Below are 114,608 nucleotides of genomic sequence, written 5' to 3'. Positions count from 1 at the left end.
CTGCCCGTGTTTCCGGCATCAATGTCGAGGCGCATCTGATCAAGGTCTATGCAATTGCCGGCATGCTTGCGGGCCTTGCCGGCGTCGTCACTGCGGCGCGTGCCCAGACCGCACAGGCCGGCATGGGCGTCATGTACGAATTGGACGCGATCGCAGCCACCGTGATCGGCGGCACGTCGCTTGCCGGCGGCGTCGGCCGCATCACCGGGACGGTTATCGGCACGGTCATCCTTGGCGTGATGACCTCCGGATTTACCTTCCTGCGGGTGGATGCCTATTACCAGGAAATCGTCAAAGGCATGATTATCGTCGCTGCTGTCGTCGTCGATGTCTACAGACAGAAAAAGCGCAAGACGGTCTGACGGGCTGCAGGATAATCGGTAAGGATAATCGACATGAAACCATTGGGCGTCGGCTTGATCGGTACGGGATATATGGGCAAGTGCCACGCGCTGGCCTGGAATGCGGTCAAAACCGTCTTCGGCGACGTGGCCCGCCCGCGCCTGGTTCATCTGGCGGAAGCCAATGCGGAACTTGCAAGCGTGCGCGCCGATGAGTTCGGCTTTGAAAAGGCAACGGCAGACTGGCGCCGCCTAATCGACGATCCGGAGGTCGATGTCGTCTCCGTCACCACGCCCAACCAGTTTCACGCTGAAATGGCCATTGCAGCCCTTGAAGCCGGCAAACATGTCTGGTGCGAAAAGCCGATGTCGCCGGGCTTTGCCGATGCTGAGCGCATGCTCAGAGCAGTTGAAGCTTCCGGCAGAATTGCCATCATGGGCTACAACTATATTCAGAACCCGATCCTGCGCCAGATGAAGACGCTGATCGATAACGGCGCGATCGGCACCGTCAACCATGTCCGCGCCGAGATGGACGAGGATTTCATGGCCGATCCCGAGGCGGCCTTTTACTGGAAGAGCGAGCGTTCGGCAGGCTATGGCGCACTGGATGATTTCGCGGTGCATCCGCTGTCATTGATCTGGTATCTCTTCGGCCATGTCCGCTCCGTCGTGACCGACATGGCAAAACCCTATGCCGACCGCCCCTTGCCGGATGGTGGCCGCCGCGCGGTGGAAAACCATGATGGTGCCAGCATCCTGATGCGGCTCGACCACGGCATTTCGGCCGTGCTCATGGCAAACCGCGCCGCCTGGGGCCGGAAAGGCCGCATCGCGCTACAGATCTTCGGGTCCAAGGGCTCGATCCTTTACGACCAGGAACGCATGAACGAGTTCGAACTCTACCAGTCCGGCGGCAATGCCACGCAACAGGGTTTTCAGCGCATCCTGACGGCACCTGTCCATGCACCCTACGGCCAGTTCATTCCTGCACCGGGGCATGGCCTCGGCTTCAACGACTTGAAAATCATCGAATGCCACGAACTGATTCGCGCCATCGCGGGCGAACCCTTTTCGGCGATCGACTTCAAGCAGGGCCTGCGCATCGAGCAGACCGTGCATGCCATGGCACGGTCGTTTGATGAAAAGAGCTGGATCACCGTCGGCGAAGGTTAAATCGGCACGTCACAGCGGGAAGTTGGCCAGGGCGGCGACAAAGCCGCCTCAGACAGTCACCGCAAAGACCGCGACGCAGTCGCCGGGCTTGACGAGGCCGGGAAAATGGCGTGCGCAAAGGAGGCCGTCCATCTTGGCACGGATTTCCACCGGCCGCTGGCCGGTGCGCCCGACAGCATGGATGAGCGCGACGGCCTCGCCTTTTTTGACGGCATCGCCCAGATCAAAACATGGCTCGACAAGACCGGCGTCTTCGGCAAAACAGAAGCAGTCGCCATCCGGCATGTCGAGCCACTGGGTCGGCGCCACCTCGGCTGAAACTTTCAGGATGCCTGCCTTTGCCAAAACGTTGCGGACGCCGCGCTTGGCAATCCCTGCACTTTTGGCCGTTGCGGTGCCGCCGCCACCCAATTCGGTGGTGATGAAGATCTTGCCCATCTCTTCCGCTGCGGTGTCGTACATCCCGACGGCATCGATCTCCAGCATCCGCATGGAATAGGGTGCGGAAAACGCCTCGACGAGTTCGAAGGAGCGCGCCTCCTGCTTCTTGTCGGACAGGACATGCGCGGCACAGAACGGCAGAAAGTCCAGCGTCCTGCCGCCGGAGTGGAAATCCAGCACGATATCGGCAAGGGGCAGAAGTTCGCGCTGGAAATAATCGGCGATCTTCTGGGTCACGGTACCATCGGGCCTGCCGGGAAAGCTCCGGTTGAGATTGCCCTTGTCGATCGGCGATGTCCGCGTGCCTGCCAGGAACGCGGGATAGTTCATCGCCGGAACAATGATGACGCGTCCCTGCACATCCTGCGCCTGCAATGTCTGCGCAAGATCAAACAGGGCAATCGGGCCCTCATATTCGTCGCCATGATTGCCGCCGGTGAGAAGGGCCGTCGGCCCCTCCCCGTTCTTGATGACCGTGACCGGGATCATCACCGAACCCCAGGCCGAATCGTCGCGGCTATAGGGGAGACGCAGGAAACCATGCTGGACGCCAACGGCCGAAAAATCGACCGTCGGCGTGATGGGGGATGGGCGCAGTCCGGTATCGTTCATGACCACTCAATCCTTGACGAACAGCTTGCGCGGAACGTTGGCAAGGCATTCGACGCCGGTGTCCGTGATCAGGATGCTCTCGGTGATCTCGAGCCCCATCGTTTCCAGCCACAGCCCTGTCATGAAATGAAAGGTCATGCCCGGTTTCAGCTCGGTGCGGTCGCCGGGACGCAGGCTCATGGTGCGCTCGCCCCAATCCGGCGGATAGGAAATACCGATGCCGTAGCCGGTGCGGTTGTCCTTGACGATGCCGTATTTCTTCAGGACTGCGAAGAAGCCATTGGCGATGTCCTCGCAGGTATTGCCAGGCTTTGCGGCTGCAAGTCCGGCCTCCATGCCTTCGAGCGTTGCCTTTTCCGCATCGAGAAAGTCCTGCGTCGGTTTGCCGAGAAAGACGGTCCGCGACAACGGCACATGGTAACGGTTGTAGCAGCCGGCGATCTCGAAGAAGGTGCCCTCGCCGCGCTTCATCGGTTTGTCATCCCAGGTGAGATGGGGCGCAGACGCATCGACGCCGGATGGCAGAAGCGGCACGATTGCGGGATAGTCGCCGCCGATACCATCGACGCCGCGCGTTCCGGCATCGTAGATTTCAGCGACCAGATCGCATTTGCGCATGCCGATCTCGATCTTGTCGAAGATGCGCTGGTGCATGCCTTCCACGATGCGGGCGGCATTGCGCATATATTTGATCTCGGTCTCGCTCTTCACGGCGCGCTGCCAATTCACAAGTGCCGTTGCATCGACGAAGCGGGCGTTTGGCAGATGCTTGACCAGGGCGGCGAAGGCGGCCGCCGAAAACCAGTAATTGTCCATCTCGACGCCGATGGTCAGCCGCTCATAGCCGCGCTCGGTCAGCTTGGCCGACAGATAATCCATCGGATGGCGTTCGGTCGATTGCACATAGTGGTCGGGATAACCGATGATATTCTCATGCTTCAGATAGGCCGTCAGCTTGGCGCCATTGGCGTCCTGCCCGCGGCCGTACCAGACCGGCTCTCCGTCCGGAGGAACGATGACCGCCTGATGCACATAGAACGACCAGCCGTCATAACCGGTCAGCCATGCCATATTGGAGGGGTCGCTGCAGATCAAAAGGTCGATGCCCTTGGCCTCCATGGCCTTGCGCGTCTTGGCGAGCCGCGTTTCATATTCCCCAAGGGAAAATTTGAGGTTCGGTTGGGTCATGTTTCTCCCACATTCTCCGGTCTTTGCCGGTCTCAACTTTCAAATGGCGTGCCCGCGCCGGCAAGGCCGGCACGAGCGAAGGCGAGTGTTGCGATGGCCGTGTCCTGAATGCCGGTCCCGGTGAGATCGGCGATGGTGACTTGGCTGGTTGCGGTGCGTCCCGGCTTGAGGCCGGCGATGATCTGCCCAAGCTCGGGAAAATCCGCAGCCGCCGGGACAACACCGGTTTTGATGGCATGGTGCAATTCACCGAGCAGCCGGGTCTGCGTGAGACGATCGGCAACATAGAGACCGGATGCGGCAATGGCCGCCGGGTCGATCTCGTTCTTGTGTTCGGCATCCGATCCCATTGCCGTGATGTGCTGGCCGGCTTCCAGCCATCCGGCTTTCAGGATCGGCGTTTCAGACGGTGTCGTGGTGACGGCAATATCGGCTCCGGACATGGCCTGATGCGGATCGGCCATTGCGACAACCCTGATGCCCAGCGCGCCGGTCAGGTCGGCAGCCGTTGTTTCGGCCTTCGCCCGGTCGCGCGCCCAGATCCGGGCTTCCCGGATCGGCCGCACCAAGGTCAGCGCCTGCAATTGCAGCCGGGCCTGCACGCCGGCACCGAAGATCGCGGCAACCTGCGCGTCCGGCCTCGACAAGTATTTGGCCGCGACGGCGCCGGCTGCGGCAGTGCGCACATCGGTCAGATATCCATTGTCGAGCAGCAGCGCCTGCACGAGGCCTGTTTTTGCCGAAAGAAGGACCATCATGCCATTGGTGCTGGGAAGGCCGATCGACGGATTGTTGAAGAAGCCGGGGCTGATCTTGATGGCAAAGCCATCAAGGCCGGGCACATAGGCGGTCTTCACATCCACTTCGCCGCGATGCTCGGGAATGTCGAGCCTAAGGATCGGCGGCATCGCCACATCCTTGGTCGCAAGCGCCCGGAAGGCATCTTCCACGCAGGTTATGGCATCCATATCCAGTGTCACGACGGATCGCAGATCCGCTTCCGTCAGAATGATCATCCGGCTCATGCGGCAACCTCCGCAGGCAAGAAAGATGCGCCGCTGATGATGCGGCGATGCAGTCCCATATCGATATTCCGGCCGGACAGGATGGCGACGATCGCGCCGGCCGATGTCACCCGTCCAGACAGAAGTGCGGCGATGCCGACCGCGCCGGCGCCTTCCAGGATCTCGCGTTCGGCGGCATAGGCGTGGCGTAAACCGGCGGCGATCTCGTCCTCGGTGAGGAGGATAACGTCGTCCAGCAGGTCGCGGCACATGGCAAAGGTCAGCGCATTGTGAAGTCCGATACCGCCACCCAGCGAATCCGCCAGGCTCGGCAGTTCCTCGACCTGAACCGGATGCCCGGCATCAAGGCTTGCCTTCATCGCAGCCCCGCGCTCCATGGTGAGCCCGATGACTCTTGTCTTTGGGCGCAGGCCCTTCACCGCCGCAGCTACGCCGGCGGCGAGACCGCCTCCCGATAACGGCACGAGAACCGTGTCCGCCTCGGGCACCTGTTCCATGATCTCAAGCCCCAGCGTTCCCTGCCCGGCGATGACCGAAGAATGATCGAAGGGCGGCACCATGATCATGCCCTTGTCCGCAACCAGCCGATCGACCTCATCCTGCGCTTCGTCCTGCGAATTGCCGACGATGCGGACATCCGCTCCGAGCCTGCGGATTTCCGAAATCTTGTTCTCCGGCACCAGGCGCGACATGCAGATCGTTGCGACCGCACCCTGCATCTTTGCCGCATGCGCCAGTGCCCGGCCGTGATTGCCGGTGGAGGCTGCGACGACGCCCGATGCTCGCTCAGCCGGTGTCAGCGACAGGATCGCATTGCTGGCACCGCGCAGTTTGAAGCTGCCGGTAATCTGCTGATGCTCGAGCTTGAGATGGACGGGAACGCCTGCCAGCTCGCCAAGGGAAGCGGATTGCGCCATCGGCGTGTGCAGGATTTGGCCGCAAATGCGGGCGGCGGCGGCACGGATATCATCCAGTGAAATGAAGGGTTGCTGCATGCCGTCAGCCTTCCGCATAGGGCTTGTTCATGAGAAGCCCAAGCTCGGGGCCCGCGTCCGTGTCGCCGCAGAGCCGCAGGCATGCCCAGGCTGTTGCCAGATTGCTGCTGACCACCGGCTTTCCAAGGGCTTTTTCGATCCGGGGCACGGCCTCTGCCGCACGAACGGCGGTACAGGAGATAAAGAGCGCATCGGATTCCGGTGCCATGGCTTCTGCGGCAAAGGCGGCGATCTCGTCATGCGGGATGCGCGCCATGTCCCGGTCATCGGAAAGCCCAAGGCAAGTGAAGCGGTCGATCTCAAAACCAAGATCGGCGAAGTAAGCCGCCATCGGCGCGCTGGTTTCGGCGGTATAGGGTGTCAGTACCGAAATCCGTTTTGCGCCGAGAGCCTTCAGTCCACTGACAGCCGCAGCCGTCGGCGTGACGACGGGAACACCGGGCTTTGCAGACTGCACAGCAGCCTCGATCTGCGCATCGCCGATAACGACGGAAGCAGACGTGCAGGAATACATGACCACGTCGAGCGTCTCGCCGGGCAGGATCAGGGCCGCGCCGGCGCTCAGCAACGGCTGCATCTTCATCAGGTTTTCCGGCGTCACCGGATTGGCATAGGGAATGCGGGTGACATAGACGCCAATCCGGTTGCTGGCGACCATACGCTGGAAATCGACCTCGGTCGTATGGTCCGTCGCCAGGATGATCAGGCCGATGCGTTTCGGCAGCTGGCGATCGTCCAGGCGGGGCGCCCGGCTTGCCGTTTGGATTTTGATCTCCGTCTTGCTCATCGTTCATCCACCCGGGCAAACCGCTCTTCCAGGAAACGCAGCGCGACCACCGAGATCAGGCTGATGACGAGGAAGAACACGCCGACCATGGTGATCGGCTCGATATAGCGATAGCTGCTATTGGCGACGCTCTTTGCCTGGTTCATCAGTTCCAGCACGGTGATGGCCGAGAGCAGCGGCGTCTCCTTGAACATGGCGATGAAATAATTGGCGAGCGCCGGGATCATCGGCGGGATCGCCTGCGGCAGCACGACATGAACCCATGTCTGCCGGATGCTGAGATTGGTGGCGCGCGCTGCCTCCCACTGGCCGCGCGGCACATTGTCGATGCCCGCCCGGTAAACCTCGGCCGCATAGGTGCCGTAGTGGATGCCAAGACCAATGACACCGGCAGTCAGCGGCGACAGGCGGATGCCGATATCCGGCAGCACGTAGAAAATGAAATAGAGCTGCACCAGAAGCGGCGTCCCGCGAATGAAATCCGCCAGAAGGCCAACCGGCCGCGAGATAAGACGATTGGGCGAGCGTCTGGCAATCGCCAGCACCAGGCCAACGACAGCGGCGACGATCGCGCCCAGCACGGTCGCAAGGATGGTGATCTTCAGCCCTTCGAGAAGGGTCGGCATGATCTGCCAAACGAATGCCCAATCCCATTCCATGATCAGACCCTCACCCCGTCAAGACCACGCGACGCGCGGCGCTCCAACCAGCGGATGCCGGCGGAAATGGCCATGGCCATGGCGAAATAGAGGATCAGAATGGTCGCGAACGGGATCAGCGTGCTGCCGGTCTGCGCCCTGACCACCTGCGCCTGAAACGTCATGTCCGTCAGCGAGATCAACGAGACGACGGCGGTGCCCTTCAATAGCTCGATGGCATTGTTGCCGAAGGTTGGCAGCATCAGCGGCAATGCCTGGGGTAAAATGATATGCCGCATCCGGTGATAGCGGCCAAGGTTGAGAGCAACGCAGGCCTCGTGCTGTTCGCGGCCGATGGCCCGCACGGCCCCGCGCACAACCTCTGCACCATAGGCGCCGACATTCAGCCCCAGAGCCAGAACACCCGCCTGCAAGGGCGTCAGCGTGATGCCGGCAAATGGCAGCACGAAATAGGCCCAGAACAGCTGCACGAAGATCGAGGTTCCGCGAAAGAACTCGATATAGACAGTGGCGAGCGCGCGCACGCCGGCAAAACGTGACAGCCGGCCAAGCCCTGCGGCAAACGCCATGACCAGCGCCAGCGCGGAGCCCATGACCGTCAATTCGATGGTCACCAGCGCGCCTTGCAATATCAGTCCAATGTAGCCGGACCAGTCGATCATCTTGCCTTCTCTGCAGTTGCCACGGCTTCTGGGAATGCCGCATGACCTGTCTTTGTGACGGAGCGGGATGCGCACCCGTCGTCACATATCGTCACCAATTGTCTCGTTTGGGGGGAGAACGGCGCATGCCATCCTCCCCTCAGCGATTACTGCGCAGCCGCGCAGAGCTTTTCACGCGTCGTCGACATCGCCGCCGCAGCCGAGAAACCATAGGGCTCGATGAGCTTGGCGAACTCGCCGGATTCCTTCAGCTTTGCCAGCTCGACGTCGAAGGCGTCGCGCAGTGCCTCGTCGCCCTTCTTGAAGGCGGCGCCATCGCAATAGACCGGCGCACCCTGGACCGGCGCGATGACCTCGAGGTTCGGATCGTTGGCCTTCTTGACAAGATCGTTGATCGACAGGACCGGCAGCGAATAGGCGTCGATGCGGCCGTCCTGCAGCATTTTCAGGCCGCTCTGGCCGTCGGGCACGACGATGACGCGGTCGCGCGGCACGCCGGCTTCCAGCGCCAGCTTTTCTTCCGTGCCGCCGCCTGGCGCGCCGATCGTGGCGGATTGGTCCTTGGCAACATCCGCATAGCTCTTGAAGGCTTTGGGATTGCCCTTTTTCACCAGCATCGCTTCCGCATCGCACAGAACCGGCTCGGAATAGGCAACGGCTGCGCAGCGCTCCGGCTTCATGAACAGACCGGCGGTGACGGCATCGTGGCGGCCGGCCTGAAGACCGGGGATCATCGCGCCATATTCCGAAATCGAGGCGACGACATCCGGCACGCCGAGGCGCTTGAAGACTTCGCGGGCCACATCGGGGGCAGCCCCTGACACCTTGCCGTCGGCGCCGACAGCCGTGAAAGGCGGCTCGTTGGCAATGGCGATGCGGGCAAAGCCCTGTGCCTTCAGCGCCTCCAGCTTGGCATCGTCGGCATGTGCCGGGACTGTAGCAAGACCAGCCATCAACGCCGTGGCGCCGGCTGCCATCGTCATGAAATACGTCGCTCTCATTGTTCCAACTCCTCTGGATTTTTCCATTTTTATCGGAGGCATTGTCTGATCGCCGCAGCGGTCAGACGCGGTGCCCCGCCGCGATGATCTTGCGCAGGAAGCTTTGCGTGCGCTCCTGCCTGGGATTACGGAATATGTCGTCCGGCTTGCCTTCCTCGACGATCTTTCCCTTGTCGAAAAACAGGACGCGATCGGCGAAATCATGGGCAAAGCCCATTTCGTGGGTGACGAGCAGCATGGTCATATCGGTCTCGACCGCGAGCCTCCTCATGACATTCAACACTTCCTCGACCAATTCCGGATCAAGCGCCGAGGTCACCTCGTCAAACAGCATGATCTTCGGCGAAAGCGCCAAGGCACGGGCGATGGCAACACGCTGCTTCTGTCCGCCGGACAATTGCGCGGGCATGCTCTTTGCCTTGTCGGCCATGCCCACCATGTCGAGAAGCTCCATCGCCCGCGCCTCGGCAGCAGCCCTTGGCACGCCCTTGGTCAGCATCGGCGCCAGGGTGATATTGTCGAGCACGCATTTATGCGGAAACAGGTTGAAGTGCTGGAAGACCATGCCGATCTTTTCGCGCATCTTCTGCAGGTGCTTTTCATCGGCATCCGTAAGACTGCCGGCTTTGCGCATATGATAAAGCTGATCGCCATCGACCTCGATATGGCCGCCGTTGATTTTTTCCAGCGTCATGAGGATGCGCAGGATGGTGGTCTTTCCCGAACCGGACGGGCCGATCAATGCCAGCTTCTCGCCGGGCATGACATCCATCGACAGACCGTCAAGCACGGTCAGCGGCCCGTAGGTCTTGGTGATGTTGTCGATGCGGATCATGGGCGAAGGCATGCAGATCTCTTCCTGTTGAGACGAGCGATGCCTAACGATGACGAGCCTATCAAATCATGTCAATTGTCAAAATAATCTCATGACAATTATTCTTTGCCTGCCCATTTGACAGGCGCAACTATCAGATCGCAAGCAGCAGAGCTTCCGGATTTCCATGCGCCAGCGACGCAACGATGCCAAGCCCCGTGCGCAACTCGGCCTCGGTTGTCGAGCCGAGCGAAATGCGCACGGCGGGTGCACGGCCATGGTCGGCCGTCTGGAAGGATGCGCCCGGAGCGATCGCCACCCCGCGCAGACGCGCCTGCGCCACGAACCCCTCTTCGGTGTGCTGGCAGGTCAGCGGCAGCCAGATATGCAGGCTTTGCGGGTGGGAATGGTAGAAGAGTGCCCCCAAGGCCTCGGTCGCAATCTCGTGACGCCGCGCCAGCGCCCGGCGCTGCCAGTTCACCAATTCCATCGCCGTGCCGTTGCTGACCCAGCGCGTGGCGATCTCGGCAATCGCCGGCGTTGCCATCCAGTTGGAGACGAGGTGCCGGTTGGCGACTGCGGCGACATAGCGGTCTGGCGCAACGAGATACCCGATGCGCAGGCCCGGCACGGTGATCTTGGTGAAACTCGTGACGTAAAGCGTGCGCTCGGGCGCAAAGGTTTGCAGCGGCGGCGGCCGATTTTCGACCAGGGGGCCGAGGATATCGTTCTCGATGATGGCAATGTCATGCCGGGCCGCAACGGCCGCCAGCGCTTGGCGCCTCTCAATGCTCATCAGCGTCGCCGTCGGATTGACCACCGAAGGCTGCAGGAAAACGGCGCGGATGGGGCCTTTCCGGCACGCCTCGTCCAGAGCTTCCGGGATCATGCCATCGTCATCGATCGCCAGACCTTCCAGGTGAATGCCCAGATAGGTCGAGAGCGGCACCAGCGTGTGGTGGCTGATTGCCTCGGTCGCAACCGTCGATCCTGGCGGTGCAACGCTCATCAGGGCGACGGTCATGCCGGACGTGGCACCATTGGTCAGATTGACGTTGAGCGGCGAAACCTCCAGCCCGCATTGCGCCAGCCATTCAGCCGCCACCGCCCGATGGCGTGGAAACACCATATTCGGCCGGAACGACAGCGCCGAACTCGACGGCAAGTTTTCCGCCAGCCAGCCAAAGGCTTCGCGCATCCGCTCAAGATGGATTTGCTCGCAGACCGGTTTCAGGATCGACAGGTCGATGAGTTCGCCCAGCCGTTCCGGCAGATAGGGCGGCTCTGGCTCTTTCGGCTGGGTCTGGACGAAGCTGCCGCGTCCGATCTCCCCGGCGATCATGCCGCGGCGGATGAGTTCGTCATAGGCGCGGCTGACCGTCTGGATCGACAGCGTCAGATCTTCCGCCAGCTTTCTGTGCGTCGGCAATCGCTCGCCATTCACCAGCTTGCCGTCATGAATGGCATTGGCAATCTGCTCGGCAAGCGAGAGATAGGCCGGCCGGCGGAGCTGCTGCGGATCGGGACGCCAATTTGTCATGATTTGACATTGATAAAATTCAGGTCAATTGACAATCCAAAAATTGCATTCTGCATCCGGATTTCATAGGCTTTGCCATGATAACCACGCCGGGATACCCGTTCGAATGAAACTTGACGCCATCGACCTGCGGATTTTAGAGGCCGTCCAACGGGATGGGCGCATCACCAAGCTGGCGCTGGCTGAAGAGGTCGGCCTGTCGCCGACGCCCTGCTGGATGCGGCTGCGCAAGCTCGAAAAAGCCGGGATCGTCTCGGGCTACCACGCGCGTGTCGCTGTGCGCCGCGTTGCGCCTGTTGCGAGCGTGATGATGGAGGTCACGCTCGGCAATCACCGCCAGGTGGATTTCGACCGTTTCGAGCGGGCAGTGACGGCCATTCCTGAAATTGTCGCCTGCTGGTCGGTCGGCGGTGGGGTCGATTACATCGTGAAAATCATGGCGTCGAATATCGACGCCTATCAGCGGCTGGTCGATGACCTGCTTGACCGCGAAATCGGCATCGCCCGATATTTTACATATATCGTGACGAAGACGGTGAAAGAGGAAACCGTGTTGCCTGTTTCTGTTCTCCTGTCGCAGGAGAGCATAGCGGACAGCTAGACAATTCCTCTGCAAGCCCCCCGTCATTTGGACAGATCCTCTTCTGTCCTTGCTGCCAACAGACCATCTCTCCCCCCAAAGCTGTCAGACTGCGTGGCAATCGACGCATGAGGAGCCGCAGATGAACGCTGTTTTCGCCCGACCCGCCTGTCACGACGCTCTTGCGCGGCTGAATGACAAACATCTGTTGAAATCGCTCGCTTATATCGGCGGCCGCTGGGTCGCCAACGCGGCGAACAACACGTTCGAAGTGCGCGATCCCGCCACATCGGTACCTCTCGCCTGGGTTTCGCAGCTGGATGCGACTGAAACGTCGCAGGCCATCGATGCCGCCGCACGCGCCTTTCCAAAATGGCGATCGCTTTTACCGCAGGAGCGCGCCAAAATCCTGCGCCGCTGGTATGAACTGATGCTCGCCGCCAAGGATGATCTGGCTCTGATCATGACGCTGGAGCAGGGAAAGCCGCTGGCGGAATCGAAGGGCGAAATCGATTATGCCGCGTCCTTCATCGAATGGTACGCGGAGGAAGGCAAAAGGCTGAATGCAGAGAGCGTCACCAGCCACCTGCCGGACGCCGAAATGATCGTGCGCCGTGAGGCGCTGGGTGTCGTCGGCATCGTCACGCCCTGGAATTTTCCGTCCGCCATGATCACCCGCAAGGCGGCTGCAGCATTGGCTGCAGGCTGCACGGTCGTTGCCCACCCGTCTTCTGAAACTCCTCTTTCCGCACTGGCACTGGCAGAGCTTGGGGAGAGGGCCGGCATTCCGGCGGGCGTTTTCAACGTCGTGACCGGCGACGCTGCCACCATTGTCGGCCGCCTGTGCGAAGACAGCCGGGTCCGGGCGCTGAGCTTTACCGGCTCCACCGAAATCGGAAAGCTCATCGCTGGGCAATGCGCGCCGACCCTAAAACGGCTGGTGATGGAACTGGGCGGCCACGCGCCGCTGATCGTCTTTGACGATGCGGATGTGGACAAGGCGGTCGATATCGCCATCAATGCAAAGTTCGCGACATCGGGCCAGGATTGCCTCGCCGCCAATCGCATCTTTGTGCAGCGCCCCATCCTCGACGCCTTCAACGCGGCTTTCAAGGCACGCATAGAAATGCTGAAGGTGGGGGACGGCCTGGAACCCGGCGTCGATATCGGCCCTTTGATGCATGAGCGGGCGGTGACAAAGGTGCATGAGCATGTGACCGATGCCATCAAGCGCGGCGCGCAGTGCCTGACCGGCGGCACACGTCACCCGGCTGGACCCTTGTTCTACACCCCGACGCTGCTCACCGGCGTGCCCAGCGATGCTCTGATCATGTCGGAAGAAACCTTCGGGCCAGTCGCTGCCATTGCCGTTTTCGACACCGAGGACGAGGTGATCGCCCGCGCCAACGACACCGAATACGGCCTCGTTGCCTATGCCGTCACCGAAAACGGCGCTCGGCAGATGCGGCTCGGCCGGGCCCTGGACTACGGCATGGTGGCGATCAACCGGGTCAAGATCACCGGCGGCCCCATTCCCTTTGGCGGCTGGAAACAATCCGGTCTCGGCCGCGAAGGATCGCGGCACGGCATCGAGGCTTTCACCGAACTCAAATATCTCTGCATCGACACCGCCGCCTGATGGCGCCACCGACCCATTGAACATAGACACGAGGAATAGGCATATGTCCGACCACAGCAACGAAATGACCGCCTGGGACCGCGACCACTTCTTCCATCCGTCCACCCATATGGGCATGCATGCACGCGGCGAGACGCCCACCCGCATCATTGCCGGCGGCGAAGGCGTCTACATCACCGATACCAACGGCCGCAAAAGCCTGGATGCGTTTGCCGGCCTCTACTGCGTCAATGTCGGCTATGGCCGCCGGAAGATTTCCGATGCCATTGCCGAACAGGCCAAGAACCTTGCCTATTATCACGCCTATGTCGGGCATGGGACCGAGGCTTCGATCACGCTTTCGAAGATGATCATCGACCGGGCACCGGCCGGCATGAGCCGCGTCTATTTCGGCCTGTCGGGCTCCGACGCCAACGAGACCAATATCAAGCTGATCTGGTATTATAACAACATCCTCGGCCGCCCGGAAAAGAAGAAGATCATTTCCCGCTGGCGCGGTTATCACGGCTCCGGCGTCATGACGGGCAGCCTGACCGGTCTTGACCTGTTCCACAATCTGTTCGACCTGCCGCGCGCGCCGATCCTCCACACGGAGGCGCCCTATTATTTCCGCCGGGCCGACCGGTCGATGAGCGAGGAACAGTTCTCGCAACATTGCGCCGACAAGCTGGAAGAGATGATCCTTGCGGAAGGCCCGGAGACGATTGCGGCCTTCATCGGCGAGCCGATCCTCGGCACCGGCGGCATCGTGCCGCCGCCGGCCGGCTACTGGCAGAAGATCCAGGCCGTGCTCGAAAAATACGATATCCTGCTGGTCGCCGACGAAGTTGTCACCGGTTTCGGCCGTCTCGGCTCGATGTTCGGCTCCGGTCATTACGGCATGACGCCAGATCTCATCACCATCGCCAAAGGCCTTACCTCTGCCTATGCGCCACTTTCCGGCTCGATCGTCTCGGACAGGATGTGGCAGGTGCTCGTCGAAGGCTCCGACAAAATGGGCGCGATCGGCCACGGCTGGACGTATTCAGCCCACCCGATCTGCGCTGCCGCCGGCGTCGCCAATCTGGAACTGGTCGATGAACTCGGCCTCGTTGACAATGCCGGTTCGACCGGTGCCTATTTCCGGGCTGAACTGGCAAAAGCTGTCGCCGGCCACAGGAATGTCGGCGAGGTGCGCGGCGATGGCTTGATGGCGGCGGTGGAATTTGTCGAGGACAAGGATGACCGCACATTCTTCGATGCATCCCGCAAGATCGGCCCGCAGATCTCGGCCGCCCTTTTGGAACGCGGCGTCATCGGCCGCGCCATGCCCCAAGGCGATATCCTCGGCTTTGCACCGCCGCTGTGCCTGACACGGGATGAGGCAGATATCGTGGTCAAGGCTGCGGCCGGTGCCATCGAGGCGGTTTTGGGCCGCTGAAGGTTAAGTACAGGGAATATGGTTTTAAACATTGAATGCCGGGCCTGTGAGTGCCCGGCATTCATCAAACAGCATTGCTAAGTCTACCGAAGCGCAGGTCGCTTCGCGAAACGCCGATGTGGTAGCGGTTACAGGCTCAGTTTACGGCTGTAATCGTCTTCGACACGCAGAACATCGTCATCCTTGATATAGGCGCCTGTTCTGACTTCAATCAGCTCCAGAGCGACACGTCCTTTATTGGCGATACGATGCACCTTTCCAAGCGGGACATAGATCGATTCGTTTTCAGTCAGGATCGAGGTGGTGTCGTCAATCGTGACGGTCGCGGTGCCGCCGACGACGACCCAATGTTCTGCACGGTTCATATGGCTCTGCAGGGAGGTGCGGGCACCGGGATCGATGACAAGGCGCTTCACGGCGAAGCGGTCACCCGTCAGCATCTCCTCGACATAGCCCCATGGACGGTATCCGCGTTTGTGAGTTTCGGTTATCCCACTGTGGCCGCCACTTTTCAGTGATTCGACAAGTCCCTTGACCTCCTGCGCCCGCGCTTTCGGCACGACAAGAACGGCATCCTGCGTCACCACCACGACCAGGTCCTTAGCACCTACAACCGTCGTCATCATACCGGTAGAGTGGATCAGGCAACCTTCCGATCCAAGTGCCAGCCCTTCTCCGACGATCGCATTGTCTTTCTCACTCTTCGGCGCAACCTCCCAGATTGCATCCCAGCTGCCGATATCCGACCAGCGGAAATGCCCGCGCACGACGGCGATTTTTTTGGTCTTCTCGATAACTGCGTAGTCGATCGAGTCCTTCGGCGAACCTTCGAAACTTTCCTTATGAAGCCGAAGGAAGCCGAGGTCGGTTTCTGCCTGTTCGACTGAATACTGAACAGCGGCCAGAATGTCTGGCGCATAAGCCTGCAGTTCGGCGATCATCATGTCCGAGCGGAACAGAAAATTGCCCGAATTCCACAGATACCCCTTCTGCAGATAGCCGATCGCCGTTTCGGCATTGGGTTTCTCGACGAAGCCTTCGACCAAATGCAAATCCGCTTCGCCGTTGAACGGCGCGCCAGGATTGATATAGCCATAGGATGTGCGAGGCTCGGTTGGAGTAAGCCCGAAGACCACAATATGCCCCTCGAGGGCCGCCTTGCATCCGAGTTTTACGGCGTCAGAAAACAAACCCTCGTCGAGGACAACATGGTCCGCGGCCAGGGCAAGCACAAGGCCACCAGGAGAACGCCGTTCAGCAAGGACAGCCGCCGCCGCCATCGCAGCGGCACTGTCGCGCCGGGCCGGCTCAAGCACAACCGTAGACGGTACGCCAACTTCCTTCGCTTGATGCTGTGCGAAGAAACGAAAATCCTCGTTGGTTATCACCACCGGCGCCCCGTAGAGTGCAGGGTCGGAGACGCGCTTCAATGTCTGCTGATAGGTTGATAAATCACCCACCAGAGGCTGAAATTGCTTCGGGAGCTGATCGCGCGACACCGGCCACAGTCGCGAACCCGAACCGCCAGCCAAAAGAACCGGGGTAATTTTTGTCGTTTTAAACGGCACGCAATATGTTCCTATTCTTCCTAAACAGCCTTGGATTGTTGCGCGCAACATCTCCGCACAACATGTAATCGTCAAGCCTTTGTTGTGTTTTCGCTATTTTTGCAACAACCTTGGCGATCAATATACTGAATAGCCTCAAGAAATATGACATATGTGCGTCCACATCGACTTGCACCCTGGCTCCCGTAGACATGTGACACGCAACGCAAAATCTTCTGGTCTGCCGCAGCGGGCAGTCGGCAGTGGATGACTCTTTCGCGTCGAAGTGATGTCAGACCGATCCGCCAAGCCTGTCCTACCAGCCGCACCCGGACATTTACTTGCCCTTCGACGGCGTTTCCGTCTTGGCGTCCGGTTCGCCGCTCAAATCCAGCGCGCGGGTGACGCTCAAGGCGACGATCGTGCAGATTGCGCCGGAGATCAGGTAGCCGCCGATGAAGATGATGCCGAAGTTGCTGGCAAGGCCGAGCGCGACCAGCGGTGCAAAACCGGCGCCGATCAGCCAGGCAAGGTCCGAGGTCAGGGCTGCGCCGGTATAGCGGTAATATTGACCAAAGCGCGAGGAGACGGCGCCCGATGCCTGGCCGAAGGACAGGCCGAGAATGCCAAAGCCGATGATGATGAAAGCATCCTGGCCCGACCGTCCGGCATCGAGCAGAAACGGAGCGGAGAAGGAGAAGATGGCGATGATGACAGCGCCGATCATCAGCTGGTTGCGACGGCCGATACGATCCGCAATGAGGCCGGACAGGATGATGGCGATGAAGCCGACGGCAGCGCCGGCCACCTGCACCCACAGGAACTGCGCCGCCGACTGGCCGCCGAACAGCGTTACCCAGCTTAAGGGAAAGATCGTGACGAGGTGGAACATGGCAAAGCTTGCCAGCGGCGCGAAGGCCCCGAGCAGCACATCGGAGGAATGCTTGCTCAGCATTTCGAAGACCGGGCGGGCCTGCAACTCGTTATTTTCCAGTGCGGAGCCGAATTCCTGGCTGGCAACGATGCGCAACCGGGCAAACAGCGCCACGACGTTGATGGCGAAGGCCACGAAGAATGGATAGCGCCATCCCCAGGAGAGAAAATCTGCATCGGAAAGATTGGCGACGAAATAGCCGAACAGGGTGCTGGCCAGCGCAAAGCCGATGGGCGCCCCGAGCTGCGGGATCATCGCGTACCAGCCACGGCGGTGCGGCGGTGCGTTGAGATTGAGTAGGGAGGCCAGGCCATCCCAGGCGCCGCCGAGCGCAAAGCCCTGGCCCAGCCGGAACAGCGCCAGGAGCGCCACCGACCAGTAGCCGACGGTCTCATAACTTGGCAGGAACGCGATGGAGGCAGTGGAGCCACCGAGGATGAAGAGCGCGATCGTCAGCTTCGTGCCGCGTCCATAGTTGCGGTCGATCCACATGAACACGAAGGATCCGACGGGGCGAGCCAGGAAAGCCAGTGAGAAAACCGCAAAGGACATCATCGTTGCCGCCACCGGATTGGGCGCGAACGAGAAGATCAACCGCGGAAAGACGAGCACTGAGGCGAGGCCATAGACGAAGAAATCGAAAAACTCCGACATGCGGCCGATGATCACGCCAAGCGCAATGCTGCCAGCCGAAAGCGGCTTGTCGCCGTGCATACGCCGGGCGTCCTGCTCAAGTCCCGATGACGAAGGATTTGCCACTACGCCCATAATCTTGCTCTCCCCGAAGGATTCCGATTTCATCACAATGTGAACCCAGGCCGGGCTTTGACTGAGAATATGGTGCAAAACCGCTGTGGTCCATCCTATAAACGAACGTGCCGTTCACGAATGCCACAGAAGCTTTGACCTCAACCAAAGACCGTCTATACCTTAGCCCAGACAGACGTTCGACTTCGATCCAGGCCAAACTTTTTGCAACGCGACAAATTGCTGCACTGCGACGAACCACCTCATTCCTGTAGCAGGGATGCTTCGCTAGTGCGGAAGACACGGAACGCAAACTTCGAGCCCGCTATGTCCAAATGGAAAACCGCCAGCCGCTTTCTCACCCTGTTGCCACTCCTGGCGCTGGCCGGGTGCAACATGGTTGTCATGGCCCCATCCGGCGATATCGCCATGCAGCAGCGGGATCTCATCATCATTTCCACGGTGCTGATGCTGTTGATCATCGTGCCCGTGTTGTTTCTGACGGTGTTTTTCGCCTGGCGCTATCGTGTCTCCAACACCAACGCCAAGTACGACCCGGAATGGCATCATTCGACCGCGCTGGAAGTGGTCATCTGGTCTGCGCCGCTGATCATCATCATTGCGCTGGGTGCGGTGACCTGGATCAGTACACACAAGCTCGACCCCTATCGCCCGCTTGACCGGATCGACGCGCAACGCGCAGTGACCGCCGAAGTGAAGCCGATCAACGTCGAAGTGGTCGCGCTGGACTGGAAATGGCTGTTTTTCTATCCGGATTACGGCATCGCCACCGTCAACGAGATGGCGGCTCCCGTCGATGTGCCGATCAATTTCAAGATCACCTCCTCGTCTGTCATGAACTCCTTCTACGTGCCGGCTCTTGCGGGCATGATCTACGCCATGCCGGGCATGCAGACCCGCCTTCATGCCGTGATCAACAAGGAAGGCGAATATGATGGTCTGTCGGCCAACTATTCCGGCGACGGTTTTTCCCATATGCGCTTCAAGTTTCATGGCGTGCCGCAGGAAGGCTTCGATCAGTGGGTCGCCCGGGTCAAGGCACAGGGCACCGCCCTCAACCGCGACGCCTACCTGAAGCTCGAGAAGCCAAGCACCAAGGAGCCGGTTCGCTACTACGCTACCGTCGATGACGGCCTTTACACCTCCATCCTCAACATGTGCGCCCATCCCGGCAAGATGTGCATGAGCGAAATGATGCATATCGACATGATGGGTGGTTCGGGCAAGGACAGTGCTGAAAATCGCGGGCGCCTCGAATATGACAGCCGGCACGGCACAGAAGAAGCTCCCGCCGCAACATTTCCGGCGACCGGCAATCCGGCACGCAGTGAAAAACCCGCCGAAGGCGTGGATGAGAAGCAGCCGATGGACCATTCTATGCACGGGGGCGACCCCATGCCCGAAAATGATCAGAACGGGCCCGCTCCGGCGCAACTGAACACCAACAGCACGACGCAGCCATAAGGCCGCGCCCGCGACATTTTGGACAAAACCATGTTCGGCTATAATACTTTGACGGAATTCATCTTCGGACGGCTCACGCTTGAAGCCATCCCTTATCACGAGCCTATCCTCGTCGTGACGTTCATCGGCGTGGCGCTGGGCGGCCTCGCCGTCCTCGCATTGATAACGCGCTTCAAGCTCTGGGGCTATCTCTGGACCGAATGGTTCACCAGCGTCGATCACAAGAAGATCGGCGTCATGTACATCATCCTGGCGATCATCATGCTGCTGCGCGGCTTTGCCGATGCGATCATGATGCGTGTCCAGCAGGCGATCGCCTTCAACGGCAATGAGGGCTATCTCAACGCCCATCACTATGACCAGATTTTCACCGCCCATGGCGTGATCATGATCTTCTTCGTGGCGATGCCGTTCGTCACGGGCTTCATGAACTATGTCGTCCCGCTGCAGATCGGCGCACGCGACGTATCCTTTCCGTTCCTCAACAATTTCTCGTTCTGGATGACGACAGCCGGCGCGATCATCATCATGATGTCGCTGTTCGTCGGCGAGTTCGCCCGCACCGGCTGGCTTGCCTATCCGCCACTGTCGGGTTCGGACTACAGTCCGGGCGTTGGCGTCGATTATTATATCTGGGGGCTGCAGGTGGCAGGTGTCGGAACGACATTGTCGGGCATCAACCTGATCGCCACCATCGTCAAGATGCGCGCGCCAGGCATGACATTCATGAAGATGCCGATCTTCACCTGGACATCGCTTTGCACCAATATCCTGATCGTTGCCACCTTCCCGGTTCTGACCGCAACGCTCGCACTTTTGACCCTTGACCGCTACGCCGGCACCAACTTCTTCACCAACGATCTCGGCGGCAACCCAATGATGTATGTCAACCTGATCTGGATCTGGGGCCATCCGGAAGTCTACATCCTCATCCTGCCGGCCTTTGGCATCTTTTCCGAAGTGGTTGCGACCTTCAGCGGCAAGCGGCTGTTCGGCTATGCCTCGATGGTTTACGCGACCTGCGTGATCATGATCCTTTCCTATCTCGTCTGGCTGCACCATTTCTTCACGATGGGTGCGGGAGCGTCCGTCAACGCCTTCTTCGGGATCACCACGATGATCATCTCGATCCCGACCGGGGCAAAGATGTTCAACTGGCTCTTCACCATGTATCGCGGCCGTATCCGCTACGAACTGCCGATGTACTGGACGATCGGTTTCATGATCACCTTCGTCATCGGTGGCATGACCGGCGTTCTGCTCGCCGTTCCGCCGGCAGACTTCGTGCTGCACAATTCGCTGTTCCTCATTGCTCATTTCCACAACGTCATCATCGGCGGTGTGCTGTTCGGGCTGATGGCCGGCATCGTCTACTGGTGGCCGAAGGCATTCGGCTACAAGCTCGATGAATTCTGGGGCAAGATGAGCTTCTGGTTCTGGCAGATCGGCTTCTTCTTCGCCTTCATGCCGCTCTATGTGCTCGGCCTGATGGGCGTGACGCGGCGCGTGTCCCAGTTCGAGGACCCGTCCCTGCAGATCTGGTTCATCATTGCAGCCTTCGGCGCCTTCCTGATTGCGCTCGGAATTGCCTCCTTCATCGTCCAGCTCGTCGTCAGCTACCTCAGGCGCGACCAGCTGGCTTGCGGCAGCGATCCCTGGGATGGGCGCACGCTGGAATGGTCGACGTCCTCGCCACCGCCGGAATACAACTTCGCCTTCACGCCGGTGGTGCATGATCATGACGGCTGGTATGACATGAAGAACCGTGGGCATGAGCGCCCGGTAACCGGCTTCCGTCAAATCCATATGCCGAAGAACACCGGCACCGGCGTCATCCTGTCTGTCCTGAGCATAGCGTTTGCCTTTGCGATGATCTGGTACATCTGGTGGCTGGCGATCCTCGCCTTCATCGGCCTTATCACGGTCGCAATCGCCCATACGTTCAATTACAACCGCGACTTCTATATCCCGGCGGAAACCGTTTCCGCGACGGAAGATGCGCGCACCAAGCTGCTCGCGGAGCGGATCTGACATGGCAAAAGACATTCAACTGCATGAGGGCGACAAGCCGGTCTTCTACCTGAAGGAAGACCACCATCCGGAAGGCAGCACCAATCTGGGCTTCTGGCTCTACCTGATGAGCGACTGCCTGATCTTTGCCGTGCTGTTTGCCACCCATGGCGTGCTCGGGCGCAACTATGCGGCCGGCCCCTCGCCTGCCGACCTGTTCGACCTGCCGCTGGTGGCGATCAACACGGCGATGCTTTTGTTCTCGTCCATCACCTATGGCTTTGCCATGCTGCAGATGGAGCGCAATGCCAAGGCCGAAACGCTGTTCTGGCTTGGTGTCACCGGCCTGTTCGGTGCAGCCTTTCTGGGCCTTGAACTCTACGAGTTCACGCATCTGATTCTGGAGGGTGCGGGGCCAACGCGCAGTGCGTTCCTGTCATCGTTCTTCACGCTGGTCGGCACCCACGGCCTGCATGTCACCTTCGGCATCATCTGGCTGATCACGCTGATGGTCCAGGTCCACAAGCGCGGCCTGATCCCCGAAAACCGCCGCCGGCTGATGTGTCTTTCGATGTTCTGGCACTTCCTCGACGTTATCTGGATCGGCGTCTTCTCGTTTGTCTATCTGATCGGAGTCCTCGGATGAGCTCACACCCGCACGCCCCTGCTCATAACGATGGTGACAACGCCCATCACGGGCATGGTCATGAGGCCGGCCATGGTTCGCTAAAGGGCTACATGATCGGGTTCGGGCTGTCCGTCATCCTGACGGCCATTCCGTTCATTCTCGTCATGGCCGGCGTTTTCGACAGCAAGCTCCTGACGGCGGTTCTCGTCATGGCATTCGCTGTCGTCCAGATCGTCGTCCACATGGTCTACTTTCTGCATATGAGCCCGCGCTCGGAAGGCGGCTGGACGGTCATGGCGCTGCTCTTCACCCTCGTCATTGTCGGCATCACACTCGCCGGCTCGCTCTGGGTCATGCACCACCTCAATGTGAACATGATGCCGATGTCGCCGGATATGATGCGGAACATGCCCTGACGGTCGATCCAGGTGAGTGCTGAACATCCCGTGACAGCGGACGCAGCCGGACATTCACGCCGCGCCCGGCGTGTTTTCATCAGCGCCATGCTGGTCCTGACACTCGTCTTTGCCGCACTGGGAACCTGGCAGGTCCAGCGGCTGCTCTGGAAGCTGGACCTGATCGCCCGCGTGGACGCGCGTGTTCATGCAGGTCCAGTACCCTCGCCCGCACAGGGAGAGTGGGGCGGGATCAGCGCCGAAAAGGACGAGTATCGCCATGTCACGGCGACAGGCACCTTCGAGCATGGCAAGTCGGTTCTCGTTCAAGCGGTCACTGAACGCGGCGCCGGTTACTGGCTGCTGACGCCACTGCTTCTGTCGGATTCATCGGTGGTCCTGGTCAATCGCGGGTTTCTGCCAGCGGCGGAACGTAACTCGGCTGCGCGCACGGCAAGCGAAATCGTTGCCGGGCCTGTCACCGTCACCGGTCTGCTGCGCATCAGCGAACCCGGCGGCGCCTTCCTGCGCTCGAACGATCCGGCCAATGACCGCTGGTACTCCCGTGATGTCGATGCCATCGCCCGCTCCAAGGGCCTTACGCCGGCCGCACCCTATTTCATCGATGCCGATGCCACGCCCAATCCCGGCGGCCTTCCCATCGGCGGCCTGACCGTGGTTCAATTCCGCAACAGCCACCTTGTCTATGCGGCGACCTGGTATGCCCTTGCAATCATGACGGCGGCAGCGCTGATCATTCTGCGCCGCCGCCGTCTGATCTGACGAAAACACGGGTTACGCGCCGGGCTCCGCCTTCAATCCGCGTTTCGCAAACATGGGCGTGAGCGTGTTCAAAACAAAGCTCCGGCCGGGCTCATGGTTGCCGGATAGCCGGCGTCTTCGAGACCCTTCGTAAGAGCCGACGGCGTCGCCGCCGTTTCCACCTTGACCGTGCGGGCACTGAGATCGATCGTTATCACGGCATTCGGATCGACGGATTGGATCGCCTTGGTCACAGATCTGGCGCAGCCGCCGCAGGTCATGTTTTCGATTGTCAGTTCCATTGGGATTTTCCTCATTTGGCTATGCTGCAGAAGATGGGGCTTCCAACCATGGGAAGGTCAAGTGGCAATGAAACACTAAATCTGCTATTGACCTTCCCATGGTTGGAAGCCCCATCTTCTATCCGGACCTGAATTCGGAATGAAAAGGAGGCGGCTATGAATGCCCCTGTTCGCGCAAAAGACCTGACCGGAACGCTGTCGCTCCCCATCGAGGGGATGAGCTGTGCGTCTTGCGTCGGCCGTATCGAAAGAGCGCTCCATAACGTTGCGGGCGTTGACACCGTTTCGGTGAACCTGGCGACGGAACGTGCGACCATCACGACCAAATCAGCGGTTGCGCACGAAATGCTTGTCGAGGCCGTGGAAAATGCCGGCTATTCGGTTCCTGAACAATCTCCCGGTTCCACGGCTCTGACGGAACTGTCGATCGAGGGCATGACCTGCGCATCCTGCGTCGGCCGTGTCGAGCGGGCGTTGAAGACGGTGCCCGGCGTGACGCAGGCTGCCGTCAACCTGGCGACGGAGCGCGCCACGATCCACGGAACCGCCGATCAGGCAGCCATGATTGCGGCGATCGCCGAGGCCGGTTACGCGGCAAGAGTGATCGCTGCGGCAGCAGGCGGCGAAAGCGAGGGTAACGGGCACGCGGAAAGAAAAGAGGCCGAGCGCCGTCAACTCACCCGGGATTTCACCATCGCGGCGGTGCTGACCGCGCCCATCTTTCTACTGGAGATGGGATCGCATCTCATTCCGGGCGTGCACGGCCTTATTGACGCGACGATCGGCATGCAGGCGAGCTGGTACGTCCAGTTCGCGCTGACGACGCTCGTGCTTTTTGTTCCGGGCATCCGTTTTTACGCCAAGGGGCTGCCGGCGCTCTGGCGTCTGGCGCCCGATATGAACTCGCTTGTGGCTGTCGGCTCGCTGGCTGCCTATGGATATTCACTGGTTGCAACATTCGCCCCCGGCTTCCTGCCGCCGGGAACGATCAATGTCTATTATGAAGCAGCCGCTGTCATCGTGACGCTCATTCTGCTCGGACGTCCGCTTGAGGCGCGTGCCAAGGGCCGGACATCGGAAGCGATCAAGCGGCTGGCCGGTCTCCAGGCGAAGACCGCGCGCGTGCGTAAAGACGGCAAGACGATCGACCTGGCAATCGGCTCGGTCGTTGCCGGTGATTTGGTCGAGGTTCGTCCGGGCGAGCGGCTGGCCGTAGATGGCGAGGTCGTTGAAGGCGCCAGCTATGTCGATGAATCGATGATCACGGGCGAGCCGGTCCCGGTTTCAAAAATCACAGGCAGCGCAGTTGTCGGTGGCACGGTCAACCAGAAGGGCGCGTTCGTGTTCCGCGCGACGGCGGTCGGCGGCAAGACGGTCCTGTCGCAGATCATCCGCATGGTCGAGGAAGCGCAAGGCTCCAAGCTGCCCATCCAGGCGCTGGTCGACAAGGTCACCATGTGGTTCGTACCGGCAGTCTTTGCGGTCGCGGCGCTGACCTTTGCGGCCTGGCTGATCTTCGGCCCGTCGCCCGCGCTCACCTTTGCGCTCGTCAATGCCGTGGCCGTCCTGATCATCGCTTGCCCCTGCGCCATGGGTCTCGCGACGCCGACATCCATCATGGTGGGCACCGGGCGTGGCGCCGAACTTGGCGTGCTCTTCCGCAAGGGAGAAGCGCTGCAGCTGCTGAAGGATGCCAAGGTCGTGGCGCTCGACAAGACGGGGACTTTGACCGAGGGCAAGCCGGCCCTGACGGACATGGAACTGGCTGATGGCTTCGACAAACAAACCGTGCTCGGTCTTGTGGCCGCCGTCGAGGCAAGGTCAGAGCATCCTATTGCCGGTGCGATCGTCGATGCTGCCACCAGTCAAGGCATGCCGCTGCCGCCGGTGTCGGATTTTCAATCGGTGACGGGCTTTGGTGTCAAGGCCAGTGTCGGCGGCAAACGCGTCGAGATCGGTGCGGATCGCTACATGGCCGAGCTTGGCTATGATGTGGACGTGTTCTCCGAAGTGGCCGGGCGCCTGGGCAATGAGGGCAAATCGCCGCTATACGCCGCAATCGACGGCACGCTTGCAGCCATCATCGCCGTGGCCGATCCGGTCAAGGCGACAACGCCGGCGGCTATCAAGGCGCTGCACGATCTCGGCCTCAAGGTGGCGATGATTACTGGCGACAATGCCCGTACCGCCAAAGCTATCGCTTCCCGGCTTGGGATCGATGAGGTGGTGGCGGAGGTATTGCCGGACGGAAAGGTCGATGCGGTTCGCCGTCTTAGGGCAAGTTATGGCAAGATTGCCTTCGTTGGTGACGGCATCAATGATGCCCCGGCGCTGGCCGAGGCGGATGTGGGACTTGCCATTGGCTCGGGAACGGACATCGCCATCGAGGCGGCTGACGTGGTGCTGATGTCGGGCAGCCTCCAGGGCGTTCCGAACGCCATCGCTTTGTCGAAGGCGACGATCGGCAATATCCGGCAGAACCTGTTCTGGGCGTTTGCCTATAATACGGCGCTGATACCGGTCGCCGCCGGCCTGCTCTATCCGGCCTATGGCATCTTGCTGTCGCCGGTCTTTGCCGCGGGCGCCATGGCGCTGTCGAGCGTGTTCGTGCTCGGCAACGCGCTGCGCCTGCGCCGTTTCAAGCTGACAAACTGAGAGACCACCGAAGCATTCTAGTACGGAGAAGACTGATGAATATTGGACAGGCCTCAAAGGCATCGGGCGTTTCGGCCAAGATGATCCGTTACTACGAGCAAACCGGCCTCATTCCGGCGGCAGACCGGACGTCATCCGGCTACCGCGATTATTCCGGCACCGATGTCCATATGCTGCGCTTCATCCGCCGCGCGCGCGATCTCGGTTTTTCGGTGGCCGAGATCAGCGATCTCCTCGGCCTCTGGCGCGACGAGGCCCGCCAGAGCAGCGAGGTCAAACGCCTGGCGCAGGGCCATATCGACGAGCTCCATAAGAAGATCAAGGGCCTTCAGGACATGGCCAATACGCTGACAACGCTCGTCAATACCTGCAACGGCGACCACCGCCCGCATTGCCCGATCCTGCAAAGTCTCGAAAGTGGCCTGGACGACGAGGACCGACCTGTCCACCCTCGCGCCGGTGCTGTCGCACGCGCAGCGCCATGAGCGAGAACGCGGTAGTTTTACCATGCCGTCTTAATAGCAATCACAGCTCTCTCGCGCTTTATTGGGAATCATCGCCATCGATGCGATGAGTGCCGAAAAACCCGCCCGCCCCATTTGCTTGGAAAACTACCGGGCGAAATGTGTCTCGGCGATATCAGCGATATGCTTGCCGATCGGCAGGGCCGACGTGGCTGCGGGCGAAGGGGCGTTGAGCACATGCACCGTGCGCGCCGTGCGTTCGATCAGGAAATCATGCAGGAGACGGCCGTCGCGGCTGACTGCCTGAGCGCGGATACCGGCGGGATGCGGCTGCAGATCGGCCAGTTCCAATTCCGGGCAATAGCGCTGGCAGAGCGCCAGATAGCGGCGGCGGCTGAGGGAGTTGGCCATTTCGCCCAGGCCATAGCGCATGTTGTTTGTCATGACGTGGCGGAACCCCGGAAAGCGGATCATCTCCCAGATATCCTTGGGGTCGATCCTGCCAAAACTGTATCCGTTGCGCGCAAAGGCCAGCACGGCGTTGGGGCCAACCGTCACGAAGCCGCCGATCATCGGCGTCAGATGCACGCCGAGGAATGGCAAAGACGGTTCCGGGATGGGATAGATGAGATGTTCGACGATGCGGTTCTTATCCGCCCCGAGACGGAAATACTCGCCGCGGAAGGGAATGATCGCGATATCCTTGGCAAGCCCGCACATGCGCGCGAGACGGTCGGCATTGACGCCAGCGCAGACGATGACATGGCGGGCACTAAGCAGCATACCCGTATCGAGGGTGATCTCGACGCCGTCAGCCTGCTCATCAATGCGGGTAACTTCGACATCGGTCATGATGGTGCCGCCGGCTTCGATCAGCAGCGCGCCCATGCACCGCGTCACTTCACCGTAATCGACAATGCCGGACGCCGGAATGAACAGCGCGGCAAGACCGGCAATATGCGGCTCGCGCTCGGACAGTTCCGCCTTGCTGACCCGGTGTACTTCTAATCCATTGGAAACGGCACGCTCATGCAGCTTTTCCATGCGCGGCAATTCTTCCGGGCGCGTCGCGACCAGCAGTTTGCCACGCTGCTCAAAGCGGATGCCGTAGTCCTTGCAAAACTGCATCGTCGCCGCACTGCCCTCACGGCAGAAGGTTGCCTTCAGGCTGCCGGGTTCATAATAAACCCCGGCATGGATGACACCGCTGTTGCGTCCGGTCTGATGACTGGCAAGCATCTGCTCCTTTTCCAGGACGGCGACGGTAAGGCCGGGAAACCGCTGTGACAGTTGCATGGCTGTCGATAGCCCGACAATGCCACCCCCGATCACAACGATATCGAAATCCGCCACGCGCTCGAAGTTCATTCTGCCCGGCCCCGTCGTCTTCGCAGAAAGCCTTTTATCGGCTCGGCACCGGCTGTATCAGTGCCAGGCACCACGCGTATCATAGATTACCTTGCCTGTCAGGCGTGTATGCCGCATGGCCTTGAAAGGTTCATGCTCAACGAGAAGCACCACGATATCGGCGCGCTCCACCGCCTGATACGCGCCCTCCAGGCGAAGATTGTCATACTTCGCCAGAAGCGGCGGCATGACGCTCACATAGGGATCCGCCACAAGGATATCGACATCTGGCAATGATGCGGCGATCAGGCCGACGACCTCGATTGCCGGACTTTCGCGCACATCATCGACATTGGCTTTGAAGGTCAGACCAAGGCACGCAACGGTCGGCGCACGGAACCGTTTCGCCTTTTCCACGACCTGTCCGGCGACGTGATGCGGCCGGTGATCGTTGACCTCACGGGCTATGCGGATCAACCGCGACAGTGTCGGTGCCGCAGAGACGATGAACCAGGGATCGACCGGGATGCAATGCCCGCCGACGCCCGGTCCGGGGCTTAGAATATTGACGCGCGGATGCCTGTTGGCGAGACGGATGACTTCCCAGACATCGATATGCAGACTTTCGCTGATCAGCGAGATTTCATTGGCAAAAGCGATATTGACGTCGCGATAGGCGTTTTCGACGAGCTTTGCCATTTCCGCGCTGGCAGCGTCGGTCAGCAGAATCTCGCCCTGGGCGAACAGGCGATAAATCGACGCCGCCTTTTCCGCGCATCTCGGCGTCAGACCACCGACGACGCGGTCGTTGGTGATCATCTCGATCATGATGCGGCCGGGAAGAACGCGCTCCGGGCAATGGGCAATAAAGATGTCGGCACCGGTTTCGCCATCGCGCGGCATTCGCAGATCCGGACGCAGCGCTCCGATCCAATCGCCGATCTTTTGCGTGGTTCCCGGTGGCGACGTCGATTCAAGCACCACGATGTTGCCCGACTTCAGCATCGGAGCAATCTGCTCGGCAGCCGTCTTCACATAGGACAGATCAGCGGTCCGGTCCTCGTTGAAGGGTGTCGGCACGGCGATGATGAATGCGTCCGCTTCCGGGGTTTCGGTTGTCGCGGTCAGCCGCCCCATAGCAACAGCACCGCTGACGGCCACGGCCAGATCCGGCTCGACGAAGGGCACCTCCCCGCGCGACAAGGCAGCAACGGTCGCCGGATTGATATCGACACCGATCACATCGACGCCGCGCGTCGCAATCACCACGGCGGTGGGCAAGCCGATATAGCCCATGCCCAGAATGGCAAGTCTGCCCTTAAACACTTCACTCATCAGCAATGCTCCGAAGTTGCGCATCTGGAATTCTGGATCTCACCGGCGCCACATTGCGGTTCGCAACGAACCGGAATGCGCGCGCCGGATGAAGCATTTCGCGGGCGGTGAGTTGAACGAAGCTGGTGTTGGTTTTCAGGTAACGCCACCAAAGGCGGCGCGGCTCCTGCAGCAATCGGTAGGCCCACTCCATACCAGCCTTCTGCCAGGCGGGCGGCGCGCGTTTTGTAAGCCCGGCAATGATATCGAAAGAGCCGCCGACACCGTGCAGGACGGGCACGTTCAGCGACGAACCATAGGATCCGAGAAATATCTCTTTCTTCGGCGAGGTCATTCCCAAAAAAAGCATGTCGGCGCCGGAAGCTTTGATATCGGCCGCAATCTGGCCTGCTTCCGCAGCCTCGTAATATCCGTGATGGCTATAGGCGATCTTCAAACCGGGAAAACGCTCGGCAATGACACGGCGCATTTCTTTCAGCACTTCAGGTTTGGCACCCAGAAGCGCTATCGACCGGTCGTCGCGATGCGCAAGGAAGAGGAGGCGCGTGAAGATATCGATACCGGCCACGCGCTCCGGCAATGGCTTGCCGAGCAATTTGCTCGCCCACACGACGGATTGTCCATCGGCCAGCAAGAGATCGCATTCCAACAGGGATTCGCGCAGAACCTTGTGCCTGTGTAGCTCGACGATTTTTGCGGCATTGAGCACGCCCAGAAGGATCGGCCGGCGCGTCGAAAGGGCTGCCCGGCATCGTTCGATGACGTCATCCATGCGCATGGCGTCCATATACATGCCAAACAGGAGCTGGCGTTGCCTTTGCATATCAAATCTCCTTGAGAATTGCGGGCCGGTCTGCGGTCAGCCCCGGCGAAAGCCTTGCGACCACGCCGCCGGCAAGCCATGCATATAAAAGCCACCCAAGCTCATAGGGCCGGCATTCATAGTCGATGCGCACAGGCGGGAAGAGCATATCGAGGCCTGGAACATGCCATCCCCGCAGAAGCGACGTCGTCACGGCGGACAGGGCCCTGACCACCTTGCGCGGTTCGCGGCGCGCCACCTTGCGCCAGATCACACCTTTTTCCGATGCCACAAGCGGCATGGACACCTCGGGATGTTCGTCGAGCCAGCGCATGCCCTTGATGATCGCCTGCGAATGGTCGGTGCCGCCGGCTTCGCGAAGGTCGAGCAATGCCATGGGCGCCATTGCGTGCTGGTGCACACTATAGACCGGATATCCCTCGACCACGCCGCCGTTGCGGGTATCGTAATGCCACCACCATTGGCCGGCCGGACCCTGCAAAGCGCAAATCCGTTCGGCACAGGCTTCCGCCGCGGATAATGCTTCGACATCCGATCGTGCCGTATAGAGGCGGGCGAGTGCCTGTATCGGATAGACCTGATCGGCAAAGCAGCCGATATGGGCGCGGAAACGCCCGCTGGCGGAGGCAGGCAGCATATGTGGGAACAGGCCTGACGCGGAGCGTCCCGACATCAGCCGCTTGGTCGCCAGGGAGACAACATCCTGCGTATCACCGAATTGCCGCGCGGCTAATGCGGCGCTCAAGGCCCAGGCACAGTCGACCGTCGCGATCGGCGTATCGGAAGAGAGTACCTGAACAAGCTGGCGAAACAGCGCCACGGAATGGAACCGCCCGGCCTCTGCAGCGGCCCAGGCGGCAAGCGCGATGGCGCCCATATCTGCCGATGTCGTGGCACGAACCGCACAGGCATGGGCAAGATCGAACGCGGTGTCGCCGTTTAAGATCAGTTGTTGTGTGCCTCGATCAATGTAGGAGAGCCCAAGCGCCGCGATGGCGGTGTAACGAAGGCTGTCTCCCTCAAGGCGCTCCGTCCAATCCGAGTTTATCTTGACCGCGCGCAATGTGTGGCCGAAAGCCCCTTTGCGGTGCATGCGCGGCAGGCCTCGCTTTGCAATATTCAAGAAGCGGCCAGCCTGCGTTCTTGTTTTATGCGACACGGATTCAAGGGCCTCCAGGCGGTCCAGTGTGTCTGGACCCGCTTGATCATGCGCCGGCGGACGCTGTGCGCCGCTGTCCAAAGATGGGCTTTTCGCTCTTGATGGCAGGGAATGCGGAAAATTAATCGGCATGAAAGCTCCTGATAACTTGCCGTCTCAACGAAAAGGGCGGTTGATCAAATCGGCGCAAAAGCGTCGCGGAAGATTTTGAATGAAAGTCGTCGACTGCTGCCCCATGCTAGAAAATCCCCACAGATATGCCAGCGCACTCAAAGACTTAAACAGTGGCCATCGGCATGCCGGCAAAGGTATAAATATGCATCGATAGTATTACCCCTGCGGGTCTTCATTCGGCTTTGGGATAAGCGGAGGAGCGCAGCCGGACTTACCCTCTACCTCTCTCTGCAGTGTTTGCGCGCCCGTGCTTTTCCCATAGAAATTGCAGAGCTCCCGCTTGAGGGGCTCGCCGGAGATGGGGCCGCGACATGGATGCTTCGACACAACAAAGAGAGCTACTGGAGGGCGACCGTGTTGCACCAGGCGGCACAAATGTCCGCAAACTTTCGGTCGTAACCGTTGCCTATAACAGCGCTGACGTTCTGCCAGGCTTGCTCGATTCCCTGCGTGCGGGCCTTGAAGGCATCGAAGAATATGAGGTGATCGTCGTCGACAACGACAGCCATGACCAATCCGTCGATCTGGCGCGTGCTCATCCCATTGGCGCAAGAGTGATCGCGACCGGCCGCAATGGGGGCTATTCCGCCGGGATCAATGCTGCGACAGCGACGATCGGCCGTTCATCGGATCTGCTGGTCCTCAATCCCGATATTCGCCTGGAACCGGGATCCATACGCCGCCTGTATGCGGGCTTGAACAGTGCTTGCGTCGGCGTGGCCGTGCCGCAGGTGCGCGGCGAAGACGGCGCCATTGCCAAATCCATTCGCCGTGAACCCTCGATAGCAACGGCCTGGTCCGAAGCGCTGCTGGGCGGCAGGCTTTCCTCGCGGCTGGGGCTCGGCGAAATGGTCGGCAATTCTTCACTCTACCGCGCGGGCGGGCGCATCGAATGGGCGACCGGGGCAATCCTGCTGGTCACGGCCAGCGCGCGGGAGGCGATCGGCGACTGGGATGACAGTTTCTTCCTCTATAGCGAAGAGGTCGATTATCTTCAGCGCGTTCGGGCAGCCGGCCTGGACGTGCTTTATGTTCCGGAATCTCAGGCCGTGCATATCGGCGGCGATTACCATAGCAGCGATTTCCTGACCGCGCTGATGACCACCAACCGCATCAAATATTACCGCCGGCATCACGGGGCATTCGCCTCTGCGGTATTCCAATCCGGCATCGTGGCAGGCGAAGCGATACGCCTGGCGGTGGGCTCAGGACGTCGCGCCGCACTGAGCGCAGCACTCGGCTTATAAGCCCCGGGCAATTGCGATCCCTCCAGCGCTTTCCCCGGCCGCCTCATCGAATCACCGGTCCGGAAAATCGCAAAATTTCCGCCTTCCTTGAGAATTTCCAACCCGCCTGAGCGGCTGTTTTTGGCCGGAAACCCGGTTGATGCACCGGTTTTCAATCCCTTAGGGTTGCGCAGAATTAATTTTTGTAAAAAAGTTAAGCCCTCATTCTTCCACCTGCGCTCAATCGGCTTTACGTGATCTCTCGCTAATATTTTGTCAGTCTTTTCAGCGCCCTCGAGGCACTGCAGGTTGTATTTTCGCGTGGAAATTTAGAAAACAATCGGAAATTTATTCAATTTTGATTGGCCGGAAATTCACCAAATATTTCAAACGGAAGCGGAATTTTAAGTGTTTTGCGGCAATATTAAGACTGAAATCGGGCGTCATGCCTCATTACAGTGAGCCGCTTTTGACCGATTGCACCTCCTTGTAAGTTGCATTACTCCTTGCTGTTATAAGTTTGCCTTACCTAAAAAGGGGTAGGCAGCTTACCCGTAATACCATCTTGAAACGGGGTTTAAGGGCTGAGGAGAAAGGCGATAGCACAGTGGCACGAACACTATTGAATGCAACCACGAGTGGGTTTTTGACGGAGAACGACATCCAGGGGGATTCTCTCGGCGTCATCGATCTGAACGACGCGAGTGACACTCAACAGGCAACCGTTGCCTCCAAAGCCACGCTGAATGAATCAGGCGGCTTTGCACATCACGCTCACAAAGCGATGGACGATTTTGGTGGGCGCGATGTTCGCCACGAAGGCAGGACGTCTGACCACGATTCATTCCATTTCCTCAACAACACACAGGCAGCAGAAAGCGATTCCGGGACTGCTGAAGTCGATTTGGGCGGAACCTCCAATTCCGGCACGGCAAGCGATACCGAAGCAACAGAGGCCTCACAGCCCGCTTTGAAATCAGTTGCCAGCATCAGTGCAGCAACCAGCGATACGGCCGCTGCCACGTCTACGGCCAGCAACAGTGCCGCAGCAGCGACAGCAGCGACAGCAGCGACAGGTTTTCCTGACGCGACCAATACCGGCGTCAAGGGCGGCGTCGCGATGACGAAGTATAACGGCTCGCTTCATATCACTGAGGACAACGCCGTCATCAGCAATATGGAAGTCACCGGCGATATCATCATCGATGCCAAAAACGTCACGCTGAGCAACATCAAGCTCATCTCCAACACGGAATGGCATGTCCTCAGAATCATGGAGGATGCGTCCGGCTTCACACTCAAGGACAGTGAAATCGACGGACGCGGCTTGAGCGACAATGGCATCTACGGCCATGGCACGTTCCTGCGCAACAACATTCACGACGTTGAAAATGGCATGACGCTCTGGGGGCCGTCTTCGGTCCAGGACAATTACATTCACAACCTGCGGAACGGAAAAGCCGACCCGCATTATGACGGCATCCAGGTCAATGGTGGCCAGGATATCGACTTTATCCACAACACCATTATCAACGATCACGACCAGACGGCAGCCTTGATGCTGGAGAACACCTTCGGTGGTCTGCGCAACATCACCGTTGATCACAACCGTCTCGTGGGTGGCGGCTACACCGTCTATATCGACGGGCGCAAGGGCGGCGGCTCCGTCGATAACAACACGATCAAGATCACCAACAACGAGATCGGTGGCGGTCATTGGGGCGATTTCTCGCTGTATGACAACAAGCCGATCCTTTCAGGAAACACCGGTCTGGGCGCTTCGCCGGAAACGCCGCCGGTAACGCCTGAGACACCGACTACTCCGGAAACACCGACCACTCCGGAGACGCCAACGACACCTGAGACACCAACGACGCCGGAAACGCCAACCACCCCGGAAACACCTGTGGCCGGCAAGGCAACCAACGGCAATGACGTGCTGACAGGCACGGCGGGTGCCGACAAGATCGACGGCCTCGGTGGCAACGACACCATCAAGGGTCTTGGTGGCAATGATGTGCTCAAGGGCGGTGCAGGCAATGATGTCCTGGACGGTGGTGCGGGCGCTGACAAACTGGATGGTGGAGCAGGAACCGACACGGCTTCCTATGCAAGCGCAAAGACCGGCGTAACAGCCAGCCTTGCCGACGCTTCCATCAACACAGGCGATGCCAAGGGCGACACCTATGTGTCGGTTGAGCGGCTGAGTGGATCAAGTTTTGCCGACAAGCTCTATGGCAATAGCGGTGCCAATCTGCTTTCCGGTGGCGCAGGCAACGACCTCCTGAATGGCGGTGCCGGCGGTGACAGACTGGATGGCGGAGCAGGAACCGATATGGCTTCCTATGCGGGTGCAAAGACCGGCGTAACTGCCAGCCTTGCCAATGCCGCCATCAACACAGGCGATGCCAAGGGTGACACCTATGTTTCGATCGAGAACCTGAAGGGCTCCGGTTATGCCGACAAACTCTATGGCAATGCCGAAGGCAACCTGCTCGAAGGGGGTGCCGGCAACGACGTCCTGAACGGCGGCGGCGGCAAGGACGTGCTGTATGGCGGGGCTGGTGCCGATGACCTGATCGGTGGGGCCGGTGCGGATACGTTCAGCTTCAAGGCGCTTGGTGATTCGACCGTATCGATCAGCGGGCGTGACACGATCTTTGACTTCTCGGGCACCGGCGGTGACCGGATCGACCTGTCGGCGATCGATGCCAATACTGCAGCATCTGGCAATCAGGCCTTCAACTACATTGGCAACGCAGCCTTTACCGGCAAGGCCGGGGAGCTGCGCACCGTCAAGAGTGCGTCCGACACGTACGTCTACGGCGATGTCAATGGCGACGGGAAGGCCGATTTCGCCGTCCACCTGGATGACGCCATCTCCCTCCACAAGGGTTACTTCGTCTTGTAACGACGCAGTGTAATGCAATGAGGCCGCGAAAGCGGCCTCATTGTCTCTACAGGGACAGTTCCGGCGACGACCGAAAACCGTCTCTGATCCAGACAATATTGGATGCAATCCTGCTGCGGACTGCTGTGCCAGTTCTGTCCATCAAGCGCCGCTTCCAACGGGAAGCACAATCACACCGGCGAGAAACGAATACTTGCGGCCGGTCCGCTTGCGCAGGTTTGCCTCCCCAACTCCAGCACTGAAACGGGAGCCTCTGATATGGCTATTACCTCAACCAAAACCCTCACGGGATTTCCCGACGCAAAGAGTACCGGTCTTCCGGACGGTGTCGTGCTGACGGCATCGGGCGATGTGAATGTCACCAAGGCGGGCACAGTTCTCAACGCTCTCGACGTCAAGGGAACGATCTGGGTCATGGCCCCGGACGTTACGATCCAGAATAGCCGCATAACGTCCACCGACTGGACGGGCATCTGGATCAAGCCGGGTATTACCGGCACCATCGTCAAGGACAATGAGATCCTGAATGTCGGAAGCAGCAAGGACGGCGCAAACGGCATTTTCGGCTCGGGAACGTTCCTGCGCAATGATATCCACAACGTGGAAAACGGCATCAACGTGACGGGCGCAAGCCTGATCCAGGACAATTACATCCACGATATGAAGGCTCCAAACGTCCGGGCCGGCACTGTGTGGGGTGGTCCGCATTATGATGGCATCGAGATCAACGGCGGCGTCTCCGGCGTCGATATACGGCACAACACGATCATCAACGACAATGGCCAGACCTCGGCCGTGATGATCAACAACGACTTTGGCCCGGTTTCCAACATCAAGGTCGATGGCAACTATCTCGCGGGCGGCGGCTACACGCTTTATTCGGATGGCAGCTTCAGCAGCACCGATAAGATCTCCGGCGTCGAGTTCACCAATAACGAACTCGGTCAGGGCCACTGGGGTTATTATTATTTCAAAGGCAATACGCCCACCCTGTCAAACAATGACGAAATGGGCACGGACTGGCCAACACCCGTCAGCCCGGAAACGCCGCCGGTGACACCTGAGACGCCGACTACTCCGGAAACACCGACCACTCCGGAGACTCCAACGACACCTGAGACACCAACGACGCCAGAAACACCTGTCACGAACAAGGCGACCAATGGCAATGACGTGCTGACAGGCACGGCGGGCGCCGACAAGATCGACGGCCTCGGTGGCAATGACACCATCAAGGGTCTTGGTGGCAATGATGTGCTCAAGGGCGGTGCAGGCAATGATGTCCTGGACGGCGGTGCGGGCGCTGACAAACTGGATGGTGGAACGGGGGTAGATACCGCTTCCTACGCAAGCGCAAAGACCGGCGTAACAGCCAGCCTTGCCGACGCTTCCATCAACACAGGCGATGCCAAGGGCGACACCTATGTGTCGGTTGAGCGGCTGAGTGGATCAAGTTTTGCCGACAAGCTCTATGGCAATAGCGGTGCCAATCTGCTTTCCGGTGGCGCGGGCAACGACCTCCTGAATGGCGGGGCCGGTGGTGACAAACTGGATGGCGGAGCAGGAACCGATATGGCTTCCTATGCGGGTGCAAAGACCGGCGTAACAGCCAGCCTTGCCAATGCCGCCATCAACACAGGCGATGCCAAGGGTGACACCTATGTTTCGATCGAGAACCTGAAGGGCTCCGGTTATGCCGACAAGCTCTATGGCAATGCCGAAGCCAACCTGCTCGAAGGAGGCGCTGGCAACGACGTCCTGAACAGCGGCGGCGGCAAGGACGTGCTGTATGGCGGGGCTGGTGCTGATGATCTGATCGGTGGGGCCGGTGCCGACACGTTCAGCTTCAAGGCGCTTGGTGATTCGACCGTGTCGGTCAGCGGGCGTGACACGATCTTCGACTTTTCGGGGACCGGCGGTGACCGGATCGACCTGTCGGCGATCGATGCCAATACTGCAGCATCCGGCAATCAGGCCTTCAACTACATTGGCAACGCAGCCTTTGCCGGCAAGGCCGGGGAACTGCGCACCGTCAAGAGTGCCTCCGACACCTACGTCTACGGCGATGTCAATGGCGACGGGAAGGCCGATTTTGCGGTTCACCTTGATGACGCTATCTCCCTGCACAAGGGTTACTTCGTCTTGTAACGCGGTGGTGTAATGCAATGAGGCCGCGAAAGCGGCCTCATTGTTTTGATATAAGGATATGACAAGAACTTGGTGACGAGCGCACCTGCCTCATACACAGGTGCCGCCAGTTCTCAACTGACCAAGTTTTCGGCCCGTAACGCAAGTCTTTGATGCGCCTTGCGAGCCGGTTGCCGGATATGCAGGGCATGGCGGATCGCCGCCGGAAGCAGAGCTTTGAGATGTTCCCGGCCGGAATCGATCGCGACGACCGGTGCGAAAGGTTTCATCCCCGAAATCTGACCGGCAGCGCGCGCGAAGTCACCAAAATTGGTGAAGGTTTCGTGATTGCTGTCTTGCAGGAGAAAAGTCTCCGCTGCCATCCCCTCAGCCAGGATCGCCTCGTGGGTATCGAGGACAATATGGTAATAGTCTATCGTGTCGCGATCGTCCGAAAGCGCCGATGTGATGGAAATGCCGTTGACGAGATCCTTGGCTCTGATCAGCACGCCGTCCATGAACAGCGCGTGGCCCGGGGAAACATAGAGGTCGCGGTGCGGTGTCTGCCGGTCAATGGCGTGCCGTGCGATGCGGATCGGAACCACGCTGGCAGGCCAGGACGCACCGTTCCGCCTGTAAATGTGACGGCCGATCCACCGCACGGGCATGGCCTTGCCATCAACGGTTTTGACGAAATCACCGATTTTCAAATTCTCGATGCTGATCTCGCCGGCCGGGGTCATGATTGCCGTGCCGACGAGAAAGCACATGGGATTTCCACCGCCCTTGTCGCCTTTCTTCCACCAAGGGATTCCCATCGCCTGGGCGATCGATGATGGAAACACAGTCGATGCGGTCAAGGCACTCAGGGCTGCAACTTTGGCACCCGTTGCGGCGGCCAAACCGAGAAAGTGCCGCCGTGCACCATTGACGGGTGCCTGCCGATTTTTGTCTGACGACATTGGTGTTTCCTTTCGAGTAGACCCAGAAATTGCCTTGAAGAACAGGATTATAACCGCTGCGAGCGTGAACAGGTACCACTGCAAGAGGTGGATCAGGCCTCTCTCTTTGGAGTAGGCACCGTTCCCGAATATGGTGTATACCGTTTGAGCTTCGATCCAGGGTTAGCTTTCCCAGCCGCGCCTCGTCTTGCGTGAAGACGTGGCGGCAGATGGAAACGTGCTCCCGTTCCCAAGGATCATGTGCTTGAATTTTTAGATTAGTTTTGCTCGCCCTTTGACGGGATCTGGTTTTCCATTTCCTCGGCATAGAGGATCAGGAGCGCTCCGAGTTCTTTGGCCGCCGTCGGTGACATGGCCGTCTGGAACTGGTGCGGCGAGCGGTCCGTGTCTTTGTATGTATCCCATTCCCATTTGGAAATAGCGTAACCGATCCGCAGCATGACATGATACGGCTCGCTGGCGGCTACACCCCATTCCAACAGGGTATAGGCCTTCAGCTTGTTCCCGGCATCGACCTCCCATTTTGAGATATCGTTTTCACGCATGGTGGAACTTCCCGATCTGACAGTTGCTCGAACTTTGCCGGCATTTTTAAATTGGCGATCTTTTGGAGTGTGTGGACCTGACGGGTAGACATGACAACCCGGCTGTCCCGTCGTTCCAAAAGAGGTGGCGCTCAGCCACTCGCCGTGGCTGGGGCCGTCTTCATCCGCGGCACGCCGATGTGGAACAAGCGTGGGGGTTTGCGTTCGACGCATCAGCACGCGTCTGCTGATGCTTGCCGATCTTAAGCGGCAAAGCCGCTCATTGCCTGGGCAGCCGCTGGCGATTCCAGCGCGTCGCGCCCGGCATCAAACTCATCGGGTCTCTCTGCCAGAGCAAAAAAGTGCTCGATCGCCTGGACTGACCGTGTTGCGGCCTGCCCGTCGCCATAAGGATTCACGGCGTGCGCCATCTCCTGATAGGCCCGGCGATCCGTCAAAAGCTCGCTGACTTCGCTGACGATACGATCTTCATCTGTTCCAACCAGGCGCACCGTGCCGGCCGTCACCGCCTCGGGCCGCTCCGTGGTTTCACGCATCACGAGAACCGGCTTTCCGAATGTCGGGGCTTCCTCCTGCACACCACCGCTATCCGTCAGCACGATGGAACAATCACGCATGGCTTTGACGAAATCACCATAGTCCAGCGGCTGCGTAATCACCACGTTCTCAAGCCCCTGAAGCGGGGGAAGCAGGACGTTGCGCACAGCCGGATTGAGATGTGCGGGAAGCAGGAACGCGATATCAGGGAATTGCCGTGCGAGCCGCGCGATGGCGCGCGCGGCCTGCGCCATCGGTTCGCCCCAGGATTCACGCCGGTGCGCAGTCACCAAAACGCTTCTGCGGCCGCTGATCCGCTGGAGATCCTGATTACCTGTCTGCGTGATGCGGCCGGACACATGCAGCAGCGCGTCAATCACGGTATTGCCGGTCACGACAATATCGTTTTCTGCGACGCCGTCATTGAGGAGATTTGCCTTCGACGTCTGCGTCGGCGCCAGGTGCAGCGCTGCAAGCTGGGTGGTCAGGCGGCGGTTGATTTCCTCCGGGAAGGGGTTATGACGCTCGCCCGTTCGCAGGCCCGCCTCCAGATGGATCAGCGGGATTTTGCGATAGAACGCCGCCAATGCCGCTGCAAAGCAGGTGGTCGTATCGCCCTGGACCACAATTGCGGCAGGCGCTTCGCTTTCGATGACATTGGCAACACCTGCAAGAACGCGGGCGGTAACGCTCTCAAGCGTCTGTGCTTGGGTAATGATGTTCAGGTCATGTTCGGGTTCAATCTCGAACAACCGGTTCACCTGGTCGAGCATTTCCCGGTGCTGACCGGTGACGGCGACGACCGGCGTGCAATGGCGCGACGCAGAGAGCGCATGGATCAGGGGAGCCATCTTGATCGCTTCGGGGCGCGTGCCATAGACGACGAGTATTTTGCGCATGGCAATTTCCTTTATCCAGAGTTGACAATCATTTTGGCGAACGATGGCAAAAGGACCCGGCCGCCTCTATCCAGCTTCATTTTCAGTCGGTGCAATATCGGCACTTGTTTAAAACGACCCCGAGCATGTTCGTCCGTTCGGACAGATACCGCTCGCAACGATCCACCTCGGCAAATGTGCTATGTTCTGCAGCTGCAACCAGAATTGCGCAGTCCACATTGGGCAGGAATGCCGTCACATCGTCGCTGGAGAGCATGGGCGGCAGATCGTACAGGATGATGTCCGGCCCCATCCGCAGACGCAGGTCCTGCAGCACTTTTGCAGCCTCCAAGCTCTGCAGCAGCTCTGCAGAAAACTGCACGGGCTGATGGTTTATGCCCACGGCCAGATTGTCGCCGTACCGCAGGAAAATATCGTGGATCGGCGCATCCCCTTTCAGGAAATCTTCCATGGACGCGTGCGCATTGACATCGAGCATCTCGCCGATTTGCGGTTGCTTCAAATTGAGATCGACCAGCAGCGTACGGCAATCCTGCTGGTGTGCCAGACTGAAGGCCAGATTGAGCGCGACCAGCGATTTTCCGCAGGACGCAGTGGGCGACGTGATTGCAATCGATGTCCAGCCATTTTGACGCATGCTCTGGAGAACCCGCGTGCGCATCATGTCGAATGGCGCATGCGCCGGATCCGAACGGTCTATCGTCACGATGCGATTTCGAAAGGTCGTGTCCGGCGCTGGATCGAGAGGTGCCAGATTTCCCCATGCGATTTCAAATCCAAGCCGGGTGCATGCCTGCATTGCCTGTTCCGCCAGCTGATCGTTACTTTGCAGCCTGAGACTGTCTTGCAGGGAGGCTCTAATCTGATCCATGACTTACACTCTGCCTCCGGCGACGGTTGCTACGGGGATAAGAGAGACATTTAACCCTGCCCCGCTTTCAGCGATGGCGTGACCGATACCGTGATGCGATACCGGGCCATCGATCGGCGACAACGGCAGCACGCCCATGACCAGCATTGCCGCGATGTGACGCCTGTAGTTCGGAAAATGCGTTTTGCTCGGCGGCCTGATAGTGGGGATCGTGGCGAGCGGTTGCGACTGAAGCAGTTGCGCAAGCTCTGCCGGCCTGCGGATGGTTTTGTTGAGGAGCTCCAGCAGCACGATGACACCGAGCCCGAGGCCGAGCCCTGCCATAACGCCCAGCGCAACGATGCGCCGGCGCTGAGGGCTGATGGCCCTGACGGGCGGCGTTGCGGGTTCGAGCAGCGAAAACCGGCCGCCATCGGAGCGCATTTCGATTTGCTCACCGGTCAAGGCCTCCGCACGCCTGCCGATAGCCGCATTATATTGCACCTGAATGTTCTGGCGATTTCGCTCGAGTGAATTCAGGACTGTTTCGCTGGCAGCCGTGCCTGCGATCGAGCGGGTCAGGTTTTCGATCGCGCGGGCGATCGAGGTTTTCTCAACCGCGACGGCCTTCAGGCGATTATCGATATCCGACAGTTGCAGATCCAGCCCGAAGGGGCCGGCTTGTCTGGATGCCGGTTCATCGTCATTCTTGCCGTCCTTGGAAGGGCTGGCCAACAGGGAATTTTGCAACGATGCGATCCGGGCGCGCAGTGCTTTTATATTCGGGCTCGTTTCCGAAAAGATCGCGAGCTGATCCGCAAGCGCCCGGTTGAGATCCGCAAGCATCTGCTGCTCCGGCGTCACCGGCGCTGCCCCGGCGAACTGTCCGGCATTGGTATATGTCGCGATCAAATTGCCGCGTTTGGTGCGAAGATCGGTTTCCTCGCGCTCCAGCGAAATCAGCCTCTCCTGCAGGCTGCCCTGCTGGTTGCGGCGGAAATCGAGGCTTTCCGGCAGGGTGTCCTTGTTTTGGGTCTTGAACTTGAGAATATCGGCTTCCAGCCTGTTCAGATCGGAAGACAGCCGATCGACGGCCTGATTGAAGAACCGCAACGTGCTGCCGGCACGATCCGTCCGTTGCCGCTGGTTTCTGTCGAGGATCATCGCCGCCAGCTCGTTGGCGACTTTCGCTGCCATATCCGGCCTGCCGGCCAGGAAGGACACGCTGAACACCGTCGCCCCCTGATCCCGGCTCTGCGTGTCAAACTGCAATTGCTCGAATTTTATCCGGGAGCGCATATCTGCGATGAGATCGTCTTCATCGGGTTGCTTGGCGCTATCGCCGTAGACTGCCAGCCGGGTTGCGAGCGCCAGCAGATCATCTCTGGTCGTGATCTGCTGCTGCAGAATCTGCAACTGCTCGACGGCGCTGAGCGGCACGGTCGAGCGTGCAAGTTCGGCCGGGATCTGTGGCGCTTCGGATAGAATTTTTGCGCTCGAACTATAGACCGGCGATGTGAAAAATGTGGCCGCGATAGACGACAGCAATGCCACGGCCATGATCGCTATGAGATAGGGCAGCCTTCGCAAAAGGATCGAAACATAAAATTTCAAGTCTATATTGCCCATTACGCAATCACCCAACTTCTGAACCCGGTTGGCACTGTTGCCGAGGTCATTGTTCAGTGGTTCGGAAAAGCGGAACAGTTGGTCAATGGAGGGTGAGCGGGACTGCGGCGATGGCGAAGTTAGTACTTTTGGACGGACCCTCTCTCCCTATGCTGTAGATCGCCGTCCGGTCTGCAACGCAGCCTCCCGGCAGCAGAACGCGCCGTCCCAGCAAGGCCTGTACCATCGCGGTTTCGCGGTATGTGAGATGGAGTAGGCTGAACGGCGGGCAGATGCCCAAGCGTCCGCCAAAAGGCTTATCCGGTCTCATAGCGCCGGTTAAAACTCTCCCAAAGTGCATGGGTAGCGCCAGCCGTCATGCGCCTCAAGGCGGTCCTGGAAACGTCTTCCTACACAGCGCCATTCCATTCATTCTACGAGGAGAACGGTGATCTGCGATCATGGTCCAAACGCGCGGGATAAGCCTTGATCCCGTGTTGAACCGGCGCCTGCAAAAGAGCCTTTGCTTAAACTCAATAGGAAGCCCTATGCCGCCTCCCTTTCAGCTCAGCGTGATCGTGCCTCACCTCAACGAGCCCGATGATCTGCGGCAATGTCTTCTTGCGCTCGATGCACAACGCGCGGATGGCATTGCGTTCGAGATCATCGTGGTGGACAACGGCTCGAGCGAAATGCCGGTGGCAGCCTGCCTCGATATTCCGGATCTCCGCCTGGAGCGCGAAATTGTTCCCGGTCCAGGGCCGGCCCGCAATCATGGCGCAGATCTCGCGCAGGCCGACCTTCTGGCTTTTATCGATTGCGACTGCATTGCTCAGCCTGGCTGGGTGAAAGAGATCGTCGATGCCATGGCAAACAGGCCCGATGTTGCGCTTCTCGGCGGCGATATCGCAGTCCTGGTTGCCGACCCCCGATATCCGACTGCGATCGAATCCTATGAAAATATCTATAGCTATCGTGCGCGTGCCTATGTCGAACAATATGGGTTTGCCGCAACGGGCAATATGGCGGTTCGAAAGCATGTGTTTCAGTCCGTCGGTCCTTTCGGCGGAATATCGACCATGGAAGATACCGAATGGGGACAACGGGCGACGGCAATGGGCCATCGCATCATCTTTCTGCCGGAGGCAAAAGTTCTGACCCCCTCCTGCAAGTCTTTTGCTGATCTGGCCCGGCGGTGGGACCGGCACGTCGCCCACGGCTTCCGCAAGGTTTCCGGTCACCCTTCGGCGACGCTGCGATGGCTGATCGAAGGGCTAATCATCGCCGCGTCTCCGTTGGCCGAGACTTTGAGGATTTTGACGACAGATCGTGTTTCCGGCATGCGAAACCGGTTACTGGCGCTCGCCTGCCTGACCCGCATTCGGGCTCATCGCGCGCGCCGCATGTTCGGCCTGGTGTTTCATGGCGATGCAGGCCGCTTCATCGAAAACTGGAATCGTGAAAGGTCTTGAATGACCAACACGACTGCCATCAAACGTTCATCAACATATCCCGATCGGCTGCGGTGCTTCAAAAACCCGCGCGCCTGATTTCGGCATCGAGCCGGCAGAGCTCGTTCAACGGCACGCGTGCCACTTTCCCAAAATCCATGCTCCAGCAGCGCGGCGGTGCGTAAAAACGCCGCCCAAAATCGTCCAGCCAGCGTCTTGCTGCAAAGCTTTAAATTGCCCGGTTGCCGCAGCATCAACACGTCTTTCACTCTCGCTTTCCCCGCCTCCATCGTCCGAAAGCCACTTAAACGAGCGTAAAGCTTCGTTCTGAAAGTGCGTTATTTTGCGACAGCAATCCGACCTACATCGAATTGTTTAGATTAGATTTATTGTGAATTTGATGCCTATGGTTAATATCAAATTAACAAAAGGCATTGGGGCAATAGATTCAAAAATCGAGGAAGTACACATTCCTCCAAACGCAATTTTATATTTTCATTTTTCACGCCCCTTACGCCGCTTTTTCAAACACTGGCTAATTTTGGAGGCGTCATGTCGGAAAGTAATCTCGAATACCCCTTGGGTGTTGCTTCACACAGCTCATCGTACGAGCGGGCTGCGAAATCCCGATCGCGCTATTTCGTGGAGAAGCGTTTTTTCGATGTCGCTGTCACGTTGCTGGCTGCGCCATTCGCTTTGCTGATCGTTGCTCTGTGCGCGATGCTGATCCGGCTGAATGGGGGAAAGGCGTTCTTCTCGCAGCCGCGCGTCGGAAAAGGCGGGCGAATATTCAATCTGTGGAAGCTGCGAACGATGGCCCCGGACGCAGACCGGAAGCTGGCCGAGTATTTGGCCTCCAACCCTGCCGCAAAGGCCGAATGGGAGACAAAGCAGAAACTTGAAAACGATCCACGCATCACATGGCTTGGCAAATATCTGCGCAAATATTCAATCGATGAACTGCCGCAGCTTCTGAATGTGATTGCCGGCGATATGAGCCTGGTTGGCCCGCGCCCGATGTTGCCTGAGCAGCGGCAATATTATCCAGGGACAGCCTATTTCAACCTGCGTCCCGGCTTGACTGGGCTTTGGCAGATTAGCGAGCGCAATGGCTGTACCTTCATCGAGCGCGCACTGCATGACACCCGCTATTCCGGCATGATGTCCTTCAGTGCGGACTTGTGGATTTTGGTCCGGACGCCGATGGTTGTTTTAAAAGGAACGGGCCTCTGAAAGGAGGCCCCTTACAAAAAAGCAAAGCACCAAATATTTTTGGTGCTTTGCTAAGACCGAGATGAAAGAGACAAATCCGAACGACCTTTCGGAAAATGTACGCAGAACTTGAATCCGTTAAAAATTAATGCTCGCTTCCCTTCATGCCTTCGCTTGCCGGAGCAGAAGAAAGCGGGAAGAGGTCCTTGATCTTGTAAGCAACTTCAGTCCGATTGGTCGCCTTGACCTTCTTCATGATATTGCGGATATGCACTTTGACGGTGCTTTCGCGCAAATTGAGTTCATAGGCGATGATCTTGTTGGCCTTGCCACGCCGTAACGCCTCGACCACTTCGGCCTGCCGCTCCGTGAACATGCCGGCGAGTGGGCGGGCAGCTGGGCTTCCCGTTTCAAGCGCCTGGCGCATTGCAAAGACGCTGCTGGCCGGAACGAAGATACCGCCGGCCATTGAAAGCGCAATGGCTTCGATACAGACGTCGATGCTGACGGACGATGGGATATAGCCCTTCGCTCCGCATTCGAGTGCCTTCATGATCTGCGGCAGATCGTCAGCATCTGCCAGAACAATGATGGGCGCTTCAAACGCTGCGGCGAGCCTGGTGATTTCTTCGGAAACACTGGGTTCGCCGATTTTCTTTCCGCCGATGTTCAAAAGAACGGCGGCAAGCTGCGGATAGTCATGCCGTTTGCGCTCCCATTCTTCCACCGAACCGAAGGCCAGCACATCCATGTCGATCTTGTGTGCGGATATGCAATAGGCAAGGCACTGCCGATCCAGCGCACGGTCGTCAATGATCAAAAGCGAACGCCCCCGCGGCATTTCGCCGGGCCTTTTATCATTTTGTGTGCTGAGAGGATCGGTTGCTATGGAATGGAAAAGATTACTCGAAATGTCCTTGCCGTTTGTCATCAATAGTGAATTCATACGTCTCTACTCCCTAAACGCACATGCACATACCCGGTCAACGCCAAGGTCGTAAAAAAAGCACGCGCCAGCCCCAGATTTACTAGAAACTCAACCTGTGATATACATTTGTTTAAATCAAAATATTTATTCGCAGTTACTTATATTACACGATGTAAATGACATTGCATAGTATTTGAATGAAGCCGTAAATTATTTGTTTTCCGTGATGAAGTGAAGGCACTACGAAGGCGCAACTGGATACCCTTTACGGATTAATAGCCAGTACCTTTTTAGGGGTAATTTGAGTGCTAAATGGTCCAGGCGGAGGAAATCGCGGCGATTTACCATAATCTTCGTCACGAAAGAGATATAAAGTCTCCCTTTACGCTCCACAAAACAAATAACTTTTAAATTATTTTAAATATTGCGCTTGTATATGCCGCATTGCGATACGTTCGAGTGGACACGCTGTGCCGTTCCGGAACGATGGACTCAGCCGGAAGCTGTAACGTTTGAGAGCTCAGCCGTCGCGCGCGCAGAATATGTCATTACCCGGCCCAGCGTTGCCGTGATGCGGATGCGCAACGAAATTTGGCGCGATATCGTAGCAGATTGTTCAGGGCGTTTTTACGCAGCCCCCGGCCCCCACCGGGCCGAATAGCTTTTCGAGAAAACAAACTTCTCGACATAGATATTACCAATCGGAAACAACGCCCTGACCTCGCTGTAGGACAAAAGGTTGATGCGGTCGATGTGATAACGGCGCGTCGCGACATCCAAAGCACCGTAGTCCTTCGACAATTTCAGCGCCGCACGCCGCATGGGCGGAGCCAGCCAATGCAGGAATGGCAGCCGGAAATGCGGCTCGATCGGAAATTCCCACGCCGGCGTTTGTATCCAGCCGGACAGACCGACCCGCTGCATCTCTGATGCCATCGCGCTCATATCAGGCCAGGCGCCGACATGCTCGATCACCGAATTGGAATGAACCAGATCGACCGACTTATCCGCATAACCCTTCAGGTCACGCGCATCGCCGATCTCGCTGGTAAACAGATTGGACAGGCCGTGGCGATCGATCTCGTTTTCATCGATATTGAGAAGCCGGATTTCACTGATGCGCTCATGCCCGACATTTTCCCAATAGTCCGGCCGGCCACCAACGTCCAGAATGGATACCGGCCGTCCCAGATGGTCGGCAAGTTTCTCGATCTGACGCCTGAGAATGCGCCCGCGAGCGGTTCTGAAGCGGCTAATTGTTAGATCCTTCATGTCATCCGGCTCCCCGTGCGCGCCAATTTCATTGGTTCAACATTGTTTCAAGTGTGTCATCGATGTTTCCGGACCAATCCGGAATATTGTTGTTTATGGACGCGTATCCGTAATGGCCTTTGCCCATCCTGTTATCCAGGAATGAGACATTGGATATTGAGCCGGCGCCGAACTGGCCGTCCGAATAGACGGTGTAACCGCCGCCCAAGAGACGGTTTTTCTCGACACGCACGCGCGTGACCGGCCCGAAATAATTGCTCAGCATGATTGCCGACGTCTGCCCGTGAGGATTGACGATGGTGTTGCCTTTGATGACAACATCGGTGATCCCGCCATCCGTGGCAATTCCGTCAAAATGAGGACCGTCCCACTGCGACTGCAGGTCATGGATATAGTTGTTTTCGATAGTTATATTGGATGAACCCGTGAGGTAGATACCGTCTTCCGTATGATGGATGTTGCAGTGACGGATTGAGACATTGTTGCCGGAAATGCTGATACCGCGAATACCGGGTGCAGCCTGGCCGTCGATATCGCAATTCTCGATGGTTACGCCATCCGACCGGATGTCCAGCGCCGCCCAGCCCTTTGCCGAAATTCTGCAGTTTCGCAACGTTACGTTCGGCGCGGTGATCGTGACCGCGCCTTGAAAATCCAGGCCGCTGACGGTCGCTCCAGCGACATCCAGAACGAAGTTTGTTACGCGCACGAGAGGTAGATTGGCAGGGACGCCGGTGCTTGCATCATCCGGGTAAACCACGATCTTCGCCTTAACCACTGGCGACGCGTCCGCGATTGCCACTTGCGCCAACGCAAGGGGCGCATGCTGCGCGACGCCGGCCGTAAGCAGCCAGGACATCGCAAGCCAGCGGGTTTTGGCCCTCAGTCTCATGACGATTTCACGGCTGTTCTGAGTGGGCTTCTCGGGATGACCTTCGAGCTTTGACCCGCATTGCTGTCAATATCCTGCATCCAGGATACGCTGCCCAGATAGAACATGATCAGCAGGTAGGGCGCATTCCAGAAGTGAACCGTCCATCCCACCGTGAAGACACCGACCATCGAAATCAGATAGGCCGTCCGGTAGTCGTTTTGCTGGTCGCTCAGGCCTTTTTTCAAGGCGGTGCTGAGGAAAACCCATGCGAAGATCAGGAACATCAGGATGCCTGCGATATATCCGAAACGCACGAAATTGATGAGCCAGAACATATCGATGCTCGGCTCCATCCATTCTGGACGCTGATATTCGTTGTGACCGATGCCGAAGATCGGGTGATTGAAGACGGAAAGCCAGCCGTAGTGCCAGATGCGGATGCGGTCCCAACCGGTATCCTGGCTGAAGGCAAAGTAGTGTACGTAGAATTCAAAAAAGGATTGGTTCGAAACAAGCGAAACCGCCGTGTAAAGCGATGCAAAGAATGCCGCAAGGACATGCCAGCGATAGCGAAAGCCGCGCAGAAACCATCCCCAGGACATCAAGAGAGCCTGCACCACCAAGGCGCTCAACGGACCTGAAGACATCGAAAGAAGCGTGGCCAGAAAGACCAGAATGGAACGGCCCCATCGGCGCATCGGCGAAACATCGCGCCCAAGAACCTTGTGCACGAGGGCAAACACGCTTGTGCAAAATACGCCATATAGGATGGGATGATCGAACACCGACTGTACGCGACGCAGCCCCCATCGCGGTGCCATGAAATAATCGATCTGGGTGGGCAAAACCGATCGGAACATGTTGAGAGCGATGTTCGATCCTGTCACCGATTCATAAAGCGATAGTGGCAGAAGCAGCAGGATGATCAGGAAGATTGCCTTGACCATTCCATAAAATTGCCCCTCGTTTCTGATCATGACGCGCGCCAGAAAATAGGCGCCCATCGTCTCGATCGCCATCATGCCGCCGGATTGAAAAGACGTTGCCAGATCGTGCACAACAGCCAGACTGACCGAGCACCAAAGGCAAAACAAAATTACCAGAATATCCGGCGTCCTGATCCGCCCGGCCTTACCGCTCATCCACATGACCAGACAGGGGAGGATCGTGGCAATCAAGATGAAGCGGGAAACGGAAAGGCGCAGCGCGCCGAGCTCGATGATCCAGGGGATAATCAAGCTGAACAGGAAGAGACCCGCCACCCAAGGCAGTTTGTCCCGGATTGCCGTCTGTGTTGTCGTGTGCCCCTCGATCGCCTGAGTGGTGACGGCCCGGTTGGTCGTGGGCACTTGGGCTGGCCTGGTAATGGATCCAGGACGCCGGCGCTGTTGAGGGTATCCGCGCTCCCGTCTTGCGGCACCATGCATGGGCATCAAGGGTGCACCCGGCTTGACGGCTTTGACCAACGCGGAAATACCGGCGTCATAGCATTGGGATAGCCGGGGTCCGTATTGGAAACACGGTCTGGTCTGCCATAGGCCGCAATCGGTCGGAGTTTACACACGTTTTCTCTCCAGTCCGGATCGCCACAAAGCCGGGAAACCCGTTTCATGTCAGAGCTTGCCGAAATCCGGGCGCGATATGAACCTGGTTTTTGGTCGAGAGTGGGTGTGGATTTTGCCGGAGTGCATACCTCTTACGCCGCGATGCGGCCGGATGATCACTGACCTCTTCATCTGCAGGATGTGACTGGCTCCTCCAAATGATGGAGCTTGACTGATGGCGTGGTGCGGCGCCTCACCTCTTGGCGCACGGCTTATGAATAAAGCTAAATTGTGCTTGCCGCTCCGGTCCCGTACGCCAGAGGAGTTGGATCGCAGTCGCTTGTCGATCCCAAAACCAAGGCAGTTGCGCAGACATGCGCACGCACTGACTGTCATTGTTGCTCGTGTGGAATGTTCATTTGATGACGATATCCGTTATTCTACCCACCTATAATAGAAGCGGCAGCCTGGTCGCAGCGATTAACAGCGTCATCACCCAGTCCCATCAGGATCTGGAGTTGATCGTGGTCGACGATGCCTCGACCGAGGACATCGAAAGCGTGGTGCGCGGCTTTAGTGATCGCCGCATCCGTTATGTCAGGCGTGTTCGAAACGGCGGAGCAGCTGCCGCGCGCAACACCGGCCTTTGCCATGCGAAAGGCGAGTATATCGCGTTCCAGGACAGCGACGACCTGTGGTTGCCCGGCAAACTGCAAAAGCAGTTCGCACTGTTTTCCGCGATCCCCGGCGATGTCGGCGCCGTCATCGGCGCAAAGATCGTCTATGGGCGCGACAACCAACGGAACTATGGCTCCGGCCGGGTGGCTTACGATCCTCCGCCGGAAGGGCGCCTGTCGCTGGAGGACGACCAGCTTGGCCGGCTCCTCACCCGCAACCGGATCAGCCTGCAAAACGCCCTGTTTCGAAAGAACTGCTTTCCCTATGCCGAATGGTTTGATGTCTGCGCCCGGGCCAATGAAGACTGGGACTTTGCCATCCGGCTGGCCCAGCACACGTCGATCTATGAAGACGTTGAACCGGTCGTGCTCGGCTTCATTTCGCGTGACAGCATCTCGATCAACCGCCGCCGCGAAATCATCGGCCTGCTTCGAATCCTGAAGAAAAACCGGGCTGTGCTTTGCAATCGCAGCGAACAAAAGTCGCTGATGCTGATCGACGTCGCGCGCTATTTTTACACAGCGGGAAAACGAAAAAGCGCGATGAAATTTCTCACCGCCGCTCTGAAAACCTATCCCCGTCATATGCAGTTGATCGGCTCCATCATGGTCGGGAAATTGTTCAAGAGCCGCCCACAGCGGCCCGTCGCCTGATAGACATCCAGCGAAACTGTTTTCGGAAAAAAATTGATGCTGCTACACCCAGCTCCCGGCGGATGCCGGGGGCCAAAGGCCTGAGCGTGCGGCGGAGAGAATTGCGGATTCGCGGTCCCTTTTGCGGCGTTTGCGGCCGGGATCGTGATTGGCATATTCCAGCATGAGGGCCAGCCGCGCTGAGCGCATGGCCTCAGACAGATTTCGGTGCGGCGGATTGGCCAGAACCTGCCGGTAAATGTCCAGCTGCACGCCAATGGCGCGTTGAAGGCTGAAGCGCTCCGTGACGGCGCGCCTGCCGAAGATACCAAGCTCTGTCCGCCTGGTGGCATCGATAACCAGCTCTTCAATCTGGCGCGCAAGCAGCTGCGCGCCGGGTTTTTTGTCGCCCAATCCGTAAAAGCCCTGTTTCAAGAACAGATCATAGGTGTGTGGTTCAAATATTTCAGAGAAAGCATCCTCGCCTTGAACGATCAGCGGACGGCCGATCGCCAGCGCCCGCAATGCCGAGCTTCCCATTCCAACAACGAGATCGGCGCCAGCATAGGCGGGCCGCGGGTCCATATCCGCTCCGGGAAGGCTTATAACGTCTCTTCCATGCCGGGCATTGACCGCTTGTGCCCGCATCTCCAATGCGGCGCGCGCGGGCCCGTCCCCCACCAGGATGAGTTTTAACGGATATGAGCCCGCAAGAAGATCGACGGCATCGATGGCGCGCACCAGGGCATCGAGTTTCAAATCAAGCGCGAGACGCGAAACGCTGACGATCAGAAACTCCTCGTCGGAGACCTCATGCCGGCGCCGGAAGGTGGTTGCGTCAATATCCGGATTGTCACGCTCGACATCGATGGGCGGTTCGATCACCCAGACCCCGCTTTTTTGCACCTTGCGGGCCTGCGCGCCGAGATCCGCGGTGCCCATGATCAGCGGCACGGATGCTGGAACGTAAGGCATCACATCCATGCTCAACACCGTGCACAACAAGGGCACGTTCAGGCAAAGCGACGCGCCGTAATAGGCATCCAGGCAGCTCGGCCATTCATAGGCGTGAATGAGATCGATCCGGTTTTGACGGGCAATGGTTGCGAGCTGTGCTATCCGCGAGGGCGCGGGGCGATAGTGGAGCGTTCGGGCCGGAATGTATGTCAGTCCGCGCTCTGTGATGTAGTCAACCAGCGGGCCGGGAATGCCATAGACTGAGACATCGTGACCTGCAGCGGCGGCACCGGCTGCAAGGTCGATTGCGTTGATCTGACTGCCACCGATCGAAAGATCATGCGGATATACGAGAAGACGCATCGTTTCCCTCTGTCTTTAATGTTCATCGAGCCGAACGTCCTCGCTCAAAAGCCCGGCGTACGGAGCCGCAATAAGCGCACTGGTACGATGGCAGAGTTGCGTGGATGGTATGATCCCGCAAGCTCCCCCTTTGAGTGACGCGCCCATGACAGGGTGCAGATGATCGCCAGCATCCGCATTCGGAAGCAGCACCGCGCGTTGTGCGGCTACGCCTTTCGAAGTGCGGATTACCGCATTTTGTTTTCTTTACTCGCCGGTCGAAACCCACTCTTCTGAAGACCGGAGAATTCAAAACAGCGTGGCCTTTGATGATTGTTATCGCGATGAAAATCGCCGCATCGAGATCATTTGAATTCAGTCTTGTTTCGCGATTTGGGGTCTTCGCAGCATGATCGCATCGAGTGTCATTTTGGAAGATGGGGTGGTCATTCACCATCCCGACCTGGTCAATCTCTATGGCTGCAAAGTGGGAGCGGGTTCCCGCATCGGCACATTCGTGGAAATCCAGAAGAACGCGGTCATCGGCCGCAACTGCAAGATTTCAAGCCACTCCTTCATCTGCGAAGGCGTGGAGATCGAAGACGGCGTTTTCATTGGCCATGGGGTCATGTTCACCAACGATCCCCATCCGCGCGCCGTCAATGCAGATGGAGAATTGCTGACCGACGGCGAATGGGATGTCGTTCCCACATTGGTCAAACGCCAGGCCGCGATCGGCAGCAACGCGACGATCCTTCCCGGCGTGACGATCGGGACCGGCGCCGTCGTCGGCGCTGGCGCCGTGGTGACAAGAGATGTCCCCGACTGGGTGATTGTTGCAGGCGTTCCAGCTCAAATTATCGGTTGCGCGCAGGGCGCACCGGCCGAAATTCCTTTGTCCAGGAGAGTATAATGATCGGCATAGCGGTAATTGGCTACGGCTATTGGGGCCCAAATCTTGTCAGGAACATAGCGGAAGTGCCCAACGCACAGCTTCTCTATGTTTGCGATCTTATGCCGGAGCGGTTGGCGACCGTCAAAGCGCGCTATCCGGCCGTGGAAATCACCAGCGACTTCGAACAGGTTCTGCGCGATCCCCGCGTTCATGCGGTGGCCATCGCAACGCCGGTTTCGACCCATTTCAAACTGGCGATGAAAGCCATGATGGCCGGCAAGCATGTCTTTGTCGAAAAACCGATGGCGTCTACGGTGGATGAAGCGCGCCGCATGGTCGATGAGGCCGCCCGCCGGCGTCTCGTCCTCGCCGTGGATCATACATTCGTGCATACGGGCGCTGTCCGCAAGATGCGCGAAGTCGTCGAAAATGGGCTCGGCGACATGTATTACTACGATTCCGTGCGGGTCAATCTCGGCCTGTTCCAGCATGATGTCAGCGTCATCTGGGACCTTGCCGTCCACGATCTCTCCATCATGGATTACGTGCTGCAGGAAAAACCCGTTGCCGTGTCCGCGACCGGCATGAGCCATGTCGCCGGCGAACCGGAAAACATCGCCTATCTCAATCTGTTTTTCGAAAGCAAGCTGATCGCTCATATCCACGTCAATTGGCTGGCACCCGTCAAGGTCCGCCGCACATTGATCGGCGGCAGCAACAAGATGATTGTCTACGACGACCTTGAGCCCAGCGAAAAGATCAAGATCTACGACAAGGGCATCACACTGAACGGCAATCCGCAGCGCAATGGCGAGAAGGTCTACCAGATGCTGGTCGGCTACCGCACGGGCGACATGTACGCGCCGCAACTCGATATGACCGAGGCGCTTGGCCGTGAACTCAAGCAGTTCGTCGATTGCGTGGAAAAGAACGAGCAGCCGATCGTCGATGGCCATGCCGGTTTGCGCGTTGTCCGCATCCTTGAAGCGGCAACGCAATCTCTGCAGCAGCGCGGCCGCGTGGTTGAACTCGAACAGGCGAGGCTGATCGCATGATCCCGTTCCTTGATCTCAAAGCGCAATATGCATCGATCAAGGATGAGATCGACGCGGCCGTCCTGGGTGTCCTCGCCTCGGCACAATATGTTCTGGGGCCGGAAGTTGCCCAGTTCGAGGAGGAATTTGCGGCCTATTCCGACGCGAAACACGCGGTGGCCGTCAACACCGGGACCAGTGCGCTGCATCTGGCGTTGCTGGCAGCAGATGTCGGCCCCGGTGATGAAGTCATCACCGTTCCGTTCACCTTCGTCGCCACGGTATCGGCGATCTGCTATGCCGGCGCATTGCCCGTGTTCGTCGATGTCGAACCGATGACGCTCACCATGGATCCCGCCAAGCTTGAAGCCGCGATCACGCCGCGCACGAAGGCAATCGTTCCGGTTCATCTCTACGGCCAGATGGCCGATATGGACGCAATCATGGCCATTGCAAACCGCCATGGTATTGCTGTCATCGAAGATGCCTGCCAGGCGCATGGTGCGGAATATAAGGGCCGCCGCGCCGGCAGCATTGGCGCTTCCGGCTGCTTCAGCTTCTACCCCGGCAAAAACCTCGGCGCCTGCGGCGAAGGCGGCATCGTCGTCACCAACAATGATGCACATGCCAAGACCATGCGGATGCTGCGCGACTGGGGCCAGGAGCGCCGCTACCATCATCTGGTCAAAGGCTTCAACTACCGCATGGACGGCATCCAAGGTGCGATCCTGCGCGTCAAGCTCCGGCATCTCGACGCCTGGACCGCTGCACGCCGCACGCATGCATCCCGCTATTCGTCACTGCTTTCCAATCTGGATACCGTGGAGACACCCGTCGAAGTCGCCTATCGCCGCCATGTCTATCATGTTTATGCAGTCCGCTGCCGGGACCGGGACGGTCTCCACCGTGCTTTGGAAGCGGAGGGCATCCAGTCCGGCCTGCATTACCCCATCCCGGTACATCTGCAAAAGGCACATGAAGACCTCGGCTACAAACCGGGTGACTTTCCGGTATCCGAGGCCGCATCCCGCACGGTTCTGTCCTTGCCGATCTATCCTGAAATGACCGGAAGACAGGTGGAACAGGTCGTGGCAGCGCTGGAGCAAGATGCCTATGTCAGCTGACATCACCTCCATGGCCCGGATCGTTCAATCGGTGCATGGGCGCCGCGAAGTCCCGCCGGATCCCGGATTTCAGCTGGATATGGCCGCTGAACTCAAACGAACCTATGGCGCCGCAGGCCTCATCGAGCTCTATGGCCGCTTTTCAACGGGTGATGGCTATGTCGACGCCCTGATGCGCAAGGCGATCTGGCAGGCCGCTACGCGCCAATGCGGCGCCGGGCTTCAGATCGGAACTGGGGCCGTCTTCAAACATCCGGAGACCTTCGAGATCGGCAGCGGCGTTTTCATCGGCGCGCAGGCCAATATTCAGGGCCGCTACGACGGCAGATGCGTGATCGGCGACAATGTCTGGATCGGCCCGCAGGCCTTTCTCGACGCGCGTGACCTGGTGATCGAGGACCATGTCGGCTGGGGGCCCGGCGCCAAGCTGCTTGGGTCAAGCCACACAGCCAATCCGATCGACGTGCCGATCATTCGCACGGATCTCGAGATCAAGCCAGTGCGCATCGGCGCATGGGCCGATATCGGCACCAATGCGACGATCCTTCCGGGCGTGACAATCGGCAAGGGCGCAATCGTAGGCGCTGGAGCAGTCGTCGTCTCTGACGTCGCTCCCTTCTCGATCGTCGCCGGGGTCCCGGCAAAGTTTCTCCGTTGGCGTAGCGATAGCGACACCACGACAGCCATATCCTGAACGTTGGGAGCAGATTATGAAAGACAAGCGGATCCTTATTACCGGCGGCGCCGGCCTCGTCGGCTCGCATATTGCCGATCTCGTGGCGCGCGAGCAGCCGCGCGAAATCCTGATCTTTGATAATTTCGTGCGTGGCCGCCGGGAAAATTTGGCGGAGGCGCAGGCGATCTTTCCGCTGACCGTCATCGAAGGAGATATCCGCGACCGCGCTTTGCTGGCAAAGCATTTCAAAGGTGTCGATATCGTCTTCCATCAGGCAGCGATCCGGATCACGCAATGCGCCGAGGATCCCCGGCTTGCATTTGAAGTTTTGGCCGAGGGAACGTTCAATGTTCTCGAAGCGGCCGTTGAGGCCAAGGTGGGAAAAGTGATCGCCGCCTCATCCGCCTCCGTTCTGGGTCTTGCCGAAAGTTTCCCGACGACCGAGGAACATCACTCCTACAACAACCGGACCATCTACGGCGCCGCCAAGGCGTTCAACGAAGGATTGTTGCGCAGCTTTGCCGAAATGTACGGCCTGGACTATGTCGCGCTGCGTTACTTCAACGTCTATGGTCCCCGCATGGATGTCTATGGTGCCTATACCGAGGTGCTGATCCGCTGGATGGAACGGATATCAGCGGGCTTGCCGCCTATCATCAATGGTGATGGCAGCCAAACCATGGATTTCGTCCATATTCACGATATCGCGCGGGCCAATATGCTTGCCGCAAAGTCCGGCATTACCGACGAGGTCTTCAACGTTGCGAGCGGTGAAGAGACCAGCCTGCTTGAGCTTGCCAAGCTCTTGACGAGCGTGATGAACGCGTCGCTGGCGCCGCAACATCAGGAAGCGCGCAAAGTGAACGCCGTGACGCGGAGGCTCGCCGACACGAACAAGGCCGAGCGTCTTTTGGGATTTAAAGCCCAGGTGTCATTGGAAGACGGCCTGCGCGGTCTTGTCGATTGGTGGCGCCAGGAACGGGTGCTGGACGTGGGAGGGCGCGCCGCATGAGCCCGGTCCTTCCCCAGATCCCCGTCGCCAAGCCCCTGCTCGATGAAAGGGAGGTGGAGGCGGTCCGCCGCGTCGTATTGTCCGGCTGGGTGACGCAAGGTCCGGAGGTTGCCGCGTTCGAAAGCGAATTCGCAGACTTCGTCCAGGCCGATCATGCCTGCGCCGTTTCAAACTGCACGACGGCGTTGCATCTGGCGTTGAAGGCCGTTGGCGTTGGCCCCGGAGACGAGGTCATCACCGTCAGCCATACGTTCATCGCAACGGCGAATGCCATCCGCTATCTGGGCGGCATGCCGGTCTTTGTCGATATCGAAGCCAATGGCTTCAATATCGACCCTCAGCTGATCCAGGCGGAAATCACCTCTCGGACCAAAGCGATCCTGTGCGTGCATCAGCTCGGCATGCCCTGCGACCTTGCAACGATCGTTGAGATCGGCAAAAGCAATGGCATTCCGGTCATCGAGGACGCAGCCTGCGCAACCGGGAGTGAAATCCTCATCGATGGCCAGTGGGAAAAAATCGGCCGGCCGCGGGGCGATATTGCCTGTTTTTCGTTTCATCCCCGCAAGGTCGTCACGACTGGCGATGGCGGCATGCTGACGACAGCCAATGCCGAATATGACCGCAAGTTCCGGCTGTGGCGGCAACACGGCATGAGCGTGCCCGATACGATCCGCCATGGATCGCGCCAGGTCATCTATGAGGGCTATCCGGAGCTTGGCTATAATTATCGCATGACCGACCTTCAGGCCGCGATGGGCAGGGTGCAGCTCACCCGGCTGCCGGAACTGATATCGCGGCGGCGTCATCTGGCCGATCTCTACCGGCAGGAACTTCGCAACATCACCTGGCTTGAGACCCCCGTTGAGCCATCCTGGGCCCGCAGCAACTGGCAGAGCTGTTGCGTCATGCTTCCGCCATGGCTTGACCAGCGCGAGACGATGCAGGTGTTGCTGGACCAGGGTATTTCGACCCGGCGCGGCATCATGAACATTCATCGCGAAGACGCTTATGCCGATAAGACAACACATCGGGTTGCTGCAGGCCAGCTCGCGCGAAGTGTGGCGGCGCAGGAAGGGGCGATCATTCTCCCCCTGTTTGCGCAGATGACCGACGAAGAGGTGCTTCTTGTCACCGAGACGCTTCGCAATCTGTGCCTTGCGCCGCAGAGAGCGACCGCATAAATTCTACTTAGTTCAATACCCTAACTGCAAACAGGAGATGCAGACTTTGCGTCTCCTGTTTTGCGTTTATCGCGGGGGCTTTCTTTCCGGCGAGCCGTATTCTTGCCCTTCAGGCAACTCTCAGAACCCATCGTCTGACCGGACGCGGAAGCTGCTCCGGCGGCAAAAGCCCGATCAGCATTTTCAAGGAATACAGTCCACTCAGCAGCACGGCGAGAGAGCCAAAGGCCGTCGCTTGCCAGAAGGGGAGAAAAAGCGTTGCGCAGAACACCAGGGCTGAGGAGACGATGAAGATCAGTCCGATTTTTAGATTGGCGGGAGACCAGCGGAAGCCTGTGAGTTTGCGCGCGAAGAAGTAGATGAGGATGCTGTGCCAGAGGTAGAGCCCGAAAAATGCAGCCGCAGAACCGGCGAGTCCGAACTCGGCCACCAGCAACCAGGCGAGACCGATATGCACCACGGTCGCGGCAACTTCCGTCCAGAAGAAGATCGCCTGTTCGCCCTTTGCCAGCACGATGAAGCCCATGGGCCAGGCAATGATGCGCAGGAGCATGCCAAGGCAGATCCAGCGCAAGAGATCTGCAGCACCATAGAATTCCGGAGAATAGAACAGCCGCATGACGAGAGGCGCAAAGGTTAGCGTTGCCAGCACGCCCGGACCGGCAAGCAGAATGCTGACCTGGGCCTGTTCGTTGACCAGACGGTTACAAGCGGTGTGATCGCCGGCAATCGCCGTCAGGCGCGGATAGAAGTCGGTGCCCATCGCCTGCAGGATAAAGCCGGCATAAAGGCTGCCGAGTGCCCAGGCGGACTGATACAGCCCTGCCGCAACAATGCCGCCGTGCTGCAGCACGATGATGCGCACGATATAGGCGGCTGCAAGGGTGAGCAATCCACTGGCCATAAAGACGAGCCCGAGTTTCAGCAGCCCGCCCAGTTCCTGCCTGAACTGCGGCGCGGACAATTTGCCGGCGCTTTGCGGCATCTTGCGGCTGTACCACCACGAGATCAGCAAGGTCACGGCAGCGATCGCAACGAGCGACGGCGCCACGCCTTCAAAGCCGAAAAAGTAGACCAGAGGGATGGTGACCACCGTCGCAAACACTGCCGTAAGCAGATTGATGCGGGCAAGCACCGAGATCTCCCGCATGCCTTGAATCATCGCCGTCTGTCCCGCCGAAGCGAGCCGGAAGAAAATCGCCAGCGAGAGGAATGCGACGCTGGCGGCATGCTGATGGTCACCGAAGGTGAGATGTGCGACCGGAAATGCCAGACATGCCAGCAACAGCGTGCCGGCAATACCAAGGACGATCGAGATGCGCTGCAAAATGAAGGCCGTCCGGGCAATCTTTTCGGCATCGCCCGTTCCGACCGCCTCGGCAATCTGACGCACGCCGCTGGATTGGACACCCAGACCTGCGACAGCCTGGGCGATATCGGCGATCGAACTGTAGATGGCCATCAACCCGACGCCCTCGGGTCCAAGAATGACCGCCATCGCCTTGTTGCGGATGATCGAGAACGCAACGGTGATCAGCGACGATCCGCCGATCAAGGCTGTCGATTTGAGGATCTGCGTGTAGGTCTGTCCATCGGACGGTGTCGCGCGCGCATTCATGAATTTCAAGCCTTATGTGCGCCGTGCAGCGGCGAAGAGAAATTGGGATAATCCCTGTCGATGATGCGCCGGACAACCGTTTCCACGCTGGCTTGCCAGCTTGGTGCGCGCCAGCCGAACACCCTTTCGAACTTGTCGGTCGAAAGACAGGAATTTGCCGGGCGTCTGGCCCTGGTACGGTAATCGCTGGACAGAATGTCTTCGACGTCGGCATACGGGCCGCCATGGGCCCGGCTGATGTCAAACACATGCCGGGCAAACCCCGACCAGTTTGTCTCGCCTGTTCCGGTAAAGTGATAAATGCCGGTATTGTATCTGGCGGGGTAGGTTGCGATCAGAAGGATCGCTGTTGCGAGGTCGAGAGCCGAGGTCGGATTTCCCCACTGATCGGAGACCACACCGACGCTCTCCCGCTCCGTGGCAATGCGCAGCATGGTTTTCACAAAGTTTGCACCGAACGGACTGTAGACCCAGCTCGTCCGCAGGATGACATGGCGCGGATTGACGCTGGCCACAGCGCGCTCGCTGCGCAACTTGGTGTATCCGTACACGGTTTTCGGTTCGGCCTCGTCATCCTCCAGATAAGGGTAGGGATCGGTTCCGGAAAACACGTAGTCGGTGGAAAGATGAATGATCGGCACACGCAGAACGGCGGCGGCCTCGGCGACCGCCGCGGCCCCCATGACGTTGATGGCATAAGCCAGATTGCGTTCGTCCTCGGCCCGGTCAACCGCAGTATAGGCGGCGGACGATACGACGACGTCAGGCTTGGCTGCAAGAATTGTCTGTCTGACCGAGGAGGGGTCGGCGAGATCGAAATCCGGCCGGCCAACGGCGACCAGCTCGATATCGTCCATGGCGGCAGCGGCCTCGACAAGGCTGGTGACCACCTGCCCTTTCGTGCCGGTCACCAGGATTTTCATTGCACGGCAGCCAATCTGCCAAGCCGGGCACCAGCATAAGCGCCATCCCGGATCGGCCTCCACCACCATTCATTGTCGAGATACCAGGCAATGGTCTGCGAAAGTCCGGTCTCGAAACTCTCCTGCGGCTTCCAACCCAGCTCGCTCTCGATTTTCGTTGTATCCATCGCGTAACGGCGATCATGACCGGGCCTGTCGGCCACGAAACAGATGAGATCACGGTAGCTTTTTTGATTGCGGCGGGGCTTCGCGCTGTCCAGAATATCGCAAATCGCCTGAACGACCGCGAGATTGGAACGCTCGCAGCTTCCGCCGATATTGTAGCTTTCGCCGATGGTGCCCTGGCTTGCGATCAGCGCAAGCGCGCGTGCATGATCTTCGACATAGAGCCAGTCACGCACGTTCATTCCCGCGCCATAGACCGGCAAGGGCTTCTCGTCGAGCGCATTCAGAAGAACCAACGGAATGAGTTTTTCCGGAAAATGGTAGGGCCCGTAATTGTTCGAGCAATTGGACATGACGATCGGCAGGCCGAAAGTGTGATGCCAGGCGCGAACCAGATGATCCGACGCCGCCTTCGACGCGGAATAGGGCGATGACGGCGCATAAGGTGTTTGCTCGTTGAAGGTGCTGTCGTCGAACGGCAGATCGCCAAAGACTTCGTCAGTGGAAACATGATGGAAGCGGAATTGCCGCTGCGCGGTTTCAGACAGCTGGCGCCAGTATTTCAACGATGCCTGAAGAAGCCGGAAGGTGCCGACAATGTTGGTTTCAATAAATTGGGCCGGTCCATCGATCGACCGGTCGACATGTGTTTCAGCTGCCAGATGAATGACGCGGTCGATCCTCTCCCGCCTCATCAGCTCGCCGAGCGCGGCTTCATTGCAGATATCGGCATTGACGAAGCGATAGTTCGCTCGGGTTTCGACGGATCGCAGAGAGGCCAGATTGCCGGCATAGGTGAGTTTATCGACATTGATGACGGTCTCGCCGATCTCGACGAGATGCCGGCACAGCGCCGAACCAATGAAACCTGCACCACCCGTAACGAGGATATTCATAGCGCATTCTCCTCAGCCATGTCGAAAACCTCTGCTGTATCAAGGGACTGCGCCATGCGATCGTTGTCGGAGAGTTGAAATGCCGAAGCATTCATCGGCCAGATAATCCCGATATCTGGGTCGTCGTAGCGTATCGAGCGGCTGTGGCTGGCTGAGTAGGGACTGGTGACCTTGTAGACCACCTCCGTGTCCGGCTCGAGTGTCAGAAAACCATGGGCGAACCCCTTGGGCACGAGCACCTGGTTCCATTTGGAGGCAGAAATGCGCAGGGCTGTCCACTGCGCAAAACTGGGAGAACCACGCCGGATATCGACGACGACGTCAAAGATGGAGCCCTTGACCACCCGAACAAGTTTGTCCTGCGCATAGGGCGGAAGTTGGTAATGCAGCCCGCGCAGCACGCCTGGCGCAATCGAGCGGGAATGATTGTCCTGGACAAAGTCGAGCTTAACGCCGCTGTCGCTCAGCAATTGCGCGTTCCATGTTTCGGAGAAGAATCCCCGATCATCTTGAAACTTCGGCGGCAGGATTTCCAAGACACCGTCCAGCCCCAGCGATTTGATCTGGAGGCTCATGCTGCATATTCCTCTACGCGCCGGCGCAGATAGGCCGCATAGGCGGTCTTGCCGAGCAGGCATGCACGCCGCAGGACCTCTTCGGGCTGGAGCCAACCCATATCCAGAGCAATTTCCTCCGGGCAGGCGATTTGGATCCCCTGCCGCCGTTCCACTGTTCGCACAAACGAGGAGGCATCCTGCAGGCTGTCATAGGTGCCGGTATCGAGCCAGGCATAGCCACGCCCAAGCTGGCAGACATGCAGATCGCCCCGCTCGAGATAGATATTGTTGACGGTGGTGATCTCGAGCTCGCCCCGATCGGATGGCCTGATGGAAGAGGCGATGTCGATGACATCATTGTCGTAAAAATACAGTCCGGTCACGGCCCAGTTGGATTTCGGCTCGGCCGGCTTTTCTTCGATCGTCATGGCTTTGCCGGTCAATTTGTCGAAGCTGACGACACCGTAGCGCTCGGGATCCTCGACATGATAGGCAAAGACCGAAGCACCCTTTTCCCGTGCCGTCGCCTGCCTGCAAATATTGGGAAGTCCATGCCCGAAGAAGATATTGTCGCCGAGGATCATCGCGACATTGTCCTTGCCGATGAAGTCGCGGCCAATGATGAAAGCTTCTGCGAGCCCATTCGGATGGGGCTGTTCGGCATAAGACAGGCTCAGTCCGAAATCGGACCCATCGCCAAACAGCTCCTGGAAACAGGGGAGGTCGCGCGGCGTGGAAATGATGAGAATTTCGCGGATGCCGGCCAGCATCAAGACGCTCAAGGGGTAGAAAATCATGGGTTTGTCGTAGATTGGCAGCATCTGTTTCGATACCGCGATCGTCAGAGGGTAGAGACGCGTGCCGCTACCCCCGGCAAGTATGATCCCCTTCATAGCGTATGCCTTGCTTTCTCTGTTCCGTTGCCCCGAGCGGTTCGATCCGCCCCGCCACCTGCTACTGCCTCAAACGTGTCCGTCCTCACTGACTTGCCTGTTCCGATTGGGTTTCCGCATCCACCGGGGAAACCATGGCGTCAGCCGGGGCCACAGGCGCTTTGCGGCTGACCCGCACGACATCGCCTGGCTGCAGGACCGTGGAATCCAATGCCGGTATCTCGCGGATGGATTGGCCTTCCTGCCGTGTCACGCTGAAAGCCAGCGTCGCTCCACCCGCCTCGGCCGGCGAACCGGCATCTCCCGACAAAGCCTCCAGCAGAAGCTTCTGCGTCGTGTCCCGCTTCAGATTTTGCTGGTCGAGGCTTGCCTGTTCCAATTGGAGTTCGACGGCCACTTCCGTGCGCTGCTTGTCGTAGAGACCATCGAGGCTGCGCGTTGTCTCAGCGATATTCTGGCGCGCCCGCATGATGGCCGTCACAAGGTCGAGCCGGTTGCCGTGATAGCTGCGCAATGTGCGCTCGAGGTCGGATTGGCGCGATGGCAGCGCGATGCCGCGCTCGACCATGCTTTTGACATTGGTCAGTTCTTTTTGGACGGACACAATGTCCTCGTCCGTGCTGGAAATCTTCTTTTCGATCGTGGCGATTTCGGATGTGAGGAGATCGCGCAACTCGGCATAGGATTTCGACTGGCGATCCATGTCATTGCGGCGAGCGGCGTAGATAATTTTTTCCTGCTCGAATATGGCCGCAGCGATCCCGTGGCCGTCTTGCATGTCCGGCTCCAGGCGCATTTCCGTCCCATCCGACATTTCAGCCTGAAGACGGGCAATTTTGATTTTGCTGCGCAGAATCGCGTTGCCGATCTCCTGCAACTGGCCGACATAACCCGTTTTATCAAAGCTCCTCTTTGAGCCGTTCGACGGCCTGAATTCCCCGCCGCTCATCGCCACCGATTGCAGGACCGTCAGCCCCGGATGAAACCCGTATTCGCCAGGCTTGTTCACGTCACCGATAACGTAGATCGGCGGCCGCTCCAGAATTTCGATGGTCGCCTCGGGTGTCTGCACCAGTCCGATTTTGGTCTTCAATTGCCTGGCAATTTCTGCAGCCAGACCCGCGCCATCAAGACCCCCAACGGAAACCGTGCCGATAATCGGAAGCGACACCGTTTTCGCCTGTGAAATCATGAATTCGCCACCGAGCGCGTCCCACCTCTCATAAACGCCCTTGGAGGGCATCCACTGGACGACCGTCAGGCGAATTTTTGTCTGCGGCTGGAATTGATCATCAGCCGCGAGAACGGGCGAAAAAGCGCCGCCCAAAACACTGAGTGCGACTGCGGCAAACAGTGTACGCAATGCGCTTTCGTGACGCCGGAATGAAACAAGCAACGTATGTCTCCAAGCTGAAAGTGCCAAACTGCCCCATCGCGGGTTGAGCTTCAGTGTGCCCATTGCATCGAGATTGAGAAGGGGAAGAGCGGCGGCTTTGCTTCATCAATATGGGTGAGAATGCGATGCGGCGTCCGCCGAGAATATGACGGCCTCTATATCGATTGATGCAGACCAATCCGAAGACGGAGCGGGGTGGTGGAGGCTTAAAGATTAAAGCAGAAACCTACCACCGCTTGGGTGCCCCGCCGGCTACCCTCCCTGTCCGTTTGGATGAGGGATGATGCGGCCATATCTTCGCACGCATCGAACGTCGATGCTCCCGTCTCAGCCGTTTTGCGCCGTCGCGGCTGTTCCCATCGTCAGCTACAGTCTGGATCGAACGCATGGATTCCGTTCGGACTTTGGTCGTTATCTGGCTTGGGCGTGCGCAGAGTGATGGGTACAGACATGATGCTGTTGGACGGGAATGAGCATGACGCTGCGGGGGCCAGCAGACGCGTTGGACCACAACGGGTCATTTTGATCCTGGCAAACAGCGGGAGCATATCGCCATCTCTTATCGATGCTTTGGAGCGCGAATTCCCATGGATACGGGTCGAGCAGGTCGATACGATCGACACCGCATGTGCGGTCTTCTCCTATCCGGTCGCACTCATCCTGGTCGATAGAGCCTTGATGAGAAAAGCCGAGGCCGAGGCCTCCGAACTCCTGCGCATGCATCCACACGCATTGACTGCGGTGATCGAGCCCTATGACAAGGTTTTGGTGACATCGATCAGCGATGTCATCAGGTCTCCGCTTATTCGAAGCGTTTTGCCGATGGATCTCAGGCTCGACGTCTGGTTGTCGATCATGCGATTGCTTCTGTGTGGTGCTGAGTATTTGCCTCCTGCACTGATTCACGAAGCAAAACTCCGCGACCAGAAAGCACATGCATATTCAGACAACGGCACGGCCAAGACCGCTAACGTCAATATGGCGTCGCTCACCACACGGGAATCGCAAATCTTGGGCATGGTTTCGCATGGTCTGCAAAATAAGCTGATCGCTGCGGAATGCGGTTTGTCGGAGCATACCGTCAAGATTCACCTGCACCACATCATCCGGAAATTGGGTGTTCACAACAGGACAGAGGCCGCAGCGCGGTTTCGCAACCTCCATGACGGCAGCCGCGCGATGAACGAGAATTAGAGCGCTCCATTTGCCGGCGCCCTAAAGCTCGAACGGCAGGCTACCCGTCGATAAAGCCCCGCCGTTTCAGACTGATACCCAACGTTGCGGCTCTTGCAAACATCAGCACCATCATAGCCATCCACAGTCCATGATTGCCGAAGAATTGCTGCAACACATAGGCCGCCACAAGGAAGATGACCGTCGAAACAAACATGCTGTTGCGCAATTCCCGTGTTCGCATTGCGCCGATAAAAACCCCGTCGAGCATATAGCTGGTGACCGAAACGAGCGGCAGGACGACGAGATACGGAAGGAAGATGGTGGCAACGGCCCGCACATCCTCCTGATTGGTGAGGAGCGCGATGATCGATGGGCCGGCAAATGCATAACACAGCGAAAACAGAAGTGCGACCAATCCCGACCACAGAAAGGCTGCTTTGATCACGCGGGTGAGCGCGTCCTTGCGTTTTGCACCGATGACAGAGCCGACAAGCGTTTCGGTGGCGTGGGCAAACCCATCCAGACCGTAGGATGTGAAGCCGTGGAGATTGAGAAGGATGGCGTTGGCCGCCAGAATGGCGTCGCCCTCAGCAGCCCCGCTGCGGGCAAACCAGCCAAAGCAGATCAGAAGAAACAGGCTGCGTAAAAAGATGTCGCGGTTGACGGCGATAAGACGCTGGAACGCCAGCCTGTCCAGAAGATCCCTCAACGCCAGCGCCGGGCGTGCGCCAAACGGCTTGACGATCACAAGCCCCGCGATCAAGGCAATCCACTCCGCAAGCGCTGTGCCGGCACCAATACCGGCAACGCCCCAGTCGAACACAAAGACCAGCGTCAATGTCGCAACGAGATTGATGACGTTGAGTGCGATCTGCAGGGCGAGCGAAATCATCACCCGCTGGCATCCGAGGAGATAGCCGAGAAGGACGAAATTTCCAAGCGCGGCAGGGGCGGACCAGATGCGGGCAAAGGCGTAGGCCGAAGCGCTTTCATAGACCGCTGCACTACCGCCGAGGAATCCCAATCCAAGCTCGACGATCGGCTTTTGCAGGATGATGATAATCGCTCCGCCGGTTGCGGCAATTAGAAGTGCCCGGAGCAGATGCAGGCGCATCAGAGCGCCGTCTTGCGCACCCCAAGCTTGGGAAACCAGGCCGGTCGTTGCCATTCGCAGGAAGCTGAAACTCCAGAACAGGAAGTTGAACAGCACCCCGGCAAGCGCGACACCGCCGAGATAGGAGGAGCCGGGCAAATGCCCGGCCACCATCGTATCGACCAGGGACAGGATCGGCTGCGCCAGATTGGCCAGAATAATGGGAAGCGCCAGCATCACCATCCGGCGGTTCCAGTTTTCCTTCATATCTACAGGCTGCAAGCTATTCATAGTCTGCCAGGCCGCGCGCGGGAGGACAGTGCACCGGTCTGAAATGACATTCTATCGTTCCCGCAATCAGTTGTTTCAAGTTAGCCCAGTCCGCACGCCTTGACCTGCCTTACCAGTCCATGACCACCTTGCCGGAATTGCCGGAGCGCATCGCCTCGAACCCCTCGCGGAAATCGTCGATGCCGATGCGGTGGGTGATGATGGGAGTGAGATCCAAGCCGCCCTGCACGAAGGCGATCATCTTGTACCAGGTCTCGAACATCTCGCGGCCATAGATGCCCTTCAGGTTGAGCATCTTGAAGATCACCTTGTTCCAGTCGATCTCGAAACCGGTGGATGCAATGCCGAGAATGGCGATCTTGCCGCCATTGTTCATCTTATCAATCATGTCGCGAAACGCAGGCGCTGCCCCCGACATTTCCAGGCCGACATCGAACCCCTCGGTCATGCCGATGCGTGTCATCACATCCGACAGGTTTTCCCTTGACGCATCGACGACGTAATCGATGCCCATCGTTTCGGCGAGCGCGAGGCGCACCGGGTTGATGTCGGTAATCACCACCTTACGGGCACCGGAGCGCTTGGCGACCAGCGCGCCCATGATGCCGATCGGCCCGGCGCCGGTGACCAGCACGTCCTCGCCGACCACATCGAAGGACAGCGCCGTGTGCACGGCATTGCCAAACGGATCAAAGATTGCCGCGACCTCGTCGGGCACTTCGTCGGGGATGGCAACGACATTATATTCGGGAATGCAGACATATTCGCCGAACGAGCCCGGCCGGTGCACGCCGACACCCAGCGTGTTGCGGCACAGATGCCCCCGGCCCGCCCGGCAATTGCGGCACTTGCCGCAGACGATATGCCCCTCGCCCGAGACGCGTTCGCCAACATGGTATTTGGTCACGGCCGAACCAATCTCAGCAATCACGCCGACAAATTCATGGCCGACGACCATCGGCACCGGAATGGTCTTTTGCGCCCATTGGTCCCAGTTCCAGATATGCACGTCGGTGCCGCAGATCGCCGATTTCCTCACCTTGATCAAAACGTCGTTGGGACCGGGTTCGGGCACCGGAACATGCTCCATCCACAGGCCGGGTTCGGCTCTGGATTTGACGAGGGCTTTCATCATGTTGGTCATCGGTGGTTCCTTGGACTATTCTTGTCAGCGGCGACAGGTGTCTTCCACCCTCCCCTTGAGGGGGAGGGTCGGCGCGCAGCGGCGGGGTGGGGTGATCTGCGGCCCACGCAAACGGACCTTCGTGTTCGCGGTGGTCACCCCCACCCGCAGCTGCGCTGCGACCTCCCCCCTCAAGGGGGAGGTCAAGGTTCAGATCACACCCAGCTCCCGCCCGACCTCTTCGAATACGGCAATCGCGCGGCGCACATCGGCCTCGCTATGGGATGCCGACATCTGGGTGCGGATGCGGGCCTGGTCCTTGGGCACGACCGGGAAGGCGAAGCCGACGACGTAGACGCCCTTTTCCAGCATTCTCGCCGCAAAGGCCTGCGCCAGCGACGCATCGCCCAGCATCACCGGAATGATCGGATGGCCCTCGCCGGCCAGCGTAAAGCCGAGCCTCCTCATCTCAGTGCGAAACAGTGTTGCATTGGCTTGCAGGCGATCACGCAGTGCATCGCCATGGTCGATCAGGTCGAACACTTTCAGCGATGCCGCCGCAATCACCGGCGCCAGCGTGTTGGAAAACAGATAGGGACGCGAGCGCTGCCGCAGCCAGTCCACCACCTCGGTTTTCGCCGACGTATAACCACCGGAGGCGCCGCCCAGCGCCTTGCCGAGTGTGCCGGTGATGATATCCACCCGGCCCTCGACGCCGCAATATTCGGCCGAGCCGCGCCCATGCTTGCCGACAAATCCGACCGCATGGCTGTCATCGACCATGACCATGGCGCCATATTGGTCGGCGAGATCGCAGACGCCCTGCAGATTGGCGATGATGCCGTCCATCGAAAACACGCCGTCGGTGGCGATCAGCTTGAAGCGCGCGCCTTCCGCCTTCTTCAGTTCCTCCTCCAGCGCGCCCATGTCATTATTGGCATAGCGGAAGCGTTTGGCCTTGGAGAGCCGCACGCCATCGATGATCGAGGCATGGTTGAGCGCATCGGAAATGATCGCATCCTCCTCCCCCAGCAACGTCTCAAACAGGCCGCCATTGGCATCGAAACAGGAGGAATAGAGGATCGTGTCTTCCATCCCCAGAAACGACGAGATGCGCGCCTCCAGCTGCTTGTGCTCCTCCTGCGTGCCGCAGATGAAGCGCACCGAGGCCATGCCGTAGCCGTAACGGTCCAGCGCCCGTTTGCCGGCATCGATCAGCTCGGCACTGTCGGCAAGACCGAGATAATTGTTGGCGCAAAAGTTCAAAACCTTCGCCCCCGACGCAACCTCGATCTCCCCCGCCTGCATCGACACGATCACCCGCTCGGTCTTGTAAAGACCGGAGGATTTCAACCCGGAAAGCTCGGTGGAGAGATGGGACAAAAATGCGTTGCTCATTACAGATGCAGCCTTGTTTGCGCCGGTAACGCTTGTCACGCACCAGCTTTGGGAATGTGATCATGTGCGATGATGGAGGGATACTCTTCCCCATCATCACCAGTCTTCGGTCCTGTGCTGCCGAAAAGACAATCAGGCAGCGGCGGCAAAGCCGTTCTGGCAGAGGTCCTTCAATTCTTCCAACGACATCGCATCCAGATCGAGGGCGTTCAGAAGATCGTTCTCGGCGGTAAAATCGCGACCATACATGGCCGAGAAGATCCGCACGCCTGCTTCGTGCAGCTCTGCCGGATGGCCAGCCAGGCGTCCGATCTTTGCCGTCATTACCAGGCCGAAGGGGACATCCTCCGTCACGTAGCGGCTGTCGGCCGTTGTCGGCCCGCTGCCGCCATTGCCGGCGTCGTGCATCTCCTGGTTCATCTGCGAAATGGAGCTGACCGGCACATGGAATGACAGATGGAAATGCTGGAAGATGTTGCGCACGTCAAGGCCGAGCTTGCTGGCAATCGCGATCCGTTCCTGGTCGAGCTCCTCCAGCAGACGCCCGACATTCGGCGTGACATTCTGCCCCTGGCTCCAGCTTTCGCCCCGCTCCATGCGCGTCATATTGCCAAGCGCGATGCCCATGTGATTTTGCGGATTGAGGTTGGACAGCGCGATCGCCATCAGGCTGCCGCGATCGAGAAAACGGTCGCCGAACAGATCTTTGCAAACGGCAATGCCCGCCGCGCTGCGCGAGGCCGGCACGGTTGCGATATCGACCTGTTTGCGCACCGTGTTCACATTGACCGATGTCGGACTGCGCTGCCGTCCGGACACTGCGGTCGTGCCCCAGGCAACGATCGTGGCAACGATGCCGCGCTCGGTGAGAAGACGTGACAGATAGAGCGCGCCAAAGGAGGCATGCGAACTGAAGATGACCGTCTGCTCCTGCGTCACGTAGGGCGCGATGGCGTCAAGCACGGTCTTGTGGCCATAGGCCGGCAGCGCGATGACCAGCGCGTCGGCGCCGGCAACGAGTTCGGCGGCCGTGGCCGCGACGGCGGGGTGGAACCTGCCCTGGATTGCGCCCTCGGCAATCAGTGGCTCGCCGGTGGCAAGGGCTTTTGTGCGCTCGCCCGATGGCGACCACAAGGTGACCTTGTGTCCCTGCTGCTCGACCAGGACGGCCGTTCCAAAGGCGATCGAACCCGCACCAACAATACCTACCCGCATCATAACTTCCTTTTCTGCTCACTCTGTCGAACCGGCCAAAACCCGGTCATTATTTTGGACGTATCGATGTCCGCTGTGTATTGGGCGCGACATCTCCGGATGCCACTACCAGAAATGCCCCGGCCCCGATCGGCCCAACGCTTTTCAGCGAATGGGGCACGTCGGCGGCGTAGCGTGCCGTCTCGCCTGCCCGCACGATCATCGTGCTGCCTGCACTGCGCACGACGATCTCGCCCTTGGTGCAGTGCAAATGCTCGATGGTTCCTGCCCCATGAGGGTCGCTTGCCAACTCGCCTTCGGCTTCGAAACTCAGGAGATACCATTCGATCAGCGAAACCATGTTGGCCGGAGACAGGATCTGCAGCGTGCAGGTTCCATCGGCGCTGCGGATAGTCGGCGTCAGATTGCCGGGCTGCAGATCGATGATCGATCCACCGCCGCGCTCCTCGCTGGCGCCGCCGATCAGGCTGTTCAGGTCGATCTTGAGCGCCCGGGTCAGATGCCAGAGCGTTCCATAGGTCGGATTGGCATTGCCGCGTTCAATTTCCGACAGCATCGAGCGGGAGACACCCGACATTGCCGCAAGCTCCGCAAGCGTCAGATTCAAGTCCTTCCGATAGGCCTGCAGGCGTGGCCCGATTTCGGGCGGATTGATGGACAGCATGCTTCTTCCCCCTTTGCCGAACCAGTACGCGCCGTGCCAATCAGTCTTTGACCGGCTCGCCAAGTGTGTGCATGAGCCGGTTGGCCCATCCGAACAGAGATGTGGACAGGATGAGATCGAGGATTTCGTCCTCTCCCAGCCCGGCCTCCACGAGCGCTGCCATATCGGCTGCATTTGCCTCGGGAGGGCATTTGGAAAGCTTGACCGCGAAGGACAGGATCGCCTTCAGGCGCGGATCGATCTCGGCATCCACACCGTCTGAAAAGATGGCAGCGATGACATCCTCATCCTTGGTCAGCTGATTGTAGCGGCTGGCGTGAACTGCCGCGCAATAGATGCAGCGATTGACGATGGACGCGCCGACCGCGCCGATTTCACGCTCGGCGCGCGACAGGCCACCACGATTGTACATGACCGCGTTGAACAGCGGCGATCTGTGTTTCAGCGTTTCGACGTCATGGGCAAGAACCAGAACGTAATCCGAAACCTTGGTGTTGGACGGTGTGATCTTCAGCGCATCCAGCTGCTCGGCGCTCGCCTCAGCAAGATCGAGCGGGGCCACATAGGGCTTCCAGACCGGGATCTCGGTGGTGAAGTCGTGCACGATGTTGCTCATACCAGCCCCCGCATCAATTGCAGGCCAACGGCGACCCTGATCTGATAGCTGACGAAAGCGACAAGTTCCGACAGCCGTACGATATCGGCATCGGCAATGCCCGCCTCCTGCAGCACTTCGATATCCCGGCGCGTTGCATCTTTGGGTGCATGCGCAACCAGATCGACATGCCGGATGAGCGCTTTCGCCCGCACATCGCTGCCGCCGTCAAACCAGATGTCAGCCAGACGGGCGGCGGCATCAGGCGCGCCCGCCTTGTCGAGCATCGCTTCAAAATGGTCTTCAAAGGCCTTGTGGTCATTGATCTTTGCGATGCGCAAGGCCAGCGCTGCGCGCTCGGCATGCGACAACCCGCCGGGATGTTCCGGTGTCAGGGCGCCGTCATGCGTCTGCTGCGTCAAGCCCATGATATCGGCCCTGCCCGCCACCACCTTTGCCAAGGCGCTGCCGGGCTCGATGCCGGCGATCACGGCAACCACGTCCTCATTTTCTACCATTTCATGGTCTCCTAAGCCTGCTTGCGGGCAGCGAGGTCAGCGCTGTCCGGCAGAGGCGAGGCTGTCCATTCATCGCCGCGCAATTCGGGCGTGTCGTAATCGAGCAGCCGCTGCCAATATTGGTCGAAATTCTCGGTATAGAGCTTGGCTGCAATCTCACGCGCCAGCCACGCCGCGCCTTCGCTGATGCCGGGAATATCGCCGCTGACCTTGCCGAGGCTTGCAGCTGCACCGGAATTGAAGCTGTGGATATTGGCAAGCCAGGGCGCCTGTCCGGGCTCGCGCTCAAGAAAGGTGAAATCATCGGCGAGATAGGGGAATTTGCCGAGATACGCGTTCTCTTCGCCCACCGGCGGGGCGTAACGGTCCTGCCATAACAGGATCTTGCCGGCATAACCGTCAAGCTCCTTGCGCGCCAGCGGATCGACGCCGAAGCCCGTCCCGAGAATGAGGAAGTCGGCGCGGACCGCATTGCCCTGCGATGTGGTGATGACAATTTCGTCGCCATCGAGTTCCGTCGTTTCGACGGCCGCGTCAAAATGGAATGAGGCGTTCGGATGCCGGCTGACGCGCATCGTCGATCCCCTGGGGGCCGGTGTCTGGGTGCGCAGCGAATAGTTCATGATCTGCCAGCGCCTGGCGTCACCCAGTTGCGGAAAGGCAGCGGTAAAGCCGAACGAGCCGATACCCATCAGTTTGTTGACGCGGGGCATTTCCTTGCGCCGGATGAGATGGCGCACTTCCGCCGCTCCCGCCTCAAGCGCCTCGGCGGCATTGTCGACGGCAGAGGCGCCGACGCCGACAACCACGACCCGCTTGCCGCGCAGGGCCGCAAAATCGATATCATGCGCGGAATGTGCCCAGTATTTTTGCGGCAGGTCTTTGACGAAGTCCGGGATGCTCGGATGGCCCATTCCGTCACGGCCGGTCGCCATGACGACCTTGCGGGCAAGCACCGATGTTTCCGTGGTGCCTTCGCCCGTCAGTGTCAGGCGCATCAGCTCACCCTCCGGCAGGATCGTCTTGACCTCGACGCTATTTTCAACCGGAAGGGCGAGCACCTTGCGGTACCAGCGGAGATAATCCATCCACATCGGGCGCGGAATCTTATCAAGGCTAGCCCAGGCGTCGTTGCCGAACTGGGCAATGTACCAGGCGCGAAAAGTCAGCGACGCCATGCCATAGGCGGGCCCGGTCAGTTGCTTGGGCGAGCGCAGGGTTTCCATGCGGGCATAGGTAAGCCATGGACCCTCAAGGCCCGGCTGATTGCGGTCGAAGATGCGGATGTTCTGGATGCCGGCACCGATCAGCGCGAAACTGGCGACCAGACCGCACATGCCGCCGCCGATGACGACGACATCGTGAACCGTCTCCCCGCCATCAGCGGCCGTCGGCACAACCCAGTTTGCCGGCGGATAGCACAGGCAGGCAAGATCATCGCGCACACGCTGTTCCAGTTCCTGCAGGCTCGTTGCCGCAGACTGGAGCGGTGTCTGTACATTATCGGACATGGGTCTCACCTCCGCTGCCGATGGAACCCATGGTTCGCAGCGGCCGCCTTCCTGCCTTGAGACCCGCACCGGAAGCGATGCGGGCCGCCATTGCTCAATTCTGAGCGTGCCGGTCCGGAATGACCGTCGTGGTTTCGGGCTTCCAGCCCAGCCAGATGTCTTCACCGCTCAGTTGGGCGACATCGCTGGGATGAACCAGCGTATTGAGCAAGGCGCCACCGGCAACCTCGACCATCATCGAGGTGTGATTGCCCTTGAACACGCGCTGGCGGATCTTGCCCTTGATGCGGTTGCCGCTTGTGGGCTCGCCCGCCGAGCAGTGGATCGCCTCCGGCCGCAGAACCACGTAGAGATGTTCGCCATGCCGGGGCGCAAGACCGCCGGGATTGGCCGTAATGGTGACGCCGTTCCAATCGAGAGCGGCGACATCACCCTCGGAGCTGATCACCGTGCTGCGCAACAGGTTGGTCTCGCCGATGAAATTGGCCACGAAGACGGAGCCCGGCCTGCCGTAGAGCGTGTTGGGATCACCCATCTGCTCGATGCGGCCCTTGTTCATGACCACGATCGTGTCGGACATCGTCAGCGCTTCTTCCTGATCGTGCGTCACGAACATGAAGGTCTTGCCGGTCTGTTCCTGGATCGCCTTGAGCTCGATCTGCATCTGTTGGCGCAGCTTGGCATCGAGTGCAGACAGTGGCTCGTCGAGAAGGAGAACGTCTGGATCCGGTGCCAGCGCGCGCATGAGCGCAACACGCTGGCGCTGGCCGCCGGACAGTTCCGCCGGCAGGCGATGGGCATAATCCTGCAGCTGCACGAGTTCGAGCAATTCCGACACCCGCCGGTGGATACGCTGGTTGTCGAAGCCTTTCAGTTCGAGGCCGAAGGCGATGTTCTTGGCGACGCTCATATGCGGAAACAGCGCGTAATCCTGGAACACGATATTCACGTTGCGCTTGTTGGGCGGAACGCGGGTCACATCCTTGCCGCTCAGCATGATGCGGCCGGATGTCGGCGTCTCGAAGCCGCCGAGCATGCGCAGCGAGGTGGATTTTCCGCAGCCGGAGGGTCCGAGCAGCGTGACGAACTTGCCGGCCTCGATGCTGAGGTTCAGGTTATCGACGGCGACATGCTTGCCGTAGCTCTTGTTGACATTGTCGAATTGGACGACGGGTTCCATCAGCGGGTCCTCGCGCGGCGGGTGATAAATTCGGCGTACAATCCGACGGCGGCCGTAACCACCAGGACAATCGTCGCCATTGCGTTGATTTCAGGAGACATGCCGCCCTGCACCTTGGCAAAGATCAGCATGGGCAGCGTGGGACGATAACCGCCAAGGAAGAACGTGCGGACGAAATCGTCGATCGACAGGAGGACGCAGAAGATCATGCCGCCAAACAGCGCCGGCCCCAGATAGGGAAGCGTGACGCGGAAGAAGGCAACGATATTGTCGGCTCCCAGATCCCGCGCCGCATCGACCAGATTGCTGGGCATGGAGCGAAGGCGTGTGAGAGCCATCACCACGACGAACGGCACCGCATGGACGGTATGGCCAAGGATGATGGCCGCCGTTCCCGTCGGCATATCGATCGTCGAGATGAAGATGCGCAACGAAATTGCCGAAATCATCCCCGGCACGACGGCAGGCAGGCAGGCGAGAGCAAAGATGATCGTCCGGCCACGGATGCCGTCGGCAACGATCAGCATGGCAATCCATGTCCCGAGCGTGGTTGCGGCAAGCGTTGCGGCGGCTGCGATCATGATCGAGTAAAGGCATGCCTCCAGGAACTGCTTGTCCTGCATGACCTTCACATACCAATCGAATGTCCAATCGCCGATCGGGAATGCGACGAAATTGGCATCCTTGAAGCTCATCGCCATCATTAAAGTGAGCGGCAGGAGCAGGTAAAGAATGAAGGCCCAGTAGAACGCCGTCAGCGTCGTGCGCGGCGCGTCGGAAACCATGTTGCGCATCAAAACGCACTCCTTTTCTTGCCGCCGACAAGGCGCATGAATATCCCCGCCGCAATCAGTGCCGTCACCAGCATGATCAGCGCGAAGGCCGCACCAACAGGCCATTTGTCACTGGCGCCATGGAAGAAGCCGCTGATCGTTTCGGGAAACAATACGGTGTTCGGACCGCCGAGCAGCATCGGGGTTGCAAAGACGCCGATGCAGGTCAGGAACACCAGCGAACAGCCTGATACGATACCGTCCTTGGACAGAGGCAGGATGATCCTGCGAAAGCGCGTGAACGGTCCGGCCCCGAGGTCGGAAGCTGCGTCCAGATACTGGGTTGGGATTTTTTCGATCGCCGAGTACAGCGGCAAAAGCATATAAAGGCAGATCAGATAGACCAAACCGAAGCCGAGCGAGAACGATGTGTAGAGCATCGGAATGGGCCGGTCGATCAGGCCGATCTCGCGCAAGAGCACGTTGACGGCGCCGCGATTGGCCAAAAGCATGATCACCGAAAACGTGCGGATCAGTTCGCCAGCCCAAAACGGTACCAGAAGCAGCAACAGCGCTTTTGACCGGCCTTCCGGCTTGACGATCTTGGCAACGTAATAGGCGACCGGGTAGACGACGACCAATGTGATGGCCGTTGCAGCCGTTGCAAAGACGAAGCTCTTGATCAGGGGCGTGAAATAAAGAGATTCCCGGAAGAAGATCGCATAGTTGGCCAGGGTAAAATGCGATCCCACGCCCGGCTGGATCGGGTAATGGGAGAGAAGACTGATCTTCAGCATCTGATAGATCGGACCGATATGCAGCATGATCAACCAGATCAGCGGCACGCCGGCCAGAAGGATGACGCGGCCGATCCGCGACTCGACCGCAGCGCCCAGCGTATGCCGGTACAGTGCGGAATTGACGATCTGCGCTATGCGGGTCGAATATTTGGGTATGGACGCACCGCGCCCTGCCGCATCCCCGGCTATCGTGTTGCTATTCACCATCAAACAATCTCGGTTGGCGCAGATCGGCCTGTACCGCCGTCTTGCCGGCGGTCAGTCATTGCGCGTTGTTGGAGGCCGGTGGCCCGCCCTGTCCGGAGATCACGCGAGTGCTCCGGAACAGGGTGGGGCCGATAGAGGCTTTGCCCGATCAGGCCGCCTTGACCTCTGCAGTCGCGCGGTCAATCATCTCGTTCTTCATGTCGCGGTTGACCGACGAGAAGAAGATGATGCGATCGACCTCTTCCTGCGGCAGCGTGGACGCGAGCTTTTCACGGTCGTTGAGCAGGTCGCCAACGCCATTCATTGTCGAGCTGTAGCCCGACTGGCGGGTCATCGCCGCGCCGACATCCGGGCTCGCCAGGATTGCATCGAGAAGCTTATAGGCATTCTCGGCATTCGGTGCGTTGTTGACGACGTTCAGCGTGTAGCAGAAGCCGAACGTGCCTTCCTTCGGAACCGACAATTGAATCGGGTGGCCGTCCATGATGAGCTTGGCAGCCGGACCGGACCACGAATGCGCAAGATAGATATCCTCGTTGATGAACATCTGCTGCACTTCGGAGCCGGCATCGTAATATTTGCGAACCATGTCCTTGTGCTTGATCAGCAAGTCGCGGGCTTCGTTGGTGGCTTTCTGGGCGATGTCCGGCTTGTCTGCATAGGTGACGAAGTCGCCGTCATGTCCGAGATACTGCATGGCAATCGTCATGAAATCGCTGACGATGTAGGATGTCTGGCCCTTATATTCCGGGTCGAACATGATCTCCCAGCTCGGCGCTTCCTTGACATAATCGACATTGCGGGCAAGGCCCTCATACCCGGCCAGGATCGGCAGGCCCCAAAGGTTGCCGTCGATGCGCGCCCAAGGGGCGTCCTGATAGGCGGTGTTGAGGTTTTTCCAGTTTGAAATCTTGCCGGTGTCGAGCGGCTGCAGCAGCTTTGAATTGATGAACTGCGAATAGCGGTGGCCGGCAACCGTCACGATGTCGGTTGAGGGATTGGCACCTTCAGCCGTCAGCAGATTGTACTGTTTTCCCTGGTCATCGGTCAGGCGGATTCTGACTTCGATACCGGTGTCCTTTTGAAACTTCTCCAGAAATTCCTGCGGCAGGAACTTGTCGTAAGTGGTTACGTTCAAGATGCCGTTTTCAGCCCAGGCAGCGCGCGGACGGATAATATAAGGCGCTGCAAGAACAGCTGCGCCGGCACCAAACAATTTCAACGCATTTCTGCGGGTCGTCGTCAACTTGTCACTCATTTAAGTTCCCCTTTTTTGATTTGAACTTGTATCGAGCCTTCAATCCGGAATGGCTTGCGTGCTTTTGAACACGGCTTCGCATCGGCCACATCCGTGCCCGGTCATTCATAAATCTGTTAAGACAGGCCTCCCAGCCTTTGTCCGGTATATCGTATTATGTATCCGGTAAATAGGAATTGATCTTTATACCGGATGATTGTCAAGCATCTTTTCAGTGAAATTTTAGGGGTATGTGACGGAGTTCAGTTCACGGACGGCGACATCGCGTTTGGAAAAGGCAGAAATCGATGCGCACTATAATTGAAGTTGCTATCGCCATACGCCCAGTCGTGGGCCCGTTTTCAACTTTGATCGGCGACGGCTCTTGACCTTGCCAGTGTTGGAACCTTTACCAATGGGACGAATCGAAAAACGCCTGCCGCGCTTATTTGGGCAATGTTTTTCCGGAGAAAACTTTTGGTCGAGACAGCTGCGGCAAGCAGCCGTGAAGCTTGGACGCGATGTATCGGATCCTATGCAGGACATTGCTGATTCTGATCAGACTGGCGATCGTCCTGTCGCTTGCCGGATATTCGCTATCGACAGCAACGGCGGCGATGCATGGCCCCTCATCTGCTGGCGCATCGACGCAGATGCCACACGTCATGCAGCATGGTGACGGCGCTCAAATGAGCGCGCACGATCATGGTGAAACAGCCTCTGCCGACGATGGCGCCTCGAAATCGGCCGAACAGGAATGCTGCAAGGGCTTTTGCATCGGTCTTGCCATCATAGCCTCAACCAACACCTTAGGTGCGCCGGTATTATCGCCGATCCGTGAATTCACCGATGACCAGCCATGGTTCGGTGAAATCCATTCCCTGTACCGCCCTCCAAGTCTCTGAACTGGACCGCCCGTCCTCACGGGCCTGAACGCGCTGGCGTGCTTCACTGCCGGCAGCGCAGCAGATATCTCCTGTTCGGATTACACCATGAAACGAAAATTTCTGGTGGTCGCCGTGCCGCTCCTTGCGAGCGGTTGCGCTGCCACGTCCCCTCCCGATGTCGGTGCTGCGGACGATCCCGCCAGCTCGCCGGCGCATATTCGTCCGCTGACCTACACCAACCCCGTCTCCGGCTATACACACCGTGGCCCCTCCGATCCCAAGCCATGGCGCGACCAGAATGACGCACAGGCTCCGCAGGGAGACGCGCCATGACCAAGCAGAAAATAACGGCAGTTCTTCTCTTGCCGCTCATTCTGAGTGGATGCGTCCAGGCGGCACAATATTCGCACGGCGATGCCGGATTTTCGTCGGTGTCCACGACAACGGCTGACGCGACGGGCAAACATACCGTCTGGATTCAGAACCGGCACGACGCTCAGGCAGCCGCAAAACTGGTCAAGGTGCTGCTGGTCAAGAAAAGCATCGACGCCGAGACGGCTGTGCAGATCGCTCTACTCAACAACAAGGGTCTTCAGGCTGCCTATGCCAGTCTTGGCGACGCGGCTGCAGATGCATGGCAATCGACCATGTTTGCCAACCCGGCCGTAGGTGTAGGACTGACCGGCATCGGCACGCCGGGATTGGCGGTGTTCAAGTCCGTGGAAGGCGTGCTCGCCACCAATATCGTCGCGCTCGCAACCCGGAAGAAAGCGATTGATATTGCCGGCAACGGATTTAGGAGAGCTCAGCTTGGCGCGGCTCTGCAAACGCTGCAGCTTGCAGCCGATACGAGGCGGGCGTGGATTACGGCGGTGGCGACCCGCGAAACGGCCGCCCAACTTTCAAAGGCGCAGGCTACAGCCGATGCTGCATCGGAACTTGCCAAGAAGCTCGGCGAAACGGGTGCGCTGACGAAGAGCGCTCAGGCGCGGCATCATGTCTTCTACGCCGAACTGGCCGGACAGACCGCCAAAGCCCGCCTTGACGCCCGCCTGGCCAAGGAGGAACTGACACGGCTCATGGGGCTCTGGGGACCGGACATCGATTACCAGCTTCCCAACCGGCTTGCGCAGCTTCCCAAGGGGCTGCTGACGCAGGATCAGATCGAGGCGGAAGCCTTACAAAGCCGGGTCGATCTGCAGATGGCCAGGCTCGATCTCGATGCCACGGCGCAGTCGTACAAGCTGACCGGAGCAACGCGGTATGTCACAGACCTGGAAATTTTAACCGGTTTCGAGACAGAGCGCGAACTGGAGGACGGCGTGAAGAAAGCCGATACGACGGGAAATATCGAGCTGGAATTCGCAATTCCGATCTTCGACACTGGCAAGGCGCGCATGCGCAAGGCGGAACTGGCCTATATGCGCGCCGCCAATCTGCTTGCGGAAAAGGCCGTGAACGTCCGCTCCGAAGCAAGGTCCGCCTACCAGGCTTACCGCGCGAACTACGATATCGCCCGGCACTTTCGCAACAGCGTCTTACCGCTCCGCGCTGATATCGAGGAGGAATCTCTGCTGACCTATAACGGCATGATCACCAACACATTCGAACTGCTCACCGACAGCCGCGAGACGATCAATTCGACCCTGCTCGCTGTCAACGCGAAACGTGATTTCTGGTTAGCCGAAGCCAACCTCGCGCCTGCCATTTATGGCGGCGGTGTGGGGGCAGCGGACGGCGGAGCGGATTTGGCAGCTGCCGCTGAAGGCAGCGGCGGTCACTGAGAAAGGACGACGATATGTTCAACAGACGACAAATGCTGGGCGCCGGGGCTGCCCTGATATCGAGTGCCGCATGGGCGAAAACCGCCAACATTGGGCTGCCGGACGCTGCCATGATGGAAACCGCGCAAACACAGACACCGGTGCGTCCCGCCTCAGGACCGGATTACACCCCGGTCGTGACGCTGAATGGCTGGACGCTTCCCCATCGGATGAATAACGGTGTCAAGGAATTCCACCTGGTTGCCGAACCCGTCGAGCGTGAAATGGCTGAGGGCATGACGGCGCGCCTCTGGGGCTATAACGGCCAGTCCCCCGGCCCGACGATCGAAGCGGTCGAGGGAGACCGCGTCCGCATCTTCGTGACAAACAAGCTGCCCGAACACACGACAGTGCACTGGCATGGCATGATCCTGCCATCCGGCATGGACGGGGTCGGTGGTTTGTCGCAACCGCATATTCCATCCGGCAAGACCTATGTCTACGAGTTCGACCTCGTCAAATCCGGCACCTTCATGTACCACCCGCATTCGGATGAAATGGTCCAGCTGGCGATGGGCATGATGGGGATGTTCGTCATCCATCCCAGGGACGAAACATTCATGCGCGTCGATCGGGATTTCGTGTTCCTGCTCAGCGCCTACGACATCGATCCCGGCAGCTACGTTCCGCGCGTCATGGAAATGACCGACTTTAACCTGTGGGCCTGGAACAGCCGCATCTTCCCGGGGATCGATCCGCTCGTGGTTACCAAGGACGACCGGGTTCGCGTGCGTGCCGGTAACCTCACCATGACGAACCATCCCATCCATATGCACGGATATGACGTCGAGGTGACCGGAACGGACGGTGGCTGGGTCCGGCCCGAGGCCCGCTGGCCCGAGGTCAGCATCGACATCCCCGTGGGTGCGATGCGTGCCTTCGAGTTCGACGCCAAATATCCGGGTGACTGGGCGATCCATTGCCACAAATCGCATCACACGATGAATGCGATGGGCCACGATATTCCGACCTTCATCGGCGTCGATAAGAAACAGGTGGCGGAAAAGATCAGGAAAATCCGCCCGGAATACATGCCGATGGGAACCGCAGGCATGGCCGATATGGGGCAGATGGACATGGAAATCCCGGAAAACACCATTGCGATGATGACCGGATGGGGTCCGCATGGCCCGATCGAGATGGGCGGCATGTTCTCCGTCGTCAAGGTCCGCGAGGGCGTTGCTGCCGATGATTACAGCGATCCCGGCTGGTACGAAAATCCGCCGGGGACGCAGGCCTTCGAGTGGACCGGCGAACTTCCCGGCGCGCCCAAAGCGAGGGATGCCAAAACAAAGGTCACCCCTAAACCCATGAAGCATGGCTGAAACGCATGTCTGCAACCGATCAAAGGACGACATCATGAAAACCGCAATCATCGCGCTGTTTCTCGCAGCGCTTGCTTCTCCGGCCCTCGGCTCCGGTTCCCATACCGGTGGACACAGCGACACCATGGCTGTTGGCGAGCCCGGTGCGAAAGCACAGGCCACCCAGACGATCCGTGTCGCCATGAAGGAGACGGACGACGGCCGAATGATCTTCACGCCGGACCATTTTAATGTCCGGCAAGGTCAGACCATCGTCTTTTCCATCAGAAACGCCGGTAAACTCGACCACGAATTCGTGCTCGATCAGGAAGACAAGGTCATGGAGCACAAGGCCGTGATGGAAAAATTCCCGGACATGGAACATGACGACCCCAACGCAATCCGGCTTTCCGCCGGAACATCCGGCGAGATCATCTGGAAGTTCACCAATGACGGCACGTTCAAGATCGCCTGCCTCGTTCCGGGTCATTACGATGCCGGCATGCATGGCGATGTCACCGTTTCCAGGAAATGACCTGCGTTCAAGGAGGAATGACGATGAAAACCATTCTCAAAATCACGGCAGCCGCCATGCTCGCCGCAACCATGACATCCGGCGCATTCGCTGCGGAATTCACCAGGGGCACGGTCAAGAAACTTGACGTCACGGCAAAGAAGGTGACGCTTATTCATGAGGAGCTGAAGGTGCTCGCCATGCCGGCGATGACCATGGTGTTCCGCGTCAAGGACGTCGCGCTTTTCGGCAAGCTCAAGGAAGGCACAAACGTGGAATTTGTCGCCGAGCGGATCGACGGCAAACTCACGGTCACGGACGTCAAATAATCCACGATCGCTGGCAACGTACGCGGCAGGTCATACCGCCGCGTGCGGACGCCGGTATTCCGTTGATCGTCAGAACGACGCCTTCAACTGGCCGCCGACATTCCAATCGGGCTTGTCCTGCTCGCGAAATGTTGCCGACAGCGACGTTTCGACCTTCCAGACACCGTCGAGCTTCCAGCCGACACGGCCGCCGATCGTTGCGAAGTTCTGATCGTCAGCGCTGCCCGAGACATCGCCGACCCAATCGACCGAGGCCTTGGCTCCGTTCTTACTTGCAAACGTCCTGCCGATCGCGCCTGAGACTGTATAGTCCAGTTGCCCTCCGGTATCGTGGCTCCAGGCAATTTCGGCGCTGACGGTGTCGGCCTTGGAACGGCCGCCCTTCACCGTGGCTGCAAACAGATTATCGCCAGTCGCCGTTTCGCGGTAGCCGTCGAGATCAAGCCAGGACCGGGTCACCCGGGCAGAAAAGGCGATTTCGTTGGCATCGTCGGGCGCATAGATCGCGCCGACACGCCCGTAGGCGTTGAACAGCGATCCGGACACCGCACTTCCGGCAAACACCATGTCATCGTTGTTGAGGTAACTGCGCGACAGGTTGGCCGAGACTTTTGGCGAGCCCCAGGCGCCGACCTCGCCAAATGCGCGCCATTGTGCTTCCGGGGTGGTATAACGTGCCGCGCCAGCCAGAAGGGCGAGCGTATCGATGGAAACATCTGTCCTGTTCGGGTTCACGATCGCGGCGCCACCGAGAAGGCTTACGCCATTTCCGGCGTTCCAGCGTCCGTTGAAGCCGGCCGCTGCATCCGAGCTGCCAAAGGCGCTAAGGTAGCTGTCGCTGTCAAACCGCTGCGACTGGCCGAGCAGGTTTTGCGCAGTGTCCATCAGATCCAGCATGATCGACTGCCTCTGGCGCGCCAGCTGATCGACCGAATTTGTCACCGACTGCGCGGTGGTGAAACCGAGCCGGGCGAAATCGATCGTATCGAGAAAGAGACCGGCCTCAAGATCTGCCGCATTCAGCGGTCCGGTCGCACCGACAACAACCGATAATTCAAGCGTATCCGAGCCCGACACGCCGACGCGATTGCCCACGGAAACGTCATCCTCCAGCGGACCGGTGATCTGATGGTTCAGGACCGTCTTGCCATCCTGTTGCGCGACGATGGTGGCTGTCTGCCCATCCTGCGTGGTGACGAAGCCGCGATAATCGACCTGATAGACGGAATAGCCGCCAGGTTTGGTGACGGGAACGCTCAGATTGCAGGTGCTCGTTACACGCGTTGTTCCCGACGAGCCGCCCGCTGTTGCGGAGAAATCATCAAACAGGAAACTGGTCGCATTGCCATCCGGCGACGTCACACTCGAAAACGTGCCATCAGCGCAGCCATTCGCCGCATGCGCCTGACTGCCAGCAGCGTTCAAAAGTGCAAGGGCAAACAAGTTTACAGTCAGATAAACGGGGGGACGCATGACAATTAACCCTCATAAAAACAGGGGGGCAGCATCAAGCTGCTGCCCCGATCCGCCTCGTATTAGCGGCAGGTGCGCCACTGCAGCTGATAGACGATGGCAGCTTTCACGTCCTGCGTATCGACCGTTGCCATGGCCTCCTGGTTTTTCGAGGTGTTGACGCGAATGCTGGAATTCGTCCGGAGGTTCACGTCCTCGCCGCAAGCCGACCAGATCAGGGAATCGGCCACTAGCTTGTTGGAGATCAGGTAATCCTTTTCCTTCGGGCCTGTGAATGTCTGGGCAAAGGACGGGCCACGGGTGCCGGCAAAGAAATATTCGACGTTGAACTGCGAGCGGGCGCCGCGCGGCAACTGGTTGAATCCGCGATAGTCGATCGCCAGGACCGAGACGCTGCGGCCTTGCGGAACATGCACGGGAATAGCGACATTGCAGGTCTTGCGATCGAACGATTTGCCTGTCTCGCCACCGGCTTCAACGACATAGTTGTCAAACAGCAGGCTGAGCGCTTTTCCATCCGGGCTGATTGTCGCCGACACGCTGTCTGAGGGGCAGCCGCTACCGCCATAGCCTGGAACGCCAAGGGAGATGTCGTCTGCATAAGCCGTGGAGGCAACGAACAGGGATGCGAATAAGATACCGATAGCCTTCATGTGATTTCCTCGGTGTTGAAAAACGAAGCGACTGCTTCGCCTAGAAATAGGGGTGCTGATCTGAACCTTTGATGAGCACTGCGTTCATCTAGAAGTCATTTAGCAAAGGTCTATGTCTAAGAAGGCCTGATTAATAAACTTTTAAGCAAACACGACCGAAAGCGTGCCGTTCGAAGGCAAAACTATGGCACGCATTTTCTTCAAATCGCGCTCATGAAACGCGGCGTCACTTTTTCACAACCATGAGGAATGCGGGAGGATAAGCATGCAAAAAACGATGATGATCTGCCGGGCCTTTGCGATCATTGCCGCGATGGGATTTGTCGCCACGGGTTGCTCGACAGACAAGCCGGCCGTGTCCGGAAAGTCCCATGCACCATCCGCCCAACTGCTCGAACATCAACGCAAGCAAAAAATCCGGTTTGAGGAGGGGAACTACAAACGGCTCTACCGTCCAAAGATCTGCCAGGGCCGGGTAAATTGCGAGCGTTGAGTCGAAACTAAGATGGAAGATTGCAGCACCAAGCGTGGCTGGAGATATAACAACATGCCTCAGTGCGTCATGCCGGATTTGATCGCCTCGACCGCAAGCGCCTCGCCGCCTTGCGACTGTGGGACATCATACTGTCTGCGTGCCTTGGTTTTCATTTTCAACAGCGAAAGCAATTCATAGCCTCCGGTCCACCGGCCAAACCCGCTTTCGATGTTGATATGTCCGGCTGGGCCAAGGTTTCTGACCTGCGTCTTCCACAGACGGCCGTAAAGCGACAGGCTTTCGAGCGGCATGTAGATATCGTTCAGGCTTCCGACCGTAATTGTTGGAAAGGGTAGAACGCGGGTCGGCATCCGGCCGAAGTGGATGGCGCCGGGATGGAGATTTTCAGTGGTGGAGAGATCGCAGGGTGCAACCAGCAAGGCGCCCTTGATCAGCTTTGCCGCCGGCCGGTCGGCGCATTTGGCGGCCAGCAGACAGCCAAGGCTATGGGCAACGATATAGGCCGGCCCTTCCTGAACAAGCACCTCTTCTAGGCGCTGCGTCCAGGCTTCAACCCTTGGGGCTTTCCAATCGTCCTGCTCGACCAAACGGCTTTGCGCATCGTCCTTCAGCCAATATCGCTGCCAATGTCCGTCATCGGAGCCGTTCAATCCGGGCAAGATCAGGGTAGGCATCATGTCATTGCTCCTCACCGCGCACCACCGTCAGCTCTGGAACGAGCGTGACCGCTCTAACGCGGAGATTTCGTCCGAAATTTCGGAGATGCGCTCGCGCAGATCACGCCGCTCCCGGTAGCCCATTCCGCATAAACCTGCATCATTCAGATCCAATTTTGCTTCCAGTTGATCCCTCATGTTTTGAAGGCGGTCGAAATGTCTCAGCAGGCTCATCATGTCCTCACATCGCAGTGCGAAATCCCTTGAACAGTCGGTCAGGGCCGAGGAAGCATTATTGTCTATAAAACGAGTAGACAAAAGAAACTGCAAACTATCCGTGACCGCTGTTGCGGAAATTCGAGGCTGCCAGTCGTGGAGCAAAGGGAAAAACGCGTCGGGCAACTTAAGGGGTCAACCTTCCGCCCGGTATGAGCCGCGGCGTGGCACCGAGACCGTCACACGGCAGGCATCTCCCGGTCGCCGCACGGGTAAACGTTAGAAAGATTGTTTCACCACGGGTAAAAAAATGCGGCCTGGGATCGGACTTTGGGCAATTTGTTTAATTTTCAGGCAGCGGCAGGATGCCGTTCGTTGTTTTTCGCCGTCGCGGTCAGCATAATGGCGACGGTTGAAGTTTCCGATCCCTCTCCTCCCGGGCCATCGCCTTCAACCGTTCCCTCTGGAGGTTGATCCTTCAAGACTCGGGGTCTCCCTTTACCGGAGGCCCTTTTTTTTGGTCATTTCAATCGCCGCGACGCCTGTTCAAGCCGTGATCTGCGTCCGCCGCCGCAATATCTCGATCTCATGCCGGTCCAGCGGACGGGCCGATCCTTTTGCCAGGTCACCCAGTTTGATATCGTCGATCGCAACCCGGATAAGGCGAAGGCATTCCATGTCCAGCCCTTTGAGCATTCGCCGAATCTGCCGGTAGCGGCCCTCCCGCAGTTCCACTTCAATCCACGTGTTTCTGTCACCTGAGCGTAACATCCGAACAGATGATGCTTTGAGCATCTCGCCGCCCTCGCAGACGCCGCGCCGCATCTGGGCGATCACGCTGTCAACCGCGATGCCTTTGACCTGGACATGATAGATTTTGCCGACATTGGTCACGGGATCGAGCAGGCGCTGGGCCAGCACCGTATCGTTGGTAAACAACAGCAATCCCTCGCTTGCCTTGTCCAGCCGGCCAACGGGAGAGAGGAAGGGATTGTCCATCTGCGCAAGACAATCAAAGACCGTTGGCCGCCCCTCCGGATCGACCCTCGTCGTCACCATGCCGCGTGGTTTGTTGAGCATGAGATAGACGCTGGACTGGGCAACAAGCCGGATGCCATCGACCGCAATGATATCGGTGCGAATATCCGCCCAGGTCAGGATGTCGCTCACCACCCGTCCGCCAAGCGTGACGCGCCGCTCAGCGACCAGCTTTTCGGCCTGTGTGCGGGAACAATAGCCAAGTTTGGAAAGGGCACGGCAAATGGTTGCGCGCGCACCGGTGTCAGATGCCTGTCGAGCCAAGATGAATTATACCGGACGTTTGCCGCTGCGCTGAAACACACCGCATCGACTGCTGCCGTGCAGCCTGTCAGCTGCGCAGCGCGATCAAATGCCGGTGGCTATCGAAATCCCAAAAACCTGTAACAGGCGCAAAGCGGTGGAGTGGATCATGTCGGAAACCTGGCCGTCCCGAACGTCAAGCCAGGGCTTCTTCAACGTTCGGGCTAGGTGCCGGTTTTCGAGAGTTTAGACTCTCGCCGAAGGTGGATCACGATATGCGACATCATGCCGTTCGATTGGGCGAAACCCTGCCCCGAGTCAAGCCGTTTAACGCCAACCTGATCGGCTCTGGAGAGGTCGCGCCGGTATTTTTGTTGACGCCTGCAACACTTAACTGCTTGATGGCCACCGGATATGAAACCCAACCATACGATGCCAAACCCTTACGGAGTAGATCATGACGAACGATACAAAGGGTCTCTTGGCTGGACAGAACGAGGGACGTGGCGCCTATGTTCTGGCGGCCACCTGCGACCTCAACGGCTGCTTTCGCGGCAAACGGGTTGAGGCCGCATCGCTCGACAAGATCCTGAAGAACGGCATCCGCATGCCGATGTCCTCCATTGGCGTCGATATCTGGGGCACCGATGTGTTCGCAAATTCCCTGACGCTCGATCAGGGCGATCTGGATGGCATCTGCGAGCCGACGGAGCGCGGACCGATCCCGTTGGCCTGGTCGGCGACGCAGGCGCAATTCGTGCCGATGTGGATGCGCGCCGAGACCGGCGAACCGTTTTTTGGCGATCCGCGCCGCACGCTCGCCGATATCCTCGACCGGTTCCGCGCCGTGCAACTCACCCCCGTCGTCGCGACCGAAGTGGAGTTCTATCTGATCGATCCCAATTCGCCACGGGCAAAGCCCTTGACCAGAATGCCGACCGGCCATGCGGATGCAAAGGATACGATCTACTCTCTGGAGGAATTGGCCGAAGTCGGTCCTTTCCTCGACGATGTCTATGCCATGGCCGCCGCTTGCGGTGTCGCCGTCGATGCCGCGACCTCGGAGAGCGGCCCGAGCCAATTCGAGTTCAATCTCGTGCACGGTCCCGATGCGCTTGAGGTGGCCGACAACACCGTCTTCTTCAAGCAGATCGTCCGCAATATGGCCCGCAAACACGGGTTTGCCGCAACCTTCATGGCCAAGCCCTATCCGGCACATTCCGGCAGCGGGTTGCACGTGCATTTCAGCATCGTCGATGCGCAAGGCCGCAATGTATTCGACAATGGCGGTCCGGAAGGCACTGTCTTGATGCGCCAGGCCGTAGCCGGACTGATCGAAGCCATGCCCGGCTGCACCGCTTTGTTTGCGCCGCATCTGAATTCGTTTCGCAGGCTTTGCCCGGAGAGCCTGGCGCCCACCACAGCGGCCTGGGGCTATGAAAACCGCACCGCCGCCATTCGCATTCCCGGCGGTCCCACTGCCGCCCGCCGCATCGAACACCGCGTAGCAGGCATCGATGCCAATCCCTATCTCGTGATTGCAGCCATCCTTGGCGCAGCCATTGACGGCATCAACAGGCGCGCAGAACCGCCATTGCCGACTGCCGGCAACACCTATGCCAGCGACGCCAAATCACTGCCCGCCACATGGCCGACGGCGCTTGATCTTTTCGAGCAGAGCGACATCGTCAAACGGATTTTTCAGCCGAAGCTCCTCGAGATGTTCTCGACCTGCAAACGCCAGGAACTCGCCGTGTTCAACCGCGACATTTCAGATCTGGAATATGCAAGCTACCTGCACAGCGTCTGACGCGACGGCAAGTACGGCCTTTACGCAAACGCCGCCCGTTTGAGATCGCTTGCTTAAACTGCCGAAGAAGAAATCATCTGCATTTCGCATAATCGTGCGAACCCTCTCTTGTTGACTTCTTTTTGTGCAAATGCGGCATTTTGGCACATGGCTGCTTGACCAAAGCACTCGGTGGGAATATTCGTTGGAGGAAAATAATTTGCCTTTAAGGCAATATCGGACTTGAAAGCGTATTCTGGGAGGAACGCATGATAATCCACGAGGCAGGTGCCGACGCGCACCTTGCGACGCGCATCGACAAGATGCATTCCCGCGACAGGGCAGGCCTGATCATCTTCATCACGGTGCTATGGTGCACGATGGTTTTCGCGCTGGTGACGATCTGGCCCTATATTTCCGTGCCGGCCATCCGGATCATCCTGACCACTGCCTGCGCCCTGGTTCTGGTCTTCAACACTGCGGCCATCATCGCGATGCTGCGGCACTATAGCGAAGACAAGCATTTCATTTACGGGCTCGACCTCAAGCATCTCGACGAGATGCGCCGGCGCCGGCGCTAGGAGGGGATCATGGCTTACAAGCCACCGAAACAAAGCTTTGCCGGACAGATTTTCGACGTCATCACCCTTTTGGTCCTGACCGTCGGTGCGCTCTATCTGCCCCTCTATCTCGGCCTTGCGGGGGCGGCCAAGACGCCTGCGCCCATCGACAACCCGACATGGGAAGCGCTCGGCCAGAACGCCACCGAGCAGCAGCAATGGGCTGCCCTTGGCATTACCGATCCGGCGGCGGCAAACGACATCATCACGGCCCGTTTCGACTATTCGTTCAGCTGGATGGCGCTTGTGGTCATGGCCCTCCTGGTCATCGGATATTTCGTGCTGGTGGTGCGCCTGTCTGACCGGGAATATCGCGACGTCATCGCTGAACGCTTCGGCGTCAAGAAGAAATAGTGGGGGCACTAATGGATATGTGGACTGTTCTGGAATACGCGGCCTGGGCCCTTTCGGCGCTGTTTGCCGTTCTGATGCTCTCCGACATGGTGCGTATCGATACGACCTATGACAACGACCTGCTGACCTCATCCCGCGAAGGCGAGATCGAGGCGGCAGCCGAACGCCACACGCTATGAGGGGCCGGACATGGTAGACACGAAAACCACCACCGCCCAGCCGGAACGGCTGCAATTGCTGCGCGTGCTTGGACCCGCCCATATCTGGGCGCTCGGCGTCGGCATCGTTCTCGTCGGCGAATATATGGGCTGGAATTTCGCCGTCGGCAAAGGCGGTATGATTGCCGGCCTGATCGCCTGCTGGGTGGCCGGCCTGCTTTATACCTGCGTGGCGATGATCGATTCGGAGGTGACATCGACGGTCGCCGCAGCCGGCGGCCAGTATGCGCAGGCCAAGCATATCGTCGGCCCGCTGATGGCCTTCAATGTCGGTCTGTTCCTGGTCATGGCCTATACGATGCTGGAGGCTGCCAACGCCATCACCATCGGCTTCCTGCTCGATACGGTGGCCGCAATGCAAGGCCATACCGGCCTGCACCAGCAACCGTTCATCGTGCTCTGCGTGATGTTCCTCGCCTGGCTGAACTATCGCGGCGTGCTGGCAACGCTGACATTCAATCTCGTCATCACCGCCATCGCCTTCATGGCCATCATCACGCTCTTTCTTTCTGTCCAGTTCGGCGTGTCGAGCGTGCCGCTCGATTTCTCGGCTGTCACCACCGACCCCATGCCCTATGGATGGATCGGCATCCTCGCCTCGCTGCATTTCGGCCTCTGGTACTATCTCGGCATCGAAGGCACCTGCCAGGCGGCTGAGGAAGTGCGTTCACCCGCCCGCTCTCTGCCCTACGGAACCATGGCCGGCATCATGACGCTGCTGATCGCGGCAACCATGACCTGGTATGTCTGCTCGGGGCTCATTCCGTGGGAATATCTCGGCCAGGCCGGAACACCGCTGTTTGACGCGGCCCGCGTCACCGGCAATCGCGGGCTAATGGTTCTCCTGTTCATCGGCACAATGTTTTCGACGCTTGCCTCGGCAAATGGCTGCATCAACGATGCCTCGCGCGCCTGGTTTTCCATGGGCCGCGACCGCTATCTGCCGATCTGGTTCGGCGCGGTGCATCCGGTCTATCGCACACCCTACCGCTCGATCATCTTCCTCGTGCCGATCGCCCTGATCTTCGCACTCGGCGCGCCGCTCGATCAGGTCGTTACCTTCTCGATCCTGTCGGGACTGTTGGGCTACACGTTCATGACGTTCAACATGGTGATGTTCCGCAGGAAATGGCCGCTCGATACGATCAAGCGCGGCTATGTCCATCCGATGCATCCCCTGCCGACCATCGTGCTGTTGATCCTCTGCGCCACAGCCTATGTCGCCGTGTTTCTCGGATATGGCACACAGCTGATCGCCATGGTCAGTTTCTACATCATCGCCTCCTTATGGTTCCACTTCCGGCGCTACCGGTTCGTGCGCCGTGGCGATCAGTTCACCATGCCCTGGCCCCGGCCGGAAGGGTATTGAGGAACGCAGCCTGCAGCCGGTAAACGGCTGCAGGTCCACATTATGGAGGGATCCGGGTTGACGATCACCTATCTGCTCAGCGCCTTTGCAGCCCTTGCCGTCATCTGGTTCATACGTGCTGCCATACACGGACACCGGGACGCCATGCAACAGCGCGGCCGGTTGCTGGACGAGGCACATGGGCTGCTGATTGATCCCGGCATAAGCCTGGCGCCGGATCAGTTTCCGGTCGTCACCGGGCAGACCAGCGACGGCCGGCATGTGAGGCTTGAACTGATCGCCGATACGATGGTGACACGCCGCCTGCCGCAACTCTGGCTGAAGGTGACGTTGTTCGAAGGCGAGAGGCGCGACTGCCCGTCGCTCGGCGCGCTCGCCCGGCCGACCGGCTCCGAATATTATTCGATCGTTCACAGTTTTCCGGAATGGATGAAACCGCCCGAAATCAGCATGTCTTTGCTGATGCGCGGCGACGGGCACGCCACCGCTCGACAGGAAGCCGATGCCGGCCGGCATTTTCAAAGACTGTTTGCCGATCCAAAGGTCAAGGAAGCCGTGATCACAGCAAAGGCAACCCGGCTGATCTACCAGGCCTCGCAAGGTGAGCGGGCGGCGCATATGTTTCTGCGGCAGGCACGGTTTTCCGTTGAGACGGTTCCGGCCGCAACCATCGTGCAGGCCATTGCGCTGGCCGCAGGCCTGAGTACGGTCTTTTGCGAAGCAGAGATGCAACCTGTCGCAAAAGTTGCTTGAGGACCGAATATGTCGAAGCCGGTAAATCCTTATGTCGTTCTGCTTCTGGCGATCCTCCTGCCGGGAGCCGGTCACGTCGCCATCGGTGAAGCCCGCCGTGGGCTTGCATTCGCACTGTTCGTGCTTTTGTTTTCATTCCTCACCTATATGACCACCACACCGGAACAATCCTTTATCGGACGGCATGCGGGCGGGTTGTTCATCTGGGCGCTCTCGATTCCGGACGCCTATCGCCGGGCACGGATCCGCTTTTCGATCGGCTCCAGACTGTAAGCCAGCAAGAAACCGTATGGCGTAGCGCCGGGCCACCGTTTTTTTCCTGTTGTGGCAATCTAAAAATATGATCTACTAATATTTCGCAGATTGGCTTTGGGGGATATTGCCGATGGTGTCGAAGCGCAGAGATGTGTTGCTTGGTGGACTGGCGTTGCTCGGCGCCGGGACGGTGTCCAATCCGGTATTCGCCGCAGCGGCGTCCTATTTTGCCGGCACGGCCATTGATAATGGCGTTACGTTCCGCGCCACCAATTTTGCCATGATCGACAAGAGATGGCGCCGTCAGGTCGTCAAATATTTCAGCAGCGAGCCGATCGGCACCGTTGTCGTCGATACGAGAAACCATTTTCTCTATCTGATCATGGAGAACAAGACAGCCATTCGCTATGGCGTCGGCGTCGGCCGCGATGGCTTCAAGTGGTTTGGCCGTGCTACGGTCGATCAGAAATCGCTCTGGCCGCGCTGGACGCCGCCAGCCGACATGCGCAAGCGTCATCCCGAACTGCCGGAATTCGTCGCTGGCGGCTCGCCGAAAAACCCGCTCGGGCCCCGCGCTATGTATCTGCATCGCGATGGTGTCGATACCGGCTATCGTTTTCATGGCACGCTGGAACCGGGCAGTATCGGCAAAGACGCTTCCAGCGGCTGCATCCGTATGTTCAACGAGGACGCCATCGACCTCTACCAGCGTTGCCCGATCGGAACAGCCGTGCAGGTCCTGCCGCATATTGCCGATCAGGCCCCCGAGGTCAGCGACGCAACTCCGGTCGAATGAGGAATATGCCTTGATGCCTGCTCAGACCGGATATATGCGGCACTTTTTCGCGGCAGCGATGCTTCTGACGCTTACCGCGTGCAACACCACCGAGATCGCCTCCGTCGAGGAGCATGCCGCCGTGCCGATGACCGGGCAGACCAACGACCCGGCCCCCGGTTTCGAAACCGTGTCTGTCGGCAGCGAGCAGGATTTCATCCTCAATGTCGGCCGGCGGGTCTATTTTACCCAAGATTCGGCAGCACTGGATTCCGTTGCCAAGGCAACGCTGGACAGCCAGGCAGCCTGGCTCAACAGCAATCCGCGCTGGCTGGTCAAGCTGCAGGGTTTTGCCGATGATTCCGGATCGGCATCCGCGATGGAAGCGCTGTCACAGAAGCGTGCCGATGCGGCGATGGCCTATCTCGCCTCCAAGGGTGTGGACACCAAGCGCATGTGGGCCAAGGGTTATGGCAATGACCGCGAAGTCCGCGACTGCACGGACCGGTCCTGCAAGGTACAAAACCGCCGCGTCGTCTCCAATCTTCGCACCGAGCGCGACTCTCTCTGATCGCACATTGCCCGCGTGACGCCTGAAACCATCTCTGTCACCGTATGGCGGTGCTTTCGCATCGGCCGCCCGGCCTATGTCTCAAAACGGCTTGTGGCATCCCGGTCGTGGTCATATTGGTTCAAAACCGGAAACGGCGGCAACCAGGCTTCGCGGCGCACGGTCCAAAGTTCGTAGGTCGGCACCAGCTGGTTTGGGGCATCGAGCGATCCGAGGTTCACTTCGATTTCGTCGCCGCTGCGTCCAAAAACAGGAGAGCCGCAGCGGGGACAGAAAAACCGCCCGGCATAGTCGCGCGTTTCGCCCTCAATCGTCACCGCATCTTCGGGGTAAATGGCGGACGCATGAAAAAGAGCGCCGTGATGCTTGCGGCAATCGAGACAATGACACAACCCGACCCGATAGGGCGCGCCGGACGCCACGATGCGGACATCGCCGCACACACAACCGCCGGTCAATCGATCCATGTGCGTCTCCTTTCGAAAATCAAACGCCCGGCATGTTTACGACGAACAGCCGGGCGCCTCAAGATGAAGGCACCGGGCACCTCAAGATGAAGGTCACCGGGCGCCTCAAGTGGAGGCACCGGGCGCCTCAAGATGAAGGCGCCCGGTGTATCGAACGTAAGGTTATTTCACCCGCTTCAGGGCATCGCCGAGAATCGAGATGATATCCTCGATATGGGATGTCTCGGCAATCAGCGGCGGCGAGAAGGCGATGATATCGCCGGTCACGCGGATGAGCAGGCCCCGTTCGAAGCAATCGACGAACACATCATAGGCGCGCGCGCCGGGAGCCCCGTCGCGGGAGGCAAGCTCGATGCCGGCGATCAGGCCGATCGTGCGGATGTCGGTGATATGCGGCAGGCCCTTCAGCGAATGCATCGCCTCATGCCAATCGTGCTCAAGATCGGCTGCCCGCGTCAAAAGGCCTTCGTCGCGGTAGATGTCGAGCGTCGCGATACCGGCGGCGCAGGCTGCCGGATGGCCGGAATAGGTGTAGCCGTGGAACAGCTCGATCTGTCCCTCCGGCCCGTGCATCAGCGCATCGTGCACCTTGCGGCTGGCAAAGACGGCACCCATCGGGATCGCGCCATTGGTCAGTCCCTTCGCGGTGGTGACGAGATCGGGCGTCACGCCAAAATAGTCGGTGGCAAATGGCGCGCCGAGACGGCCGAAACCGGTAATCACTTCGTCGAAAATCAGCAGGATGCCATGGGTGGTGCAGATCTTGCGCAGCCGCTCGAGATAACCTTTCGGCGGAACCAGCACGCCGGTCGATCCGGCCACCGGCTCGACAATGCAGGCCGCGATGGTTTCGGCACCATGCAGCGCGACAAGCCTTTCGAGATCGTCGGCCAGCTCCGCGCCATGCTCCGGCTGTCCTTTGACGAAGGCGTTCCTCGCAGGATCATGGGTGTGGCGCAGATGGTCCGTGCCGGGGATCAGCGGGAAAACCCGGCGGTTATTGACAAGGCCGCCAACGGAAATACCGCCGAAGCCGACGCCGTGATAGCCGCGCTCGCGGCCGATGAGGCGCGTGCGGGTGCCCTGGCCGATCGACCGCTGATACGCGACGGCAATCTTCAGCGCGGTATCGACCGATTCCGAGCCGGAGCCGGTAAAGAAGACGCGGTCGAGTTTTTCATCGGGACCACCGGGCGCGATCTCCGCCAGCCGCTCGGCAAAATCGAAGGCGATCGGATGGCCCATCTGGAAAGACGGCGCAAAATCCAGGGTCAGCAACTGGCGCTCGACGGCGGACGCGATCTGGCGGCGGCCATGGCCGGCATTGACGCACCAGAGACCTGCGGTTCCATCGAGGATCCTGCGCCCATCGACGCTGGTATAGTACATGCCCTCCGCCGAGGCGAGAAGGCGCGGCGCCGCCTTGAATTGCCGGTTGGCGGTAAACGGCATCCAGTAGCTATCGAGTACCGGGGTGTTTGGTTTGCTGTGCTGGTTCATGGCGACCTCCTGTGAAGTCGCGATGACGCCACGATTTCAAATGCCGAAACAAGTCCTTTTCTGCTAGGATATAAGCTATTGAAAACGCATGACCTGAATTGTAAATGTTTCGATATTTCGAACATGCAAAACACGGGATCGCCTCATGTCGGTGGATATCGGAAACCGGTTGCGCCATGTGCGCATTCTCAACAATCTTTCACAGCGGGAATTGGCCAAGCGGGCCGGCGTGACCAACTCGACGATTTCGTTGATCGAGTCCAATTCGTCCAACCCATCCGTCGGCGCGCTGAAGCGCATTCTCGACGGTATCCCGATCGGACTTGCGGAGTTTTTTGCCTTCGAGCCCGATCGGCCGAAGAAAGCGTTTTACCGGTCCGACGAACTGGTCGAGATCGGCAAGGGGCCGATTTCCTACCGGCAGATTGGCGATAATCTTTTCGGCCGCAGCCTGCAGATCCTGAAGGAATGCTATCAGCCGGGCGCAGACACTGGGAAAGTGCCGCTGGTGCATGACGGCGAGGAAGGCGGGATTGTCCTGTCCGGGCGGCTGGAGGTCACCGTCGATGACGAACGCCGGATCCTTGGACCGGGGGATGCCTATTATTTCGAAAGCCGCCGCCCCCACCGGTTTCGTTGCGTCGGCCCGGTGCCATGCGACATCATCAGCGCCTGTACGCCGCCGACATTCTGACCAGACAGGTAGCCGATCCTCCCTTCTCATTTCATCATCGATGTTGATGCGCACCTCCGCCGCGGCCGTCGAGAAAGAGCATCAGGCCAAGGCCGGTCACGCCGGCGAGCGCTCCAAGCATGGACGTGCCGGAATAATCAGAAAAGCGGGTGCCGATCGCAAACAGTATGGCGCTTATCCCGCCGCTTAAGAACAGGTTCACCGAAATCAGCGAACTGCCAAGGCCCGGACGGTCGGAAATGAGGTCCTGGATATAGGTGATGGGAATGCTGATCAGGGCGGCAGCGGCGAATGCGCTGAGCAGCGTCAGGGCATAGACATGCCAGGGAGCCGAAGCGAGACCCAGCAGAGTGAGATAGACAGCATAGAGCCCGGCGCTGATAGCGAGCGCCGTCACCGCGCGCAGGTGAACCTGGAGGCGGGCCCAGACAAAGATGAACACGACCTCAAGAAATGCGACGATCCCGACGATCACGCCGATATCCGTCACCGTGCCGCCGGCAGCCCCGGTAATGATCAGCGGCTGGACCGCCGCGTTGACATGCAGCGTCGAGGTGATCAGCGAGACAGCCGTCAGCCGGGCAAAGACGTTTGGCGCGAGTACTTCGCCAAAGGATGCAACGAAGGAATGGCGGTGGTTTTTTGCCGGTGGCGGGCCATCCGTTGCAGGCAACTTGAAGAAGACCAGAGCCAGATTGGCGATACAGCCGAGACAGGCAAGCAGATAGGCCGGCAGCATGCTGCCCCGTCCGGCCAGAACCAGGGCGACGAGCCCCGGTACCAGTACCCAGGCGACCGAGATTGCGGCGCGCACACCGGAATTGATCGCCGCCGCGTCGCGGCCACCTTCCAAATTGGCAATGGCGCGGACATTGGCAAAGAGCAGCGAGGTCATCGCGTTATAGACCGGCAGCATGACCAGCGTGCAGAAGACAAAGCTGGCGGGAACCGGGACCGCATAGACAAGGCCGTAACCGAGAATACCGAACAACATGACCGTCATCAGCAGGATGCGGTAATTGCCGATTCGATCGGCGAGAACGCCGACCCAGAGGCTGACGATGACGTTGACGGCGGCGGCGGCAAAAATCAGGATGGAATAGAAACCATTGCTCAAGCCGAGTTCGGTGATGCCGATCACCGACTGATAGGGCGCCGTCGCAGCCCCGGTAAACCCGAACAGGAAGATCGTGATCATGCTGAGCCGGACCACTGGGTGGCGCAAGGCGATCAACAGCGTGGATGTCATTGCGAGCACCGGAAAAGAGAGGAAAGGCGACCCTGACATCCGGACGGGAATACGGGCACCGGATTGGCTAGACCAGCGTCACTCCCGCCAGCGCGCGGAGAGTGCCGCTTCAGGCGCAAAGGCGAAATCGCGGTCGAAGGGAAAGACCGGCCACGTCCTGCGATGGCTTGTGAGATTGGCGATATCCTGATTGACGACACCATCGGTCAACGCCATCAGGTTGGGATTGGCGATCGGGGCCAGTTCGGGAGAGAGATAGCCGGACTTAACCACCAGCAGCCGGACGGTCTTGGGATCGAGCCCCAGCCGCCGGAAGTCCTCAAGATTGTGGTAGGGACGCCGGCGCGCAGAAATCACGACCTCGATGCCGTCGATGCCAATAACGGCCTGCCGATCCGCTGCCGCATCGCCGCCGTCAAGCCGCAGCACCACCGCCGTCACCTGCGCCGGACGGCTTGACGGATCGAGACTGCCGCCGATCCGAAGCGCAATCGTGGCGCCCTCCCCCGCTACAAAACAGGCCTCGACAGCCGGGCGATCGGTAATACCGGCGACAAGCGCGCCCCGCCAATTGCGGGCAATCAGCGCACGCAGCACATCGGCGCGGTCGCCAACCCCGCCACCGGTCGGATTATCGGCGGAATCGGCAAGGATGACCGGGGATGTTCCGGCAGCTGCGGCACGATCGAGCATCTCGTCCAGCGGTCCCGTGACGGGGCCGAATTTAAAATTGTCACGGGCGTTCCAATACTGCTGTGCAATCGCTTCGGCGGCTTGCAATGCGGCCTGCCTGTCGGTTCCGGTCACGACGGCACAGGCCGTTGCCCGTGGTTCATCGGCCCAGACATAACCGATCATCAGATTGGCATCGAGAATGCCCGGCTTCGCATCGAATGCCGGAAGGCGCAGATAGATCGACCTGGCCGGCTCATGTTCCGTGGAGGTGCATTCGCCCGGAAGCAGCAGCGGCACCTTGGCAAAAGCGATGCCCGGTCGGCTGCCTGTCTTCAGCGTCTCGACCAGCATCGACCAGGCGCGCACCATGGTTTCCCGCACATCGATATGCGGCGCGGTGCGGTAGGCTGCGAAAATATCGAGCTGATCGATGATCTGCTGGCTGACATTGCCATGGAGATCATAGCTTGCCGCGATCGGGCAATCCGGCCCAACGGCTGCGCGGGCAGCCGAAATCCAGTCACCCTCCGCATCGTCCATGCCCTCGACATTGATGGCGCCATGCATGGCGAGATAAAGCCCGTCAATCGGCAGCGCCGCCTGCAGTTTTTCGAGAAATTCTGCCTTGAACGCCTCATAGGCAAAGCGCGATACCGGTCCGCCCGGCACGGCGCGGGCGTGCAGCAACGGCACATGCGCGATCCCGTCAGCATCGAGGAAATTGAAATATTCGGCGTTCAGCAGGCCGGTACCGCGCAGCACGCGAAAATCCTCGACCGTCATCAGGACCGGCGAATAGGTGCTGCATTCGGTATGAATCCCACCAACGGCGATGCGCATTGTTTTCCCCATGATCCCGGTTTTTCTAGAGCTTCGGACTGAGCGGGACGATGGCTGCAAACCGCAGCCAGTCCTTCTGATCTTTCGGCGTCCACGCCGCCTCGGCGATGGCCGGAAGGCGCGGGAAGACCAGCCGGTTGAAGTAGCCACGGGACAGGTAATGTTCGCTCCAGATGCAGGCCTGAACGCCCTTCAGCCGATGTTTCAGCTCATCGGGAAACGTGCCTTCCGCCTCGTAAGCATAGGTATTGGCCGGTGGCACCGTGCCTGCCCAGCTGGCGCCCGGCTCCTGCCATTCTTCACCCTGCACCATATCCAGATAATAGGCCTGTCCCGGCGTCATCACCACATCATAGCCTCGTCTTGCAAGCTCGATGCCGACGTCGGGCGTCTCCCAGGCCATCAGCAGCGTTTCGGCCGTATCGACGCCGCCGCCATGGGCGACCTCGTTCCAGCCGGCAAGCTTCTTGCCGCGCTCGGTCAACATCGCCTTGACGAGCTTCAGGAAATAGGATTGCAGCGCGAAAATGCCTTCAATGCCTTCTTTCTCCATCAGCTTGCGGGCGAGCGGCGAGGCAAGCCAGGCCCCGTTTGCAACCTCGTCGCCGCCGATATGGATATAGGCGGACGGGAAAAGCCCGACCATTTCATCGAGGACCTTGCCCAGGAATTCATAGGTGAAGGCTAAGGCCGGATTGAGCGCATTGTTGGGATAGCCCTGCACCGAATGATAGCTGTCCGGCGCCTCCTGGCCATCGGTTAGATCCGGCAGCGCCACCAGCGTTGCTGCGTTGTGACCGGGAATATCGATTTCGGGAACGACATCCACATTCAGCGCCAGCGCATGCGCGACGAGCACGCGGACATCGTCCTGACTGTAGAAACCACCGACCGGCTCTGCGCCATTGCCGAGCTGCGGCAGCAATGGACCGTCCGGACTGCGGACAACGCCGGTGGTGGTGAGTTCCGGATAGGCCTTGATCTCAAGCCGCCAGGCTTCGTCGTCGGTCAAATGCCAGTGGAAGATGTTGAGCTTGAACCAGGCGAGAATATCAATGAGCCGCGCGACATCTGCCACCGGGTAGAACTGCCGGGAGACATCGAGATGGCAACCGCGCCAGCTGTAGCGCGGTTCATCCGAAATCGTGCCGGAGACCGGAAACCGGAATTTGCCCGGATCGCTGCGGGCGCCGTTCAGGAGCTGTGCAAGCGACGTCAATCCATATTGCCGTCCCGCCGCACCGCCATAGCTGAGCGTGACAGCCTCCAGCGAGAAGGACAGTGCATAGGCTTCCGACGCCATCGCCGCGTCCTGCTTCAAGTGCAATGCCCTGCCCTGGCTGTTCGGCGCCAGGCTGATCGGCGCATGGCCGGCTTCGAACAGACGGCGGCACAGGGCGATCACAGTATCTATCGCCTGTAAGTCTTCCAGCGACGCGCCAACCGGGTAAAGACAAACGGGGATGGCATCGCCCGGGATCGCATCGATCTGGCGCGGCCATGGCTGCAGTGCAAATGGCAGATCGAGCCTGCCCTCCGGCAACAGCACCGGCGGCGGCTCACTGACGCGGCCCTCCAGCAGCAGATCGGACACGGAAACCGCAAGATGGCGCCCATCGGCAAGGGTCACATAGGCCGATTTTGCCCCATCGGTGCAATGCACGGCCTTGCGGTGTAGGCCGCTGACCGTAAACGTCCAGGAAGCGCCGGGTGCGAGCACAAAGCCAGCCGGCGGCGCAAATTCATGATAGTTGGCATCGCGCTTGACGAAGACGGCATTCTCGCAGGCGGCCTTGTCGATCACCCGGGTCAGCGAGGTGTAGACGAGGGTAAATCCATCGATCGGCGCATCCGAGAGATTGAACAAACTGAATGTGAAGCGGCCATTTGGACCACCCTCAGGATGCCACGCGCTTTCGAGACGATAGGACGCCGGTTTCATGTCCGTTCCTTCAATGCTTAATAGTTTTCGGATTGGGAAAAGGTGCGGGCCAGTTCCGCCTGCCCCGCGGTCAGGCCACAATCGACCGGCAGGCAGACGCCGGTGATGGCCAGCGCCAGCGGGCTTGCCAGGAAGCCAACGGCGTTGGCCACGTCATCCGGGCTGGCGATGCGCTGCAACGGATACCAGCGGCGGGCGTCCTCGAACACATTCGGATTGGCCGCCGCACGCTCTTCCCATGCCTGCGTGCGCACCGTGCCCGGCGACACCGCATTGGCGCGAATGCCGTATTTGCCGTACTCCACCGCAATCAGCTTCGTCAGGTGCAGCAGCCCGGCCTTGGCGGCGCTATAGGCGGGATGGCCGAAAACGTTGGTGCCGTTGACCGAGGCGATGTTGACCACCGAGCCCTGGCTTTCTTTCAATGCATCCTCGACGGCGCGAAAGCAGAGGAAAGCAGCCTCCAGATTGAGAATACTGTCCATGCGCCAGATTTCCGGCGTCGTATCGTGCAGGCTGACAGCACGCGCCGCACCCGCGTTGTTGACCAATGTGCGCACCACGCCAAGCTCCGCCGCGCGCGCCGCCATCTGCGCGACGCTCGCCACATCGGTGACATTACACGTGATCGCAATGAACTTTTCGGGATTGCCGAGGCTGGCTGCGGCACGTTCAACGGCGTCACCATCCAGATCCGGCATCAATACGACATCATGATCTTCGCCAAGACGACGGGCAATCGCCCGGCCGATATCCCCTGCGGCCCCCGTGACGATTGCAACAGATGAAGTCATGACGGGTCCCTTGTAAGCATGGTGAAATCAATCCCCCAAAAGCTGGCGGTCGTCGCCGTCGCGATGGGCGACAAGCTGCTGCTTGATGCGTCGCAGCGTCACGATTGCCTGGGGCTGGATATGGTAGGCAACGAGACTGGCGAGGATATCGAGGAGCGCGAGATAAGCGATGCGGGTCGAGGTTGGTCGATAGATATTGGTCCCCTCGGGCAGATCGACAGGCACGGTGATATCCGCAGCACGCGCAACCGGGCTGCCGCTCTGCGTCAGTGCGATCGTCGTTATCTTCTGGTCGCGGGCAAGCATGAAGGACCGGACAAGTTCGGCATTGCGGCCGGAGAACGACGATCCGATGACGACGTCGCCCGGCCGTGCCGCCGCCGCCATCATCATCTGCATGCTGTGATCGGAGCTTGCCGTGATGCGCAGCCCTAGGCGGAACAGACGGTTTTGCAATTCGCTGGCGATCATCGAGGAGTTGCCGCCGGAACCGAACGCGTAGATCATGTCCGCACCGGCCAGCTTTTCCGTCGCCTGCTCGATCGCCACAAGATCAAGGCTCCGGTGCAGCATGAACAGCGCATTCTGCGCCTTTGACACGATATCCTGCGCCACGTCGGCCGGCTCCTGGCTCTTCGGCTCAGGCTTGAGGTAGCGCATGCCGACATAGGCCGTGCGCGCCAGCTGGACCTTGAAATCGGAAAAACTGTCGCAGCCGAGCCTTCGGCAGAAGCGGGTGACGGTCGGCGGAGAAACATCGGCCTTGCCGGCCAGCTCGATGATCGAGGCATTCACCGCAAATTCGAAATCCGTCAGCAATATCTCGGCAATACGGCTTTCGGCCTGCGAAAGCTTGCCTTTTTCGTCCTGGAGCGTGGAGAAAATATCCATCAGTGAGCACCTTCAATGAAATCGCCAGGCTGCCCGATAGAGGCTTCCTGAAACCGCGGCAATGCTGCGATCCGGCACACGATTCTCACCTGATGTCCACCCGTTCCAAAATTGCCTGACGCTCAGCGCGTCTTTTCCTTATAGGCGACGCAGTCGATCTCGACCTTGCAATCGACCATCATCGATGCCTGAACGCAGGCCCGTGCCGGTGGATGTTCACCGAAATAGTCCTGATAAATCGTGTTGAACGTCCAGAAGTCGCGCGGATCGTCCAGCCAGACGCCGACGCGGACGATGTGTTCCGGCCTGTAACCAGCTTCGACCAGGATGCCCAGCAGATTGGCGATCGTCCTGTGCGTCTGCGGGATGATCCCGCCTTCGATGATCTCGCCATTTTCCATGGCAACCTGGCCTGAGACATAAAGCCAGCCATTGGCCTCTACCGCGCGCGCAAACGGCAGCGGCTTGCCGCCTGCCCCGGCCTGCACGGTGCCATAACGTGTAATGGACATTCGCCCGTCCTTGCAAATTATTTTCTTAATCCGTTGACAAATGACCATATAAAGCGGAATTTGACCAGAGAAAAACACTATTTATGAAAAGAATTTCAATAAACGGAGCAATCGTGCGCGATCCCTTCCGCAATCCCTTTCCATCCACCGACACCGCCCGTCACGCGATCTGGCAGATGCTGGTCGAGCGCGACATCGATGCTTTTCTTGCCGCCGACTGGTCCAAGGTCGCTGATGATTTTATCGAGGAGGGCTTTATCGGGATCGACGCCAAACGGGAGATAAGCCCCGACAAATGGCGCCTGGCCTTTCCCAACTTGGCGGCCTATCGCGACGAATGGCTGCGCCAAGCGGAGGATTTTGCCGGGCAGTCGTTTGCCGAAGATACCCGCAATGCCATTTTTACCACCACGACGCTCGAGGATATCGAGATCGAAGGCGAAACGGCCCTTGTCCGCAAGAAATTTGACGGCAGCCTGACGAAAGCGGATGGCAGCGTCGATCGCCTCCAGTGGCAGACTTTATATTACTGCCGTCTGCAGCAGGGACAGTGGCAAATCTCCGGCTTCACGGGATATCTGCCCAATCCGATGGGTGGGGCTTAAGCGGCAAGAACGAGGCAGAGGCATTGCGCATTTTCACCGCCGTCCTGGCGACCGAGACCAATACTTTCTCACCGATCTGCGTCGATCGCCGCGCCTTCGAAGCGTCGCTCTATGCCCGCCCCGGCGAGCATCCGCAAACGCCGACGCTCTGTTCCGCGCCGATCACCGTCGGCCGCCGGCTGGCCGCAGAAGAGGGTTTCACACTGATCGAGGGGACGGCCACCTGGGCTGATCCGGCCGGGCTCGTCAATCGCGCCACTTATGAAAGCCTGCGCGATGAAATCCTCGATCAGCTCCGCGCCGCACTGCCGGTGGATGCCGTGGTGCTCGGTCTTCATGGCGCCATGGTCGCCGATGGCTACGAGGATACCGAGGGCGATATTCTCGCGCGCGTACGAAACATTGTCGGCTCCGATATTCTCGTCTGCGCCGGGCTTGATCCGCATAGCCACCTCACTGCCAAGCGCCGGGAGGCCGCGGATTTCTTCGTCTACTTCAAGGAATTTCCGCATACGGACTTTGTCGATCGCGCCGAAGATCTGTGGCGCATCGCGCTCGGCAAGCTGGCCGGCCGTATCAAGCCGGTGATGTCGGTCTTCGATTGCCGGATGATCGACGTCTACCCGACCTCGCGCGAGCCGATGCGTTCGTTCGTCGACAAGATCATGCGGATGGAAGCTGAAGACCCGGAAATCCTGTCCATCTCCGTGATCCATGGTTTCATGGCCGGCGACGTTCCGGAAATGGGAACGAAAATGCTTGTCGTCACCGATGACAAACCGGAAAAGGGCGAAGCCCTTGCCCGCGAACTGGGCCTCGAGCTCTTCGCAAATCGCGGCACGTTCATCATGCCGCAGATCGATGAAAAAGAGGCCGTTTCCCGCGCGCTCAATGCGTCCAGCGGACCCGTGGTGATCGCCGATGTCTGGGACAATCCCGGCGGCGGAACGGCGGGTGACGCAACTGTCCTTCTGGCCGAGCTCCTGGCGCAAGGCGCCAAGGATACGGCCGTCGGCACCATCTGGGATCCGATGGCAGTGCAGATCTGCATGGCAGCCGGGGAAGGTGCCGAGATCAAGCTGCGCTTTGGCGCAAAATCGGCGGCAGGAACCGGCAATCCGATCGACGGCATCGTCAAGGTCGTGAAGCTGGTGCGCAACGCGGAAATGCGCTTTGGTGAAAGCTACGCCCCCTTCGGCGACGCCGCCCATATCCATCTCGCCGGCATCGATATCATCCTGAACTCCACCCGCGCGCAAAGCTTCGACCCGAGCCTGTTCTCCGTCATGGGCATCGAGCCTCAATCGAAAAAGATCCTGGTCATCAAATCGACCAATCACTTCTACGCATCCTTTGCCCGGATCGCGGCGGATATCCTCTATTGCTCGGCCGGAACTCCCTATCCAAACAATCCCGCCCGCACACCCTATCGCCGGGCACCGCGCGATATCTGGCCGATGGTGGAAAACCCGCACGATCTCGAGCGGTGAGCGGCTCAGCCGGATGGCGCCTTCAAACGGGCGTCAGCTGCCGGAACAAACAAAAAAGGGCATGCAAATTCACGCATGCCCTTTCGCTTTCAATGAACCCAACAATGTCCCGCAGCATCAGCCGCCCGCGATTTTCATGAGGCCGGCATCGATATCCGTCAGTTCCACCCGGCGCTCAAGCGCGATGCCGGACGCGTCGAACAGGTGGCAATCCGCAGCGCCGATACCGATCGAAACCGTTTCATCTGTGCGGATTGGCGCGCTGCCCGGCAGCATGGCGCAGAAATTCTCGCTCTCGCCATCCAGCGAAGCATAAGCCACCGTCTGGGCGCCGAGCCGTTCGATCACCGATGGGGTCAAGGTCATCGACAGATCGGCCTTACCGAACTGAATGTGTTCGGGGCGAATACCAAGCGTTAGGGGCTGCCCCACGAGATTGGCCCGGCCGGTAACCGGTATTGTCGCCGATTGTCCCCTGAAATCCACCTCGACACCGGCATCGCTGACGGCCTTGCAGGTGACCGGCAGCATGTTCATGCGCGGGTTACCAATAAAGCCGGCGACAAACATGTTGGCGGGCTTGTGATAGAGTTCGAGCGGCGCGCCGGTCTGGGAAATCTCGCCAGCATTGAGCACGACGATGCGGTCTGCCATCGTCATCGCTTCGACCTGGTCATGCGTGACGTAGATCATCGTCGCCTTCAACTGCTTGTGCAGTTTGGCCAGTTCGATCCGCATGTCGGCGCGCAGCGCCGCGTCGAGATTGGACAGAGGTTCATCAAACAGAAAGATCTTCGGCTCGCGTACGATCGCCCGGCCAATCGCGACGCGCTGGCGCTGGCCGCCGGACAAGAGACCGGGTTTCTGCTGGAGCCGCTGGTCCAGATGCAGAATGCGCGCGGCATTCTCGACCTTGGCCCTCAGCTTGTCCTCCTGCATCTTCTCGACGCGCAGCGGAAAGGCGATGTTCTCGAATACGGTCATGTGCGGATAAAGCGCATAGCTCTGGAACACCATGGCGATGCCACGCTTGACCGGCGGCAGGTCGTTGACGCGCTTGCCGTCGATCATGATATCACCTGAACTCGTCTCGTCGAGACCGGCGATCATGCGCAGCAATGTCGATTTACCACACCCGGAGGGGCCGACGAAGACGACGAATTCGCCGTTGCGGACCTCCAGTTGGATGCCTTTCAGCACTTCGAACGTTCCGTAAAATTTCTGAACCTTGTTGAGATTGAGTTGTCCCAAGACACTGTCTCCGGCCGCCGGCGAAAAGCGGCCCATTCGTGGCAGAAAAGGAATGGACCGCAAACTTTATTGCGGTTCGCGGTACGATGATCTTACTTGTACTGTTCGAGATCGGCAGCGGCCTTTTTCAGGGCATCCGCCGGTTCGGCCTTATCAGTGACGACAGCCTGAACCATTTCGATGATGACGTTCTGGAAGCCCTTATAGTCGGTGAAAAGCGGCTCCGGACCACCATAGGTGATGCCGTCGATAAAGGGCTTCCAATAGGGATCCTTCTTGACGAACTCATCGACCATCGGCGACGGCCGAAGCGGCGTCAGACCGGCGCCGCCCTGCAGCTCATATTCGCCCTGCGGGCCCGGCGAGGTGATGAATTTCGCAAATTCGATGGCTTTCTCCTCGACACCGGATCCCTTGAAGATGGCGAGGCTGTCGGTGATCAGCAACGTGCCTTCACCCTTGGCCGATGGGCCGAGCGGCAGAGGCGCAACGCCCCAATTGACCTTGGTGTCCTTGAGACGGACGGCAGCGCCCGAGCCGGCCTGGAGCATACCGATCTTGCCATCGAGGAAGATGGCACGCATCTCGTTCTGCTCGTAGGCAGTGGCGCCTTCGACCGAATAGGGCGTGATGTCCTTGTAGGCTTGGAGGGCTGCAAGAACCTCAGGACTGTCGATGACGATCTTGTCGCCGTCGATCACCTTGCCATTGTTGGTGTAAACCCAGTGCATGAATTGATGCATGGTATTGTCGAACGTCTTGGCCGGAAGACCGTAGCCGGCAATGCCGGTCTTTTCCTTGATCTGCTTGGCGAATGCGATCTCTTCGGCCCAGGTCTTCGGCGGGGTTTCGGGATCAAGACCGGCCTGCTTGAACAGATCCTTGTTCCAGTAGAGTGCCTTGGTCGAGAACGCGACCGGCACGCCCCACTGGTTATCGTCGAAGGTGACGGTGTCGGCGATGTGAGGATAATAGCTCTTTTTCTCCTCTTCGGTCATCGGCACCGGAACGATCAGGTCGTTCTGGGCGAATTCCTTCAGCGTGCGCGAGCCGACATAGGCCATGGCGACCGGCGTGCCGGCAACGGCAAGCGTCGTTGCCTTGTCCTGGCACTGGGCCCAGCCGACGACTTCCGGTGTGACTTTCCAGCCAGGGTTCTTCTCTTCCCACTGCTTGATATATTTCTCGTGGACCGGGTCCATCACGTCGCCGCAATAGATCCAGCTGATTTCCTGATCGGCCGCATGGGCGGTCATGGCGCCAAGCGCGGTCGAGCCGAGCAACGCCAGGGCGAGTATCCCTGTCTTGACATGAATTGACACGTTTGAAGCTCCCGTTTCTCTGGTGGTTGATTGCTTTTATTGTTTCACCGCGCCAGCGGTCAGCCCGCTGACGAGATAGCGCTGTAGGAAGAAGATCACGATGATGGCCGGGGCGATGCCGACGAAACTCGCCGCCATCAGTTCATTCCAGATCACTTCCTGCCGGCCGAAATAGGCAAACAGCCCAACCGGCAGCGGCATATATTCGCTCTTCGAGTTGAAGGTCAGCGCGAAGATGAACTGCTGCGCGTAGGACCCGATGAAGGTCGTAATCGCAACAACGGTGATGCCGGGCATGGCAATGGGGAGGATGACCCGGCGAAGCGTATAGAAATGGCTGGCACCATCGACAAAGGCCGCTTCGTCCAGCTCGCGGGGGATGCGCATCATGTAGGTGCGCAGCAGCCAGATCGCCGACGGGATCAGGAAGGCGACCCCCGGCACGATCATGGCGAAATAGGTATTCAGCACACCGAAGCTGCGCATCAGGCGAAACAGCGGGATGAGCAGGACGGCACCGGAAAACATGTTGACCGCCAGAAACGCGCCGAGCAGAAGCCCGCTGCCGCGAAACTGGAACCGGGCAAATGCATAGGAGGCCGGGATGACCAGGACGAGGACAATCGCAGTGACGATGATCGAGATGAAGAACGAATTGAAGATATAGCGGGCAAAGCCGGGAACGCTGACCCACATCGTCCGATAGGCGGCAAACGAGCCGTTTTCCGGCCAGAACCTGTAGGGCGAGGAAAACAACAATCCCAAAGGTTTCAGCGAGACCAGAAACCCTTCGACAAACGGCGCCAGAATGAATGTCAGGAACAGCAGGATACCGGCATAGATGGCGATCAGCTCATACCAGCGGTAACGGTTGATCATGGCAGGTTGCGTGCTCATCGGTTGGTTTCTCCCGCAGAAAGCCGGCTGGTCACCCGGAAATAGGCCAGGCAGAAAATCGAGAGGAAGATGCAGATCAAGACGGCGCGGGCTGCACCCTCGCCATACTTTTTCGAACCGATCGCGGTGCGGTAGGTATCGATGATCATCGTTGTCGTTTCGCCATTCGGCCCGCCTTGCGTCAGGATCCAGATAATGTCGAACGAATTGAACGTGGCGATCAGCGACAGCATCGACATGGTGATCAGCGATGGGATGAGCAGCGGCAGGGTAATGCGGCGAAAGCGGTAGAACCGTCCCGCCCCATCCGTCCACGCGGCTTCGTAGAGGTCCTGCGGCACGGCCTGCATGGCCGCCAGCATATAGAGCGTCACCAGCGGTACGCCGATCCACACGTCGGTGATGATGGTCGCCCAGAATGCCGTCGAGCCACGGGCGAGGAAAGCGATGGGGCCGTCGATAATGCCCCAGTTCTGCAGCACGCCGGAAATCATGCCGAACTGACCATTATACATCCAGCCCCACATGAAGATGCCGATGGCCATCGGCACGATCCAGGGCGGCATGGTCAAGACGCGAAACAACGCCCGGCCGGGAACGGCGGCATTCAGCATGCAGGCGCCGAAGACGCCGATGATCATCTTGAGCGCGACTGAAAAGAAGGTCCACACGAAGGTGCGGATGATGACCTCGGCAAAGGTGGTATTGAAGATCTTCTCATAGTTGATCCAGCCAACCCAGTTGGTGGTTTTCTTCAACGAGGCGTCGGTGAACGACAGGATGAACGTGTCCACCAGCGGATAGGCAACGATGACGACGACGTAGAGAACGGCTGGCAGCAACAGGATCCAGGCGAAGATGAGAGTGCTGCGTTGAACGTTCATCCCGCGCCCTCCCTATGCCGCACGCGCGTGGAGCGCCTCGTCAAAGCGGTCCCAGACCGGTCGCAGATCGACGACGGTGCGCTTGCGGCGCGCCTCGTCCATGGACAGCGCCAGGATTCCCGCCTCCAGTGCATCGATCGTGGAGACTGGCAGCGCCCGCCCATCGCGGACATGGCCGATAATGTCGGTGGCCATCTGTTCGTCAGCGCCGTAATGCTGTGACAGCGCTGTTGCCGCATATTTGTTTTCGACGACTTTTTGCCCGGTCAGCATCTCGTGGACATCGAAATAACCACGGATGAAATCCCCTTCGGCCATGCCACGCGACCCCATGATGCAAAAACGGCGGAACTGGTCGGGGACATTCAAATTGGTATGGAAATTCATGCCGACGCCATTGGCATATTCGACAATTGCCACTTGGTAATCGATGATATCGCCATCGCTGTCGAACACCTTGTCGGAGCCCATCCAGCCGCTCGGCTTGCGATGAAAGAGCTCGAGATCGTTGATCCCCTCGCGGGCCGGATCGTTTTCGGGAATGAAGCTCTTGCGGCCGCCGAAGCTTGCCACCCGCTCGGGCCGCGCGCCGATAATGCCATTGTAGAGATCAAGGTCGTGGCAGCATTTTTCCAGCATGAAACTGCCGGAATAGCGTTCGTAGCGGCGCCAGTCGCGCATGAAGAAGGCGCCGTGATAGGGCTCGATATGCTCGGACGCCTCGATCGAAACAATATGCCCAAGCGTTCCCGCCGCCTGCGCTGCACGCAGGTCCCGGTACATCGGTGCATAGCGCAGCACGAGGCCGACCATCAGCCGTTCATGACCGTATTTTGCCATCAGGCGGGCAAGTTCGATGCTTTCCTCAACCGTGGTGACAATCGGCTTCTCACTAAAGACCTTCAGGCCGGATTCAAGGCCGGTACGGATATGATCGAGATGCAGGTGATTGGGCGAGCCGATCATCAGGAGATCAAGTTTCTCATTGGCAATCAGCTCTTCGGGGGTCGCGTAAGCCGTGCCGGCAGAAATGCCTTTTTCAATAAGGCCAGGCAAACCGGCAGGGTTCGGATCGACATAACCGGCGATCTCGAAGCTCTCATCCATGGCTTTGAAAACATAACCCAGATAGCCCAGACGGAATCCGAGCCCGATAATGCCCACTTTCATATTCCGGTATTCCCCGTTTATTGTCGTAATTTATTTTCTTAGACTGAGGCAGATTTTCAAACCCGTCAACCGGAATCAGCAAAATTACCATTTTTATGAAATTCATTTTCATGAAGTCTGATGTTCGGCATGTCTTCACAGAGAGATCGGACCCAACCGCAGCCGCTGTATCCTTGAGTTGAAGGCACGTTTGAGCCCGCGCCGGAGAGCACCTGCGGCGAGATTTACCTCTGTCATGTCAGAATGCTTACAGTGACAGCGTGTGGAGAATGACCGGCCCGCTCTTCGGCAGCCTCTATTGTCCGTTGACTAGCGCCAGGACGAGCTGGTGAACATTGCCACCATTGCTGAGCTCGGCCCGGTCGAAATCCCGGCTCTGCTGCCTCTGGGCGCGGGACAGTTCGCCGAGCCGTGCGGTGAGGTCCGCACGGATTTTCTGGCATTGGGGATCATCAGGGGCCGTCAGGCCAACAGAGACCGCCTCGATCTTCTTCACCATATCCTTGATGAGATCGCCGTGCACGCGTTCGTGCTGGCGTACGCCCGAGATGAACGTGTCCCAGCTTTTTTGGACAGGTGCCGGCAGGCGCTCGGCAGGCTTTGGCAGCCTATAGGTTATGATGAGCTCTGGCCGTGCGACGGTCAGAACACAGGCATTGCCCTGCGGTTCGTATTTCCGGGTCCAGGTCAGCTTGAAATTGGTAAAGGCGATGGCACGGCCGATACCCGCTTTCGGGCCACGTTTGCCAATCGAGGCATAGAGTTCGGCGCCGGTCTTACCAGTGACCGGATAGGCCTGCACATTTTCGATCGCCTGCCATTCCGCTTTTCCCATATCTGGCAACAGGACAACGCCGCCCATCAACAAGCTCAGGAACAGGATCGGCTTTATGGTGCTTTCAAATTTGCGCTTCATTGTTATCCCTGCTTACGATCCGGCCCTTGAGATTGCCGCCGCTGATTGTGAACCTGCACCCGAGGCAAAGAGCTGAGCGTCAATCATCCGCATCGTCTTCGTCCAGCCGCGTCGCCATCATATCGAGGTCATCGGCGACTTTCTTGCGGTTGAGCAGGCCGCTATCCTCCAACATTTCAATGTCTGGTAGATCACGCAGCGTATCGAAGCCGAAAGCGGACAAGAAGGACGGGGTCGTGACATAGGTATAAGGCGCGCCGGGCGTCGGGCTGCGGGGGCCGGACGTAATCAGTTTTGCCTGGCGCAGGCCGGCGATCGTGTCGCGGCTGACTTCCTTGCCGAACATCGTCGATAACTCGCTGCGCGTCACCGGCTGGTAATAGCCTATCGCAATCAGGATCATGGCTTCCTGCTGGTTGAACCCTGCCATCGGTTGAGTGGCCGCGCCAGAGGCCCGGATCGCCGTTGCATAGGCGGATCTCGTCCTATGGTGCCAACCGCCCGCGACGGCGACCAGATCGTAAGGCCGCCCGCGCAACTCCTCGCGAATGTCATCGATGATCAGGTCGATATTGCATTCCGGACCGACGACACGGGCAAGCGTGGCGCGATCAACGGGCGTGGCGGAGGCGAAAATCACTGCCTCGATGCGGTTCATCCACTCCCGCCAGCGTAACGCCGGCGGCAGGGAAGACAGGTCGCGATCAAACAGCACCGCGTCCTGCCCTGCGCCCTTCTTTCTGCGTCCGCCGCTGCTGGCAATATCGGATCCGGACATGGTCACAAGCCGTAAATCCGGAAGGTGGAGCGTCCCGAC

At 59.1% G+C, this 114,608-nt stretch carries 111 protein-coding genes (2 of these 111 running past the window's edge); 44 read left to right on the top strand and 67 right to left on the bottom strand.

The features are described 5' to 3' along the window. Positions 1-362, top strand: partial view of an ABC transporter permease gene (locus tag PYR65_RS22350; RefSeq protein WP_060636782.1) — the final stretch only. Its footprint begins 664 nt before the window's first position; only the last 362 of its 1,026 coding nucleotides appear in the window; the start codon falls outside the window, past its left edge; it ends in the stop codon at positions 360-362. A gap of 33 nt (positions 363-395) precedes the next feature. Next, a complete protein-coding gene (locus PYR65_RS22345) occupies positions 396-1,517 on the top strand; it encodes a Gfo/Idh/MocA family protein (protein WP_276121637.1) in 1,122 nt (373 codons plus the stop codon). Between the two features lie 48 nt (positions 1,518-1,565). Here PYR65_RS22345 and doeB read toward each other — a convergent pair whose 3' ends face one another. The 10 genes from doeB to ehuR form a co-directional block, all read right to left on the bottom strand. After that, entirely contained in the window at positions 1,566-2,570 is a 1,005-nt protein-coding gene (gene doeB / locus PYR65_RS22340; RefSeq protein ID WP_276121636.1) for a N(2)-acetyl-L-2,4-diaminobutanoate deacetylase DoeB, read from the bottom strand. A gap of 6 nt (positions 2,571-2,576) precedes the next feature. Next, positions 2,577-3,758, bottom strand: coding sequence for an ectoine hydrolase DoeA (gene doeA, locus PYR65_RS22335; protein ID WP_276121635.1), 1,182 nt, complete (start codon positions 3,756-3,758; stop codon positions 2,577-2,579). 32 nt (positions 3,759-3,790) lie between these two features. Continuing rightward, positions 3,791-4,783 carry an ectoine utilization protein EutC gene (gene eutC, locus PYR65_RS22330; protein ID WP_276121634.1) on the bottom strand — a complete coding sequence of 331 codons (993 nt, stop codon included), beginning with the start codon at positions 4,781-4,783 and terminating at the stop codon, positions 3,791-3,793. Then, positions 4,780-5,778 carry a hydroxyectoine utilization dehydratase EutB gene (eutB, locus tag PYR65_RS22325; protein ID WP_276121633.1) on the bottom strand — a complete coding sequence of 333 codons (999 nt, stop codon included), beginning with the start codon at positions 5,776-5,778 and terminating at the stop codon, positions 4,780-4,782. The genes eutC and eutB overlap by 4 nt, the downstream gene beginning before the upstream one ends. A 4-nt stretch (positions 5,779-5,782) precedes the next feature. Further along, positions 5,783-6,565, bottom strand: coding sequence for an ectoine utilization protein EutA (gene eutA / locus PYR65_RS22320; RefSeq protein WP_276121632.1), 783 nt, complete (start codon positions 6,563-6,565; stop codon positions 5,783-5,785). Next, on the bottom strand, positions 6,562-7,224 hold the full coding sequence (gene ehuD / locus PYR65_RS22315) for an ectoine/hydroxyectoine ABC transporter permease subunit EhuD (RefSeq protein ID WP_276121631.1): 663 nt from the start codon (positions 7,222-7,224) through the stop codon (positions 6,562-6,564). Before ehuD ends, eutA begins: the two co-directional genes overlap by 4 nt. 2 nt (positions 7,225-7,226) lie before the next feature. Next, positions 7,227-7,886: an ectoine/hydroxyectoine ABC transporter permease subunit EhuC gene (gene ehuC, locus PYR65_RS22310; protein ID WP_276121630.1), complete on the bottom strand. Its 660-nt coding sequence runs from the start codon at positions 7,884-7,886 to the stop codon at positions 7,227-7,229. 146 nt (positions 7,887-8,032) lie between these two features. Next, positions 8,033-8,869, bottom strand: a complete 837-nt coding sequence (ehuB, locus tag PYR65_RS22305; protein WP_407951359.1) for an ectoine/hydroxyectoine ABC transporter substrate-binding protein EhuB — start codon at positions 8,867-8,869, stop codon at positions 8,033-8,035. 79 nt (positions 8,870-8,948) lie between these two features. Then, the gene (gene ehuA, locus PYR65_RS22300; RefSeq protein WP_060636799.1) at positions 8,949-9,734 is read right to left on the bottom strand and encodes an ectoine/hydroxyectoine ABC transporter ATP-binding protein EhuA; all 786 of its coding nucleotides are present in this window, start codon (positions 9,732-9,734) and stop codon (positions 8,949-8,951) included. A gap of 121 nt (positions 9,735-9,855) precedes the next feature. Continuing rightward, on the bottom strand, positions 9,856-11,241 hold the full coding sequence (gene ehuR / locus PYR65_RS22295; protein WP_060636801.1) for a MocR-like ectoine utilization transcription factor EhuR: 1,386 nt from the start codon (positions 11,239-11,241) through the stop codon (positions 9,856-9,858). A 106-nt stretch (positions 11,242-11,347) separates the two neighbouring features. On the opposite strand from ehuR, the gene PYR65_RS22290 reads away from it, so the two are divergent. From PYR65_RS22290 to PYR65_RS22280, 3 genes are all read left to right on the top strand, one after another. Next, positions 11,348-11,842: an Lrp/AsnC family transcriptional regulator gene (locus PYR65_RS22290; protein ID WP_060636803.1), complete on the top strand. Its 495-nt coding sequence runs from the start codon at positions 11,348-11,350 to the stop codon at positions 11,840-11,842. Positions 11,843-11,963: 121 nt separating this feature from the next. Beyond that, positions 11,964-13,460 carry an NAD-dependent succinate-semialdehyde dehydrogenase gene (locus tag PYR65_RS22285; protein ID WP_276121628.1) on the top strand — a complete coding sequence of 499 codons (1,497 nt, stop codon included), beginning with the start codon at positions 11,964-11,966 and terminating at the stop codon, positions 13,458-13,460. Between the two features lie 43 nt (positions 13,461-13,503). Then, entirely contained in the window at positions 13,504-14,880 is a 1,377-nt protein-coding gene (locus PYR65_RS22280) for an aspartate aminotransferase family protein (RefSeq protein ID WP_276121627.1), read from the top strand. Between the two features lie 128 nt (positions 14,881-15,008). Here the strand turns inward: PYR65_RS22280 and PYR65_RS22275 are convergent, their stop codons facing one another. Beyond that, positions 15,009-16,448 carry a mannose-1-phosphate guanylyltransferase/mannose-6-phosphate isomerase gene (locus tag PYR65_RS22275; protein WP_276121626.1) on the bottom strand — a complete coding sequence of 480 codons (1,440 nt, stop codon included), beginning with the start codon at positions 16,446-16,448 and terminating at the stop codon, positions 15,009-15,011. A gap of 316 nt (positions 16,449-16,764) precedes the next feature. Beyond that, a complete protein-coding gene (locus tag PYR65_RS22270) occupies positions 16,765-18,129 on the bottom strand; it encodes an MFS transporter (RefSeq protein ID WP_060636933.1) in 1,365 nt (454 codons plus the stop codon). A 306-nt stretch (positions 18,130-18,435) separates the two neighbouring features. Here PYR65_RS22270 and cyoA point away from each other — a divergent pair, with 306 nt between their 5' ends. The 5 genes from cyoA to PYR65_RS22245 are packed head-to-tail and all read left to right on the top strand — an operon-like array spanning position 18,436 to position 23,409. Then, complete coding sequence (gene cyoA / locus PYR65_RS22265) at positions 18,436-19,593, top strand: ubiquinol oxidase subunit II (RefSeq protein WP_276121625.1); 1,158 nt, start codon at positions 18,436-18,438, stop codon at positions 19,591-19,593. 30 nt (positions 19,594-19,623) lie between these two features. Further along, entirely contained in the window at positions 19,624-21,624 is a 2,001-nt protein-coding gene (cyoB, locus tag PYR65_RS22260; protein WP_276121624.1) for a cytochrome o ubiquinol oxidase subunit I, read from the top strand. Between the two features lies 1 nt (position 21,625). Next, positions 21,626-22,249, top strand: a complete 624-nt coding sequence (gene cyoC / locus PYR65_RS22255; protein ID WP_276121623.1) for a cytochrome o ubiquinol oxidase subunit III — start codon at positions 21,626-21,628, stop codon at positions 22,247-22,249. After that, complete coding sequence (gene cyoD / locus PYR65_RS22250) at positions 22,246-22,647, top strand: cytochrome o ubiquinol oxidase subunit IV (protein ID WP_060636815.1); 402 nt, start codon at positions 22,246-22,248, stop codon at positions 22,645-22,647. Before cyoC ends, cyoD begins: the two co-directional genes overlap by 4 nt. A gap of 30 nt (positions 22,648-22,677) precedes the next feature. Continuing rightward, the gene (locus tag PYR65_RS22245; protein ID WP_407951348.1) at positions 22,678-23,409 is read left to right on the top strand and encodes an SURF1 family protein; all 732 of its coding nucleotides are present in this window, start codon (positions 22,678-22,680) and stop codon (positions 23,407-23,409) included. Positions 23,410-23,477: 68 nt separating this feature from the next. Here the strand turns inward: PYR65_RS22245 and PYR65_RS22240 are convergent, their stop codons facing one another. Further along, entirely contained in the window at positions 23,478-23,690 is a 213-nt protein-coding gene (locus PYR65_RS22240) for a heavy-metal-associated domain-containing protein (RefSeq protein WP_276121622.1), read from the bottom strand. Positions 23,691-23,846: 156 nt separating this feature from the next. Between PYR65_RS22240 and PYR65_RS22235 the strand changes: the two genes are divergently transcribed. Together PYR65_RS22235 and cueR are read left to right on the top strand one after the other, a co-directional pair. After that, positions 23,847-26,345, top strand: coding sequence for a heavy metal translocating P-type ATPase (locus PYR65_RS22235; protein ID WP_276121621.1), 2,499 nt, complete (start codon positions 23,847-23,849; stop codon positions 26,343-26,345). A 35-nt stretch (positions 26,346-26,380) separates the two neighbouring features. Beyond that, positions 26,381-26,830, top strand: a complete 450-nt coding sequence (gene cueR, locus PYR65_RS22230; RefSeq protein ID WP_276121620.1) for a Cu(I)-responsive transcriptional regulator — start codon at positions 26,381-26,383, stop codon at positions 26,828-26,830. 126 nt (positions 26,831-26,956) lie between these two features. Here the strand turns inward: cueR and lhgO are convergent, their stop codons facing one another. Genes lhgO through PYR65_RS22210 form a run of 4 tightly spaced genes read right to left on the bottom strand, consistent with a single transcriptional unit; the run spans position 26,957 to position 31,437 of the window. Then, positions 26,957-28,177, bottom strand: a complete 1,221-nt coding sequence (lhgO, locus tag PYR65_RS22225) for an L-2-hydroxyglutarate oxidase (protein ID WP_276121619.1) — start codon at positions 28,175-28,177, stop codon at positions 26,957-26,959. A 57-nt stretch (positions 28,178-28,234) separates the two neighbouring features. Beyond that, on the bottom strand, positions 28,235-29,491 hold the full coding sequence (gene wecC, locus PYR65_RS22220) for a UDP-N-acetyl-D-mannosamine dehydrogenase (protein ID WP_082546642.1): 1,257 nt from the start codon (positions 29,489-29,491) through the stop codon (positions 28,235-28,237). After that, a complete protein-coding gene (locus tag PYR65_RS22215; RefSeq protein WP_276121618.1) occupies positions 29,484-30,314 on the bottom strand; it encodes a WecB/TagA/CpsF family glycosyltransferase in 831 nt (276 codons plus the stop codon). Before PYR65_RS22215 ends, wecC begins: the two co-directional genes overlap by 8 nt. Before the next feature lies 1 nt (position 30,315). Continuing rightward, positions 30,316-31,437, bottom strand: a complete 1,122-nt coding sequence (locus PYR65_RS22210; protein ID WP_276121617.1) for a hypothetical protein — start codon at positions 31,435-31,437, stop codon at positions 30,316-30,318. A gap of 521 nt (positions 31,438-31,958) precedes the next feature. Between PYR65_RS22210 and PYR65_RS22205 the strand changes: the two genes are divergently transcribed. The 3 genes from PYR65_RS22205 (at position 31,959) to PYR65_RS22195 (ending at position 37,932) form a co-directional block, all read left to right on the top strand. Further along, positions 31,959-32,894: a glycosyltransferase family 2 protein gene (locus PYR65_RS22205; RefSeq protein ID WP_276121616.1), complete on the top strand. Its 936-nt coding sequence runs from the start codon at positions 31,959-31,961 to the stop codon at positions 32,892-32,894. A 625-nt stretch (positions 32,895-33,519) separates the two neighbouring features. Continuing rightward, positions 33,520-35,784, top strand: coding sequence for a calcium-binding protein (locus PYR65_RS22200; RefSeq protein WP_276121615.1), 2,265 nt, complete (start codon positions 33,520-33,522; stop codon positions 35,782-35,784). 258 nt (positions 35,785-36,042) lie between these two features. Next, positions 36,043-37,932, top strand: coding sequence for a hypothetical protein (locus PYR65_RS22195; RefSeq protein WP_276121614.1), 1,890 nt, complete (start codon positions 36,043-36,045; stop codon positions 37,930-37,932). A 113-nt stretch (positions 37,933-38,045) separates the two neighbouring features. Here PYR65_RS22195 and PYR65_RS22190 read toward each other — a convergent pair whose 3' ends face one another. The 5 genes from PYR65_RS22190 to PYR65_RS22170 form a co-directional block, all read right to left on the bottom strand. Further along, positions 38,046-38,873: a Hint domain-containing protein gene (locus PYR65_RS22190; protein ID WP_276121613.1), complete on the bottom strand. Its 828-nt coding sequence runs from the start codon at positions 38,871-38,873 to the stop codon at positions 38,046-38,048. Between the two features lie 257 nt (positions 38,874-39,130). Further along, positions 39,131-39,418 carry a hypothetical protein gene (locus tag PYR65_RS22185; RefSeq protein ID WP_060636833.1) on the bottom strand — a complete coding sequence of 96 codons (288 nt, stop codon included), beginning with the start codon at positions 39,416-39,418 and terminating at the stop codon, positions 39,131-39,133. 242 nt (positions 39,419-39,660) lie between these two features. Beyond that, positions 39,661-40,854, bottom strand: coding sequence for a non-hydrolyzing UDP-N-acetylglucosamine 2-epimerase (gene wecB, locus PYR65_RS22180; protein ID WP_276121612.1), 1,194 nt, complete (start codon positions 40,852-40,854; stop codon positions 39,661-39,663). Between the two features lie 82 nt (positions 40,855-40,936). After that, positions 40,937-41,725: a CpsD/CapB family tyrosine-protein kinase gene (locus PYR65_RS22175; protein WP_276121611.1), complete on the bottom strand. Its 789-nt coding sequence runs from the start codon at positions 41,723-41,725 to the stop codon at positions 40,937-40,939. Between the two features lie 3 nt (positions 41,726-41,728). Beyond that, a complete protein-coding gene (locus PYR65_RS22170) occupies positions 41,729-43,333 on the bottom strand; it encodes a GumC family protein (protein WP_276121610.1) in 1,605 nt (534 codons plus the stop codon). A 527-nt stretch (positions 43,334-43,860) separates the two neighbouring features. Here PYR65_RS22170 and PYR65_RS22165 point away from each other — a divergent pair. Further along, on the top strand, positions 43,861-44,784 hold the full coding sequence (locus PYR65_RS22165) for a glycosyltransferase (protein WP_276121609.1): 924 nt from the start codon (positions 43,861-43,863) through the stop codon (positions 44,782-44,784). Here the strand turns inward: PYR65_RS22165 and PYR65_RS22160 are convergent. Continuing rightward, positions 44,733-45,032 carry a hypothetical protein gene (locus PYR65_RS22160; protein WP_276121608.1) on the bottom strand — a complete coding sequence of 100 codons (300 nt, stop codon included), beginning with the start codon at positions 45,030-45,032 and terminating at the stop codon, positions 44,733-44,735. The two genes, PYR65_RS22165 and PYR65_RS22160, sit on opposite strands and share 52 nt — an antisense overlap. Before the next feature lie 283 nt (positions 45,033-45,315). Here PYR65_RS22160 and PYR65_RS22155 point away from each other — a divergent pair, with 283 nt between their 5' ends. Continuing rightward, on the top strand, positions 45,316-45,996 hold the full coding sequence (locus PYR65_RS22155; protein WP_276121607.1) for a sugar transferase: 681 nt from the start codon (positions 45,316-45,318) through the stop codon (positions 45,994-45,996). A 124-nt stretch (positions 45,997-46,120) separates the two neighbouring features. Here PYR65_RS22155 and PYR65_RS22150 read toward each other — a convergent pair whose 3' ends face one another. From PYR65_RS22150 to PYR65_RS22135, 4 genes are all read right to left on the bottom strand, one after another. Next, the gene (locus PYR65_RS22150) at positions 46,121-46,921 is read right to left on the bottom strand and encodes a LuxR C-terminal-related transcriptional regulator (protein ID WP_060636840.1); all 801 of its coding nucleotides are present in this window, start codon (positions 46,919-46,921) and stop codon (positions 46,121-46,123) included. A 609-nt stretch (positions 46,922-47,530) separates the two neighbouring features. Then, entirely contained in the window at positions 47,531-48,175 is a 645-nt protein-coding gene (locus PYR65_RS22145) for a class I SAM-dependent methyltransferase (RefSeq protein WP_276121606.1), read from the bottom strand. 28 nt (positions 48,176-48,203) lie between these two features. After that, on the bottom strand, positions 48,204-48,977 hold the full coding sequence (locus tag PYR65_RS22140; protein WP_276121831.1) for a right-handed parallel beta-helix repeat-containing protein: 774 nt from the start codon (positions 48,975-48,977) through the stop codon (positions 48,204-48,206). Positions 48,978-49,063: 86 nt separating this feature from the next. Continuing rightward, positions 49,064-50,398 carry an O-antigen ligase family protein gene (locus tag PYR65_RS22135; RefSeq protein ID WP_276121605.1) on the bottom strand — a complete coding sequence of 445 codons (1,335 nt, stop codon included), beginning with the start codon at positions 50,396-50,398 and terminating at the stop codon, positions 49,064-49,066. Between the two features lie 617 nt (positions 50,399-51,015). Between PYR65_RS22135 and PYR65_RS22130 the strand changes: the two genes are divergently transcribed. Then, a complete protein-coding gene (locus PYR65_RS22130) occupies positions 51,016-51,924 on the top strand; it encodes a glycosyltransferase family 2 protein (protein WP_276121604.1) in 909 nt (302 codons plus the stop codon). Positions 51,925-51,966: 42 nt separating this feature from the next. On the opposite strand, the gene PYR65_RS22125 is transcribed toward PYR65_RS22130, so the two are convergent. Continuing rightward, on the bottom strand, positions 51,967-53,223 hold the full coding sequence (locus tag PYR65_RS22125) for a glycosyltransferase family 4 protein (protein WP_276121603.1): 1,257 nt from the start codon (positions 53,221-53,223) through the stop codon (positions 51,967-51,969). Positions 53,224-53,611: 388 nt separating this feature from the next. Between PYR65_RS22125 and PYR65_RS22120 the strand changes: the two genes are divergently transcribed. The 6 genes from PYR65_RS22120 to PYR65_RS22095 are packed head-to-tail and all read left to right on the top strand — an operon-like array spanning position 53,612 to position 59,127. Continuing rightward, positions 53,612-54,115: an acyltransferase gene (locus PYR65_RS22120; protein WP_276121602.1), complete on the top strand. Its 504-nt coding sequence runs from the start codon at positions 53,612-53,614 to the stop codon at positions 54,113-54,115. Continuing rightward, positions 54,115-55,152: a Gfo/Idh/MocA family protein gene (locus PYR65_RS22115; protein ID WP_276121601.1), complete on the top strand. Its 1,038-nt coding sequence runs from the start codon at positions 54,115-54,117 to the stop codon at positions 55,150-55,152. The genes PYR65_RS22120 and PYR65_RS22115 overlap by 1 nt, the downstream gene beginning before the upstream one ends. Beyond that, the gene (locus tag PYR65_RS22110) at positions 55,149-56,255 is read left to right on the top strand and encodes a DegT/DnrJ/EryC1/StrS family aminotransferase (RefSeq protein ID WP_276121600.1); all 1,107 of its coding nucleotides are present in this window, start codon (positions 55,149-55,151) and stop codon (positions 56,253-56,255) included. The genes PYR65_RS22115 and PYR65_RS22110 overlap by 4 nt, the downstream gene beginning before the upstream one ends. After that, positions 56,245-56,949 (top strand): acyltransferase, encoded by a 705-nt coding sequence (locus PYR65_RS22105; RefSeq protein WP_276121599.1) that lies wholly within the window; start codon positions 56,245-56,247, stop codon positions 56,947-56,949. The genes PYR65_RS22110 and PYR65_RS22105 overlap by 11 nt, the downstream gene beginning before the upstream one ends. A 16-nt stretch (positions 56,950-56,965) precedes the next feature. Beyond that, positions 56,966-57,943: an NAD-dependent epimerase/dehydratase family protein gene (locus PYR65_RS22100; RefSeq protein ID WP_276121598.1), complete on the top strand. Its 978-nt coding sequence runs from the start codon at positions 56,966-56,968 to the stop codon at positions 57,941-57,943. Next, positions 57,940-59,127, top strand: coding sequence for a DegT/DnrJ/EryC1/StrS family aminotransferase (locus PYR65_RS22095; RefSeq protein WP_276121597.1), 1,188 nt, complete (start codon positions 57,940-57,942; stop codon positions 59,125-59,127). The genes PYR65_RS22100 and PYR65_RS22095 overlap by 4 nt, the downstream gene beginning before the upstream one ends. 109 nt (positions 59,128-59,236) lie before the next feature. Here PYR65_RS22095 and PYR65_RS22090 read toward each other — a convergent pair whose 3' ends face one another. From PYR65_RS22090 to PYR65_RS22065, 6 genes are all read right to left on the bottom strand, one after another. Further along, positions 59,237-60,745, bottom strand: coding sequence for an O-antigen translocase (locus PYR65_RS22090; RefSeq protein ID WP_276121596.1), 1,509 nt, complete (start codon positions 60,743-60,745; stop codon positions 59,237-59,239). Positions 60,746-60,750: 5 nt separating this feature from the next. Continuing rightward, complete coding sequence (gene rfbD, locus PYR65_RS22085; protein WP_276121595.1) at positions 60,751-61,668, bottom strand: dTDP-4-dehydrorhamnose reductase; 918 nt, start codon at positions 61,666-61,668, stop codon at positions 60,751-60,753. Continuing rightward, entirely contained in the window at positions 61,665-62,729 is a 1,065-nt protein-coding gene (rfbB, locus tag PYR65_RS22080; protein ID WP_276121594.1) for a dTDP-glucose 4,6-dehydratase, read from the bottom strand. The genes rfbD and rfbB overlap by 4 nt, the downstream gene beginning before the upstream one ends. Further along, positions 62,726-63,304: a dTDP-4-dehydrorhamnose 3,5-epimerase gene (rfbC, locus tag PYR65_RS22075; RefSeq protein WP_060636870.1), complete on the bottom strand. Its 579-nt coding sequence runs from the start codon at positions 63,302-63,304 to the stop codon at positions 62,726-62,728. The genes rfbB and rfbC overlap by 4 nt, the downstream gene beginning before the upstream one ends. Then, a complete protein-coding gene (gene rfbA / locus PYR65_RS22070; RefSeq protein WP_276121593.1) occupies positions 63,301-64,179 on the bottom strand; it encodes a glucose-1-phosphate thymidylyltransferase RfbA in 879 nt (292 codons plus the stop codon). Before rfbA ends, rfbC begins: the two co-directional genes overlap by 4 nt. A gap of 85 nt (positions 64,180-64,264) precedes the next feature. Then, entirely contained in the window at positions 64,265-65,575 is a 1,311-nt protein-coding gene (locus PYR65_RS22065; protein ID WP_276121592.1) for a polysaccharide biosynthesis/export family protein, read from the bottom strand. 450 nt (positions 65,576-66,025) lie between these two features. Here PYR65_RS22065 and PYR65_RS22060 point away from each other — a divergent pair, with 450 nt between their 5' ends. Further along, positions 66,026-66,769, top strand: coding sequence for a response regulator transcription factor (locus tag PYR65_RS22060; RefSeq protein WP_276121591.1), 744 nt, complete (start codon positions 66,026-66,028; stop codon positions 66,767-66,769). Between the two features lie 40 nt (positions 66,770-66,809). On the opposite strand, the gene PYR65_RS22055 is transcribed toward PYR65_RS22060, so the two are convergent. From PYR65_RS22055 to PYR65_RS22000, 12 genes are all read right to left on the bottom strand, one after another. Beyond that, entirely contained in the window at positions 66,810-68,126 is a 1,317-nt protein-coding gene (locus PYR65_RS22055; RefSeq protein WP_276121590.1) for an MATE family efflux transporter, read from the bottom strand. 118 nt (positions 68,127-68,244) lie between these two features. After that, entirely contained in the window at positions 68,245-69,279 is a 1,035-nt protein-coding gene (gene tdh / locus PYR65_RS22050; RefSeq protein WP_276120761.1) for an L-threonine 3-dehydrogenase, read from the bottom strand. A 189-nt stretch (positions 69,280-69,468) separates the two neighbouring features. Next, positions 69,469-70,656 carry a glycine C-acetyltransferase gene (locus PYR65_RS22045; protein WP_276121589.1) on the bottom strand — a complete coding sequence of 396 codons (1,188 nt, stop codon included), beginning with the start codon at positions 70,654-70,656 and terminating at the stop codon, positions 69,469-69,471. 132 nt (positions 70,657-70,788) lie between these two features. After that, a complete protein-coding gene (locus PYR65_RS22040) occupies positions 70,789-71,871 on the bottom strand; it encodes an NAD/NADP-dependent octopine/nopaline dehydrogenase family protein (RefSeq protein WP_276121588.1) in 1,083 nt (360 codons plus the stop codon). 49 nt (positions 71,872-71,920) lie between these two features. Further along, the gene (locus PYR65_RS22035; protein WP_276121587.1) at positions 71,921-72,535 is read right to left on the bottom strand and encodes a helix-turn-helix domain-containing protein; all 615 of its coding nucleotides are present in this window, start codon (positions 72,533-72,535) and stop codon (positions 71,921-71,923) included. Positions 72,536-72,575: 40 nt separating this feature from the next. Continuing rightward, positions 72,576-73,151: a peroxidase-related enzyme gene (locus PYR65_RS22030; RefSeq protein ID WP_276121586.1), complete on the bottom strand. Its 576-nt coding sequence runs from the start codon at positions 73,149-73,151 to the stop codon at positions 72,576-72,578. After that, the gene (locus PYR65_RS22025; protein ID WP_276121585.1) at positions 73,148-73,648 is read right to left on the bottom strand and encodes a CMD domain-containing protein; all 501 of its coding nucleotides are present in this window, start codon (positions 73,646-73,648) and stop codon (positions 73,148-73,150) included. Before PYR65_RS22025 ends, PYR65_RS22030 begins: the two co-directional genes overlap by 4 nt. A gap of 11 nt (positions 73,649-73,659) precedes the next feature. Beyond that, positions 73,660-75,159 carry an NAD(P)-binding domain-containing protein gene (locus PYR65_RS22020; protein ID WP_276121584.1) on the bottom strand — a complete coding sequence of 500 codons (1,500 nt, stop codon included), beginning with the start codon at positions 75,157-75,159 and terminating at the stop codon, positions 73,660-73,662. Positions 75,160-75,253: 94 nt separating this feature from the next. Then, complete coding sequence (locus PYR65_RS22015) at positions 75,254-76,339, bottom strand: ABC transporter ATP-binding protein (RefSeq protein WP_276121583.1); 1,086 nt, start codon at positions 76,337-76,339, stop codon at positions 75,254-75,256. Then, the gene (locus tag PYR65_RS22010; protein WP_276121582.1) at positions 76,339-77,133 is read right to left on the bottom strand and encodes an ABC transporter permease; all 795 of its coding nucleotides are present in this window, start codon (positions 77,131-77,133) and stop codon (positions 76,339-76,341) included. The genes PYR65_RS22015 and PYR65_RS22010 overlap by 1 nt, the downstream gene beginning before the upstream one ends. Then, positions 77,133-78,119: an ABC transporter permease gene (locus tag PYR65_RS22005; RefSeq protein ID WP_276121581.1), complete on the bottom strand. Its 987-nt coding sequence runs from the start codon at positions 78,117-78,119 to the stop codon at positions 77,133-77,135. Before PYR65_RS22005 ends, PYR65_RS22010 begins: the two co-directional genes overlap by 1 nt. A 148-nt stretch (positions 78,120-78,267) precedes the next feature. Then, the gene (locus PYR65_RS22000; protein ID WP_060637601.1) at positions 78,268-79,377 is read right to left on the bottom strand and encodes an extracellular solute-binding protein; all 1,110 of its coding nucleotides are present in this window, start codon (positions 79,375-79,377) and stop codon (positions 78,268-78,270) included. A 524-nt stretch (positions 79,378-79,901) separates the two neighbouring features. On the opposite strand from PYR65_RS22000, the gene PYR65_RS21995 reads away from it, so the two are divergent. The 6 genes from PYR65_RS21995 (at position 79,902) to PYR65_RS21970 (ending at position 84,213) form a co-directional block, all read left to right on the top strand. Further along, positions 79,902-80,261 (top strand): hypothetical protein, encoded by a 360-nt coding sequence (locus PYR65_RS21995; protein WP_328518514.1) that lies wholly within the window; start codon positions 79,902-79,904, stop codon positions 80,259-80,261. 87 nt (positions 80,262-80,348) lie between these two features. Next, complete coding sequence (locus PYR65_RS21990) at positions 80,349-80,576, top strand: hypothetical protein (RefSeq protein WP_276121580.1); 228 nt, start codon at positions 80,349-80,351, stop codon at positions 80,574-80,576. Beyond that, positions 80,573-82,027: a TolC family protein gene (locus PYR65_RS21985; protein WP_276121579.1), complete on the top strand. Its 1,455-nt coding sequence runs from the start codon at positions 80,573-80,575 to the stop codon at positions 82,025-82,027. The genes PYR65_RS21990 and PYR65_RS21985 overlap by 4 nt, the downstream gene beginning before the upstream one ends. Positions 82,028-82,041: 14 nt before the next feature. Next, positions 82,042-83,391: a multicopper oxidase family protein gene (locus PYR65_RS21980; RefSeq protein ID WP_276121578.1), complete on the top strand. Its 1,350-nt coding sequence runs from the start codon at positions 82,042-82,044 to the stop codon at positions 83,389-83,391. A 34-nt stretch (positions 83,392-83,425) separates the two neighbouring features. After that, entirely contained in the window at positions 83,426-83,905 is a 480-nt protein-coding gene (locus PYR65_RS21975) for a cupredoxin domain-containing protein (protein WP_276121577.1), read from the top strand. Between the two features lie 23 nt (positions 83,906-83,928). Beyond that, complete coding sequence (locus PYR65_RS21970; protein WP_276121576.1) at positions 83,929-84,213, top strand: copper-binding protein; 285 nt, start codon at positions 83,929-83,931, stop codon at positions 84,211-84,213. Between the two features lie 69 nt (positions 84,214-84,282). Here PYR65_RS21970 and PYR65_RS21965 read toward each other — a convergent pair whose 3' ends face one another. Together PYR65_RS21965 and PYR65_RS21960 are read right to left on the bottom strand one after the other, a co-directional pair. Continuing rightward, positions 84,283-85,686, bottom strand: a complete 1,404-nt coding sequence (locus PYR65_RS21965; RefSeq protein ID WP_276121575.1) for a DUF4360 domain-containing protein — start codon at positions 85,684-85,686, stop codon at positions 84,283-84,285. A gap of 62 nt (positions 85,687-85,748) precedes the next feature. Then, complete coding sequence (locus PYR65_RS21960) at positions 85,749-86,339, bottom strand: DUF4360 domain-containing protein (protein ID WP_060637594.1); 591 nt, start codon at positions 86,337-86,339, stop codon at positions 85,749-85,751. A 265-nt stretch (positions 86,340-86,604) separates the two neighbouring features. On the opposite strand from PYR65_RS21960, the gene PYR65_RS21955 reads away from it, so the two are divergent. Further along, positions 86,605-86,832 (top strand): hypothetical protein, encoded by a 228-nt coding sequence (locus PYR65_RS21955; RefSeq protein ID WP_276121574.1) that lies wholly within the window; start codon positions 86,605-86,607, stop codon positions 86,830-86,832. Between the two features lie 59 nt (positions 86,833-86,891). Here PYR65_RS21955 and PYR65_RS21950 read toward each other — a convergent pair whose 3' ends face one another. The 3 genes from PYR65_RS21950 to PYR65_RS21940 all read right to left on the bottom strand — a co-directional run bounded on the left by PYR65_RS21950 (position 86,892) and on the right by PYR65_RS21940 (position 89,009). Then, the gene (locus tag PYR65_RS21950; protein WP_276121573.1) at positions 86,892-87,512 is read right to left on the bottom strand and encodes an RBBP9/YdeN family alpha/beta hydrolase; all 621 of its coding nucleotides are present in this window, start codon (positions 87,510-87,512) and stop codon (positions 86,892-86,894) included. A gap of 27 nt (positions 87,513-87,539) precedes the next feature. Further along, positions 87,540-87,728 (bottom strand): hypothetical protein, encoded by a 189-nt coding sequence (locus tag PYR65_RS21945; protein WP_328518513.1) that lies wholly within the window; start codon positions 87,726-87,728, stop codon positions 87,540-87,542. 525 nt (positions 87,729-88,253) lie between these two features. Then, complete coding sequence (locus PYR65_RS21940) at positions 88,254-89,009, bottom strand: pseudouridine synthase (protein ID WP_276121572.1); 756 nt, start codon at positions 89,007-89,009, stop codon at positions 88,254-88,256. Positions 89,010-89,445: 436 nt separating this feature from the next. Here PYR65_RS21940 and PYR65_RS21935 point away from each other — a divergent pair, with 436 nt between their 5' ends. The 9 genes from PYR65_RS21935 (at position 89,446) to PYR65_RS21895 (ending at position 95,692) form a co-directional block, all read left to right on the top strand. Then, on the top strand, positions 89,446-90,798 hold the full coding sequence (locus PYR65_RS21935; protein WP_276121571.1) for a glutamine synthetase family protein: 1,353 nt from the start codon (positions 89,446-89,448) through the stop codon (positions 90,796-90,798). 248 nt (positions 90,799-91,046) lie between these two features. Continuing rightward, entirely contained in the window at positions 91,047-91,358 is a 312-nt protein-coding gene (locus PYR65_RS21930) for a hypothetical protein (RefSeq protein WP_060637589.1), read from the top strand. Positions 91,359-91,367: 9 nt separating this feature from the next. Beyond that, positions 91,368-91,751 carry a hypothetical protein gene (locus PYR65_RS21925; protein WP_060637588.1) on the top strand — a complete coding sequence of 128 codons (384 nt, stop codon included), beginning with the start codon at positions 91,368-91,370 and terminating at the stop codon, positions 91,749-91,751. 11 nt (positions 91,752-91,762) lie between these two features. Next, positions 91,763-91,930 (top strand): hypothetical protein, encoded by a 168-nt coding sequence (locus tag PYR65_RS21920; RefSeq protein WP_162252644.1) that lies wholly within the window; start codon positions 91,763-91,765, stop codon positions 91,928-91,930. 10 nt (positions 91,931-91,940) lie between these two features. Further along, positions 91,941-93,338 (top strand): APC family permease, encoded by a 1,398-nt coding sequence (locus PYR65_RS21915; RefSeq protein WP_060637587.1) that lies wholly within the window; start codon positions 91,941-91,943, stop codon positions 93,336-93,338. A gap of 57 nt (positions 93,339-93,395) precedes the next feature. After that, positions 93,396-94,091 carry a hypothetical protein gene (locus PYR65_RS21910; RefSeq protein ID WP_276121570.1) on the top strand — a complete coding sequence of 232 codons (696 nt, stop codon included), beginning with the start codon at positions 93,396-93,398 and terminating at the stop codon, positions 94,089-94,091. Between the two features lie 9 nt (positions 94,092-94,100). After that, on the top strand, positions 94,101-94,364 hold the full coding sequence (locus tag PYR65_RS21905; RefSeq protein ID WP_276121569.1) for a hypothetical protein: 264 nt from the start codon (positions 94,101-94,103) through the stop codon (positions 94,362-94,364). A gap of 112 nt (positions 94,365-94,476) precedes the next feature. Continuing rightward, positions 94,477-95,142: a L,D-transpeptidase gene (locus PYR65_RS21900; RefSeq protein WP_276121568.1), complete on the top strand. Its 666-nt coding sequence runs from the start codon at positions 94,477-94,479 to the stop codon at positions 95,140-95,142. 13 nt (positions 95,143-95,155) lie between these two features. After that, entirely contained in the window at positions 95,156-95,692 is a 537-nt protein-coding gene (locus tag PYR65_RS21895; protein WP_276121567.1) for an OmpA family protein, read from the top strand. Between the two features lie 74 nt (positions 95,693-95,766). Here PYR65_RS21895 and PYR65_RS21890 read toward each other — a convergent pair whose 3' ends face one another. Together PYR65_RS21890 and PYR65_RS21885 are read right to left on the bottom strand one after the other, a co-directional pair. Then, positions 95,767-96,159 carry a GFA family protein gene (locus tag PYR65_RS21890; RefSeq protein ID WP_276121566.1) on the bottom strand — a complete coding sequence of 131 codons (393 nt, stop codon included), beginning with the start codon at positions 96,157-96,159 and terminating at the stop codon, positions 95,767-95,769. Positions 96,160-96,321: 162 nt separating this feature from the next. After that, positions 96,322-97,659 carry an aspartate aminotransferase family protein gene (locus PYR65_RS21885; RefSeq protein WP_276121565.1) on the bottom strand — a complete coding sequence of 446 codons (1,338 nt, stop codon included), beginning with the start codon at positions 97,657-97,659 and terminating at the stop codon, positions 96,322-96,324. Between the two features lie 145 nt (positions 97,660-97,804). Between PYR65_RS21885 and PYR65_RS21880 the strand changes: the two genes are divergently transcribed. Next, positions 97,805-98,353 carry a cupin domain-containing protein gene (locus PYR65_RS21880; protein WP_060637580.1) on the top strand — a complete coding sequence of 183 codons (549 nt, stop codon included), beginning with the start codon at positions 97,805-97,807 and terminating at the stop codon, positions 98,351-98,353. A 34-nt stretch (positions 98,354-98,387) separates the two neighbouring features. Here the strand turns inward: PYR65_RS21880 and PYR65_RS21875 are convergent, their stop codons facing one another. The 6 genes from PYR65_RS21875 to PYR65_RS21850 all read right to left on the bottom strand — a co-directional run bounded on the left by PYR65_RS21875 (position 98,388) and on the right by PYR65_RS21850 (position 105,256). Then, on the bottom strand, positions 98,388-99,602 hold the full coding sequence (locus PYR65_RS21875; protein ID WP_276121564.1) for an MFS transporter: 1,215 nt from the start codon (positions 99,600-99,602) through the stop codon (positions 98,388-98,390). Positions 99,603-99,680: 78 nt separating this feature from the next. Then, on the bottom strand, positions 99,681-101,117 hold the full coding sequence (locus PYR65_RS21870) for a M81 family metallopeptidase (RefSeq protein ID WP_276121563.1): 1,437 nt from the start codon (positions 101,115-101,117) through the stop codon (positions 99,681-99,683). A gap of 25 nt (positions 101,118-101,142) precedes the next feature. Beyond that, on the bottom strand, positions 101,143-103,059 hold the full coding sequence (locus PYR65_RS21865; protein ID WP_276121562.1) for a beta-N-acetylhexosaminidase: 1,917 nt from the start codon (positions 103,057-103,059) through the stop codon (positions 101,143-101,145). Positions 103,060-103,076: 17 nt separating this feature from the next. Then, positions 103,077-103,853, bottom strand: a complete 777-nt coding sequence (locus PYR65_RS21860) for an SDR family oxidoreductase (RefSeq protein WP_276121561.1) — start codon at positions 103,851-103,853, stop codon at positions 103,077-103,079. 27 nt (positions 103,854-103,880) lie between these two features. After that, positions 103,881-104,744, bottom strand: a complete 864-nt coding sequence (locus PYR65_RS21855) for a MurR/RpiR family transcriptional regulator (RefSeq protein WP_060637575.1) — start codon at positions 104,742-104,744, stop codon at positions 103,881-103,883. 122 nt (positions 104,745-104,866) lie between these two features. Beyond that, positions 104,867-105,256 (bottom strand): RidA family protein, encoded by a 390-nt coding sequence (locus PYR65_RS21850; protein ID WP_276121560.1) that lies wholly within the window; start codon positions 105,254-105,256, stop codon positions 104,867-104,869. 113 nt (positions 105,257-105,369) lie between these two features. Between PYR65_RS21850 and PYR65_RS21845 the strand changes: the two genes are divergently transcribed. Next, a complete protein-coding gene (locus PYR65_RS21845; protein ID WP_276121559.1) occupies positions 105,370-105,861 on the top strand; it encodes a hypothetical protein in 492 nt (163 codons plus the stop codon). A 23-nt stretch (positions 105,862-105,884) separates the two neighbouring features. Beyond that, positions 105,885-107,351, top strand: a complete 1,467-nt coding sequence (locus PYR65_RS21840) for a M81 family metallopeptidase (protein ID WP_276121558.1) — start codon at positions 105,885-105,887, stop codon at positions 107,349-107,351. A 117-nt stretch (positions 107,352-107,468) separates the two neighbouring features. Here PYR65_RS21840 and PYR65_RS21835 read toward each other — a convergent pair whose 3' ends face one another. The 8 genes from PYR65_RS21835 to PYR65_RS21800 all read right to left on the bottom strand — a co-directional run. Further along, positions 107,469-108,602, bottom strand: a complete 1,134-nt coding sequence (locus PYR65_RS21835) for an ABC transporter ATP-binding protein (RefSeq protein ID WP_276121557.1) — start codon at positions 108,600-108,602, stop codon at positions 107,469-107,471. A gap of 92 nt (positions 108,603-108,694) precedes the next feature. Next, positions 108,695-109,924, bottom strand: coding sequence for an ABC transporter substrate-binding protein (locus PYR65_RS21830; protein ID WP_060637571.1), 1,230 nt, complete (start codon positions 109,922-109,924; stop codon positions 108,695-108,697). Between the two features lie 36 nt (positions 109,925-109,960). Then, positions 109,961-110,821, bottom strand: a complete 861-nt coding sequence (locus PYR65_RS21825) for a carbohydrate ABC transporter permease (RefSeq protein WP_276121556.1) — start codon at positions 110,819-110,821, stop codon at positions 109,961-109,963. Further along, positions 110,818-111,705, bottom strand: a complete 888-nt coding sequence (locus tag PYR65_RS21820; protein WP_276121555.1) for a carbohydrate ABC transporter permease — start codon at positions 111,703-111,705, stop codon at positions 110,818-110,820. Before PYR65_RS21820 ends, PYR65_RS21825 begins: the two co-directional genes overlap by 4 nt. A 12-nt stretch (positions 111,706-111,717) precedes the next feature. Beyond that, a complete protein-coding gene (locus tag PYR65_RS21815; protein WP_276121554.1) occupies positions 111,718-112,875 on the bottom strand; it encodes a Gfo/Idh/MocA family protein in 1,158 nt (385 codons plus the stop codon). A 295-nt stretch (positions 112,876-113,170) separates the two neighbouring features. Beyond that, positions 113,171-113,737 carry a DUF922 domain-containing Zn-dependent protease gene (locus tag PYR65_RS21810; RefSeq protein WP_276121828.1) on the bottom strand — a complete coding sequence of 189 codons (567 nt, stop codon included), beginning with the start codon at positions 113,735-113,737 and terminating at the stop codon, positions 113,171-113,173. 133 nt (positions 113,738-113,870) lie between these two features. Next, a complete protein-coding gene (gene scpB / locus PYR65_RS21805; RefSeq protein ID WP_276121553.1) occupies positions 113,871-114,569 on the bottom strand; it encodes an SMC-Scp complex subunit ScpB in 699 nt (232 codons plus the stop codon). Between the two features lie 2 nt (positions 114,570-114,571). Then, positions 114,572-114,608, bottom strand: the end of a protein-coding gene (locus tag PYR65_RS21800) for a DUF1403 family protein (protein ID WP_276121551.1). Its footprint extends 926 nt past the window's final position; only the last 37 of its 963 coding nucleotides appear in the window; its start codon lies off the right edge, out of view; its stop codon occupies positions 114,572-114,574.

The sequence above is a fragment of the Pararhizobium qamdonense genome, from assembly GCF_029277445.1.
GTDB lineage: Bacteria > Pseudomonadota > Alphaproteobacteria > Rhizobiales > Rhizobiaceae > Pararhizobium > Pararhizobium qamdonense.
This window is presented reverse-complemented; position numbering and strand designations above follow the sequence as displayed.

Coding starts and splice junctions, on each gene's coding strand:
- PYR65_RS21905 (WP_276121569.1), top strand. CDS start 94,101: ATGTCGAAGCCGGTAAATCCTTATGTCGTTCTGCTTCTGGCGATCCTC.
- lhgO (WP_276121619.1), bottom strand. CDS start 28,177: ATGAACTTCGAGCGCGTGGCGGATTTCGATATCGTTGTGATCGGGGGT.
- PYR65_RS22165 (WP_276121609.1), top strand. CDS start 43,861: ATGCCGCCTCCCTTTCAGCTCAGCGTGATCGTGCCTCACCTCAACGAG.
- PYR65_RS22005 (WP_276121581.1), bottom strand. CDS start 78,119: ATGGTGAATAGCAACACGATAGCCGGGGATGCGGCAGGGCGCGGTGCG.
- PYR65_RS22270 (WP_060636933.1), bottom strand. CDS start 18,129: ATGGGCGTAGTGGCAAATCCTTCGTCATCGGGACTTGAGCAGGACGCC.
- PYR65_RS22290 (WP_060636803.1), top strand. CDS start 11,348: ATGAAACTTGACGCCATCGACCTGCGGATTTTAGAGGCCGTCCAACGG.
- PYR65_RS22125 (WP_276121603.1), bottom strand. CDS start 53,223: ATGCGTCTTCTCGTATATCCGCATGATCTTTCGATCGGTGGCAGTCAG.
- scpB (WP_276121553.1), bottom strand. CDS start 114,569: ATGTCCGGATCCGATATTGCCAGCAGCGGCGGACGCAGAAAGAAGGGC.
- PYR65_RS21990 (WP_276121580.1), top strand. CDS start 80,349: ATGAAACGAAAATTTCTGGTGGTCGCCGTGCCGCTCCTTGCGAGCGGT.
- PYR65_RS21825 (WP_276121556.1), bottom strand. CDS start 110,821: ATGAGCACGCAACCTGCCATGATCAACCGTTACCGCTGGTATGAGCTG.
- ehuB (WP_407951359.1), bottom strand. CDS start 8,869: ATGACGATGGCAGCCGGCGCCACGGCGTTGATGGCTGGTCTTGCTACA.
- PYR65_RS21885 (WP_276121565.1), bottom strand. CDS start 97,659: ATGAACCAGCACAGCAAACCAAACACCCCGGTACTCGATAGCTACTGG.
- rfbC (WP_060636870.1), bottom strand. CDS start 63,304: ATGAGCCTCCAGATCAAATCGCTGGGGCTGGACGGTGTCTTGGAAATC.
- PYR65_RS22105 (WP_276121599.1), top strand. CDS start 56,245: ATGTCAGCTGACATCACCTCCATGGCCCGGATCGTTCAATCGGTGCAT.
- PYR65_RS22155 (WP_276121607.1), top strand. CDS start 45,316: ATGTCGGAAAGTAATCTCGAATACCCCTTGGGTGTTGCTTCACACAGC.
- PYR65_RS21965 (WP_276121575.1), bottom strand. CDS start 85,686: ATGCGTCCCCCCGTTTATCTGACTGTAAACTTGTTTGCCCTTGCACTT.
- PYR65_RS21960 (WP_060637594.1), bottom strand. CDS start 86,339: ATGAAGGCTATCGGTATCTTATTCGCATCCCTGTTCGTTGCCTCCACG.
- PYR65_RS22115 (WP_276121601.1), top strand. CDS start 54,115: ATGATCGGCATAGCGGTAATTGGCTACGGCTATTGGGGCCCAAATCTT.
- PYR65_RS22240 (WP_276121622.1), bottom strand. CDS start 23,690: ATGGAACTGACAATCGAAAACATGACCTGCGGCGGCTGCGCCAGATCT.
- PYR65_RS22040 (WP_276121588.1), bottom strand. CDS start 71,871: ATGCGGGTAGGTATTGTTGGTGCGGGTTCGATCGCCTTTGGAACGGCC.
- PYR65_RS22060 (WP_276121591.1), top strand. CDS start 66,026: ATGATGCTGTTGGACGGGAATGAGCATGACGCTGCGGGGGCCAGCAGA.
- PYR65_RS21925 (WP_060637588.1), top strand. CDS start 91,368: ATGGCTTACAAGCCACCGAAACAAAGCTTTGCCGGACAGATTTTCGAC.
- PYR65_RS22025 (WP_276121585.1), bottom strand. CDS start 73,648: ATGGTAGAAAATGAGGACGTGGTTGCCGTGATCGCCGGCATCGAGCCC.
- PYR65_RS21860 (WP_276121561.1), bottom strand. CDS start 103,853: ATGACTTCATCTGTTGCAATCGTCACGGGGGCCGCAGGGGATATCGGC.
- cueR (WP_276121620.1), top strand. CDS start 26,381: ATGAATATTGGACAGGCCTCAAAGGCATCGGGCGTTTCGGCCAAGATG.
- PYR65_RS21850 (WP_276121560.1), bottom strand. CDS start 105,256: ATGTCCATTACACGTTATGGCACCGTGCAGGCCGGGGCAGGCGGCAAG.
- PYR65_RS22175 (WP_276121611.1), bottom strand. CDS start 41,725: ATGGATCAGATTAGAGCCTCCCTGCAAGACAGTCTCAGGCTGCAAAGT.
- PYR65_RS22045 (WP_276121589.1), bottom strand. CDS start 70,656: ATGAGCAACGCATTTTTGTCCCATCTCTCCACCGAGCTTTCCGGGTTG.
- PYR65_RS22020 (WP_276121584.1), bottom strand. CDS start 75,159: ATGTCCGATAATGTACAGACACCGCTCCAGTCTGCGGCAACGAGCCTG.
- PYR65_RS22205 (WP_276121616.1), top strand. CDS start 31,959: ATGGATGCTTCGACACAACAAAGAGAGCTACTGGAGGGCGACCGTGTT.
- PYR65_RS22130 (WP_276121604.1), top strand. CDS start 51,016: ATGACGATATCCGTTATTCTACCCACCTATAATAGAAGCGGCAGCCTG.
- PYR65_RS22145 (WP_276121606.1), bottom strand. CDS start 48,175: ATGAAGGATCTAACAATTAGCCGCTTCAGAACCGCTCGCGGGCGCATT.
- doeA (WP_276121635.1), bottom strand. CDS start 3,758: ATGACCCAACCGAACCTCAAATTTTCCCTTGGGGAATATGAAACGCGG.
- rfbB (WP_276121594.1), bottom strand. CDS start 62,729: ATGAATATCCTCGTTACGGGTGGTGCAGGTTTCATTGGTTCGGCGCTG.
- PYR65_RS21915 (WP_060637587.1), top strand. CDS start 91,941: ATGGTAGACACGAAAACCACCACCGCCCAGCCGGAACGGCTGCAATTG.
- eutC (WP_276121634.1), bottom strand. CDS start 4,783: ATGAGCCGGATGATCATTCTGACGGAAGCGGATCTGCGATCCGTCGTG.
- PYR65_RS21920 (WP_162252644.1), top strand. CDS start 91,763: ATGGATATGTGGACTGTTCTGGAATACGCGGCCTGGGCCCTTTCGGCG.
- cyoA (WP_276121625.1), top strand. CDS start 18,436: ATGTCCAAATGGAAAACCGCCAGCCGCTTTCTCACCCTGTTGCCACTC.
- rfbD (WP_276121595.1), bottom strand. CDS start 61,668: ATGAAAATCCTGGTGACCGGCACGAAAGGGCAGGTGGTCACCAGCCTT.
- PYR65_RS21820 (WP_276121555.1), bottom strand. CDS start 111,705: ATGAACGTTCAACGCAGCACTCTCATCTTCGCCTGGATCCTGTTGCTG.
- PYR65_RS21935 (WP_276121571.1), top strand. CDS start 89,446: ATGACGAACGATACAAAGGGTCTCTTGGCTGGACAGAACGAGGGACGT.
- PYR65_RS22000 (WP_060637601.1), bottom strand. CDS start 79,377: ATGAGTGACAAGTTGACGACGACCCGCAGAAATGCGTTGAAATTGTTT.
- wecC (WP_082546642.1), bottom strand. CDS start 29,491: ATGAGTGAAGTGTTTAAGGGCAGACTTGCCATTCTGGGCATGGGCTAT.
- PYR65_RS21980 (WP_276121578.1), top strand. CDS start 82,042: ATGTTCAACAGACGACAAATGCTGGGCGCCGGGGCTGCCCTGATATCG.
- PYR65_RS22150 (WP_060636840.1), bottom strand. CDS start 46,921: ATGAATTCACTATTGATGACAAACGGCAAGGACATTTCGAGTAATCTT.
- PYR65_RS22235 (WP_276121621.1), top strand. CDS start 23,847: ATGAATGCCCCTGTTCGCGCAAAAGACCTGACCGGAACGCTGTCGCTC.
- PYR65_RS22030 (WP_276121586.1), bottom strand. CDS start 73,151: ATGAGCAACATCGTGCACGACTTCACCACCGAGATCCCGGTCTGGAAG.
- PYR65_RS22280 (WP_276121627.1), top strand. CDS start 13,504: ATGTCCGACCACAGCAACGAAATGACCGCCTGGGACCGCGACCACTTC.
- PYR65_RS22100 (WP_276121598.1), top strand. CDS start 56,966: ATGAAAGACAAGCGGATCCTTATTACCGGCGGCGCCGGCCTCGTCGGC.
- rfbA (WP_276121593.1), bottom strand. CDS start 64,179: ATGAAGGGGATCATACTTGCCGGGGGTAGCGGCACGCGTCTCTACCCT.
- tdh (WP_276120761.1), bottom strand. CDS start 69,279: ATGACCAACATGATGAAAGCCCTCGTCAAATCCAGAGCCGAACCCGGC.
- PYR65_RS21865 (WP_276121562.1), bottom strand. CDS start 103,059: ATGAAACCGGCGTCCTATCGTCTCGAAAGCGCGTGGCATCCTGAGGGT.
- wecB (WP_276121612.1), bottom strand. CDS start 40,854: ATGCGCAAAATACTCGTCGTCTATGGCACGCGCCCCGAAGCGATCAAG.
- PYR65_RS21890 (WP_276121566.1), bottom strand. CDS start 96,159: ATGGATCGATTGACCGGCGGTTGTGTGTGCGGCGATGTCCGCATCGTG.
- PYR65_RS22090 (WP_276121596.1), bottom strand. CDS start 60,745: ATGAATGCGCGCGCGACACCGTCCGATGGACAGACCTACACGCAGATC.
- cyoC (WP_276121623.1), top strand. CDS start 21,626: ATGGCAAAAGACATTCAACTGCATGAGGGCGACAAGCCGGTCTTCTAC.
- PYR65_RS22035 (WP_276121587.1), bottom strand. CDS start 72,535: ATGCTGTCCATCAATCCGCCCGAAATCGGGCCACGCCTGCAGGCCTAT.
- PYR65_RS21930 (WP_060637589.1), top strand. CDS start 91,047: ATGATAATCCACGAGGCAGGTGCCGACGCGCACCTTGCGACGCGCATC.
- ehuA (WP_060636799.1), bottom strand. CDS start 9,734: ATGCCTTCGCCCATGATCCGCATCGACAACATCACCAAGACCTACGGG.
- PYR65_RS22285 (WP_276121628.1), top strand. CDS start 11,964: ATGAACGCTGTTTTCGCCCGACCCGCCTGTCACGACGCTCTTGCGCGG.
- PYR65_RS22120 (WP_276121602.1), top strand. CDS start 53,612: ATGATCGCATCGAGTGTCATTTTGGAAGATGGGGTGGTCATTCACCAT.
- PYR65_RS22010 (WP_276121582.1), bottom strand. CDS start 77,133: ATGCGCAACATGGTTTCCGACGCGCCGCGCACGACGCTGACGGCGTTC.
- PYR65_RS21875 (WP_276121564.1), bottom strand. CDS start 99,602: ATGACATCCACGCTGTTGATCGCCTTGCGCCACCCAGTGGTCCGGCTC.
- PYR65_RS21815 (WP_276121554.1), bottom strand. CDS start 112,875: ATGAAAGTGGGCATTATCGGGCTCGGATTCCGTCTGGGCTATCTGGGT.
- PYR65_RS22195 (WP_276121614.1), top strand. CDS start 36,043: ATGGCTATTACCTCAACCAAAACCCTCACGGGATTTCCCGACGCAAAG.
- PYR65_RS22095 (WP_276121597.1), top strand. CDS start 57,940: ATGAGCCCGGTCCTTCCCCAGATCCCCGTCGCCAAGCCCCTGCTCGAT.
- PYR65_RS21985 (WP_276121579.1), top strand. CDS start 80,573: ATGACCAAGCAGAAAATAACGGCAGTTCTTCTCTTGCCGCTCATTCTG.
- PYR65_RS22345 (WP_276121637.1), top strand. CDS start 396: ATGAAACCATTGGGCGTCGGCTTGATCGGTACGGGATATATGGGCAAG.
- PYR65_RS21955 (WP_276121574.1), top strand. CDS start 86,605: ATGCAAAAAACGATGATGATCTGCCGGGCCTTTGCGATCATTGCCGCG.
- PYR65_RS22185 (WP_060636833.1), bottom strand. CDS start 39,418: ATGCGTGAAAACGATATCTCAAAATGGGAGGTCGATGCCGGGAACAAG.
- PYR65_RS22015 (WP_276121583.1), bottom strand. CDS start 76,339: ATGGAACCCGTCGTCCAATTCGACAATGTCAACAAGAGCTACGGCAAG.
- PYR65_RS21975 (WP_276121577.1), top strand. CDS start 83,426: ATGAAAACCGCAATCATCGCGCTGTTTCTCGCAGCGCTTGCTTCTCCG.
- PYR65_RS21810 (WP_276121828.1), bottom strand. CDS start 113,737: ATGGGCGGCGTTGTCCTGTTGCCAGATATGGGAAAAGCGGAATGGCAG.
- PYR65_RS21950 (WP_276121573.1), bottom strand. CDS start 87,512: ATGATGCCTACCCTGATCTTGCCCGGATTGAACGGCTCCGATGACGGA.
- PYR65_RS21880 (WP_060637580.1), top strand. CDS start 97,805: ATGTCGGTGGATATCGGAAACCGGTTGCGCCATGTGCGCATTCTCAAC.
- PYR65_RS21970 (WP_276121576.1), top strand. CDS start 83,929: ATGAAAACCATTCTCAAAATCACGGCAGCCGCCATGCTCGCCGCAACC.
- PYR65_RS21900 (WP_276121568.1), top strand. CDS start 94,477: ATGGTGTCGAAGCGCAGAGATGTGTTGCTTGGTGGACTGGCGTTGCTC.
- eutB (WP_276121633.1), bottom strand. CDS start 5,778: ATGCAGCAACCCTTCATTTCACTGGATGATATCCGTGCCGCCGCCGCC.
- ehuD (WP_276121631.1), bottom strand. CDS start 7,224: ATGGAATGGGATTGGGCATTCGTTTGGCAGATCATGCCGACCCTTCTC.
- PYR65_RS22110 (WP_276121600.1), top strand. CDS start 55,149: ATGATCCCGTTCCTTGATCTCAAAGCGCAATATGCATCGATCAAGGAT.
- cyoD (WP_060636815.1), top strand. CDS start 22,246: ATGAGCTCACACCCGCACGCCCCTGCTCATAACGATGGTGACAACGCC.
- PYR65_RS21855 (WP_060637575.1), bottom strand. CDS start 104,744: ATGGATATTTTCTCCACGCTCCAGGACGAAAAAGGCAAGCTTTCGCAG.
- PYR65_RS21895 (WP_276121567.1), top strand. CDS start 95,156: ATGCCTGCTCAGACCGGATATATGCGGCACTTTTTCGCGGCAGCGATG.
- ehuR (WP_060636801.1), bottom strand. CDS start 11,241: ATGACAAATTGGCGTCCCGATCCGCAGCAGCTCCGCCGGCCGGCCTAT.
- PYR65_RS22170 (WP_276121610.1), bottom strand. CDS start 43,333: ATGGGCAATATAGACTTGAAATTTTATGTTTCGATCCTTTTGCGAAGG.
- PYR65_RS22215 (WP_276121618.1), bottom strand. CDS start 30,314: ATGCAAAGGCAACGCCAGCTCCTGTTTGGCATGTATATGGACGCCATG.
- ehuC (WP_276121630.1), bottom strand. CDS start 7,886: ATGATCGACTGGTCCGGCTACATTGGACTGATATTGCAAGGCGCGCTG.
- cyoB (WP_276121624.1), top strand. CDS start 19,624: ATGTTCGGCTATAATACTTTGACGGAATTCATCTTCGGACGGCTCACG.
- PYR65_RS21870 (WP_276121563.1), bottom strand. CDS start 101,117: ATGCGCATCGCCGTTGGTGGGATTCATACCGAATGCAGCACCTATTCG.
- eutA (WP_276121632.1), bottom strand. CDS start 6,565: ATGAGCAAGACGGAGATCAAAATCCAAACGGCAAGCCGGGCGCCCCGC.
- PYR65_RS21945 (WP_328518513.1), bottom strand. CDS start 87,728: ATGATGAGCCTGCTGAGACATTTCGACCGCCTTCAAAACATGAGGGAT.
- doeB (WP_276121636.1), bottom strand. CDS start 2,570: ATGAACGATACCGGACTGCGCCCATCCCCCATCACGCCGACGGTCGAT.
- PYR65_RS22190 (WP_276121613.1), bottom strand. CDS start 38,873: ATGTCGTCAGACAAAAATCGGCAGGCACCCGTCAATGGTGCACGGCGG.